Raw genomic sequence first — 115,343 nt, 5'->3', positions numbered from 1 at the left:
GTCGTCCGCATGCAGCCGCGCCACCAGGATCGCCAGTACCGCACCGGCCAGCAGTTGGTCCGCGCGGGTGTCGACGCCGTTGTAGATACGGTGCGCCGCGGTCGGGTTCCACAGGATCACCCGCCAGATCAGCGGCAGCAGACACAGCACCGCGGCGCAGAGCAGTACGGTCCGCGCGCCCACCCGCCGAAGGAGCAGCACCAGAACGGGCGGCCAGACCAGATAGAACTGCTCCTCCACACTCAGGGACCAGCTGTGGGACAGCAGAGAGGTGTCGCTCGAATAGACGCCGGGCTGGGCGGCCCTGACGATGTTCATCAGGAAGGTGGCCGCCAGCACGATCGCCACCCATGGAGCGTCGAAACTCGGCAGCCCCGTGGTGAGTGCCAGTACGGCGCACACCGCGCAGACGGCCAGCAGGGCGGGGACCAGCCGCACCCAGCGCCGCCAGTAGAAGGAGCGCATGGCGACATCGCCGGTACGGGCGAACTCGGCGAGCAGCAGCCGTGTGATGACGAAGCCGCTGATGGTGAAGAAGACATCCACCCCCAGGGCGCCACCCGGCAGCAGCCCCGGTTCCAGGTGATAGACGATGACCACCGCGACGGCCAGCGCCCGCAGACCGTCCACGCCCCGGACTCGCCCGTCGGCCCGTAGCGCGGAGGGGAACCCGCGCCCGCCCCGGACGAGCCGGCCCTCGATCCGCCGTGGGAGGAGAGCCAGGGCGACACCGGGTGGGGGGGTGTGGTGTCCGGTTCGGTCGGGTAGGTGTGCGGCAGCGGTGCCCGCGCTGCGTCGTGTGTCCGCGGTGGGTGGGGAGTCCATTCAGTGCCCGTGCCCACGATGCGGCGAAGCACGCGGGAGTTAACCGAAATCTCAGAAACACCACCCGTCCGTCCCACACCATCCGGCCGCCCCGAACCGGTGTCCCCGGAGGCGGCCGACGGCTACTTCAGTGGTTCGGCGAACAGCGGGACGACCTTCTCCAGCGCGTACGCCACCGAGAACACCGAGTCCGTCGAGAAGGCCGCGCTGAGGGTCTCGTCGTCGAACACCACGGACCTGCCGGCCTTGACGGAGGGGACGGCCCGGTACAGCGGATCGTCGCTGATCTTCGAGGCGGGTATCCCGATGGGCGTCATCACCGTCAGATCGGCGTCGAGCAGATCGAGGTTCTCGCGGGAGACGTCGATGTAGAACGACGCGCCGGCCTTGGCGTCGACCGCCGGGTTGTTCGTGAAGCCGAGGCGCTCGACGAAGTCGGTACGGCCCGTGCCGTGCACATACGCGCCGAACCCGTCGCTGGTCCGGGAGCCGAGCGTGATGGTCTTGCCCTTGAACTCGGGGTGGGCGGCGGCCGAGTCACGGAACTTCTTCTCGGTCTCGGCGATGAGCGACTCGCCCTTCGCGGGAACACCGAGGGCGGTCGCGACCATCTCCGTCTGCTGACGCCACGAGATCTTGTACTGGTCGCCGCCCTTCGGGACGCCGACGGTGGGTGCGATCTTGCTGAGTGTGTCGTAACGGGCCTGGTCGCCGCTGGACTTGGTGTCCAGGATCAGATCGGGCTGGAGAGCCGCGATCTTCTCGAACTCCGGCTCCAGTGTGCCGATCAGCTGAGGGCTCTTCTTGTAGAGGCCCTTGGCCCAGGGGCCGACTCCGTCCCCGCCGAACGCCAGCCAGTCGCTGGCTCCGACGGGCTGTCCGCCGAGCGAGAGCACGGCCTCGGCATCGCCCCAGCCCAGCGCGACGACGCGGGCGGGCCGCTTCTGCACGGTGATGTCGCCGAACTTCGTCGCGACGGTGGCGGGGAAGGCACCGTTCTCGGCGCCGGACGCGGCGTCCGCGGAGGCGCTGCCGGAGTTGGAGCCGGACGTTGTGCCGCAGGCCGTCAACCCCACGACGAGGGTGGCGAGTACGGCCCACAGCGCGACGGAAGCCGGCCGGGAACGGTGTGCGGGGGAAGCGGAAGGGTTCTCTCTCGATGACATGAGTTTAGGTTAGCCTACCCTAAATCACGCTTGAACCGGGGTGATGTGATGACGCCCGATCGGTACGATCATGGGCGTGCCCGACGCGGGGTCCTCGGCGATCGAACAGCGCATCCCGAACACCTCCGTGACCAGCTCCGCCGTCACGATCCCGGTGGGAGCGCCCTCCGCCACGATCCGGCCGTCCTTCATCGCGACCAGATGGTCGGCGTAGCGGCAGGCCAGATTCAGATCGTGCAGGACGACCGCGATGGTGGTGCCGAACTCACGGTTCAGATCGGTCAGCAGGTCCAGTACATCGAGCTGGTGGCTGATGTCGAGGAAGGTCGTCGGCTCGTCCAGCAGCAGGATGTCCGTACGCTGGGAGAGCGCCATGGCGATCCAGACGCGCTGCCGCTGGCCACCGGACAGCTCGTCGACCGGCCGCCCGGCGAGCTCCAGCACATCGGTGGCGAGCAGCGCCCGCGCCACGGCCTCGTCGTCCTCGGCCGTCCACCGGCGGAACCACCCCTGGTGCGGATAGCGGCCGCGGCCCACCAGATCGCTCACCGTGATGCCGTCCGGCGCCACCGGGCTCTGCGGCAGGATGCCGAGCACCGACGCCACTTCCTTGGTCGGCATCTCCTGGACGCTTCTGCCGTCCAGGAGCACACTGCCCGAGAACGGCGCGAGCAGCCGGGCCATCGAACGCAACAGAGTCGACTTCCCACAGGCGTTCGGGCCGACGATCATGGTGATGGCGCCGGGCGGAATGTCCAGACTCAGCCCGCTGACCACCTCGCGGCCGCCATAGCCGAGCCGGACGTCCCGCGCCGCCAGCGTGTGCTCCGCACTCATGCGCAGATCCTTCCGTTCCATCGATCAGCCGCCCTTGCCCACACGGTTCGACCGGGCCAGCAGCCACAGCAGATACGGGGCGCCGATCATGCTCGTCACCACGCCCACCGGGAACTGGACGGAGCCCAGCAGATGTTGTGCCGCGAAGTCACCGACGCTCACGATCAACGCCCCCGTCAGCGCGGCGGGCAGCAGGGCGGCGCCCTGGCGCGGCAGCAGTCGGCGCGCGATCGGCGCCGCCAGGAGCGCCACGAAACCCACCGGTCCCGCCGCGGCCGTCGCCACCCCCGCGAGCGCCACCGCGCAGCCGATCAGCGCCAGCCGGGCACGCTCCACCCGAGTGCCGAGCCCCCGCGCGGTGTCGTCCCCGAGCTGCAACGCCGGCAGCGCCCGCGCCGCCAGGAAAGTCAGCGGTACGAGCATCACCATGGCGCCGAGCAGCGGCCACATCTGCTGCCAGGACACGCCGTTGAGGCTGCCCGCCAACCAGGCGAGGGCCTTCTGCGCCTCGGTCACCGCCGAGCTGGTCAGCAGATACGAGACCAGGCTGGACAACCCCGCGCCGATGCCGACCCCGACCAGCACGAGCCGGTATCCGGCGACGCCCTCGCGCCAGGCCAGCGCGTAGATCGCCACCGCGGTCAGCACCGCGCCCGCGAGCGCGCTGACCGAGAGCGGGAAACCGCTGACGCCGAAGACCGCACTGGCCAGCACACCGGCGGCGCTCGCGCCCCAGCTGATACCGATCATGTCGGGGCTGGCCAGTGGGTTGCGCAGCAGGGTCTGGAACACCGCACCCGAGAGTCCGAACGCCGCCCCCACCAGCAGACCGGTCAGCGCGCGCGGCAGCCGCAGCTCGATGATGACGAACCGCGCACCGGGATCGCCCCCGCCGGCCAGAGTGGCGACGACCTCGCGGAGCGGTACGACGAGATCGCCCACGGACAGCGCCAGACACAGCGCGGCGAACACGACGGCCAGCAGGGTGACCGAGACGGCGGTGGCGCGGGCCCGCCCGGCCCGGCGGACCAGGGCGACCTCCCGTACGGCACCGGCCAACCGCTCATCCGTGACCGCGCCGCCGGAGGGCCGAATGTCTCCGGCCACCTCGCGTCCCACTTCCGCCGTCAACTCCTTCACAGCTCCACCAGATTGCGGCGGCGCACCAGCAGCACGAACGGAATCGCGCCGATGGCGGCCGTCACGATCCCCACCTGCACCTCGCCCGGCCGGGCGATGACCCGCCCCACGATGTCCGAGACCAGCACGAGAACAGGCGCCAGAAGCAGGCTGTACGGCAGGATCCAGCGGTAGTCGGGGCCGGTGACGATCCGTGCGGCGTGCGGGACGAGGAGGCCGACGAAACCGATCGGCCCGGCGATCGCGGTGGCCGCGCCGCACAGCAGCACCACGGCCGCGGCCGACGCCAGCCGGGCCAGACCCACCCGCTGCCCCAGCGCCCGCGCGAGATCGTCACCGAGCGAGAGGGCGTTCAGCCGCGGCCCCAGCGCCAGCGCGAACACGGCTCCCACAGCGATGAACGGCAGCGCCTGCCAGAGCACCGCGGTGTCCCTGTCGGCGATCGAGCCGACCTGCCAGAAGCGGAACTGGTCGAAGGTCTGACGGTCGGCCAGCAGCATGACGGTGGTCAGCGAGGTGAGGACGGCGGTGGTCGCCGCGCCGGCGAGAGCGAGTTTCACGGGCGTGGCGCCCTCCCGGCCGAGCGAGCCGACGCCATAGACCAGGACGGCCGCGCCGAGCGCACCGAGAAACCCGAACCAGATGTAGTGCGGCGGCTCCGTCAGCCCGAGCACACCGATCGCGAACACCACGACCACCGACGCACCCGCGTTGATCCCCAGGAGGCTCGGGTCGGCCAGCGGATTACGGGCCACCCCCTGCATCACCGCCCCGGCCAGGCCCAGCGCCGCGCCCGCCAGCAGACCGGCGACCGTACGCGGAACGCGCACCTCCCGCACGATCAGCTGCCCCTTGTCTGACATGTCGGGATCGAGCAGCGCGCGCAGCACATCGCCCGCGCCGGTGTCTCCCGAACCGATCACCAGGCTCGCCCAGATCGCCAGCGCGAGTATGACCGCGATCGCCGACAGACCGACGGCGAGCAGCGGACGGCTCCGGACCGCACGACCGGACTTCTCGGTCTCCACGCCGGTCAGCGAGTTCGCCGTCACGCCCCGACGGCCTTCGAACCGATCGTGCCACCGCGCATGCGAGCCGCCCTCACTGCCTCTCCGCGACCAGTTGTCCACCGGGCGGAACTTCACCGTCCAAAAAGTAAGGTGACCCTAACATTGAAGGCCCCGCGCGGAGGTCACCGGGGAGGCCGATGCGACTCGGTCGGCAGGGACGGCATTTACCATGGTGGCCGTGACCGTGATTGATGCCGAGGAAGTCCGCCGTATCGCGCTGTCCCTCCCGCAGACAGTGGAGAAGGAGGCGTGGAGCATGCCCACGTTCCGTGTCGCGGGGAAGATGTTCGTCACGGTCCCGGACGATCAGACGTCGTTCGCCGTGCGCTGTCCGCGGTACGAGCGTACGGAGCTGATCGCGGCCGAGCCGGAGAAGTTCTGGGTGCCGCCGCACGAGGCGAGTTCCGCGTGGGTGCGGGTGCGGCTGGGCGCGCTGGAGGATCTGGACGAGCTGCGCGACATCCTCGTGGACTCCTGGAAACAGGCCGCTCCGGACAGCATCGTGGAAGCGTTCCCCGCTCCGGAACCCGGCGCGGGCACCGTCACCAAGCAGGGCTGAGCCGTACAACAACAACGCCCCCTCCGTCGGAGGGGGCGTTGTACTGCTCGATCACGTCAGCGTGCTGCTCGATCACGCCAGCCAGGGCCGACGGCGGGATTCGTACCCGCGAACCGAGAGAACCATAGCCCGCGATCGACGCGCATCGGGTGGCGTTCGGCGGACACGCCGACTGGCACGGGGGTGAAACCACCCGTTCGATGGAACGGCGGGCGGATCCATGTCGCGCGGCCCGGGAACGTCTCGCCCGCGCCGGCTGAGAGCGTGTGCCAGGTAGTGGGGCACAACTGAGTGATCTGCGCCACATTCAGATCGATTGTGGATTGAACTCGACGCGGGGGGCACTGGCGGTGGCTCGGTTCGCGCTGTCCCGTCGGCGCAGGTCGGGGCCTGCCTGACGGTGTTCACTCGCTTACTCGGTGTGGCGCATGGGGTGGATGGGGCGGCATCTGTATGTAAGGGGACGATCGCTTTCCGTATTTTTCTTGGGTGTCGCGTTGCACGTTTGACCACCCCGGTCCGAAAAGCTGCTTCTTGAGGACATCGAAGTCCTCCAGCACCAGCGGGGGTTCAAGGGTGCTGCTCAGTAGAAGAAGGACATGCCGTGACGCCCAACGACGTCTTCGCCCTGCTGGTGCTCGCCACCGCCGTGCGCGTCTTCGCCTCGGACCTGCGCTACCTGACGCGGCGTCTGCTGCGTGCCGGGGTGCGGGTGGGAGCCGCCGCGCTCATAGAGGACCGCCACCACGGCGCTCCCCGCGCTCCCCGCGCTCCTCGTGCTCCCCGGACCGAAGTGCTCACGCCCGCCGCCCACGACGAGGAGGCCCAGCCGTGAACACCGACCTTCCGTCGCCCGACGACCACGGCGAATACCTGGCCGAGGTGCGGTACACCCTGCCGCCCGCCCTGGAGGCCTTCCACGACCTGTATGTGAAGGCCTATCTGAACTACGCCCACGCCATGCTCGGCGACAAGGCAGCGGCCGTGGCGGTGGTGCGCCGCTGCTTCTCCCATCTGGCCCTCAACTGGGAACACGTCATGCGGGCGGAGAGCCCGGAGGCATACGCGTGGGCGCTGCTGAAGGCGCGGGTGGACACCCATCTGCGGCTGGTGGGCCTGGACCCCCAACTGGTGGAGACCGCCGCGTTCCAGCGCACCGCCCGCGCGGTGCTTGAGTCGGTGCGGTGCACCTTCGAGGTCATGGAGACCTCCCTCGGCCTCTACACCGCCATCGCCTCGCTGCCCGAGCGGCAGTACGACGTGATCGTGCTGCTGTATGTGCTGGGCTACCCCTCGTACAAGGTCGCCCGCATCATGGGTGTGGAGCGCGACACCGTCCGTTCCCACCGGCGGCTGGCCAAGCGGCGTATCGCCCAGAAGCTCGGCCTCCCCCTGTACGCGGACGCCGGCAAGGAGAAGGAGTGAACCCCATGCAGTCCCCGCGCGGCATCGACGAGGTCCTGGAAGACGCTGTGATCCCCGACGCGTTCGCCGAGTACGACCTCGCCGCCTCCAAGGCGCAGATCGCCCGAGATGTCGCCGACACGCTCATGTTCGACGGCTCCGTCGCCCGTAACGCCGGTGTCGCCCGGCCCGGGCCCGCCGCCCCGGCCGACTTCTTCCCGACCGTCCACGATCAGGCGGGCAAGGACCTGCACGCCCTGTCGGCCGAGGCGTTGCACGGCATCGACGCGGCCGGGCGGCTGGCCAGGCTCGCCAACTCCCGCCGTATCGACCCCGACGGCGCGCTGTACTTCGCCTGCCTGCTGAACCTGGCGGGATGGCACGAAGGCGCCCAGTTCTGGTGGCAGTTCGCGGCCGGCGCGGGCAACCCCACGGCCGCCTACTGCCTCTATCTCCTCCATCTCGGCAGAGGTGAGCGGCGTGACGCCGCGCACTGGGCGGACCAGGCCGCCGATCTCGACTCCGGGCTCGTGGCGCTCCCGGCGGGTCGTCTCAGCGTCTGCCACCCCACCACACACCACCGGCGCCCGCCCAGCCCGGCGCTGCGCGCGGCCGTCCAGCGTCTGACGATCGAGGAGGACGAGGAGTTCGGCAGCGTTCCGCACCCCGACCCGCATCTCGCGGAGCAGATCGGGGAACTCGCCGACGCGTTGTGAACGCGCCCGGCACGCGGATACGGGGTCGGTCGCGGGGCGCGGTCAGCTCCGCGCCGGCACCGGCAGAGCGCGCAGCCAGTCGGTCAGCAGCCGGCCGACCTCGTCGGCGCGTTCCTGCTGCACCCAGTGCCCGCAGCCTTCGAGGATGTGCGAGGAGACCAGACCGGGGAGGGTCGTGGGGTACGCCCTGATCGCGTCGGCCAGCCAGGTCGTGGACGCGTCGAGCGCACCGCCGATGAACAGCGAGGGCTGGGTGATCGGCGCCCCGTCCCACGCGGCGAGATCCGCCCAGTCCCGGTCCATGTTGCGGTAGCGGTTGAGCGCTCCGGTCAGCCCCGAACGCTCGAACTCGTGCGCGTAGACGTCGAGATCGGCCTCGCTGAGCCATGAGGGCACGGAAGCGTCGGGGAAGCGGTCCGAGAGTTCTCCGCCCGCCGGGACGAAGTGCGGATCACCGCCGTCGGCCGGGGGAACCGCGTCGCCCGAGAGCGCGGCGTAGAACCCGGCCAGCCAGCCGCGGACATCGCGCTCGATCTCCGCCTCCGCCCGGCCGGGCCGCTGGAAGTAGCTGACATAGAACTCCTCGGGGCCGCCCATCATGGAGAAGGCGTCCGTCGGCCGGAAGCCGCCGCGCGGCGTGTAGGGAACGCTGAGCAGTCCCACCGCGGTGAAGACATCGGGCCTGAGCAGCGCCGTATTGGCGGCGATGTTCGAACCCCAGTCATGGCCGATGACGGTGGCGGTCTCCTCGCCGAGCGCGCGCACGACACCGACGTTGTCGGCGACATGGGCCAGCATCCGGTACGCCTCGATGTCATGGGGTTTCGAGGAGCGCCCGTAGCCCCGCACATCGATGGCCACCGCCCGGAACCCCGCCGCGGCGAGCACCGGGAGCTGGTGGCGCCAGGAATACCACGACTCGGGGAACCCATGGACCAGAAGGACCAGGGGACCGGTGCCCTGCTCCACCAGATGGATCCGGCCGCCCGGAACATCCACCAAGCGGTGTGTCACATCCGGTACCTGCGCGTGCTGAGACATCCGTCCTCCTTGTGCGATCCCGCGTTGGTCGTTCGACGGCCTACCACGGCGGGGCGGCCGACAGCCGGGCCCCGCCGTGACGAACACCGTCAGCACGACCATGTGGCCGCGGCACGCCACAAGCAAAATCTCTTTGCCGATCCGGCAAACCGGCCTCGCGCACTGGCCGTGCCGCCTCGACGGCACATCGGCGACGCTGTGCTCGGGGTCGTTCCGCCACGGGAACGGCGGCGCGGGCGCCCCGGGGTGCGTCAGATCTTCCCCGTGCCCGCACCCGCCGTCACCGAGGCGACGACACTCGACGCCGGTTCCGCCGTGTAGCTGTACGGAGGTGTGGTGAAGGAGCCGGTCTGCGAGATCTCGGTGGCGGCGCCTCCGAGGTCGTTTCCGCGCAGCACCGCGTAGCCGTCCACATCGCTGCTGCGGTTCGTGGTCACCGCGACCTTCGTGTCGCGGAAGACATTGTTCTCGACCAGCATCCGCGCTCCCATCCGGGAGTGGCAGGCGGTGTCGGCGCCCTGGACGTAGTTGTCGTAGAAGTGGCCGGTACCGAAGCGGAGGCTGGGGAGGCGCGAGTAGACGTTGCTGAACTGGTTGTGGTGGTACGTCACGCGCAAGTGCCCGGTGTCCTCACCGCTGTTGTTGTCGCTGTGACCGACGAGCGAGCCCTTGAAGTGGTCCTTGAAGGTGTTCCAGGACACCGTGACATGGTCGGACGCGTGGGTGATGTCCAGCAGTCCGTCGTAGTAGTCCTTGTCGTGGTCGCGGTCGGCCGAGAAGGCGTTGTGATCGACCCACACCTTCGTGGACTTCTGTACGGTGATGCCGTCCGCGGGCGCGACGGGCTTGCTGATCCGGAGATTGCGGATGATGACATTGGTCGATTCCTTGACGCGCAGTCCGCCACCGGTGAAGCCCGACTCCGAACCCACCCCCAGCACCGTGGTGTTGGAGCCGATGTCGACCTGGCCGCTGAGCGTGATCAGCCCGGAGACCCGGACGACCTTCGCGGACTCACCCGCGACGGCCGAGGTGAACGCGGCGAGCGTGCTGACCGTGACGGGCGTCGCGCCGCCGCCGCCGGTGGTGCCCGCGCCGAAGCCGATGGGCCCGGTTTCCGCGGCGACGGCGGACTGCTGCGGTATCGCGCCGAGGGCGGCGACGGCGATGGTGGAGGCGAACAGGGCCGCCAGGCGGCGCCGGCTGATGATCGTGGACATACGGGTGTGTCCCTTCGGAGGGCAAGGAGGGGGACGGGCGCTGTGCGCCCGGGACGTTCACCCTCTTGTCGCCGACGAGGACCGAAAGGTTGCCGGTCCGCGAGGGACGGGCCGCGGTGTCCGGCAGAGATCACTCCCCGGCGGGCGAGCCGGCCGACTCCGCCGGCGCGGCCGGGCCCACGGAGTCTGACGGCTCGGCGACCGGAGTGATCGGCAGGCACACCTGGAACCGGGTATGGCCCGGCCGCGAGTCCACCCTGATGTCGCCGTGGTGCTTGTTGACGACGATGCGGTACGAGATGTCCAGGCCCAGTCCGGTGCCCTCACCCACCGACTTCGTGGAGAAGAACGGCTCGAAGATCCGCGGCCTGACGTCCGGGGGAATACCGCTCCCGGTGTCCGTCACCTCCACATACAGCCGCTCGCCCGCCCTCCTCGTCCCCAGCGTGAGCGTGCCCTCGCCGTCCATGGCGTCGACCGCGTTGTCGATCAGATTCGTCCACACCTGGTTCAGCTCGGCGCCGAACGCCGGGATCGGCGGCAGTGCCCGGTCGTACTCCTTGACCACCCGGATCCCGGCGGGGATCTTCGCCCGCATCATCGTCAGCGTGGCGTCGAGCAGCGTGTGCACATCCACGACCTGATGCGGTGCCCGGTCCAGCTGGGAGTACTGCTTGGCCGCTCCGACCAGGTCGGAGACCCGGGTCACGGCGTCGTCGATCTCCCCCATCAGCAGTTCGGTGTCGATGGCGTACGCCAGCCAGCGCACCGCCGAGTCCAGATGGTCCTTGCCCACCGCCTCGGCGACCGACGCCAGCCAGGGCACATTGACTCCTCCGGAGACCAGGACGGGTGCCACGTCCCAGGGCCTGGCCACCTCGTGCTCGTCGAGCCAGTCGGTGAGTTCGTCCTCGGCGTCCGAGGCGTCGAGCGCCGACATGGGGGAGGCCGCGGCGGCCTGCTTGACCGCCGCGTCCTGGAGCTCCACCAGACCGCGCAGCCGGGTGCCGTCCAGCCGGCCGTCCGCGATCAGGGCGAGTTTGTGCCGCATCCCGGCCACCCGCTCGCGCAGCGCCTCGGTGGCCCGTACCGCCGCCGCGGCCGGATTGTTGAGTTCATGGGTGAGACCGGCGGACAGCGCTCCCAGCGCGACCAGCCGCTCGCGCTCGCCCAGGATCGTGTCCGCCGCGCGATACCCGAAGAAGAGCCCTTCGAGCAGATGGAGCGCCATCGGGAACCAGCCGCGTATGGCCGCGGCGAACTCGTCGGCCGGCAGGGCGAAGAACTCCGCGTCGCTGATGGCCCGTAGCGTGTTCGTATAGGCCTGGTCGACGCGGTCACCGAGGTACGCCTGGGTCGCCCCGCTGTACGCACCGCGCCGGTCGGTTCTGGTGACCTCGATCTCGTCACCGTGCAGCCGTCGGCTGAGCGTCACGGCACCGCTGAGCAGCACGAAGAAGCAGGTGGCCGGCTCGCCCTCGGAGTAGACGGCGCTGCCGCCCGTCCGCCGCTCGACCCTGCCCCGCTCCGCCAGCCAGGCCAGCTGGTTCTCGTCGAGCGCCTCGAACAGGAACAAGGTGCGCAGATCGGCCGGCGTCAAACGGTTCGAAGCACTCACTGTGACTCCAAGTAGCGGTGGACCAGGGAGATGGCCATCGCGCCGTCACCGACGGCGGACGCGACGCGTTTGAGCGACGCGGCACGGACGTCACCGGCCGCGAACACCCCCGGCACGCTGGACTCCAGGTGGTAAGGGTCCCTCGGCAGCGGCCAGTTGGCCGGCCGCCGCCCGTCGGCCACCAGATCGGGGCCGGTGATCACGAACCCCCGCGCGTCGCGCTCGACCACACCCTCCAGCCACTCCGTACGCGGCTCCGCGCCGATGAACACGAACAGCCACGACGAGTCGACCGAGTCCGTCGCCCCCGACCGGATGTCCCGCAGCGTGATCTGCTGCAAATGGCCGTCGCCCTTCCCGCCGACCGCCTCGGTCCAGGGGTGGACGACGACATGGTCGATGTCGTTGATCTGCTCGATCAGATAGTTGGACATCGAACGGGACAGATCGGCGCCCCTGACGAGCAGATGCACACGCCGCGCGAAGCGGGAGAGATACACGGCCGCCTGCCCCGCCGAGTTGGCGCCGCCCACCAAGTACACCTCCTCGCCCGAACAGGTCGACGCCTCGGTGACGGTGGACCCGTAGAAGACCCCCGCTCCCGTGAACTCGTCCAGGCTGGACGCGGCCAGGCGGCGGTAGGAGACACCGGTGGCGAGCACCACCGTATGGGCGGTGATGGAGCTGCCCTGTCCGAACCGCACCACCCGGCCCGATCCGGCCGCGTCCAGCCCGACGACCTCGCGGGCACTGAGGATCTCGGCGCCGAACTTCAGCGCCTGGCGGCGGGCGCGGTCGGTGAGCTGGGCTCCGGAGACGCCGTCGGGGAACCCGAGATAGTTCTCGATCCTGCTGCTCTGTCCCGCCTGCCCGCCGGTCGCCTCGCGCTCGACCAGTACCGTACGCAGCCCCTCGGACGCGCCGTACACCGCGGCGCCGAGCCCGGCCGGTCCGCCGCCGACCACCACGAGGTCATAGAAGTCCGAGGTGGGGGTGGTACTCAGCCCGACATGCGCGGCCAGCTCCTTCTCGGCCGGTGCCACCAGTGACGTGCCGTCGGAGGTGACCACCAGCGGTACGTCGGCGGGGGCCACTCCGGCGGCGGCCAGCAGCCTGGCGCCCTCGGGCTCGTCGGCGGGCAGCCAGCGGTACGGCACCAGATTGCGGGCGAGGAAGTCACGTACGGCGAAGGACGGAGCGGACCAGCGGTGCCCCACCACGCGGGTCTCGGTGATGGTCGGATCCGGGGTGGTCGCCCAGGCGTCCAGCAGCTCGTCGATCACCGGGTACAGATGCTCCTCCGGCGGATTCCACGGCTTGAGGAGGTAGTGATCCAGATCGACGACATTGATCGCGTCAATGGCCGCGCCCGTGTCCGCGTACGCGGTCAGCAGCACCCGTCGGGCAAGGGGGAAGAGGTCCATCGCCGCTTCGAGGAACTCGATGCCGTTCATCTGCGGCATCCGGTAGTCGGCGAGCATCACCGCGAGCCGTTCACCGCGCAGCTTGATCTCGCGCAGCGCGTCCAGCGCCTCCGCCCCTGAGACGGCGCGTACGACCCGGTACTGACCGCCGTATCTGCGCCGGATGTCGCGGGCGACCGCTCTGGAGACCGCCGGATCGTCGTCGACGGTCAAGATCGTCGGGTTCGCCATGCCATCACCATCGCCTGAGGACGAAACGGCCTTCAAAGAACCTCCAATCAAACAGTCTACGAGCGCCCGCCCGCTCCGCCTCCAGACGCCCGGGGCGCGGGCAGGACAGGGAGCCGCGGCTTGCCGAAGAGTGACGGACCCACGACACGGAGTGGCCGGGCGTCGCGCGCTCCCGGCCGGGGGCGGGCGGCTCTGCCGGACGGTCCGAGCGGTCGGATGACAGGTGGGGTCGGCAGGGCTGGTGGCGGGCCCGGTTACGGTGGGGCGGATCATGGTCTCCGAGATGTCAGCTGTCCGTTGGTGTCCGGGGGTTGCGGGGAGGGTCGATGAGGCTCTGTTTTGTGGTGGAGGAGCAGTACCGGTTCGACGGCATGCCGGTGGAGGTGATCGGTCAGCTCGCCGGCTGGGGGCACCGGGTGGACGTGCTACGGCCCGGCGCGTCACCGCTGCGGTTGTCGCAGGCGGTACGCGCGGGCGGTCATGACGCGTGGGTGCTGAAGACGGTCTCCGGCGGGCCGGGGCTGGCGTTGCTGGAGGCCGCCGCGGCGGTCGGGCTGACGACGGTGAACGACGCGCGGTCGATCCGTGGCGTTCGGGACAAGATGGCGGCGGCGGTGGTCGGCCACAGCCGGGGACTTCCGGTTCCGGAGACATACGCGGTCGCGCGCCCCGAGTTGCTGGCGGAGCTTCCCGCCGCGGCGTTTCCGTTGGTGGTCAAGCCCGCCGAGGGGAGTTCGGGGCGGGGCGTGCGGCTGGTGCGGTCGCCGGACCGGCTGGCGGCGGCGAGTGCCGGGCTGTCGGGGGAGGGGACGCTTATCGCCCAGCCGTACATCCCCAACTCCGGCGTCGATCTGAAGGTGTACGGGGTGGGTGGCGAACTGTTCGCGACGGAGCGGTCCTCACCGCTGCATCCCGGGAAGTCCCAGCGGGAACGTTCCGTTCCGCTGCCGGCGGAGGTGGCGGGGCTGGTCGCCGAGGCCGGTGAGGTCTACGGGCTCGATCTGTTCGGTGTGGATGTGCTGCTGGGCCCGGACGGTCCGGTCATCGTCGACGTGAACGATTTCCCGAGTTTCCGGCGTGTGCCCGACGCGACGGCGCGCGTGGCGAAGGCGGTCCTTGAACTGGCGCGCACGGGCGGTACCGCTCGTGGCGCGGCGGCGGTCGGCCCGGTCCCGCGGCCGGAGGCGGTGTCAGAGTCCGCTCCGGTGGCGGTGCCGGGGCCCGTATCGCTCCTGACGTCCGCCGGGGTTCCGTTCCGGATACCCGCGACGGCGGGAGAGGCCGGATGAGGATCTGTCTGATCACCTCCCGGCCCGATCACCCGGTGCTGACCGCGACGACCGCGCTGCTGACCCGCCATCACCAGGTGACGACGATCGATCCGGAGCGGGAGCCGGAGCCGGACCCGGCGCGGGACCCGGCGCCGGCCCGGGAGGTGGGCCCGGAGCCGGGCCCGGAGCCAGGGGGCGACGGTTCGACCGGCGACCCGGCCGCTTCCGGCTCGCTCGCCGACGTCTATCTGCTGAAGGCACGGACACCGCGGGCACTGGCCCTGGCCAGATCCTTCGAGGAGCGCGGGGCTCCGGTGCTGAACTCGGCCGCGGCGACCGCGCTGTGCCAGGACCGTACGGAGATGGCCGCTCTGGCCCGGTGCGCCGGGCTGCCGTTCGCGGCCACCCGTACCCTGACCAGCCTGGCCGCACTCGCCGACGAGCCCGACCTGCCGTATCCACTGGTGGTCAAGAGCAGGCACAGCCGACGACATGACCTCGTCACCCGGGTCGATGGCGCCGCCCGGCTGCGCGAACTGCGCTCCGCATGGGCTCAGGAGCCGGTCGTGGTCCAGCGGTTCAGGGAGAACAGCGGCTGGGACCACAAGCTGTGGGTGATCGACGGCCGGGTCTTCGCGGCCCTGCGCCGCTCGGAGCTGGCCGAGGGCGGGCGGGGCCCGACGCTCCCGCTCGCACTCGGCGATCTGCCCGACGGCTGGCAGGACTTGGCGCGCACGGTCGGTTCCGTATTCGCGCTGGAGGTGTACGGCGTCGATGTGATCGACGCGGGCGACGGCACCCCACTGATCGTGGACATCAACGCGTTTCCCGGAATACGGGGCCGGCAGGGCGCCCCGGAAGCCCTCGCGGCCTTGGCGCTACGGACGGCCCGGCGGTCGGCACGGCGCTCCGCGCGGCGGTCGGCGGCGGTTGGACCGTCGGTCTGACCACCGCTCACCGGCCGTCCGTGTCCGCGTCGCCTTCGGCTCGCGAGTCCGCGCGGCGGCGGGTGCTCTCCAGTCGGCGTGCACGGTGGCTGGCGACGTTGAGCCGGTTGCCGCACAGCTCGGGCATGCAGTAGCGACGGCGCCCGGCCTTGCTGGTGTCGACGAACATCCCCTCGCACACCGGCGACGCGCAGTGACGGAACCGGTCGTGGCTCAAGGTCCGCAGGGCGCCGAGCAGTCCGGTGCCCATGAGAACGGCCAGTTCGTCGGCGACGGACGTATCCGGTGACGTCATGACGTACCACTGCCAGCGGTCCTCGCCGTCGCGGTACAGGGACGGACCGATGCCGCCCCGCCCGACCAGCGCGCTCGCGGCGTCGACGACATGCTCCTCGGCGTCGGCCTCAAGAATGGCGCGGATCTCGCCACGCAGGGCGCGTACTTCTTCGAGGTCGGTGTCGTCCGGCCGCCGGCCGTCGGCGAGGGCGTCGAGGTGGATGTCGTGTTCGGCCAGGAAGTGCGTCAGCGCGGCGGGGTCGGTCAGGATCTCGCCCACCGTCCGCCAGACCAGGGGCGAGGTGTTGACCAGATCGGTCGCCGTACCCGCCCCCAGCTTGTAATTGGAAAAAGAAATCTTCAAGCCTTACTCCATGCTAGGGTAACCGAATAAATCAACTATACCCATTACCCCCTCGGCCTCGGACCGGCTCGGAGCCGGTCGGCAGCGGGCAGGGAGGGGACGGGGGACCGACGAGCCAGTGCCCCGGGACACCGCTGAGAACACCGCTGAGGAGAACACCATGGACACCGCTCCCTTCCTGGCCTACCTCGACGGACGCCAGGTCCGCTGGCAGCTGACACTCGACGAGTGCGTCGACAACGCCGGTGACGACCCGCGCGCCCGGCTCCTCGCCGTCTTCGACGCCCTGCGGTCGTGGGCGGCCTCATCGCCCGGCTTCCGCGGTTGCGCGCTCGTCAACGCCATGGTCGAGCTCGCCGATCCGCGGCACCCGGCCCGCTCCGTGACCGCCGCCCACAAGCGGGCGCTGCGCGCCAGGATGCTGGAGCTGGCCGAGGCGACGGGCGCGCCCGATCCCGGCCTGCTCGTGGACCAACTCCTGCTGGTCTACGAGGGAGCGATCGCCGGTCACGCCGTGGGCAGCGTGGAGAAGGCCGAGGACAAGGCGCACATCACGGCCCGTCGGCTGATCGCCGCCGCCACTCCGTATCCCCTCGACACCTTCTGGGCCGGCCCCGAACCCACGGCACGGTAGCGTCGCGAAGGGGAAACGCCAGGTCAGACGCCCCATCTCGGGTGAGGTCAGGTGGCATCATCGGGCGCATGGCTCTGATCGAGGTCGTACAGGGTGACATCACACGCCAGGACGTGGACGCCATCGTCGCGGCGGCGAACACGTCGCTGATGGGCGGAGGCGGCGTGGACGGCGCGATTCACCGGGCGGCCGGGCGGCGGCTCGCCGAAGCGGGCGCCGCGATCGGACCGTGCCGGCCGGGTGACGCGATGGCGACCCCCGCGTTCGACCTCGATCCACCGATCACGCATGTGATCCATACCGTCGGCCCGGTCTGGAACGGCGGACAGCACGGCGAGGGCGAGGTCCTCGCCTCCTGCTACCGCCGCTGCCTTGAGGTCGCCGACGAACTGGGCGTCAGGACCATCGCCATTCCCGCCGTCTCCACCGGTGTGTACGGGTTCCCGGCGCAGAGGGCGGCGCGGATCGCCGTCGCCACCGTCAGATCGTCACCGACCTCGGTCGAGGTGATCCGGCTCATCGCCTTCGACCGGGAGACATATGACGTGCTGACAGCCGTCCTCGGGGAGTAGCGAGCCGTTCGGGCGGGGCCGCTGCCCCGGGCCGTGCCGCCAGGGCTGTGCCGCCCGGACCGGAATAGTCACTTCCCCTGCGGCCCGGTCCGCGCCAGGCTGGGGCCCGCACGAGTCATCAGCGAGAGGAACCGACGGCAATGACGTTCGACGTGGCGGCGGTACGCGCGTCCTACCCCGCGCTCAGCGACGGTACGGCCTATCTCGACGGCGCGGCGGGCACGCAGGTGCCGACCGCGGTCATCGACGCGATCACGGACGCGTACCGGTCCGGGATCGGCAATGTGGGCGGCTCGTTCGCGGCCAGTCGGCGCGCGGGGGAGATCGTCGCCGAGTGCCGCCGGGCAGTCGCCGATCTGGTCGGCGGCGTTCCCGAGGGCATTGTCCTGGGCCCGAACACCACGTCGCTCGTCTACCGCTTCTCCCAGGTCCTCGGCTCGACCTGGCGGCCCGGTGACGAGATCGTGGTCTCCCGGCTCGACCACGACGCGAACATCCGGCCGTGGCTCCAGGCCGCGGCCCGCGCGGGCGCGGTCGTCCGGTGGGCCGAGGTCGACCCGGCGACCGGTGAACTGCCGGTGGAGCAGTACGACACGCTGCTGGGCGACCGTACCCGTCTGGTGGCGGTGACGGCGGCCAGCAACATCCTCGGCACCCGCCCCGATGTCGCGGCGATCACCGCCAAGGCGCACGCCGTCGGCGCCCTGACATTCGTCGACGGGGTCCACGCCACCCCGCACGGTCCGGTCGATGTCGCGGCGCTCGGCGCGGACTTCTACGCGACGAGCGCCTACAAGTGGTCCGGGCCGCATATCGGCGCGGTGGCGGCGGACCCCCGGCTGCTGGAGACGCTGAGCCCGGACAAACTGATCTGTTCGCCGGTCGCCGTGCCGTCCCGGTTCGAGACCGGCACGGCGCCCTTCGCGGACCTGGCCGGCGTCACGGCCGCCGTCGACCATCTGGCCGCGCTCGCCGGCCCCGCTCCGGGCGACCGGCGCGCGCGGCTGCTCCGGTCGATGGCCGCCGTGGAGTCGTCGGAGAGTGAACTGTTCGCCGTGCTGCGGCGGGGGCTGGTGGAGCTGCCCGGGGTCATGCTCCACGGCGAGCCCGCGCACCGGACCGCGACCGTCTACTTCCGGGTGGCGGGGCACACACCGCGAGAGGTCTCCGAGCGGCTGGCGGCCCGTGGGGTGAATGTCTGGGACGGTCACTGCTACGCCTGGGAACTGGCCGGCGTGCTGGGGCTCCGGGACACCGGTGGCGCGGTACGGGCAGGGCTGATGCACTACAACGACCGCTCGGACGTGGACCGGCTGCTGGCGGCCGTCGCGGAACTGGAGGCGTGACGCGTGGCGCCGCCGGTTCAGGTGCGAGTGCCGGGCCCAGGCTCGGAACCAGGTCCCGCCACCGAGGACATCCTCCGTCTGGTTCACAAGGTGCTCGGTGATGACATCATCGGCGGCTACCTGCACGGCTCCGCCGTGCTCGGCGGTCCCCGGCCGCACAGCGACATCGATGTGTTCGTTGTCGTCCGGCGGCGCACAACGGCGCGGGAGCGACGCGCGCTTGTCGACGGGCTGCTGGAGATCTCCGGCCACAAGGCCCGGCGCGGCCCCGCTCGTCCCGTCGAGTTGACCGTCGTCGTCCAATCCGACGTCAACCCGTGGAGTTACCCGCCGCGCCGCGAGTTTCAGTACGGTGAGTGGCTTCGCGACGCGTACGAGCGGGGCTTGACGCCCTCCTCGGAGCCGAGCCCCGATCTCGCGCCACTGATCACGATGGTGCTGCTCGGACAGGCCACGCTGACCGGGCCCCCACCGGGCGACGTACTCGATCCCGTTCCGCACGAGGACCTCGTACGCGGGATCGTCGACGGTGTCCCGGACCTTCTCACCGAGCTCGAATCGGACACCCGTAACGTCCTTCTGACCCTTGCCAGGGTCTGGATGACCGTCGTGACCGGATCGGTCGACTCCAAGGACGCCGCCGCCGACTGGGCGCTCGCCCGGCTCCCGGCCGAGCACCGCGCCCCGCTGGCTCGCGCGCGTGCCATCTACCTCGGAGAAGAGGAGGAGCGCTGGGACGACCTGCTGCCGTACGTCCGCGCGCACGCCGAGCATGTCGTGGCGGCGATCCAACGCGGCACGACGGGGCCGGATGTCACTCCCCGTGGCTATTGTTGAGAGGTATGAGGGAGACCGGGGGAACTTCCGCATACTTTTCGGCGGACGGTAGTTGGCGGGTACGGCTGTTCCAGGGGGAGGACCGAGGGGCGGCGCCGCTCGGAGCGGGAGTGCTGCTGTCCGGTGGGCTGGTGCTCACCTGCGCCCATGTCGTCCTGTCCGAGCGCCGTCCGGGAAGCGCCGGTGCGTCCCGGCCCTTGGAGCGGGTGTACGCGGAGTTCCCGGGCGCGCGCTCCGCGGTGCCCGAGCCGCTGAGCGCCGAGGTGCTGGCAGACTATCTGCGGCCGCCCACCTCGCACGTCAGCGCCGACATCGCGCTGCTGCGGCTGGCCGAGAGACCGCGGGTGAAGCCCGCGGTGCTGCACCGGCAGATCCCGGCGCGCAACGCGCTGGTGCACACGGTCGGCTATCCGGTGGACCTGCCGGGCGGTGAGCACATCAACGCCCGGCTGCTGGGGCGCGGCGGTCCCGGCCACGACCCCGAGTGGGTGCAGCTCGACCCCGAGTCGGCGCCCTACGCGGTACGGCACGGGTTCAGCGGCAGCGGTGTGGTTCACAGCGGTACGGGCGGGGTCATCGGCATCCTCGTGGACCAGCACGGCACGGAGCGCTTTCCTGTCGCCCTGGGCCACGCCTATGTGATCCCGACCGAGACGATCCTGAGGCATCTGCCCACCGACAAGCTGGATCTGTTGGTGTCGGGGCCGCGCGCGGTCTCCCGCACCATCCCGCTCGCCCCCGGCACGGGGAGTGGGGAGCGCGCCCTCGGGCTGCGCCGGACGATGACCCGGTGGCTCGGCGACGGCGGCTCCGCCACAGGCACGGGCACGGCGGGTACGGCGGGCACCGCGGGCACGGCGGGTACGGCGGGCAAGGCAGGTACGGACACGGGAGCGGGACCGGCCACCGATACGGGAGGGGCAGGGGGAGCGGGGGCGGCGTCGCGTACGAGCACACCGGCGGCCGGGGCGGCATCCTCTCTCGACCTCGCCGCGGCGCCCGAGCGCGTGGCGGAGCCCGTGGAGCTGGCCTTCGCCCATGACGGCGACCACGACGCACTGTTCGCCATCCACTCGACACTCATCCTCGCCGACCGTGAGCGCAATCCGCGGGCGGTACGCACCGGTGGACCGATGGATCCACAGGCGGGCTCGATCGACATCGCGCTGGACGCGACAGGCTGGACGGCCGAGCAACTTGTCGTCCGCACCGCGGCCAGGACGGGTCTGCGCGACCGTACGTCACCCGCCGCCGACACCGCCGTACTGCTGGAGCGGATCGCCGAGCAGTGCCCGCCGCTCTCCGCCGCGTTCCTCTCCATCGACCGGGTCGCCCCGGCGGGAGAGGCGGCCCTGCCCCTGCTCCGCGCACTGCTGAAACCCGGCCACAGCAGACTGCTGCTCGTCTTCCGCGATCCGCACTCCCCACTGCTGGAGCGCGTCGCCGGTGAACTGCTCGACCCGGAGTGGGCGGAACGCCGCGCGACGGCCATCGCCGGGCGGCTGGCCGTACTCACCGCCCTGGAGAAGAGGGGCCGTCAGCTCCAGCGGACGAGGACGGAGCGGTGGGCCGTGCGGGCTCCGGAGTCACCGGCGAGTCAACTCGCGGCGCGGTTGGCGGAGTTGCGCCAGGGGGACGTGCTCCGCAACAGCGCGGTCGTCGCGTACGAGCTGTTCCGGCTGACCACCGAGGTCGAGGACGCCGTACAGTCGCTCGATCTGCCGCACACCCCACGGGGATACGTCGTACTCCCGCCGGGTGACGGACTCACCGACCTCCCGCATGTCACCGTCGGCAATCCCGACGATTTCGTCGAGCCGGAGCCGGAGCCGGAGCCGGAGCCGGAGCCAGAGCCAGAGCCGGAGCCCGCGCCCGACCACGCGCCTGAGCACGGTGACGCGTTCGAAGCCCGGGCCCGTCCCCCACGCGCGCCCACCGACGCGGCTGGTCCCGGTTCCGGTCCCGGGCTCGTACGCGGGCAGGAGCTGCACCAGCAGTACCGGGTCGTCGGCCGGCTCGGCCAGGGCAGCTACGGGCAGGTGTATCTCGCCCGCGACCAGATGCTCGAAGAGCGGGCCGTGGCGCTCAAGGGCGTGCGCGATCCCGATGATCCGAGCGCCACGAAGACCGCCCTGACGGAGCGTCTGCGGCTCGTCAGCCTCAACCATCCCTCGATCATCAAGGTCTTCAACTACGCCAAGCACCCCGGTCACCCGGCGAACACCGCGAAGTTCATCGTGATGGAGTTCGCCGACGGCGCGCCGCTGGCCTGGGTCGCCGAGCAGATCGCCCAGCGCGTCGCGCCGTTCCACGACTACCGCGTCCATGAGTTCATCGCCGTCTACGGACTGCGCATCCTGAACGCGTTCACCTATCTGCATGTTGAGAGAGAGTTCGTCTACGGTGACCTCTCCCTCACCAATGTGATCCACTGCGGCGACGGCATCAAACTGATCGATGTCGCCGGTGTGCGGAGGATCGGTTCCCCCGGGCCCGTGACCTATCCGGCCCCCGAGCTGCGCACCTCCACCCATATGACCGTGTCGGCCGATCTGTATGCCGTCGGCGCCGTTCTCCAGGCGCTGCTCGACCGGGTGCCCGAGGACCCTTCCGGTCTCGGTACGACATCACTGCGAAGGGCGCTGAGCCGCGCCATGGCGCCCCGGCCCGAGGAGCGGTTCGCCACCGCGGAGGAGATGTCCGTCCAGCTCCGCGGCGTACTGCGTGAGCTGCGCTCGCTGCGGATAGGTGAAGAGACGTTCGAGCCGTCACCGCTCTTCGCCGCGGCGCCCGCCGCCCTCGACGGCGAGCTGGGCAAGGCCCCGCCCCTTGAGCAGTGGCGACACGGCGGCAACGGCAAGCGCCGGCTGACGGCCTGGCCACCGAGACCCACGGAGGTCGCTCTTGGGCTGCCGGTCCCCAAACCGGATGACGCCGACGAGAACTGGACAGAGTTACAGCGCACTTCGTACGACGATCCGGCCGGACTGCTCCAGCTCAGCAGCGCCTGGGACGAGTCCCCGGAACGGGCCCTGCTGCGCTGCCGGCTCCATCTGGAGATCGCCCGCGACCATCCCGCCGAGGCCGTCAGGGAACGGGCCGCCGCCGAGCGCGAGCTGACGCGGGCCCGGGTCGCCGTCGGCGCTCTCGCCGCCTACGACTGGCGGCTGCACTGGCATCAGGGGCTGCTCCATCTCGCCCGTGACCGGGTGGAATCCGCGCTGGAGTGCTTCGACCGGGTCTACGCGGCGATCCCCGGCGAGTACGCCCCCAAACTGGCCCTCGGCTACTGCCACGAGGTGCTCGGCCGTCCGAAGGAGGCCATGGTGCTGTACGGGGCCGTATGGCACCGCAATCACGCCCTGGGCGGCGCCGCCTTCGGTCTCGCCCGTATCCATCTCGCCGACCGGAAACCGCGACTCGCCCTCGACTGTCTCGAAGCCGTCCCCGCCGATTCGCGCCATCGCACCGCGGCCCGGACCGCCATGGTGCGCATCCTCGCCGATCCGCCCGTCGACGGCTCGCCGCCGACCGTGGCCTCGGCCAGACAGGCGTGGGTGGCCCTGCACCGGCTGACCCTGAAGGAGGGCCTGACCGACCGGCACGCACAGGAACGGCTCCGCGCGGATCTCCAGGAACTGCTGCTCCTGCTGGTCACGACCGCGCGGGGGAGTGAGCCGAGCCGTACGGTTCGAGGCCGCGGGAGAGGGGGCCACGGCGGAAAGGCTCCGGACGCGGCCGAAGCGGAGTCCGGGCCGCTGGCCACGCTCCACGCGGAGCTGGCGGAACTGCCCGAGACGATCCCCGCCCCTGTCACGGCACGGGAACTGCGCGAACAGCTTGCCGCCTGTTATCTGCGGCTCTCCGAGCAAGTGCCCTTCACCGCACGCCCCGAGGACCGGGAGCTCGCCGAGGCCCTGGTCGACAACGCGTACCGCACCCGCCCCTACGCCTTCAGCCATCGCCGCGGTGAACCGAGCCGAGGCCTGTTCCGCGGCTGGCTCCGCGGCCGGCCCTCCGGCCCGGCGGACGCCACCACGACCGGGGAGCGGAGATGAGCCGCCGACTCGCGCGCCGCCTCCAGGACGGCTCCGCCGGGGAGCCCGGCGGACGCGTCGTGCGGTCGTTCGCGCGCTTCGGGCGCCGTATGAACTGGCGGGGAGCGGGGCGCGCGCTGTGGCGCTGGGCGTCCGGGCGCACGCCCGCGGGCGACCGGCGGTCCACCGCGCAGTTCCTGCTCGGCCGGATGCTGCTGCTGCCCGCCGTCGCCTTCACGGTGCTCGCCCTGGCGGCCACGGCGTACTTCGACCTCCAGGGCCGTACGGGACAGCTCCGCGACCGCTACGCCCCCGCCCTGGTCGAACTGACCCACGCCAGGGTCTCGCTGACGCTCGCGCGGTACGAGGCCGAGCGCCGGCTCGGCAAGGGCGGGGAGGAGCCACTCGCCCAGACCGCGCTCGTCGGGCTCGGCGAGCGCTACCCCTCCCTGCTGACCGAGGCGTCGCAGAGCCTGAACAACGCCGCGCAGACCAAGGCCCTGAACAAGGCGCAGGAGCAGGAGGTCCGGGTGATCTCGGGGCTGGTCGTCGCCTACGACGACTGGATCAACTGGGCCAACAGCCACTACGGGAGCGACGTACTGCGCGGCGCCGGCATGGAGTACGCGGCGGGCCTGCTGGGCAGCGGCACGGGCCCCATCGATGACACCTCCCCGGCTCTCCTCGATCGCATCAGGAGTCTGGAGACGGACCTGCGTACCGACGTGGACGACCTCTCGGGATGGACCGCGCTGCCGGTGGGGGCGGCGTCGGCGGCAGGGCTGGCGGCGCTGGTCTTCACGTTCACCGTCGTGGGCACGCTCAACTTCGTCAGGGGGCAACTGCGCATACGGAGCCCGCTGCTGACGGTGTACGCGGTGCCTGTCCTGCTGGTGCTCGTCGTGCTGGGTTTCGGCGCCGCCGGCCAGCACCGCGCGCAGCTGCGCGTACAGCACACGGTCGAACGCCTCGGGGACATCGCGGTGCCGCACACCCCCGAGGACGGGATCAAGAAGGAGATCAGGAGCGAGATCGACACCGACACCCTGATCGAGAAGGAGGACGAGCGGCTCGCCGCGAACCTGCGCGGCACGCACCCGGGCGCCTGGGCGCCCGCCGCGGGTCTGGCCCTGGCCCTCGCCGGGGCGTCCACCCTGGCCTGCGGCTTCACCCTCTTCCACTACGGCCGGAGGCACTTGGCGATCCACTGGAGGTCCCCATGAGAACCACGCGCCCGCTGTTCCGCGTCGCTCTGGCCGGCTGTCTGCTCGTCGTGGCCGCGCTCGTGTCGACCGGCTGCTCGACCGAGCAGGACAGGACGCTGGTGGTGCTCGGCCCGTGGACCGACGGTGAGGAACAGCCGTTCGTGGACACGCTCAAGAAGATCAGCGAGCGGACGGGAGACACCTACGTCTACGAGGGAACGCGCTCGCTCCGCGAGACGCTGGTCTCCCAGCTGCGGACGGACACACCCCCCGATGTGGCGATCCTCAACGGCCAGGGCGAGCTGGCCGAGTACGCGCGCGACGGCGACGCGCGGCCGTTGCCGGAGGGCGTGGCGGGGGCGGCCATCGGACCGTGGTCACCGAGGATCACCCTCAGGGACGAGGACGGCGAGCAGCGCCAGCACTCGTACTGGGTGCCGGTACGGGTCGACCTGAAGAGCATCGTATGGAGCCGTCCCGACGACGGGGACGCGGCCGGGAACCCCACCTGGTGCCTGGGCATGGCGTCGGGCGCCACGTCCGGCTGGCCGGGCACGGACTGGATCGAGGATCTGCTGCTCCAACGGTACGGCCCCGCCGTGTACGAGCGGTGGGCCACCGGCGATCTGGAGTGGGACGACGGACCGGTGAAGGAGGCATGGCGGTCCTGGCGGACGCTGCTGACCGCGGGCGGCGGCAACGCGGGCAAGGACGCGCTCGCCACCTCCTTCCAGGGCCGGGACGGCCTGCTGAACAGCGGCGACTGCACCCTGGAGCATCAGGGTTCCTTCATCCGTCGCCACTACGGCGATGACGTACTGCCCGCGCCCACCTCCGCCGTCGTCCCCGGCCTGCCGACCCCTCAGAAGGCGTACGAGGTCTCGGGCGACATGGCGGCCGTCTTCACACCGAGCGACGCGGCCTGGACACTCATGAGCCAGCTGACATCGCGGGAGACCCGTGACGACTGGGCCGCCGCGGCGAAACCCGCGGAGCGCCCCATCTTCCCGGACCGCACCGCGGGCCCGGGAGCCCTGACGGCGGGCACCGCGAAGGTCCTGGAACTCTTCCGGGAGGCGGACGAACTCTGCTTCGACGCCTCCGACGCCATGCCGTCGACCCTCCGAGGGGCCTTCCAGCGGGCCGTACTGGAATTCCTCCAGAATCCGCGCGACGACAAGCTGCTCGACGGACTGCTGCGACAGCTGGAGGCGGAACGGCGGTTGCAGCAGGAGGCGGGCGCGTTCGCCATAGATCACCTGTGCGGGGGCCTCCCGGACGGCTGAGCCGGCCCGCGGCGGCAGCTCGCCGACCGTGTCAGCCGGCTTCCGGCGCCTCCAGCAGACCGCGGACCTCTTCCGCGGTGGTTTCCTGGAGCTCTTCCGCGAGGAGCAGCCAGCGGGTCACACCGGCCGCTTCGAGGAACGGCAGATCGTGGCTGGCGATCAGGAGCGCGCCCTCGTACGAAGCGAGCGCGCTCGTCAACTGCCGCACACTCGCCGTGTCGAGGTTGTTGGTCGGCTCGTCCAGCATCAGCAGCTGAGGGGCGGGCGCGGCCAGCATCATCGCCGCGAGCGCGGCACGGAAGCGTTCTCCGCCGGAGAGTGTGCCCGCGCTCTGCTCGGCGCGCGCACCCTTGAACAGGAATCGCGCGAGCTGGGAACGGATGTGGTTGTCGGTCACCCCGGGAGCCAGCCGGGCCACATTCGCCGCGACGCTCAGCTCGTCGTCCAGCACATCCAGACGCTGTGGCAGGAAGCGCAGCGGTACGAACGTCCTGGCCTCGCCGGACAGCGGGGTCAACTCCCCTGTCAGGGTGCGCAGCACCGTGGTCTTGCCCGCGCCGTTCCGCCCGACCAGTGCGATCCGCTCGGGCCCGTGCACATGGAGGTTTCCCTCGCGCAGCGCCCCGAACCGGGGACGCAGCTCACGCAGGCTCAGGACGGTGCGGCCCGTGGGCACGGCCGTATGAGGGAGGCTCACGCGGATCTCCGCGTCGTGACGGATCGCGTCCGCGGCCTCCTCCCGGCGCTCGCGCGCCTCGTTCAGCCGGTCCTCGTGCAGGCCGCGCAGCTTGTCCCCCGATTCCTGCGCGCTACGTTTCCGTTCGCCCGCCACGATCCTCGGGGCCCGCCGCTGCGCGTCCATCTTCTTGCTGTGGCGCTGCCGCCGGGCGATCTTGACCTGGGCCTCCTCCAGCTCTCGCTTCTGCCGGCGCACGTCCGCCTCGGCGGCCCGCAGCATCCGACCGGCCGCTTCCTGTTCGGTCGCCAGGGCTTCCTGGTACGCGGACCAGCCGCCCCCGTACCAGCTCACGGATCCGGCGCGCAGTTCGGCGATACGGTCCACGCGTTCGAGCAGTTCGAGGTCATGGCTGACGACGACGAGCACGCCGGAGCGCCAGGAGTCGACGGCCTCGTACAGTCTGCGGCGCGCGGACAGGTCGAGGTTGTTGGTCGGCTCGTCCAGCATGAGGATGTCGGGACGTTCCAGCAGCAGGGCGGCCAGCCGCAGCAGGACCGTCTCCCCGCCGGACATCTGGCCGACCGTGCGGTCGAGTTCGACGTCGCCGAGGCCGAGGGAGCCCAGTGTCGCCAGGGCGCGTTCCTCGACGTCCCAGTCGTCGCCGATCGTCTCGAAGTGTGTTTCCCGGACGTCGCCTGCTTCGATGGCGCGCAGCGCGCCTCGCCGCTCGGCGATGCCCAGGGCCTCGTCGACGCGCAGGGCCGTGTCGAGGGTGACGTTCTGAGGAAGGTGGGCGAGGCTGCCGCCCGCGCTCACCGACCCCTCGGAGGGACGCAGCAGCCCGGCCAGCAGCCGGAGCAGTGTGGACTTGCCCGTGCCGTTGGCACCGACGAGACCGGTGCGGCCCCGGCCGAAGGTGAGGGACAGACCGTCGAAGACGGTGGTGCCGTCAGGCCACTGGAAGGAAAGGGCGGAGCAGGTCAGGGAGGCGCTGGGGGTGGTGGGTGTCGCCATGGGGATTCTCGCAGTCGAAAGCGTGGTGGACGGGGGGCTTCGTATGCGAGCACCACGCGGCGACCAAACCGGGAGAAAGGAGGGTGCGGCGGTCCGGGAAACGGAGAGGACGGCTCCCTGCACCGAGGTCGCTTCCACGCGGATGTCACGGGCGGCATGAATGCCGCTACGGCGTGACGGGCGCACGGCGAGAGCCGTACGGCGCGGTGATCGCGAACCTCAGATGCGCAACGTCCACCTCGATCGGAGACAACAGGGCCGTGGAAAACCATAACGACCTGCCGGGCGAAAGGCAAAGCCTCGGTGTGATGCCCGGGGGAGCGGGTCCACAGCGGGGTGCGGGTGATCTCGACGCCGATCCGGCCGGTGTCACCCGGGCCGGGTCTCCCCGACCGTCGCGCGCGGTGATCGGCCGGTCGGCCGTACGGATTGTTGTGCCGGGGCCGATCGGGGTACGTGGGCCTTGATCGCGAGCTCGCGAACTCGCGGGCCCGCGAATCCGCGACCGGTCCATCCCCCCCCAGAACCCGGAATCCGAGGGAGCCGCTGTGAAGTTCGGTGTATCGACCTTCATCACCGACCAGGGAATCGCGCCCGCCCCGCTGGGGCGCGCGATCGAGGAGCGAGGGCTCGACTCCTTGCTCATCGCCGAGCACACCCATATCCCGGTGGAACGCCGTACGCCGTATCCCGGCGGCGGCGAGCTGCAGGAGATCTACTACCGCACCCTCGACCCGTTCGTCGCGCTCAGCGCGGTCGCCGCGGTCACCGAGCGGATCCTGCTGGGTACCGGTATCGCGCTGGTGGTCCAGCGGGACCCGATCATCACCGCCAAGGAGGTGGCGTCCCTGGACCTCGTCTCCGGCGGGAGGTTCATCTTCGGCGTCGGCATCGGCTGGAACGAGGAGGAGATGGAGAACCACGGCGCGAATCCGCGCACCCGGGGCCGCCTCGTGGACGAGCGGCTGCGGGCCATGCGTGAGCTGTGGACGAAGGAGAAGGCCGAGTTCCACGGGGAGTTCGTCGACTTCGATCCGGTCTACTCGTGGCCGAAGCCGGTCCAGCGCCCTCATCCGCCCATCTACGTGGGCGGTGGTGAGGGGGCCTTCAAGCGCGTGGCCGCCCTCGGCGACGCCTGGCTGGCCAACAGCACGGGGGCCGAGGAACTGGCCCCGAAGATCGAGCGGCTGCGCGGCGTCGCGGGCCGGGACGTGCCGGTGACCGTCTACGCGGTGGAGAAGGAGCCCGAGATCGTCGAGCAGTACACACAACTCGATGTGGAGCGGCTGCTCTTCTATCTGCCGACGATGCCGGAGGCCGAGACGCTGACCTACCTGGACGAGCTGGCCGGCGTCGCGGAACGCTTCCGGTGAGCCGCCGGATGCCGCAGTGCCGAGGATGACGAGCGCCGGGGCCCGGGAACGCTTCGCCCGGGCCCGGATCGCCCGCCTCGCGACCGTCGGGGACCGCGGCCGGCCGCATCTGGTCCCCGCAGTCTTCGCGCTCACCGGTGACACCCTGGCCTTCGCGGTGGACCACAAGCCGAAGCGGTCGACCCGGCTGAAGCGACTGGCCAACATCCGCGCCCACCCCGAGGTCTGTCTCCTCGTCGACGGCTACGACGAGGACTGGGACCGCCTGTGGTGGGCGCGCGCGGACGGAACGGCGACCGTCCTGCCCCCGGCGGCGGACTCGGCGGCGTCCGCGCGGTACGTAAGCCTGCTGACGCGGAAGTACCAGCGGCAGTACGCCGACCGCCCGCCGGAGGGCCCCGTGGTGGAGATCGCGGTGACCCGCTGGTCCGGATGGGACGCCGGCTGAGGGGAGGCTCCGGCCGGGGTTCGAACCCCCGGATCACAGCGGCGGACGCTTGTCCTGTTCTGATGGGCCGAGCGGGTGACATAGCCACGGATCTTGTCGCAAAGGCTGTATACCAGGGCATGCATCCGATGTTCGCTTCACCTGACGTAGGGAGCTCACATGCGTATCCGTACGGCGCTCGCCGCCACCGCCCTCGCCGCCACCGCTCTGCTGGGCGGCGCCAGTTCGGCGTCTGCCTGGGACGGTCACGACGCGACCGCCGCGGCGGGCTTCTTCGGGGCGGAGGGCCACTCGGGTCATTACGAAAACCTGGGCGGCGACGCGGGAATCACCGAGGCCGAGTTCTCGGGGTTCCAGGTGGAGACCTGGTTCGGCTTCCTCCACTTCTGAGATTCGCCCTGCCGTTGCCGCCCCGCCCTCTGCGCCCAGCGCAGGGGGCGGCCGGCATTTCCGCGCACTTCCTCAGGGGCAGTCGGTCCGGTCAGTAGATGCTGACGCCGTACGCGTTCAGTACCGGGATGATCGGCTGGAAGTACGCCCTCCCGCCGCTGGTGCAGTCGCCGGTGCCGCCCGAGAGCACACCGATGGCGCGGTCGCCCGCGTAGAGCGCTCCACCGCTGTCCCCGGGCCGTGTGCAGATGGTGGTGCCGATCAGGCCGGTCACGATGTCGCCGTTGCCGTAGTTGATCGTGGCGTTGAGGCCGGTGACAACACCGTTGACGACGCCGGAAGCCGCGCCGCGGAAGGTGACGGCCATGCCGACCGTGGCATGGGCGGCGCTGGTGATGTCGACGCTCCCGACCGTGCCGGAGGCGGGGACCGCGGGGTTGGTGTAGCGCACGAGGCCGTAGTCATGGGTGGGGTAGCTGGATCCGACGGTGGTGCCGATGAGCGTGTTCTGCGGGGCGTCGGTGTACCAGGTCGACCGCCCGCTGGTGCAGTGTCCCGCGGTCACGAAGTAGTACGTACCGCCGCTGACGACATTGAAGCCGGCCGAGCAGCGCGCGCCTGTGGAGTAGACGGCGTCACCGCCGGAGAGCTGGGGCGAGAGCCGGCCGGCCGTGTGCTCGATGCGCAGTGCGTCGGCGTTGGGGCCCGCGGCCCGCTCGATCGCGGCGGTCCGCGCGGCGGTTACGGTGCTGTCCGCGGTGATCACCACGGTGCCTGCCGCGGGATCGGCGTAGATGGCGGTGCCCGCCACACCGGCGTCCAGGACCGCGTCGACGGTGGCGGCGAGCCTGTTCGCGGCGGACGTGTCGGTGGCGGTCCCGGCATTGGCGGTCCCGGCGTTGGCGGCGGGCACCGCGAGTGCTGTGGCGGCGGCCAGCCCCGTGGCGACGGCGAGCAGACGGGGACATCTGGGTACGCGGGCACGGCGAAGAGTGTGTGTGATCCTCACTTGGTGTGTCTCCCGGGGAATCGGGGGCCCTTCGAGGGGCGCGGGCCCATGAGGCGCGGCATGGGCGGCCGTGCGTGCCGGCCGTGCGTGCCGGCCGGACCGCGCGCCCCGGCCGGTGTTGGTCGGGAGTATCGGGGGCCTCAACTCGCCGCGCAAGGGCGGCTTTTGGCCGTGGGAGCCCTGCGTTCGTCCCCGTGCTTCCCGCGCGTCGGGTCGGCACGGCCCGGACCCCGGAGCCGATTGGTGCGACACGGGAGTAGGGAGAGATCATCGGGGCGTAACACGCCGCCCCCGGCGCCCTGTTGGGCCCGTTGGCGGAACGCGGCTACGGAGGGATTTGGTATGCACAGAACGCTGAGCGCGCGACTGCGCTATTGGTTCGACGGGACGATGGACCGCGGTACGCCCGCGCTGATCGGCTGGCTGGGGCTGGCCTCGCTGGCCCTGATCACCCTGGTCTCCGGTGTGGTGGTCGTCGCGGCACACAAGGACACCGAAGAGAACGGCGGCTGGCCGGGCGTCGTCTGGATGAGCCTGTTGCGTACCCTCGATCCGGGCACGATGGGCGGGGACACCGGTCAGCCGCTGTTCCTGATCCTCATGCTCACCGTGACCATCGGCGGGATCTTCATCGTCAGCGCGCTCATCGGTGTGCTGACGACCGGTCTGGAGACCCGGATCCAGGAACTGCGCAAGGGCAAGTCACGTCTGATCGAGCACGGGCACACCATCGTGCTGGGCTGGTCGGACCAGATCTTCACCGTGATCGCCGAGTTGGCGGAGGCCAATCAGAGCGAGCGCCGCTCCTGTGTGGTGATCCTCGCCGACCGGGACAAGGTCGACATGGACGACGAGATCCGGCGGCGGGTCCCGGACACCGGGAAGACGCGGATCATCTGCCGCTCCGGCAGCCCGCTGCAACGCGGCGACCTGGAGTTGGTGAGTCCTGACACCGCCAAGGCGATCATCGTGCTGCCGCCCGTCGGGGACGACAGCGATATCGATGTCATCAAGGTGCTGCTGCTCCTGAACAACCGTACGTGGCACGGGACGCGCCCGAATGTGGTGGCGGCCGTGCAGAACTCCCCGAACCTGGCGGCCGCCCGGCTGGCCGCAGGCGAGACCGCGTTGGTGATCGACGTGGACGACATCGCCGTACGACTGATCGTGCAGTCCCACCGGCAGTCCGGGCTGTCCACCGTCTTCAACGAACTGCTCAGCTTCCTCGGCAACGAGATCTACCCCTGGGCCGAACCGGGGCTGGCCGGTTCCAGCTACGGGGAATCCCTGAACGCGTTCGAGCTGGGCGTACCCATCGGACTGCACCGCGAGGACGGGGAGATACTCGTCAACCCGGCCATGGACACCGTCATGGCGGCCGGCGACCGGCTGCTCGTACTCGCCGAGGACGATCTGCTCATCAAACGGGCGACCGTGCGGCCCGTGATCCCACGGTCGGCGATCAGGACGACCCAGGTGCGATCCCCCTTACCGGACCGGACATTGGTGATCGGCTGGAACCCGCGAGCCATGAAGATCATTTCCCTGCTCGACCGTCTCGTGAAGCCGGGATCCGTGGTGGACATCGCGGCCCCGCGGCGGCCTCTGGAGGACATGAACGGGCCGTGGGAGAACCTGACCGTCGGCTTCAAGCACTGCGACCCCATCCACCGGCCGTCGCTGGAGGCCCTGGGACTGGACAGCTACCGGCACGTCGTGGTGCTCACGGACGACGCGATCGACCCCCGACGGGCCGATGACCGCACCTTGGTCACCCTGCTGCATCTGCGCGACATCGAGATCCAGCTCGGCGACCCGTACTCGATCGTCACCGAGATGAACGACGACGCCAACCGCGAGGTCGCGCAGGTCACCAAGGCCGACGACTTCATCGTCAGCACGAAAGTCATCAGCCTCCTGCTGACCCAACTCAGCGAGAACCGGGATCTGTACGCGGTGTTCGCCGACCTCTTCGACCCCAAGGGGTCGGAGATCTACCTCAAGCCGGCGCCGAGCTATCTCGTCCCCGGTGCCGAGGCGAACTTCGCCGCCGTGATCGAGGCCGCCCAACAGCGCGGCGAGACGGCCATCGGCTATCGGCTGGCACAGCGGAGCGACGAGCCGCCGCTCTACGGTGTGCATCTCAACCCTCCCAAGGCCGCGCCCCTGATCCTGTCCGAGGGCGACTCGGTCGTGGTCCTCGCCGAGGACTAGCGACCCCCAAGGCCGTGGGAAACCGGACGGGGCTTCGGCTTGAACGGGTGGGCATCCGCGACGGCAAGCACCAGTTCGGCCTCGGGCCACCGGACTGACCGGCACCGGTCCCTTTCCGTCGCGGGGTCAGCTCCGGCGTTCCGTCAGGGTCAGCACCCGTCGTGCGTCGGCTACGACGGCCGCGTCCACGAAGCGGCCGTCGGGGAGCGCCAGGGCGCCCGCGTCCGCCGCCGCCGTCCGGACGATCTCGCGGGCCGCCGCCACCTCCGGCTCCGTCGGCAGGAAAGCCTTCTCGATCACCGGGAGTTGCCTCGGATGGATCGCCGTGCGGCCCAGGAAGCCCAGCGCGCGGCCCTCGGCGCAGGAGCGGGCCAGGCCCTCCGTGTCGCGGACGTCCGGGTACACCGACTGCGGCGGGGGCGGCAGTCGCGCCGCCCGCGCCGCGACCACCGCGCGGCCACGCGGCCAGGCGAGACCCGCCGCGTCCGTGACGCCGAGTTCGGCACGCAGGTCCGCCTCTCCCAGCGCGATACCGTGCACCCGCGGATGGCCCGCGATCGTGTACGCGTTCTCGATGCCGAGCGCCGATTCCAGCAGGGCGTACAGGGGCGGCATGTCGACCGCCCAGTCCAGGACGCGGGTGAGGTCGTCCGGGCCGGTCACCTTCGGCAGGCGCAGCGCGTCCAGGCCGGGCAGCGGGGTGAGACGGCGGATCTCCCGCTCGGCGCGGGGCCCGTCGAGGGCGTTGACGCGGACATGGACCGGCACCTCGTGCTTGTCGGCGAGGAGTTCGGCGGTCGCGTCGAGCGCGTAGCCCTTGCGGTCGGGGGCGACGGCGTCCTCCAGATCGACGAGGACCACGTCGGCCCCGGAGCCGAGGGCCTTGGCGACGACGCCGGGGCGGTCACCGGGAACGTACAGCCAGGTCAGATACGCGTGGTCGGTCACACCGCACCCGCCGAGCGCAGCGTGGTGATCTCCGTGTCCGTCAGCCCGAGTCCGGTGAGGATCTCGTCCGTGTCGGCGCCGTGCGGACGCCCCGTCCACTTGATGGAGCCGGGGGTCTCGGAGAGCCGGAACAGGACGTTCTGCATCTTCACCGTGCCGAAGTCGGGGTCGGGCAGCTCGGTGATCGAGTCGAGCGCCCGGTACTGCTCATCGGCCATCACATCGCGGATGTCGTAGATCGGGGCGATGGCGGCCTCCGCCTTCTCGAAGGCCGTCACGACCTCGTCGCGGGTGTGCGCCGCGATCCAGGAGCCGACCGCCTCGTCCAGTTCGTCGGCGTGCGCGGCGCGGCCGGAGCCCGTGGCGAACCAGTCCTCGTCGATGAACCCGGGCCTGCCCACCAGGCGCATCACACGCTCCGCGATCGACTGCGCGGAGGTGGAGACCGCGACCCACTTGCCGTCGCCGGTGCGGTAGGTGTTGCGCGGCGCGTTGTTCGTGGAGCGGTTGCCGGTGCGCGGCTGTACGTAGCCGAGCTGGTCGTACCAGAGGGGCTGGGGGCCGAGGATCGTCAGCATCGGCTCGATGATCGCCATGTCGACGATCTGGCCGCGGCCCGTCTCGTCACGGCCGCGCAGGGCGGCCAGCACCGCGTACGAGGTGGCGAGCGCGGCGATCGAGTCGGCGAGGCCGAACGGCGGCAGCGTCGGCGGACCGTCCGGCTGCCCGGTGATCGCCGCGAAGCCGCTCATCGCCTCGGCCAGGGTGCCGAATCCCGGGCGCCTGGAGTACGGACCGAACTGGCCGAAGCCGGTGATACGCGCCAGGACGAGGCGGGGGTTGGCGGCCGACAGCTCGTCCCAGCCGAGGTGCCACTTCTCCAGGGTGCCGGGGCGGAAGTTCTCGATCAGGACATCGGACTCGGCGACCAGTTTGAGCAGTACCTCCCGGCCGCCGGTGGTGGACAGGTCGAGCGTGATGTTCTTCTTGTTGCGGCCCAGCAGCTTCCACCACAGGCCGATGCCGTCCTTCGAGGGGCCGTGGCCGCGGGAGGGGTCCGGCTTGCGGGGGTGCTCCACCTTGATCACCTCGGCGCCGAAGTCACCGAGCATCGTGGCGCACAGGGGACCGGCGAAGAGCGTCGCCAGATCGAGGACACGCAGGCCCGTCAGCGGGCCGTCGTGCCGGGGAGGCCGGGGGAGCGAGGTCTCGTTCATCGTGCCTTCCGTACGTTGGCGACCGGGGTCATGGCGACCGGGGTCGTGGTCGCCGGGGACAGGGCGGCCGGGCCGAGAGGGGTCGGACGTGTCATGCGCGGACCTCCAGGGTGAGGCGGGCCAGTTCGTCGAATCCGATGCCGTCGAAGCCGCCGACCGTGGTGGTGAGGCGGTTCTTCAGCGGGGCCGTCCAGCGATCACCGAGCGCTCCCGGGGCTCCCGCGAGCAGGCCCGCGATCGAACCGGCGGTCGCGCCGTTGGAGTCCGTGTCCCAACCACCCGACACCGCACGGCAGATGGAGCCCGTGAAGTCGCCGTCGGCGTGGGTGAGCGCGGCGGCGAGCAGGGCGGCGTTGGGCAGGACATGCACCCAGTGGTGGTCGTGGGCGTAGCGGGCGTGCAGGGCGTCGACGACCCGCTCGAAACCGGCCGGAGTACCGGTGGGTTCCGCCCGCGCCGTCTCGGTGCCGAAGCGGATCGCCCGCGCGTAGCGGGAGTCCGGCGGGATGTGGGCCAGGGCGGTCGCGAGGGTCTCGTGGATCGTGGTGGGGGCGGGGCCGGCCGCGTGCGCGATCGCCGCCGCCACGAACATCTCGCCGTACACCCCGTTCGCCGTGTGCGACAACATCGCGTCCCGGCAGGCGAGTTCGGCGGCCATCGCCGGATCGCCCGGGTTCGTCCAGCCGAAGATGTCCGCCCGGATCTGTGCGCCGATCCACTCGCGGAACGGATTGTGGTACGTCGCCGTGTGCGGTGGCTCCAGGCCGGCCAGCAGGTTGCGGTAGGCGATGCGCTCGGCGGTGAACGTACGGGCCGCGGGGAGTTCGTCCAGCCACAGCCTCGCCACGTCGCCCGTGGTGAAGTCGTGGCCGTGGCGCTGGAGCAGCAACAGGCCCAGGAGCGGGTAGTTGAGGTCGTCGTCCTCCGGCATGCCGTCGATGTTCTCGGCGAGGGAGGTCGGGCGGGAGCGGCGGTTCCAGGGGTACGCCGCCGCGATCCGGGGGTCCAGGTTCCGTTCGGTGAACCAGGTGTTCAGGGGCCAGTTGCCGGTGTCGCGGGCGAGGGCGCGGATACCGTCGAGGGGGAGCTTTTCGACGGGCTTGCCCAGGACGCAGCCGACGGCCCGGCCCAGCCAGGCCGCGTGCAGGCGGGCCGTCTCCGATCGCGGGTCCGGCGCCGTCTCCGGTCGAGGGTCCGCCTCCGCCGCCGGGTCCGCCTCCGCCGCCGCGGTTGGCTCCGGTCGCCCGACGTACGGCTTGTCCTCACGTGCCGTACCGACCTGGAACACGGCCGGTTCCGCTACCGCGAGCGGGGACGGCAGCCCTGCCAGTTCATCCAGCAACTCCTCGGCGAGCGACCTGAGGTCGGGCGAGGCCGGTCCCGGTGACGCGCCGGCGCGCTCGGGCGCCGGATGGCCGCCCGCCGCGATCCAGCGGCGTGCCACGTCCGTCGCGTCCCGGCCGTCCTGGGCCGCCTGGCGCAACTCGTGCCCGACCAGGTCCTCGGGCTGTACCCAGGTCAGACGTAGCATCAGGACCCCGCGAGCGTCGTGAAGGCGGCCTCATGGGCGCGGCGCCGCTCCAGATCGCGGGCGTACACCTCGCGCGTGACACGGGCGAGGGAGAGCGCCGGCGCGTGCAGATCCAGCCTGCTGGCCCGCGCGACCTCCGTGCCCCACTCCTTGGGCACCGCCTTCTCGCCGTGCAAGGCACCGACGATCGCGCCGCTCATCGTGGCGATCGAGTCGCAGTCGCGGCCGTAGTTGACCGAGCCGAGCACCGTGTGCCGGAAGTCGCCGCGGCCCACCAGCAACATGCCCAGGGCGACGGGCAGTTCCTCGATGGAGTGCAGACGGGAGGGGCGGCGGGCACCGAGAGACGGCCTGCGGTACTCGGGGCCGACCGTGTCGAACGGGGCCACGGCCTCGCGCAGCGGGGCCAGCGCGTCCTCGAAGTCGTCGTAGTGTGCCGCCACCTCGCACACGGCCTCGATCGCCGACTTCGTGCCGTCCTTCGCGAGCTTCAGCACATCCTCGACGACGGACTCGGGCGTCGCGCCCGGTGTGAAGGCCGAGGCCACCCCCGCCGCGAAGACACCCGCCGCCTCGCGGCCGTACGACGACTGGTGCGCGCCCGCGACCTCCAGCGCCTCCTCGTACGCCTTCAGTGGGTTGCCCGCGTTGACCACGCCGACCGGCGCCATGTACATCGCCGCACCGCAGTTGACGATATTGCCGACGCCCGCCTCGCGCGGGTCGACATGTCCGTAGTGGATACGGGCGACGATCCACTTCTCCGCGAGGAAGATGCGCTGGAGCGGCAGCGCCTCGGCCTCCAGCTCCGGGATCCACCGCGGGTTGGTGATCAGATCCGGGACCAGATGGTCGGCGACCGCGTACGCGTCGAGGTGGTCGCGGACCTTCTCGTAGACCCGGATCAGGGCGTGTGTCATCAAGGTGTCGTCGGTGACATGGCCGTCGCCCTTGTGGTACGGCGCGATGGGCCGCGCGGTCTTCCACTCGTCCTTGTAGAACGGTTCCACGATGCCGCGTACTCGGCCGCCGTGCCGCTCGGCGATGGCCTCCGGGGTCCAGCCCTCGACCGGACCGCCGAGCGCGTCGCCCACGGCGGCTCCGATGAGGGCGCCGGCGGTGCGGTCCTCCAGGGACGGGATGGGACTCGTCGGGTTGCTGGACGTGGTCATGCCGGGATTCCTTCGGGAGAGGGGGAGTCGGTCGGGCTGCTCATGGTGGCCAGGCGCTCCGCCAGGCCGATCAGGTCGGTACCGGCCAGGCGCGGCAGCGCGCAGCCCGCGAGTGTGCGGCAGGCCGCACGCCAGCTCTCCGGGAACGCCTCGCCGCCGCCGAGCGCGCCGGTGAGGGCGCCGGCCAGGGCGGGGGCCGAGTCGGCCACGCGGGAGAGACAGGCGGCGGTGGGGACCGCTTCGCTGATGGCTCCGGCCGCCGCCGTGGCGACGGCGAGGGCGACCGGCACCGTTTCGGCCGCGGCGATGCCGTAGCTGTAGACATGGTCGACGATCTCGTGTTCCAGCACGGGCACGAGGGCGAACGCGTTGCCGGGCAGGCCGGGGTGCGCGGTCACCGCGGTGCGGGCCAGATCGACGGCGCGCACCGCGTTGCGGTGGATCTCGGTGCCCTCGGGCAGTTGGGCGAGGGCCGCGTCCACGCAACTGTCGACGGGCGCGTCGCCGAGCGCCGCGGAGACGGCCGCCGCCATGGCGCGGGCGCCGTGCACGCCGTCGCCGTCCTGGGTGTAGCGCGCGTCGAACTCGGCGAGATCGGCGGCGAGTCGCGGCTCGCCCGGGTGTACGACCGCGAGGACGGCGGCGCGCACGCAGGCCGCGTCATCGAAGTAGTGCGGGTTGTCGTGACCCGTGGCGGGAGGCCGTAGACCGGCGGCGAGGTTGCCCAGCCCGGCCCGTACGGAGATACGTGCGCGCAGCGGCATCTCGGCCGACTCGATCTCGTCCGCGCGGTCCGCCGCCGCCGCTATCTCGTCCGCGAGCGTGTTCCACGCGAGCGAGAGCGCGGAGCGTACGCGCTGGTCGGCGGGGAGGTCCCCGAGGCCGTCGGCGTAGGCGCCGAGGACGGAGAGCGCGGTGAAGGCCGCCCACTCCGCGTCGTCGGACGGGCCGAGGCGCAACGGCTCCGGGGGCTGGTTGAGTGCGATCGGGACCGGCAGGGTGGTCGTCGCGTTCTGCTCGGCGAAGGTGTCCAGTTCGCGGGTGAGACGGCGTGTCCAGTCGGGCAGCCGGGCGGCGCGGTGCCGGCCGGAGGGCCATCCGGCGGCGTCACCCGCGGCGATGCCGAGGAGCAGGCCCTCGATCCGGTGGGTGGCGTCCGCTGGTGCGGGGAGCATGAGAGCGAGGGGCCTTTCGGTGGTACTGGGTGGTGCGGCGGCGATGTCCCGGCGTCCGGATCCGTGCGGATCGACCGGACAGGACCTGCTCACGCCGTCGTTCCCGGCCGGTCCGGTGCGCAGGGCGTCAACCGGTCCGCGATGTCGAGGATGTGCCGTCCGGCCATGGAGGGGAGACAGCTGCCGCGTACCGGGCCGATCGTGCCCGCCCAGTCGGCGGGGATCGCGGACTCGCCGCGCAGGGCGCCGGCGAGGGCGCCCGCCACGGCGGCCGTGGTGTCGGCGTCGCGGCCCATGTTGACGGCGATCAGGACCGACTCGCGGAAGTCGCCCCGGGCCACCGCGAACGCGCCGAACGCCAGGCCCACCGCCTCGGGCGCCAGATCCGTCCATGGATAGCCCCCGATGACGACGGCCTTGCGCACCCCCCGTTCCCGTGACAACTGCGTGCTGTCGGGATCGCGGCGGGCCCGGCTCGCCGCCGACACCGCGCGATGCAGTGAGCGGGCCGTCCACGAGTCGTCCGGTACGACGGAGAGCGCGGCCTGGACGACCGCGTCCGGGGTGTGGCTGACCATGGCAGCGGCGACGCCCGCCGCCACCGCCCGGCCGCCGAGGATGCCTTCGCCGTCGTGCGACACGGTGCCGTCGATCGCGACCAGCCGGGCCGCCTCGGCCGGCCGCCCCGCCGCGTACACCCCGAAGGGCGCGGCGCGCATGGCGAGACCGTCACTCCAGGCGTGCCTGTGCTGAGCGGAGATGGGGGCGGCGAGGCCACGGCGCAGATTCTCCAGGGTGCCGCGCTCGCTGAACCCGGCCCCCTTGAACGCCCCTTCGTCGCGGTCGGCGATCCCCTCGTGCCAGGCCGCCTCGACATGGGCCATGGTGAGAGCGGAGCCGTGGTCGGCCAGGAGCAGACCCGAGAAGATCGCGTACTCGGTGTCGTCCGTACCGGCCGGGTCGTCGGCGACGAAGCCTTGGATACGGCCCCAGCGCTCACGGATCTGGGAGGGCTTCATGTTCTCGGCGGGTGCGCCGAGCGCGTCGCCGACCGCGAGGCCGAGCAGGGCGCCGCGGGCGCGGTCCCGGAGGGGAACCCCGGCGGCGGACGCCGGCCGGGAGAGGGGGACGGCACGGCGCCCGCGGGCATCCGGCGTGCCCTCGGCCTGCGGGGCGGGATCGGAGTCGAGGCTGACACTCATGGTGGTGCGTGCTCTTTTCTGAGGTGGTGCTCGGCTTCAGCGCTGATAGCGGTCGAGGATGCGGTTTCCGTCGTCCGCCAGGCGTTCGCGCAGTTCCGCGATGCCGAACGCGTTGTTGTAGTACTCCTGGTAGGCGGGGGTGGCGATCTTGTCCTTCCACTCCGCGTAGCCGCGTACCCCGAGCACCGGGGACGGGCGCAGACCGGCCGCGATGGTGGCGCCGGTCCTCCATCCATAGGTGTCGGTGTTGAGGGACGGGTCTTTCAGGGCCTGGGTGCTCGTGGGCAGCAGCCAGTCGCCGCGCGCCAGTCGCAGTTGGTTCTCGGGCTGGTTGAGGAAGGCGATGAAGTCGACCGCCGCCCGCTTGTGGGGGCTGTCCTCGGCGACCGAGAGGGTCTGCGGGATCGTGCCCTGGGTGGGCTCCCCCTCGCCGGTGGGCATCGGCAGGACCGTCCAGTCGAACCCCTTGGGAGCCTGCTGCCGCACCTGCTGGCGGAAGGAGAAGTTGAGCGGCAGCATCGCGTAGCGGCCGGCGAAGAAGCCGGGCAGGGTGTCCGAACCCGACATGCCGAGGCCGTTCTTGGGCGCGGTCCTGTCCTCGTTGACCTGTCGGTCGATCAGCCGTGCGACGGACGAGTCGGCGTCGTCGTAGCGGATCTCGTTCTTGCCGTCCGCGTCCTGGTAGAAGATCTCGCCACCGGTGGACAGCGACAGGTTGACGGACTGGGCGACCGGCTCCTTCATGGACCAGGCCACGCCGTACTGGTCGGTGGTGCCGTCGTTGTCCCTGTCGCGCGTCAGCTTCTTGCTGACATCCTCGAACTCGCCCCAGGTCCAGGGTTGTTGGGCGGTGGGGATCCGGACCCCCGCCTGCCGGAGAAGTTTCGTACTGGCGATGAGGACGCGTGGCTCCTGGACGAACGGGACGCCGTACGTCCCGTTGCCGTAGGCCGTGGTCTCCCACGCGGCCTCGGGGATGTCCTCGCGCAGTGACGCCGGCAGATACCCGCTGAGGTCGGCGAGGTAACCACCGTTCGCGAAGTCCGTGAGGTCCGAGGCGTCGTCGTGGATGATGTCGGGTGCCTCACCGCCCTCGAAGGAGGTGAGGAGCTGGTCGTGGATGGTGTCCCAGCTGCCCTGAACGTATCTGACCCGCACGTCCGGGTGTGTCTCGTTCCACTGCCTCACGAGCGCCTTGTTGGCGTCGACGGACTCCTTCTGCCAGGCCAGGCTGAGGAATTCGAGGGTGATCGGGCCGTCGGAGGAGTCCGGCCGCGAGCCGCTGCACCCGGCGACCAGGGTCAGCGCGAGGGCCGTGGCCGCGCACGCGCTCAGCCGCTTCGTACGGATACGCATCAGCCCTTCACCGCCCCGCTGAGCATGCCGCCCACGAGCCGGCGCTGGAGCAGCGCGAAGAAGAGCAGGCTGGGGATGGTCGCGAGGACCGAGGCCGCGGCCAGCGGGCCCAGGTCCGCCACGCCCTCGGCGCCGATGAAATGGGTGAGGATCACGGACATCGTCTGGTTCTCCGGAGACTTGAGGAGCACGAGGGCGAAGAAGAACTCGTTCCAGGCGGTGACGAAGGAGAACATCAGCGTCGCCACCAGGCCGGGCGCGAGCAGCGGCAGGACCACGCTGACGAGCGTGCGCACCCGGCCCGCGCCGTCCATCGCCGCGGCCTCCTCAAGGGAGCGCGGCACGGACTTGACGTAGCCCTGGAGCATCCACAGGGAGAAGGGCAGATTCCAGACGACGTACACGATGATCAGGCCGCCGAGGCTGTTGATCAGATGCAGATTCTTCAGGACCAGGAACAGCGGGATGATCACCAGCACGAACGGGAACATCTGGCTCACCAGGATCCAGACGGTGCCCGCCTGGCTGACCCGGGTCTTGTAGCGGACCATCACATACGCGGCCGGGACGGCGATCGACACCGAGATGACCGAGGCGCTGACCGCCACGAGAAGGCTGTTGAGCGCGGAGTGGAGCAGCGGCTGCGCCTCGAACGCGGCGCGGTAGTTGCCGAGACCGGGATCGACCGGCAGCCACGTCGGGTTGATCGAGCCCAGCTCCTGGGGTGACTTGAAGGACGTGGACACCAGCCAGAGGAGGGGGAAGGCGAGGAAGACCAGGAAGCCCAGCAGTGCCACGTACTGGCCGGTGCGGCCCGCGGCGCGCAGGGCCCGGACCTTGGGCGGAGCCTGGGGCAGGACCTTGGGCACCGCCTTGGGCGGGGCAGACGTCGCGCTCATGCCGCGTCCTCCTTCAGCTTCTTGCGCAGGAACAGGGTGAGCAGGACCGCGATCACGGCGACCATGACCAGCCCCATGGCGGCCGCGTAGCCGAACTGCCCGTACTTGAAGGCCTCTTCGTACGCGAAGAGCATCGGGAGCCGCGTCTGCCCGCCAGGTCCGCCCTGTGTGAGGACGTACACCAGGCCGAAGGAATTGAAGTTCCAGATGAAGTTCAGGGAGGTGATCGCGAGGATGACCGGCTTGAGCGCGGGCCAGGTGACGGTGGTGAAGCGGCGCCAGAGGCCGGCGCCGTCCAACTGGGCGGCCTCACGCAGTTCGTGCGGAACGTTCTGCAGACCGGCCAGGAGTACGACCGTGGTCTGCGGCATGCCCGCCCACACGCCGACGGCGATGACCGCGGGCAGCGCGTAGGAGAGATCGGCGAGCCAGTCCACGTTCTCGTGGAGCAGGCCGAGCTGGGTGAGTGTCTTGTTCAGGACACCGGCGTCGGAGTGATACACGAGCCGCCACATGATGCCGACGACGACCTCGGGCATCGCCCACGGTACGAGCGCCAGCGTCCGGGCCAGCCAGCGGAAGCGCAGATTCTGGTTGAGCAGCAGCGCGAGGCCCATGGCCAGCACGAATTGCAGCGCGGTCACGGACACCGCCCAGACGAGACCGATGCGGAAGGACTCCCAGAACAGCGAGTCGTGGCGCAGGTCGAGAAGGTTGTCCAGTCCGATGAACTGGGTGGCCGCCGTACGTCCCGCCTGCGCGTCGGTGAACGCGAGCGAGACGCCGTACAGGAGCGGGCCCACGCTGAGCACGAGGATCGGGATGAGCGCGGGAAGGAGCAGGAACCAGGCGTCCCGGTCCAGGCCGAGGGCCTGTCTGCGCTGGGCGGGGGTGCGGGGCGGTGGGGTGCCGCGGCTGCCCGGGACGGCCTTGGCCCGGGAGGCGGTGAGACTCATGGGGACCTCGTCCTCTAGCTGGTGGCACCCGTCGGCGCGGTGGAGGCGCGGACGACGAGGCGGGGAGGGGCGGTGGTGGTGCGGGGGGCCCTGGGGGCCGTGCCGTCAGGGGTGCGAAGGCGTTCCAGAAGGAGTTCGGCCGCGTGTCGGCCGCGCTCGGTGGAGCCGAGGTCGACGCTGGTCAGCGGGGGCCAGCCGGCCTGCGCGAGCAGGCTGTCGTCCATGCCCGCGACGCCGACGTCCTCGGGGATGCGAAGGCCCCTGGAGTGCAGGGCACGGGCGACGCCGAGCGCCAGTTGGTCATTGGCGCAGAACACGGCGTCGGGCAGGCAGGCGCTGTCGGCCAGCAGCTTCTCGGCGGCCTCGGCGCCCGAGTCGATGCCGAAGTCGGTGTGTACGACGAGCGAGTCGTCGTAGACGAGGCCGCGCTCCGCCATGGCGGAGCGGAACCCCTCGTCCCGGTTGCGGCCGGGCACCGTGTCGGAAGGGCCGTTGACGAAGGCGATACGGCGCCGGCCGGTCTCGTACAGATGGCGCACGGCCAGGGCGGCGCCGGCGACGGAGTCGGCGCGCACGCTGTCCACGGGCACTTCGTCGGGGAGCGAACCGATGACGACAACCGGTCCTGCCGCGGAGCGCAGCGCCTCGACATGCTCGTCCGTGATCCGGATCGGGCAGATGATGAGACCGTCGCTGGTGCGGTCGCCCAGGCTGCGCAGCACGGCGAGTTCGTCCTCCACCACGGCGTCGGTGGAGTGCAGCAGCAGCCGGTAGCCGGCCGCCTTGGTGACGGACTGGATGGCGCGGACCATCGCGACGTACACCGGGTTGCCGATGTCGGGCATCGCGAACGTCAACTGCCGTGTCCTGCCGTCCTTGAGGGAGCGCGCCACCGCGTTGGGCACATAGCCCAGCTCGGCGGCGGCCCGCTCCACCCTCTCGACGGTGTCCCGACGGGCCCCGAGGCCGTTGAGCACCCGGGAGACCGAAGCGATGGAGACCTCCGCGCGTTCGGCGATCGACACGATCGTCGGCTGACCGCCGCTCTGTGTCCTCGGCATCGTTCTGACCCCCGGCATTCGGACTCTGTAAACGTTTCCGGCGACTGGAAACGTTTACAGATATTGCTGTCACGTTTCCTTACCGTCAATAGACAGTAAATGTGACGCATCTCATAAGGGGGTGGCGGACGCGGGCTCCGGTCCGCGTCCGCCCTCGCTCAACGCCGGGGCGGGCCCGCCTACTTCGCGTACGCTCCGGTCGCGCCGGTCTTCCGGGGCGCGTGGGCGCGTGGGCGCGTGAGCTGTTCAGCGCCAGGGCCGCGGCGCGAGGCCCCGGCCATGGCGACTGTCGGCGGCCCGGTACCGCCCGGCGTCCACGCCCGGGTACCGGATGTGTTTGTTCCGGTTACGCCTCGACGGCGGACTTCTCCGGTACGGGGGCCGAAGAGGCCTTCTCCGGGCCGGCCGTGACGTTGCGTACGGCCGGAATGACGGCCGCGATCGCGGCCGAGACCACGGCGATGCCACAGCCGATCAGGAGGCCGGTACGGAAACCGCCCTCGGATGTGATGCTCCGGCCGGCGATGCTGGTCGTCATCTGGGAGAGCACCAGACCGATCACGGCGGCGCCGACGGAGGTGCCCAGAGAGCGCATCAGTGTGTTGAAGCTGTTCGCGGCGGCGGTCTCCGAGAGCGGGACGGAGCTCATGATGAGTGCCGGCATCGAGCCGTAGGCGAGTCCCACGCCGCTGTTGATCACCATGATGGCCAGCATGATTCCCCACGCGGACCCCATCAGCGCGAGCGACAGCCCGTAGCCCGCGGCGATGACCAGGGCTCCGCCGAGCAGGGTGACCTTCGGGCCGTAGGCATTGGTCAGCTTGCCGCCGAGAGGGGAGACGATCATCATCATCACGCCACCGGGTGCCATCCACAGACCGGACGCGAGGATCGACTGCCCCAGGCCGTAGCCGGTGGCCTCGGGGAACTGGAGCAGCTGCGGCATCACCAGCATGCCGGCGTACATCGCGAAACCGACGAAGACCGAGGCGACGTTGGTGAGCAGCACCCGGGGACGGGCCGTGGTGCGCAGGTCGACCAGCGGGTCGGCCGTACGCAGTTCCCACGCGCCCCAGCCGGTCAGGAGCACGACGGCGGCGGCGAACAGACCGAGTGTGGTCCCCGAACCCCAGCCCCAGTCGGCTCCCTTGGAGATGGCGAGCAGCAGACAGACCAGACCGGCCCCGAGGCCGAGCGCACCGGGCGCGTCGAAACGCTGCCCCTTGGCGGCGGCGGGCACGCTCGGGATCAGAAACCAGATCAGCACCGCGATCACCGTGGCCAGTACGGCGGATCCCCAGAAGAGCACCCGCCAGTTCGCGTACTGGGCGACCGCCGCGGCGATCGGCAGACCGAGACCGCCGCCGATCCCCATGGAAGCGCTCACCAGCGCGATGGACGAGCTGAGCTTCTGCGCCGGAACGACATCGCGCAGCAGGGCGATCCCCAGGGGCACCATGCCCATTCCCATGCCCTGTAGCCCGCGGCCGATGATCATCGGCACGACGGAGGACGAGAGCGCGCACACCACCGAGCCCGCGACCAGCGGCACCGAGCACACGAGGAGCATGCGGCGCTTGCCGATCAGGTCGCCCAGGCGGCCGACGACCGGGACGCAGACAGCCGCCACGAGGAGGGTGGTCGTGATCACCCAGGTGGCGTTCGACGGCGTGGTGCCCAGAATCCGCGGCAGCTCCGCGATGAGCGGCGTGACCAATGTCTGCATGATCGCCGCCGTGGTGCCGGCGAGCGCAAGCGTGGCGACCACGCCACCCGAACGGGAAGCGTGCTGTGGGGCGTCCATCAGGGGACTCCTAGTGAATGTGCGGCCGAAAAGTACTTGTGCATCGTACATATTGACTGCAACATCCACTTTACGTGCATGATTCATATGGGTGAGGAGTGCGGGTCGTCCGGGCGCGGTGCGACAATGACGGGCGAGAGAGGCAGGAGGCGACAGACGCATGGTCGGGGCCACGCACGAGGTCGAGTACGAGCAGATGCTGCTCAGCCGCCACACGTTTCTGAACCAGAGGGGCGGACGACGCAAAGACGCCTTGCTGGACCGCAGCGCCTACATCCTGCTGAGCCGCATCCGCTTGCAGGGGCCGATGTCGATCGGTGAACTCAGCGACGCCTTCGGGCTCGACGCCTCCACCCTGAACCGGCAAACGGCCGCGACCGTCCGCGCCGGACTCGCGGAGCGTATCCCGGACCCCGACGGCGGCATGGCCCGCAAGTTCCGCATCACGCCGGAGGGCGCGCGCGTACTCGACGAGGAGAGAGAGGGCATCATCCGCTCCCTGGACCGGGTCATGGCCGACTGGCCGGAGGAGGACATCGCCGCCTTCGCCGCCTATTTGAAGCGCTTCAACACCGACATCGAACGCCTCGGCGGCAGGCCCTGGCCCCGCGTCTGACGTCGCCGGGTCCGGGTCAGGCCGCGGTTCGGGAGCGGACCCCGCCCACCTCCGGTCCGTCCACGTCATGGTGAATGGGCGTCCCCGAACCGGTCAGGGGAACGCCTGTCCCGCCCCGGCGCGCCGCGACGATCTCGGCCGCGATGGACAGCGCGGTCTCCTCGGGGGTACGAGCGCCGAGGTCGAGACCGATCGGTGAGCGAAGGCGTGCCAACTCGCTCTCGCTGACGCCGACTTCGCGCAGCCGCCGATTGCGGTCCTCATGGGTGCGGCGCGAGCCCATCGCGCCGACGAACGCGACCGGCAGCCGCAGGGCCGTCTCCAACAGGGGAACGTCGAACTTGGCGTCATGGGTGAGCACGCACAGGACGGTTCGTTCGTCGGTCGTGGTGCGCCGGAGGTAGCGGTGCGGCCAGTCGACCACGAGTTCGTCGGCCTCGGGGAAGCGGACACGGGTGGCGAAGACCGGCCGGGCGTCGCACACGGTCACGTGGTAGCCGAGGAACCTGCCCACCCGGACGAGCGCCGTCGCGAAGTCCACGGCCCCGAAGACGATCAACCGGGGCGGCGGCACTCGCGACTCCACGAACAGTGCCACGCCGCCCGGGCAGCGTGATCCGTCCTCCGCGATCTCGACGGTGCCGGTGCGGCCGGAGTCCAGCATCGCGCGGGCCTCCTCCGCCGCCGTCCGGTCCAGTTCCGGATGTCCGTCGAGGCTTCCCTCGTACGACCCGTCGGGACGGACGAGCAGCGCCCTGCCGAGGAGTTCACCCGGCCCCCTGGCCACCCGGGCCAGTGCCGCCGCCTCTCCTCGGTGCGCGGCCGACACCGCGGCCCGGAACACCGGTGCGTCCGCGCGTACCGGCGTGACCAGCACCTCGATGACGCCGCCGCAGGTGAGTCCCACGGCGAAGGCGTCCTCGTCGCTGTATCCGAACCGTTCGCGTACGGTGCGGCCGTCCTGGAGCGCCTGGACGCACAGGTCGTACACCGCCCCTTCCACGCAACCGCCGGAGACGGAACCGATGGCGGTCCCCTGACCGTCGACCGCCAGGGCGGCGCCGGGACCGCGCGGCGCGCTGCCCCCGACGGACACGACGGTCGCGACGGCGAAGTCCCGGCCCTCCTCGAACCAGCGGTTCAACTCCTCGGCCATGTCAAGCACTTCGGGCTCCCTCCGCCGTCCGGCGCCGGGCCTCTTCCGCCGCACGCAGGACCCGGTCCGGACGGATCGGCAGGTGCCGGTGGCGTACGCCGGTCGCGTGCCACACCGCGTTGGCGATGGCGGCGGCGACGCCCACGACGCCGATCTCGCCGATGCCCTTGATCCCGATCGGGTCGCCCGGGATGGGGTCGTCCACCCAGTCCGCCTCGATGAGCGGCACGTCGGCGTGTGCGGCGAAGTGATAACCGGCGAGGTCGGCGCCGACATGACCGCCGGAGGCCTGGTCCCTGATCGCCTCCTCGTGGAGGGCCATGGACAGCCCCCAGGTCATTCCGCCGATGAGCTGGCCGCGCGCCGTGAGCGGGTTCACGATGGTGCCCGCGGCGTAGATGCCCAGCAGCCGCCGTACGCGCACCTCACCGGTGGTGACGTCCACCGCGACCTCGGCGAACTGCGCTCCGAAGGAGTGCCGTTCCTTCTTCGCGAGGGCGCCGATGGCCTCGGCCGTGTTCGAGCGGGCGGTGATCCCCTGCGGCGGAATGCCGCCGCCCAGGGCCAGCCGCTCCCGCAGTTCGTCCGCCGCGATCGTCACCGCCCAGGCCCAGGAGCGTGTGCCCATCGAACCGCCGGCGATCATCGCCGGGCCGAGATCGCTGTCCCCGAGGCGCACCCGGACACGGTCCGGATCCACCGCCAGCGCGTCGGCGGCGACCAGGACGATCGCGGTCCGCGCCCCGGTGCCGATGTCCGTCGCGTTGATCCGTACGGTGAAGGTGCCGTCCGTCTCCGCGGTCACGGCCGCCGTGGACGGGCGGGCTCCCGAGGGGTAGGTGGCCGCCGCGGTTCCGGTCCCGAGCAGCCAGCGCCCCTCACGGCGCAGACCGGGACGCGGATCGCGCTCCGCCCAGCCGAATCTGCGGGCGCCCTCCTCGAAGCAGGCGAGCAGATTACGGCTGCTGAACGGCAGCCCGGACACGGGACCCGTCTCCGGCTCGTTGCGCGCACGCAGCGCGATCGGGTCCAGGCCGCACTTCTCGGCCAGTTCGTCCAGGGCGGATTCGACGGCGAAGGACCCCGGCGCCTCGCCCGGTGCGCGCATCCAGGACGGGGTCGGCACGTCGAGCCGTACGAGCCGGTGAAGCGTGCGATGCGCGTCGGCGTCGTACATCACGCGGCCCAGCACGGCGCTCGACTCGACGAATTCGTGCACGGTCGACGTAAGGCTCAGTGCCTGGTGGTCGAATGCCCGCAGCCGGCCGTCGGTGTCGGCGCCGAGCCTCATCCGCTGCGCCGTGGGACTGCGGAAGCCGACAAGCGAGAACAGCTGACGGCGGGTCAGTACGACACGGACCGGGCGATGGAGGAGGGTCGTAGCCATCACCGCGGCCACTTGGTGAGGGGTGAGCCCCTTCGATCCGAAGCCGCCGCCGACGTGTTCCGACCGCACCCGAACGGAGGCCGGATCGAGGGAGAAGAGATGCGCCAGCTCGGTCGCCACCCAGGTGCTGCCCTGGTTGGAGTCGACGACGTCGAGCCGGCCGCCGTCCCAGCGAGCCGTCGCCGCGTGCGGCTCCATCGGGTTGTGGTGCTCCTCGGGGGTGGTGTACTCCTCGTCCACGACGACGGCGGACGCGCCGAGTTGGGCCTCTATGTCCCCCTTCTCCGTCTCGGCCTGGACCATCGGGTTGCTGTCCGGCGTATACACACCGGAACGTCCGGCGAGGAACGCCACGTCGTGCGGCTCCTCGTCGTAGCGCACCACCAGTGCCTCGGCAGCCTCCCTGGCCTGCTCGGAGGTCTCGGCCACGACCAGCGCCACCGGCCATCCCACGAAGGGGACACGGTCGTGCTGGAAGAGCGCGAGGACCGGGTTCGGCCGCCCCAGCATGCCCATGTAGTCGATGTCGACGCGCGGCGCGTTCCCGTGGTGCAGCACGGTGAGGACGCCGGGCATGGCCAGCACGGGGGAGTCCTCGACGGAACGGATACGGCCACGGGCCACGGTCGACAACACCAGCCAGCCATGGGCGAGTTCGGCGAAGGGGATCTCTCCGGAGTAGCGGGCCGCCCCGGTGACCTTGTCATGGCCCTCCACCCGGGTGTGGGCGGAGCCCACGGCTCCCGTCACGGCGGAGATACCGGCCGTCGTGTTCCGTGTGGTCGGTGTGGTCGGTGTGGTCATCGGGTCGCCTCCGCGGAGAGTTCGGTCAGCACGGCCACCACGAGGTTGCGCGTCAACGTCACCTTGTATCCGTTCTCGGGAAGCGCCTCGGCGGCCTCCAGCTCGGCATCCGCGGCGGCGGCGAACGCCTCCGCATTCGCCGGGCCGCCGATCAGCGCCCGCTCGGCCGTACGGGCCCGCCACGGCCGGGACGCGACCGCCCCGAACGCCAGGCGTACTTCCCGTACGACACCGTCCTGGACATCGAGGGCGGCGGCGATCGAGCCGATCGCGAACGCGTACGAGGCGCGCTCGCGCACCTTCCGGTAGCGCGAGTTGGCGGCGACCGGGGCAGCCGGCAGTGTGACGCCGGTGATCAGTGCGCCGGCCGGGAGGGCGGTCTCGATGTGCGGGGTGTCGCCCACGGGCGAATAGAACTCGGCGATCGGCAACTCGCCTGGTCCGTCCGCCGTTTCGTACGAGATGACGGCGTCGAAGGCGGCGAGCGCGACCGCCATGTCCGAGGGATGGGTGGCGACGCAGTGCTCGGAGGCGCCGAGGATCGCGTGATTGTGGTGCTCGCCCGCGAGGGCGGGGCAACCGCTGCCCGGAGCACGCTTGTTGCATGGTTTGCCGAGGTCGGTGAAGTAGCCGCAGCGGGTCCGCTGGAGCAGATTCCCGCCGACCGTGGCCATGTTGCGCAGCTGTCCCGAGGCACCGGCCAGGACAGCCTGTGCCAATGCCGGGTAGTGACGCCGTATGTCGGGGTGGGCCGCGAGATCGCTGTTGGTGGCGGTCGCGCCGATGCGCACTCCGCCGTCCTGTGTGGACTCGATTCCGTCAAGGGGGAGTTCGCGTACGTCGATGAGCAGCGCGGGCCTTTCCACACCGGACTTCATCAGGTCGATGAGGTTGGTGCCGCCGCCGAGGAGGCGGGCCTCGGGGGCGGCGCCGAGCAGGGCGACCGCGCCGGAGACGTCGACGGCACGTTCGTAACCGAACTCCCTCATGCCGCCACCTTCTTGACCTCGGACTCGCCCGCTGCCGCGTCGGCCTCGGCGGCCTCCTCCGCCGCCCGCGCGACCGCCCGCACGATCGACACGTAGGCGCCGCAGCGGCACAGATTGCCGCTCATCCGCTCGCGTATCTCCTCGGCGGTGAGCGCGGGCACTCCCGCTTCGGGCCGGATGTCGTCGGTCACGGCGCTCGGCCAGCCCGCCGCGTGCTCCTCGATCACCGCGAGCGCCGAACAGATCTGCCCCGGTGTGCAGTATCCGCACTGATAGCCGTCGAGGTCGAGAAACGCCTGCTGCACCGGGTGCAGCCGCTCACCGTCGGCCACGCCCTCGATGGTGGTGATCGCGCGTCCCTCGGCCGCGACCGCGAGTTGGAGGCAGGAGACCGCCCGGCGTCCGTCGAGCAGCACCGTACAGGCACCGCATTGGCCCTGATCGCATCCCTTCTTGGTACCGGTCAGATCAAGGTGCTCACGCAGGGCGTCGAGCAGGGTGGTGCGATGGTCGACGGGCAGCGTGTACTTTTCGCCATTGATGTGCAGAGTGATGACGCTGGACGTCGATGGGGCCATGATCAGCCTTCTTTCGCATTGCTGAGGTGCGTCGTCGAACGAGGCGATCCCGGTGGAAGGTCCGGGAGTGAGGGGGCACGGGTCGGCCGCACTGGCCGCATGTGCCGCTATGGTGAACCTAAGCGGACAGATGTCCGTTACTCATCGAACCTAACGGACAGCTGTCCGGTTAGCAAGGTCGGCTTGATCGTTGTTCCGGGACCCCGGAAGACCTGGCTGAATTCCGGAAGGAGCGCAAGTGCGGCCGGAAGAGGGACGCGCGCGGGAAGAGGCGGGACTGCGCTCGGACGCGCAACGCAATCGCCGGCGCATTCTGGAAGTCGCGCTGGTCGAGCTGACGCGAGCCGCGGACGCCCCACTGAGCGCGATCGCGAAGAAGGCGGGCGTCGGGCAGGGGACGTTCTACCGCAACTTCCCCAACCGCGAGGCACTTGTCCTGGAGGTCTACCGCTACGAGATGCAGCAGGTCGCCGACACCGCCGCCCAGCTCCTGCGGACCCGCGCGCCCGACCGGGCCCTGAGGGAGTGGATGGACCGCCTGGCCCAGTACGCGATGGCCAAGGCGGGCCTGGCCGCCGCGTTGCGCAAGGCCACCAGTGACCACGGCGGCCTGGCCCAGCTGGGGCACGGCCCGGTGACCCGGGCGATCACGCTGCTGCTGCACGCGAACGAGGAGGCCGGCACGATCCGCCGGGGGCTGACCCCCGACGACTTCGTGCTCGCCATCGCCGGGCTCTGGCAGCTCGACCCGCACAGTGACTGGCAGCCGCGCGCGACGCGACTCCTGGACCTCGTGATGGACGGACTACGGGCGGGCGCGTCCGGAGCGGACGGGCCCGCGACGGACGGGCCCGCGACGGACGTGTCCGAGGTGGACGGCTTCAGTATCGGCACCGATCAATGAGCAAAATATCGACGGGTTACCATATGAGCGCCGCCTAGCTCGAAAGATAAGATCTGTGACTGTCGCTGAGGAATCGTTCACCAACTGGAAGCACCGCGAGGAGATCGCGGAGGCGATGATCCCGATCATCGGGAAGCTGCACCGGGAGCGGGACATCACGGTCCTTCTCCACAGCCGTTCCCTGGTGAACAAGTCGGTGGTCAGCATCCTCAAGACCCACCGATTCGCCCGGCAGATCGCCGGCGAGGAACTTTCGGTCACGCAGACACTCCCGTTCCTGCGCGCTCTCACCACACTCGATCTCGGCCCCTCGCAGATCGACATCGGCATGCTCGCCGCGACGTACAAGGCCGACGATCGTGGTCTCTCGGAGGAGGAGTTCACCGCCGAGGCCGTCGAGGGCGCGACGGGTGACAACAAGATCGAGTGCCGCGCGCCGCGCGATGTCGTCCTCTACGGCTTCGGCCGCATCGGCCGCCTTCTCGCCCGGCTGCTCATCGAGAAGACCGGCTCCGGCAACGGCCTGCGGCTGCGCGCCATCGTCGTGCGCAAGGGAGCCGGCCAGGACCTCGTCAAGCGCGCCTCGCTGCTGCGCCGTGACTCCGTCCACGGCCAGTTCCAGGGCACGATCACCGTCGACGAGGCGAACAGCAAGATCATCGCCAATGGCAACGAGATCCGGGTGATCTACTCCGACGACCCCACGTCGGTGGACTACACGGCGTACGGCATCAAGGACGCCATCCTCATCGACAACACCGGCAGGTGGCGTGACCGCGAGGGTCTGTCGAAGCACCTCCGCCCGGGCATCGACAAGGTCGTTCTGACCGCGCCCGGCAAGGGCGACGTCCCCAACGTCGTCCATGGCGTCAACCACGACGCGATCGAACCGGACGAGCGGATCCTGTCCTGCGCGTCCTGCACCACCAACGCGATCGTCCCGCCGCTGAAGGCGATGGCGGACGAATACGGCGTGCTGCGCGGTCACGTGGAGACCGTCCACTCGTTCACCAATGACCAGAACCTGCTGGACAATTACCATCAGTCCGACCGCCGCGGCCGGTCGGCCCCGCTCAACATGGTCATCACCGAGACGGGCGCCGCCTCCGCGGTCGCCAAGGCGCTGCCGGACCTCGACGCGAGGATCACCGGCAGCTCCATACGCGTCCCGGTGCCGGACGTCTCCATCGCGATCCTCAGCCTGCGACTCGCGCGCGAGACCAACCGCGAGGACGTCCTCGACTATCTGCGCAACGTGTCGCTGAGCTCTCCGCTCAAGCGTCAGATCGACTTCATCAGCGCCCCCGACGCCGTCTCCAGCGACTTCATCGGCTCGCGCCACGCCTCGATCGTCGACGCCGGTGCCACCAAGGTCGAGGGCGACAACGCGATCCTCTACCTCTGGTACGACAACGAGTTCGGCTACTCCTGCCAGGTCATCCGGGTCGTCCAGCACGTATCCGGGGTGGAGTACCCGACCTACCCGGCCCCGGCGGTCTGATCGCGACGGGCTCTCACCGCCGCAGCGCGCGGGCGCACCAGCCGATGACCACGGCGTTCACCAGGGCACCGAGACCGATCGCGATGCGGTGTTCTCCTCGTGTGCGGTGCTCATGGCTTCAATGCGCTGTCGACGGTGGGGGGCGCGGACGTCCGGTGGGCGTCACGGGTGTGTGCCGGGTGGGGTCACCCGGGCGAGCCCCAGGTCGTACGCGAGGATGGTCGCCTGTACCCGGTCGCGTACCCCGAGTTTGCGCAGCAACGCGCTCATATGGGACTTGACGGTCCCGACGGTGATGTCGAGTTCGGCCGCGATCTCCGCGTTGTTCAGTCCGGAGGCGACCAGGGTGAGGACGAAGCGCTCTCGTGCGGTCAGCCCGTCCAGGGTCGCCGCGCCCTTGCCGTCCATCGGCCCCGCGTGCCGGTCGGCGGCGTAGTGGCCGATGAGCCGACGGGTGGCGGACGGGGCGAGAACGCTCTCCCCACCGGCCACGACCCGGATGCCGTGCAGCAGTTCGGCCGCCTGCACGTCCTTGAGGAGGAAGCCGGACGCACCGGCGCGCAGCGTTTCGAAGACGTACGCGTCGAGGTCGAACGTGGTCAGCACGAGGACGCGTGGCGGATTGTCGCGCCCGGTGATGATCCGGGTGGCGGTGATGCCGTCGAGCCCGGGCATCCGTACGTCCATGACGATCACGTCCGGCGCGAGCTGTTCGGCGAGGCTCACCGCGGCGGCGCCGTCGCCCGCCTCACCGACGACGGTCATGTCCGGCTCGGCGTCGATGACGGCCGCGAAGCCCGCCCGGACGACGATCTGGTCGTCGACCACCAACACGGTGAGGGTCATGGGGCTTCCTTCGGGAGTGTGGCCCCGTCACTCGGGACGGTGCTCAGGGGCAGACACAACTGGACCGTGTCCGGTCGTTCGGTGGTGAGGGTGCCGCCGAGGGCGGCGGCCCGCGTCACCAGGTGTCGCTGTGCCGAGAGGCGGCCGGCGTGGGACATGCCGGTCACGGTAAGGGTCAGTTGATGGTCCGCGGCGTCGAGGACGAGCTCCGCGGGTTCGTCACCGCCCGCCTGGAGAACAACCTCGGCGGCCCGGTAGGCGGCGATGTCCACCTCCGGGGGCAGCCGCTGCGGCACGCGGTCGGTGAGTCGCACCTCCACCTTTCGCCCGGTGGCCCGGCACTGGCCGACGAGCAGGTCGAGTGCCTGGAGCGTGGGCTGCGGCCGGAGTTCGGCGTGCCGCTCCCCGGCACGGACCGTTTCGAGCAAGGACCGCATGGCGGTCAAGGCGTCGCGGGCCCGTTCCGCCGTCCGCGCGAGCCGGCCCGCCTCCGCCTCCTCGACCACTTCGGCCGTGCGTGCCAGCACGGTGGTCTCCAGCCCGATGGTGATGCGGCGGCGTTCGGCCCAGGCGTCCCTGACCGCTTCCTCCGTCCATGCCGCGAGACGGTCCTGGTCCGTGTCGCGGGCGGCTCGCCGGCGCTTCCCGTACCAGGCGCCGATGGACCAGGCGAGGGCGGCCGCCGACCCGGCCATGGCGATCGCGGCCCCGACCACCGCCCAGACGGGAGAGGTGAGACCACGGGCCAGTACGGCGGCGATCACCGCGACCGCGTGCACGGCGGCGGCCACCACCGGTACGGCCCGACGGGGCACGGCCACGCCACCGGCCCGACGAGGCACCGTCACGGTCCCGTTCGGACCGGGCCGGCGCGCGGCGGGCCGCGCAGCGGTGCGCCGGGCGGGGGAGAGGCCGGACCCGGAGGCACCGGCCGCCATCATGGCGAGCGCCACGCAGGTGGCGAGCGCGCTCAGCCCCGGCGGCACAAGCACCGGCCCCGTGTACCCGCTCACGGACATTGCCACCGGCCAGAGTCCGGCGAGGACCAGCAGCACACCCAGCGCGGTCCGCGGAACCCGCCGCGACCACAGCAGTGTGAGCACCTGCGCCGTGGCGAGCAGCGCGAAGAGCGCACCGGCAGAGACCCCCGGTCCGGCAGGCGTCGTACTCTCCCTGACGACCAGGAGCGGCAGCAGCGGCTGGAGGCACAGCCCCGCGGCGGCGATGAGCTGAGCGAAGCGGTGGACGCGTGGAACGGACGCGGCCGGCGCTGCCCTGTTCCGCCCCGGCAGGACCGCGTGCACCTCCCACCCTCCGTCCGGTGTCGGCCCGCTGGTGAGCGTGCCGCCCGCCTCCCGAGCCCGGCCGCGCAGGAAGTTCTGGCCGTTCCCGCCCCCGAGCCCCTTGCCGCGCGGTGTACCGGTGCCGGACGCGTCCGGCGGAGCGTTGCGCACCACGATGTCCGTGTGGGTGTCGCCGTAGGAGCAGCGCACGGTGGTGGGCGCGCCGGAGGCATGGCGAACCACATTGGTCAGCGCCTCGCGGACAATGCCGTACGCGGCGTCGCCGACGGAGCCGTCCGGAAGGGCCTCGGCCTCATAGGTCACCGGCTGGCCGAGAGCACGGAATCCGGCCACCAGTTCGCGCAGTCGCTCCTCCGGCGCCGGGAGGTCCTCCGGTGTGGGTGTGGGGGCCCTCACCGCGCTCAGTGCCCGGGTCACCTCGCGGCCGGTCTCGGCGGCGAACCGTACCGCCTGGTCGGCCAGCTCGGGCCGGCGGTCGCGCAGCCCGAGCGCCGCCTCGACCGTCACGACCACCGCCGTCAGATGGTGCGCGCTGACGTCGTGCAACTCCCTTTCCATCCGGCGTCGTTCCGCCGCCGGAAGCCGGTGCCGCTCGTCCTCCGCCCGGCGCAGACGCCGTTCGGCGGCTTGCCGAGCCGCCCGTACCCGGCGCAGGAACAGCCCCGTACCGGTGGCGGTCGCGTAGAGCAGCGTGGTGAGGACCAGGTCGAGACCCTGGCCGCCGCCGAGATCGTGCAGGCTGATGCCGTGCACGAGCTGCCAGAGCGCGAGCGTCGCCACGCACAGCAGCGCCGTGAAGGTGTCCCGTTCAGTGGCCACCGTGAACAGGGCCAGCGCCACACCAGCGGTACCGAGCACGGCCACCGCGCCCACGGGCAGTGGCCCCGAGCCGACCGCGCAGGCGGCGGCGACCAGAATGAGGGCGGGCACCGGGCGGGTACGGCGGACCGTGAGCGCGACGGCCACCAGACCGCCGACCAGGACGGCCGCGAGGAGGTGTGCGGCCGTCGGGGTCGCACCACGCGCCAGCGTGTACCCCGGCCACACGACGGCCTGGGCGCTGAGCAGCAGGACCGGGAGAAGCCGGTTGTCAGTTCGTTCCATGATGGCCCCCACGCTATGGGCACCCGCGATTCGTGGGCATCGGGCCTCAGGACGATCACGCCCTCTGACCAGAGACAGAGACGGCCCCCACAACAGAGACAGCCCCCATCAGCGGGGAGCATCGGCGATCTCCACGCGGTCGCTGTCGTTGTCGGAGAGGAACGATGCCAGCTCCCGCGCCTGTTCGGCCACGGCGGTGCGATCGGCCCGACGGAGGGGGCGCAGCGGGGTGACCACCACCGTGCCGGCCGCGACGGTCCAGGTCGCGGCCACCCGGCCGTCGACCAGGACAACGCGGGCGCCGGTGACCGACAGGCCGCGGTGAGTGTCGTCGATGATCCGGCCGCGGTCGTGGTAGCCGAGGATCGCGTTGTCGAACGCCGGCAGGAACCGCACCGGGGCCGGTGTGCCGGGGTCGGGGCGCGGTGCGTCGGGGAGGTCGAGCAGTTCCCGGCCGCGCTCGTCACGGAAGGTCACCAGCTCCTCGCGTATCGCGGCGACCGCGGCCGGCAGTCCGGTGAGGCCGCACCAGGCGCGGAGGTCGGCCGAGGCCGCCGGGCCGAACGCGGCCAGGTAGCGCCGTACCAGCGCCTGGCCCACAGGATCGGAGCCGTCCGGGGACGGAGGGTCGATCTCGCGGCCCAGCCAGGACGCGAGCAGCACATTGCGCACTCCTCCCTTGGTCCGCCAGAGCCCGCGCGGCGGCATCTGCGCCACCGGGACGAGGGCGGCGATCAGCATCTCGCCCAGTGGTCGCGTCCCCGGCGTCGGCCAGCGGTCGGCGAGCGCTCGCGCGAGCTCGCTCATCGAGCGGGGCTCGCCGTCGGCCATGACCGCCAGGCCCGCCGCGGACAACTCGCCGAGGTCTGTCCCGTCGAACTCGCGACGGTAGGTTCCCCGTACCCGTTGACGCAGCATGGTGTCGTGGCGGGCCCGCCAGGCCAGGGCGTCGTCGGCGGTGACGAGGTGGACGGTGCGGCGCATGAGATGGGTCCGCACCACACGCCGCCCGGTCAGCAGATCCGACAGCACCGACGGGTCGAACGCGCGCAACCGTGACCAGAGCCCGACGAACGGTTCCTGAGGTTCCTGTGCTTGCAGACCGCCGAGGTGCGCGACGGCGTCGAGGACCGGTACGTCGGCGCGATCGAGCAGCAACTGCCGGGCCAGCGTCGCGCGGTTGAGCGCCCGGGTGTCGAGAACGGTCATCGGACCACGCCCGCGGCGCGCCGCCGGTCGGTGGTACCGGCCTGTCCGGCCGTCATGCCGCCCAGGCGGTGGGGGCCGACCCGCATACCGGTCCGCCCCGGTTCACGCATTCTCACGGTGACGCCGTTCCCTTCGCATCCGTACACGTTCCGTATCCGTTTCGTACCCGCCTTGGGGCCAGGACCGGACGGCCGGCGGGCGGCTGTCCGGTCCTGGCCCCAATCCCTCGCCGGTCAGGTCGACTTCTGGCCGTCGAGCGTCTCGCGCAGGATGTCCGCGTGCCCGGCGTGCTGGGCGGTCTCGGCGATGAGGTGCAGCAGCACCCCGCGCACACTGAGCACCGCACCCGGCTCGTTCCAGGGCGCCTCGGGCAGCGGGTGTGTCGTCGACAGGTCGGGCACGGTGGTGGCGATCTCCTCGGTCCTGGCGGCGACCTCCTCGTACCGCGCGACGACCCCGGCCAGCGTCTCGCCGGGCAGCATCTGGAAGTCGTTCCGGTGGTCGATCGCCCACCGCGGGAACTCGCGTGCGGTGCCGGCGGCGATGTCGCCCCAGGTGACACCGTCGGGCAGGTCGTAGCGCATCGCCGACGGGCCCTCGACCGCGAAGCGCGCCCAGCCTTCCTCCATGGACGCCACATGCTTGATCAGCCCGCCCAGGCACAGCTCGCTGACCGTCGGGTGCTCGCCGGCCTGTTCGTCGCTGAGCCCGCGCACGGTGTTGATCAGGGCCGATCGCGCGGTCGTGAGGGCGGCGAGCAGGTCGGTCCGCTCGGCGTCGACGCTTGAGCCGGGTGTGGTCGCGGGGGTCATGATGATCAGGTCCTTCCGGTTGTTCTCGGTGCTGTTCTCGGTGCTGTTCTCGGTGTCTCGCACGAGACAACAGTCCCAGGGGAAGCGGACAGGGTGTGTCCGCTTCTCGGGGCACTATGGAGTCATGCCGAAAACCTCAGCGCGACTGCTCGCCCTCCTCTCGCTGCTCCAGGCGCGCCGGGACTGGCCCGGTGCGCTGTTGGCGGAGCGGCTGGAGATCAGCCCCCGCACCGTACGCCGCGATGTCGACCGTCTGCGTGAACTCGGCTATCCCATCGTGGCGTTCAAGGGGCCCGACGGTGGCTACCGGCTCGACGCGGGCTCGGAGCTGCCCCCGTTGCTGTTCGACGACGAACAGGCCGTCGCCCTCGCCGTCGCCCTCCAGATCGCCACCACCGCCGGTGCGGGCATCGAGGAAGCCGCGGTACGCGCGCTGAACACCGTGCGACAGGTCATGCCGGCCCGGCTGCGCCATCGCGTCGACACTCTCCGGGTCACCGCCGTCGAGCGGCCCGCGAGCCGGCACACCTCGGGGGTCGACAGCGGTGTGCTGATGACGCTCAGCGCCGCCGTCCACGCCCGCGAGGTGCTTCGCATCGACTACACCCCCTACACCCCCGCATCCGCACCGGGAACCGCCGAGGACGACCGCTCCGAACCCGCGCCGCGCCGGGTGCAGCCCCATCACCTTGTCACCTGGGGCGGGCGCTGGTATCTCGTCGCGTGGGACCTCGACCGCGAGGACTGGCGCACCTTCCGCGTGGACCGGATCACCCCGCGTACCCCCACGGGGCCCCGCTTCACCCCGCGTGAACTGCCCGGAGGGGATGTGGCGGCCTTCGTGACCGCCAGGTTCCTGGGCTCCGACGGCTCGGGCCACTGGCCCTGCCGCGGCGAGGTGATCCTCGCCCTGCCGGCCGCGGCCGTGTCTCCCTACACCGCTGACGGCGTCGTCGAGGAACTCGGCCAGGACCGCTGCCGACTCGTGCTGGGCTCATGGTCATGGGTCGGACTGGCCGCCACCATCGGCAGGTTCGACGCCGACATCGAGGTCGTCGGCCCCGTCGAGCTCAAGGACGCCTTCGCGGGTCTGGCCCGCCGCTACACCAACGCCGCGACCTGAGGGCTGTTCCGTGCTGTTTCGTTGTTCCGTCATCCATCCTGTTACGTCATTCTGCTCCGTCATCCATTCGGTTGTTCCTTCCCGAGCCCGCCGAACGAGGGCGGCCGACCGCTGACGGGCCAAGCCGCTCACAGACACATCCGGGTGGTTTCACGCGCGAGCGATACTGCTTCCACACCTCGGCGCCACACACTGATGAACCATGCGCCAGTCAAGATCGTCCACCAACCGCGTCACCCGTCGGCGGTTGCTGTCCGTCTCCGGTGCCCTCGCGCTGACCGCCGCCTGCGGCTCCAACACCGGCCGGGACGGGGGCCGGGACGGGGGAGCGGGCGGTGGTCCGGCGCTCGATCACTGGTATCACCAATACGGCGAGGCCGGCACCGAACAGGCGGTGCGGCGCTACGCGTCCGCGTACCGGAAGGCACGGGTCAACGTCCAGTGGCGGCCCGGGAACTACGACCAGCAGACGGCCGCGGCGCTACTGACCCGGAGCGCGCCGGACGTCTTCGAGGGCTGGCCGACCCTCGACCAGATCCGGGGAGGACAGGTCGCCGATCTGACCGGCCTGCTGACGGGCGTCCGGGACGACTTCCATCCCGCGGTGCTCGCCCCCAAGACATATCAGGGCAAGGTGTACGGCATCCCGCAGGTCATCGACACGCAGGCGCTCTACTACCGCAAGAGCCTGCTGGACAAGGCGGGTGTCCGGCCGCCGCGTACCCTTGACGAACTGATCGACGCCGCCAAGGCGTTGACGACGAAGCACGTCAAGGGACTCTTCCTCGGCAACGACGGCGGCGCCGGTGTCCTCGGCGCCACCCCGCTGCGCGCCGCCGGCCTGGAACCGGTCACCTCCGACGGAGAAGTCGGCTTCGACGACCCGCGGGCCGCCCGGACCCTCGGCAAACTGCACCGCTTCCACGCCGACGGCTCCCTCCTGCTCGGCGCTCCCACCGACTGGTCCGACCCGTCCGCGTTCGTCCAGGGGCTGACCGCCATGCAGTGGACGGGACTGTGGGCCCTGCCGGGCATCCAGCGGGCGCTCGGCGACGACTTCGGCGTCCTGCCCTTCCCCGAGGATGGCCCCCAGGGCAGGCCGTCGGTCCCGGTCGGCGCCTATGGCGCGGCCGTCAGCGCGCGCAGCGGCCATGTCGAGGCGGCGAAGGCCTACGTGAAGTGGCTGTGGGTCGAACGCACCGACTATCAGCGGGACTTCGCGCTGTCCTACGGTTTCCACATCCCCGCCCGGCTCTCGCTGGCGAAGAAGACGGCCGTACTCGCCGAGGGCCCCGCGGCCGACGCCGTTCGGTTCGCGACCGACTACGGATACGCGGGGCCACTGCTGTGGACCGACAGGAGCCTGACCGCCTTCCAGGACGCCCTGAGCCGGATCATCATCGACGGCGCCGACCCGGCCGCACAGCTCAGACCGGTCATCGCCACGACGAGGGCCGAGTTGAAGCGGGTGCGGTCATAGTCACCGGGACAACTCAAGAAAGCGGCATGTCACTTGGCCGGCGGCTGCGCGGACCCCAGAACCGCTGCGTATGGTTCTGGGTCTTCGCCGGCCCCTTCGCCGCCGGGCTCGCTCTCTTCACCTACGTACCCCTGGTATGGAGCGTGTGGCTGAGCTTCTTCGACGCCCACAACACGGTGACCCCGACCGAGTTCGTGGGCGTGGACAACTACACCGAGATCCTCGGCGACCACTCCTTCATCTCCAGCCTCACCACCTTCGCCGTCTTCTCCCTCTTCATCGTTCCGGCGACGTACGCCCTCTCCCTGGCGCTCGCGCTGATGGTGCACCGGCTCCGCTTCGCCCAGGCGTTCTTCCGGTCCGTCTTCTTCCTGCCGACCGCCTGCTCCTACGTCGCCGCCGCGATCATCTGGAAACTCTCGATCTTCAACGGGGTGCGGTACGGGCTGGCGAACACGGTGCTCGGCTGGTTCGACGGCTCCGCCATCGCCTGGCTGTCGACCACCAGACCGCCCTGGTACTGGCTGGTCATCGTGACCGTGCGACTGTGGCTCCAGTCCGGCTTCTACATGGTGATCCTGCTGGCCGGGCTGCAACGCATCCCACCCACGCTCTACGAGGCCGCCGCGGTCGACGGCGCCCGCCCCGGCTGGCAGGTCTTCCGGCACATCACGTTCCCGCAACTGCGCGCGACCTCCGTCGCCGTCGTCCTGCTCCTGGTGGTCAACGCCTTCCAGGCCTTCGACGAGTTCTACAACCTGCTGTCCACGGCGAGCGGTTATCCGCCGTACGCCAGACCGCCCCTGGTCTACCTGTACTACGCCGCGTTGGGCCAAGGGCAGAACCTCGGGCTCGGCAGCGCGGGCGCCGTGATCCTGGCACTGATCATCGCGGTCGTGACGGTGATGCAGGCGCGCTGGTTCGGCCTCGGACGACGGGAGGACTGACCCGTGCGACGACACCCCACGAGCGGACCGGCGGCGTACTCGACGAGCCGGGCCCTGCCATTCCAGCGGCTCGCCCGCGGACTGCGCCTCGTCCCGCTCATCGCGCTCGCCGGGCTCTTCCTCATCCCGTTCTACCTGCTGCTCCGCAATGGGCTGGCCACCGAGGCGGACATCACCGGGCCCGAGTGGACGTTCTTCCCGGACAGTCTGAACTGGGGCAATCTCCGGGAGCTGTTCGACGACAGCAGTGTGCCCATGTCGCGCGCGCTGTGGAATTCTGCCGTGATCGCCGTTCTCACCACCGCCGGAACGCTGGTGCTCGCCTCGCTCGCCGGGTACGGCCTGGCCCGCATCGAATACCCCTACGCGAACCACGTCTTCTACGCGTTCCTGGTCACTCTCATGATCCCGTCCGCCGTCACCTTCGTCCCGAGCTTCGTCCTGGTCTCCGCGCTCGGCTGGATCTCCACCCTGCGGGGGCTGATCATCCCGACCCTCTTCAGCGCCTTGGCGGTCTTCGTCTTCCGCCAGTACTTCCTCGGCTTCCCCCGTGAGCTGGAGGACGCCGCCAGGGTGGACGGGCTCGGCCACTGGCGTACGTTCTGGCGGATCGTCGTGCCCAACACACGGCCGGTCTTCGCCGCCGTCGGCGCGATCGTCTTCATCGGCTCATGGAACTCTTTTCTGTGGCCGCTGGTGATCGGCCAGGACCGCGACGCCTGGACCGTTCAGGTCGCACTCGCCACGTTCACCACGGCCCAGACCATCAACCTCCACGAGCTCTTCATCGCCGCCGCCGTGTCGATCCTGCCCCTCCTGGTGGTCTTCCTCGTGTTGCAGCGCCAGATCGTCGCGGGCGCGGAGCGCTCCGGTATCGATGACTGACGGGGGAGCCCGGCACCGACAGCCGGCGGCCGGTGGCGCGGGAGGCGGCCGCCCCATGGTGGGACGTGCCCATGATCGGGCGGCTGCCTTTGGTCCTTGCCTTTGGTTCCTGCCTTGGTCCCTGCCTGTGGTCAGGCCCAGGGGGCGCTGTCGTCGCGGCAGGTGACGCCCGGACGGGTGTTCAGTGACCACATGTGCGTGCATCGCGGGCACTGAAGGTGGACGACCGGCCCCCTGGTGGAGATCAGATAGCGCCAGTGCTCCCCGCAGTTGCGACGGTCGGCGCAGGTCGCGCAGTGCCGGGCGTCGTCGCAGGCGGGGCAGGCCACCCAGGCGCGACGGGCGATGTCCGCCTGGGGATCAATGGGAAGCCGCACCGCCGGGCTCCTCCCTCGGCAGGACACCGGCCGCCACGAGCAGGTCGTAGGTGCGCCGCTGCTCGGCGTCGAGGCCCGAGTAGAGGAGCGCGTACGCCTCGTCCTCGTCTCGGAGCGCGGCCACCGGGTCCCAGTCGGGCCCGAGCGCGGCGACGACCTCCGCCCGTCGTCGGACTTCCTCGCGGGTCAGGTCGATCGTGAAGGGTATGAGGCCGATGTCATTGTCCTGATTCATTGCGAAACTTCCAATGTGTCGACGGAACCCCGCCATCTTTACCAGGCGATCCCGCGATAGGGAAGGGTGCCCTTAGTTGCCCCGCGGTCGCGCACCGTGGTGCCCGTCCCGGGCGCACCCTCGGATCGGCCCACGACGGTGCCCCGTTGCCGGTGTCGGGCGCCGAGCCGGGAACCCCGTTCGCGGGCGGCACTGTGACGTACGTCATGGCGGGCGCCCCGAGAGGTCGGGCGTGGGTGCGCCGTCGGGGCCGGTCGGCGACGGACCGAACCCGGCCGCGGGGAAGATCACCGCCTCGGGCGGGGCGACCGAGTGGATTCACCGGCCCGACACCGGGCCGCGCCGGTCCTGTGAGCTGTCTCACCGGAACGGTTCGCGCGCACCGGTCAGTAACGGGCATGACCACGATGCCGCCGCCTCCCGCGACAGAGCCGCCCCGCCGAGTCACGCCGGGACAGGCCGGCTCCGCACACCTGCGGCCGGACATCCAAGGACTTCGCGCCCTGGCGGTGGCTCTTGTCATCCTCTCCCACATCGGAGTGAGCCGGTTCAGCGGTGGCTACGTCGGCGTCGACGTCTTCTTCGTGATCTCCGGATTCGTGATCACGTCGATGCTGCTGCGCGAGCTCTCCTCGACCGGCCGGCTGTCCCTCAGGGAGTTCTACGCCCGCCGAGCGATGCGTCTGCTGCCCGCCGCCACCGTGGTCGTGCTGGCCACCCTCGCCGGATCGTGGCTGTACCTCTCCAAGGTCCGGTTCGCCGACTACGTGGGCGACGCCCTCAGCAGTTCCCTCTACGCGGCCAACATCCGGCTGGCCCTCACCGGCACCGACTACCTCTCCCAAAGCGGCCCGCCTTCGCCGTTCCAGCACTTCTGGTCACTCGCCGTCGAGGAGCAGTTCTATCTGCTGTGGCCGCTCCTTCTGCTGGGCAGCTGGATGGCGGCACGGCGCTACGCCGTCGCGCTGGTGCTGCCGACGGCCGTCCTGACGGTGACCTCGTTCGCCCTGAGCCTGTTCACCACCGCGTCCTCGCCGTCCTGGGCGTACTTCGGTCCGCACACCCGGGTGTGGGAGCTCGGGACCGGCTCCCTCCTCGCCCTCGCCGCCACCCGGCTGGAAAAGCTCCCGGCCCGGATCGCGGCTCCGGCGACCTGGATCGGGCTCGCCTGCGTCCTGATCGCCGCGTGCGCCTTCGACGAGGACACTCCCTTCCCTGGGTACCACGCGCTGGTGCCGGTGCTCGGAACCGCCCTGATACTGGCCGGCGGCTGCGCCCCGACCCGGTTCGGCGCGCGACGACTGCTCGCGCTGCGGCCCGCGGTCTGGGTGGGCGGGCTGTCCTACGGCTGGTACCTGTGGCACTGGCCACTGCTCGTCATCGCGCCGACAGCGCTGCGCGGGAGCCCGGAACTTCCGCTGCTGTGCGCTCTGATGGCCGTCGCCCTGCTGGCCGCGTGGGCGACGTCCCGTCTGGTGGAGAACCCGGTGCGGTTCCATCCCGTTCTGCGCCGTCGGCCGGGCAGGGCGCTGGGCATGGGCGCGGGCCTGTCGGCGGGCGCCGTGTCGCTGGCCCTGGTCGCGGGGGCCTTTCCGCCCGCGATCGACTCCGGCGTGGCCGCGCCCGTACTCCAGAACGCCCTACGGACCGCGCCGGACGCCGAAGGGCGGCTGACGGAGCTGCTGGGAACCGCCCCCGCGCGCCTGCCGAGCAACCTCACGCCGGGGATCAGCGAGGTCAAGAGCGAGCGGTCGACGCTCTACCGTGATGGCTGCCATGCCAACTACACCAGCACGAGCGCTCGGCCATGCGTCTTCGGCGACCGGGACTCCGGCAAGGTCGTGGTGCTCTTCGGTGACTCCCACGCCGCCCAGTGGTTCCCGGCGCTGGACCGGCTGGCTCGGACCAGGCACTGGCGGCTGGTCTCGCTGACCAAGGCGTCGTGCAAGGTCGCGACGGTGACCACTGTCAACGAGCACAAGCCCTACCGGTCCTGTGACACCTGGCGGAACAACGCCCTCGCCAGGATCGGCGAGTTGCGTCCCTTCCTTGTGATCGCCTCGTCCTCCGACGCGGGCACCCTGGCCGACACCAGGCTTGATCCCCTTCGCGAATGGACGGCCGGGTACCGCACGACCTTCCAGCGCCTCACGGCGACCGGTGCCCGGGTGGTCGACGTCCTCGACACACCCTGGCCCGAGGCCGACGCGGTCGACTGCGCCGCGTCGTACCCTCTGCGGCTGACCACATGTGCCACCGACACGGCCAAGGAGGTCCGGGACCCGGTCCACGGAAAGGCCAGTCGTGCGGCGGCGGCCTCCAGCGGGGTAACGGTCATCGACCCCGAGCCCTGGTTCTGTGCGCCCGACGGCGACTGTCCGATCGTTGTGGCCGACACACTCGTCTACCGCGACGAGAGCCATATCGCCGAGACCTACGCCCAGGCCATCGCGCCCGTGGTCGGCGACCGATTGTCCCGGGCGCTCGCGGCGCGGGCCCGTGCCGAAGGCGAGACCACGGGGTGACGCGCGCTCCCGCCCACGGCCGGGGCACGCGCCAACCCCGCCTGCGGATCAGGCTGCTGGATTGACGGATTGGTATCGATCCCCTCTGGGCAGTGAGCAGAGGTACTCATGTCATGTGCACGACCATCCGCATGACGTCTCATCTCTCCCCCAAGGAGGTCGACCATGCACGTTCCCAAGTTGACCCGCGGGCTCGTCGCCGCGTTCGCCCTGACTCTTTCCCTGGTGGGTGGCCAGGCCGTCGCCGCCCCCGCCGCGGACACCGACAGGGCCTCGGCCGCGGACACGGCCTCGGCCGCACGCGTGGTCACCTACGACGCCAGCGGTTCCGCGGAGTTCAGGTCTGCGGTCGACCGGGGCGCGGCGATCTGGAACGAGGTGGTCGACGCCGTCGAACTGCGGCCGTCGGCGGCCGGGCAGCGCGCCAACATACGGGTCCTCGCGGACAACGGCTGGCCCCGCGCCATCACCACCTCACTGGGCAACGGAACCGTCTACATCGGGCGGCAGGCCGTGGACCAGGGCTACGACACGATCCGTATCTCGTCCCACGAACTGGGTCACATCCTGGGCCTGCCGGACCGCAAGCCCGGGCCGTGTTCGAGCCTGATGTCCGGTTCCACCGCGGGAATCTCCTGCACGAACCCCTACCCGAACGCTGCCGAGAAGGCGGAGGTCGAGGGCAACTTCGGCGGTGCGTTCGCGCCGACGGCCGGAGCGGTGCCGCTCAACGTCATGCTCGTGGACTGACACACGGCGCCCGGCCGTGGACGAGGGTGGCCGTATGCCCCGGAGCGCGGATCGCGTTCCGGGGTGTGCACGGCGATGAACGACCGCGTACAGGTCGATCGGTACGCGCCCGAGTCCGGGCGGCCGCGCGCGAGCGGAACGGCCGGGCGCGCGAGCGGAACGGCCGCCCGGAGGCCGACGGTTCCGTGCCGCCGACGGCACGAGAGAATCCCCGGCATGACAATCAACGCGCAGGCGCTCAACAGGGCCACCCTCGCCCGACAACTGCTGCTGAGCCGTGAGTCGCTCGACGTCGCGGACGCGGTGCGACGTGTGGTCGCCCTCCAGGCCCAGCAGCCTGCCTCGCCGTACATCGCGCTGTGGAACAGACTCAGCGCGTTCGATCCGGCCGACCTCGACGGGGCCCTCGCCGGACACCGGACGGTGAAGGCGACGCTGATGCGACTCACGTTGCACGCGGTCCACGCCGACGACTACCGGACCTTCCGTGAGGCCATGGAGCCGACGTTGCGCGGCTCCAGGCTCCGCGACCCGCGCTTCACGGCATCCGGGCTCACCGCCGAAGACGCCACCGTACTGGTCCCGGATCTCCTCGAATACGCCGACCAGGCGCGGACCCCCGCCGAACTGGGGGGCTGGCTCCAGGCGCGGCTGGGCGCACCGATGGAGTCGGCGGCCCAGCGGATGCTGCGGCAGTACGCGCCGCTGTGGCACGCGCCGACCGGCGGGCCCTGGTCGTTCCAGACCCGGCCCTCGCTCGTCGCGGCGCGCACGCGGCCGGTGCTGGCGGATCCCGACGTCGCCGACGCAAGCCTGCGGATCCTGATACGCCGCTACCTGGAGGGCTTCGGACCGGCGTCGGTGGCGGACATCGCGCAGTTCGCGCTCGTGCAGCGGGCCCGGGTCAAAGCGGCGGTGAACGCGCTCGCCGACGAGTTCGAGCAACTGGAGGGCCCGGGCGGCACGGTGATGTACGACATCCCCGGCGCGCCACGGCCGGCCGAGGACACCCCCGCTCCACCCCGACTGATGGCGATGTGGGACAGCACGCTGCTGGCCTACGCCGACCGCAGCCGTGTCATCCCACCCGCCTACCGCAAGCACGTGACGCGGATGAACGGTGATGTGCTGCCCACCCTGCTGGTCGACGGCCATGTCGCCGGTGTCTGGCGTGCCGTCGACGGTGGAATCGAGGCCACCGCCTTCCATCCCCTTCCAGACCATGTCTGGGAGGGATTGGCCGCGGAGGCCGGGTCGCTCATCGCGTTCCTCGCCCCCCGTGATCCGAGGGCCTACGGACGCTACGACCACTGGTGGGCCAAAGGACTGCCGGGCGTCGACACACGGCTGCTCCCCGGCGACGCGAAGGACGGGGCCTGACCGGCGGAACAGTTCCTCACGCCTGTCGGGAAGGGCAACCGACCTCCCAGGCCGCCTCGCCAGCGACTCGGCGTGGCGCAGCCTCATCGACTCCTCGTACTTCCGCAGGGCAGGCGATTCGTCGACCATGTGCCAGATCGGGGCCACGCTGTCCGCCGCGCAATGTCGCACCAGGGCATCGATCTCGTGGCGCAGCGCGGGGATGAGCGGCTCGTTCGGTGCCCGGCCGGTGACCGCTTTTCCATCGTTGAAAATGTGAGTGCACGACTGTTGTTATGTGTTTGGGGCTGTGGCTCAATGTTCGACTGTGTGCTGCCGCATCCCGCGGGTGCGAGGCACTTCTGTCCCTTCGACGAGGACGACGCCTTGAGACGACAACGACTTCGCCCCCGAACGCTGCTTCGAGCACTCGCGTGTGCCGCCGCGCTGCTGCTGCCCGTGGGCGCCACCCTGGTCCCGGCGGCCGCCGCCGCTCCGGCCGCCGGTGCCGCCGCCGCGACCGTGAACGCCTCCGCGCCCGTTACCGCCTTCGCGCCCGACGACCCGGCCACCGAGGTGCACGGCCTGAAGGGGGAGTACTTCCGCATGTCCGCGCCGGGCGCTCGCGACTTCGCCGAGCTCGGTGGCGTGGCACTGGACCCCGAGATCAACTTCCCCGGTCTCACCGGGACGTTCGAGTCCACGACCGGGCGCACCGAGCACACGACGGCCCGGTGGACGGGGCAGATCGAAGCCCCCGCGACCGGTGACTACACCTTCTCCGCGATCGGCGACAACGGGTTCAGGCTCTCCGTCGACGGCGAGGTCGTCATCGACCACTGGCAGCCCGACTGGGATGTCGAGCAGCACAGCGAGCCGATCGCGCTGACCGCGGGCGAACCCCATGAGTTCCGGCTGGAGATGTTCCAGGACACCGGCGGCGCCAACATGTTCCTCCGCTGGGCGAGCCAGGACCTGAAGAAGCAGATCGTCCCGGAGGAGGCGTTCACACCGCCCGCCGACTTCGAGGTCTACCCGGTCGCGCTGAGCGTGGCCGAGGACGGCAGGCGACTCCAGGCGACGTTCGACGACAAGGTCGAGAACACCGGCGGCGTCAAGGACCATCTGAAGATCGAGGCCGACACCTCACCGATGCCGGTGAAGTCGGTGGCCAGGGCCGTCGACAACCCCAAGGCGCTGATCGTCACGCTGGCCGCGCCGGTCCAGAAGGGACAGCGGGTCCGCGTCGTGTACGACGGTGCGGGAGAACTGCGGGCGGGCGGGGAAACCGTTCCCGAGATCAGCCGTACCGCCAAGAACCGGTCCACGCACCGGCTGACCACCACCTGGGGCGACCAGTTGGACCGTGAGCACCCACTGCCGGAGTACCCCCGGCCGCAGCAGGTGCGCGATCAGTGGAAGAACCTCAACGGCCCCTGGGAGTTCGCCGGAGCCACCGCGGGCGAGCAGCCGGCCTTCGGCAAGCGGCTCGGCGAATGGATCATCGTGCCGTTCCCGGTGGAGTCCCAGCTCTCGGGTCTTGAGCGACACGAGGACCACATGTTCTACCGCAAGCTCGTCACCGTGCCGGAGAACTGGTCCATCGGCAAGGGCCGCGACGGCGGCAAGCGGCTGAGGCTCAACTTCGACGCCGTCGACTACCAGGCAGCCGTCTGGGTCAACGGCAAGAAGGTCGCCGAACACACCGGCGGATACACCGGGTTCACCGCCGACATCACGGACGCGGTCACAGGCAAGGGTCCCCAGGAGATCATCGTCGCGGTCACCGATGTCACCGGACCGAATCAGCCGAAGGGCAAGCAGTCCACCAACCCGGGCGGGATCGTCTACACCCCGTCCTCCGGTATCTGGCAGACCGTCTGGATGGAGCCGGTCGCGCCCGCCGCGGTGGACTCCCTGACCACGACCCCCGACATCGACAAGGGCACCCTCGCGCTGACCGTCAACTCCGCCGACGCCTCGCCCGGCGCCCGGATCAAGGCCGTCGCCCGCGACACGAAGGGCACGGTCGTCGGTACGGTCACCGGCCCGGCCAACCGCGCGCTGACCCTGCCGGTGAGGAACCCGCGCCTCTGGTCGCCGGACGATCCGTATCTCTATGACCTCCAGGTGAGCCTGAAGGACGGCCGGTCCACCGACCGCGTCGACAGCTACTTCGGAATGCGCTCCCTCCGTGTCGAGAAGGTCGGCGGCTACCAGAAGCTCGTACTCAACGGGCGGCCGTTCTTCTCACTCGCCATGCTGGACCAGGGCTTCTGGCCCGACGGGCTGTACACCCAGCCCAGCGACGCCGCGCTCACCTTCGACCTGAAGGCGCAGAAGGACCTGGGTTTCAACGCGGTACGCAAACACATCAAGGTGGAGTCGCCGCGCTGGTACTACCACGCCGACCGGCTCGGTCTGCTGGTGTGGCAGGACTTCGTCTCCAGCGACATCAGCGGCGATCAGGGCAAGCAGGCGTTCCTCTCGCAGGGCAAGGAGATGATGAGGCAGCTCCACAACGCGCCCTCGGTAGGCGGCTGGATCGTCTTCAACGAGGGCTGGGGCGAGTGGGACCGGGTGGAGACCGGGAAGATCACCGAGGCCGTCCAGGCCGACGACCCCTCGCGAGTCGTCAACGCGCACAGCGGGGTCAACTGCTGCTCGTCCAAGGGCGACTCGGGCAAGGGCGACATCATCGACCACCACGACTACCTGAACAATGACGCGCCGTTCCCCGACCACCGCGCCGCGATGGACGGTGAGCACGGTGGTTTCACACTCCGTACCGCCGGACACATGTGGCCGGATGCTCCCGCGGCGATCTACAGCGGGGTCCCGGACAAGGCCGCGCTGACGGCGAAGTATGTGGAGAACACCCGGACGTACTATCTCGCCGCGGCCGGCGCCGAACTGTCCGGCTCCGTCTACACCCAGGTCAGCGATCTGGAGAACGAGCTCAACGGGCTGTGGACCTACGACCGTCGTGAGATCAAGGTCGACCCGAGGAAGGTGCGGCAGATCAATCAGCAGGTCATCGCGGCCGGCGCGGCGGCGGGTGACCGCGACCGGCTGAAGGGCGGCGCCGCTTGGTCGCTGGACGAGAACAAGGGCACGACGGCCCGTGACAGCGGCCCCAACAAGGCGACCCTGACCCTCGGCGAGGGCACCACCTGGGCGCCTGGCGTACGGGGTTCCGGGCTCAGGTTCAACGGCCAGGGGCAGTACGCCGAGACCCGCGGCCCCGTCGTCGACACCACCGGGAACTACTCGGTGTCCGCGTGGGCCACGCTCGACTCGCTTCCCGGCAACTACGCCACGGTGGTCAGCCAGGACGGCCGACGGACGGAGAATCCCTTCTATCTCCAGTACGGCCAGGGCGCGTTCGCCTTCAGCGCCCCGGGCGGTCACCGCGCCCGTCTGGAGATGAAGCCCGAGACGGGGAAGTGGTACCACCTCGTCGGTGTACGTGACGGTGACGAACTCAAGCTGTACGTCGACGGCACGCTCGCGGCGACGGCCCCGGCCGGCCCCGCCGATGTCAGCACCGGGCCGCTCTCCGTCGGCCGTGCCCAGTGGAACGGCGGGAACGTCGACTTCTGGAACGGCTCGGTCGACCAGGTGAGGGTGTACGACAAGGCGCTCACCGCGGCGGAGGTGAGCGCGCTCCACGACGGCGAACAGCCGTAACACCCGACCGGCCCGGCGGCGACGGAACTGTCGCCGCCGGGCCGCCTCCGTGGGCCGGCGAGATCCAACAGACAAGGCCCAACAGCCCCCGGACGCTCGGATCAGGGCGCCCAGGGGGCCTCCACCGCCCAGGTGGTGTCCTCCGTGAACGTGGCCGGGTTGTCCCACGCGTGAGGGCCGCCGGGAGTGGCCAGCCACACTTCGGAGTTGATGTGACGGATATAGCTGCCGGGGAGGTTGGCGCTGGACAGGCGCACGCCGCCCGCGCCCGCGACCGTACAGAAGGTGGCGTCGGCCTTGAAGAGGGCCGAGCCGTCATCGGCGTCCCGCCGGATACGGAAGTCCCGGTGCCGCAGATACTCGCCGGGGTAGTTGCGGGACTCGAACGAATAGCAGTCGCTGTTGGCGAGACCGGTGACGACCTTCCAGGTCGCGTCGTTCTTGAGGAGTCCTCCGCTGGCGCCGTCGACGACCGCGGTGTACGCGAGCTGCTCGTAGTGGCGCAGGTACTTGTTGGTGTGGCCCGGGGTGGTGACCCGCAGCGAGGTGTACCGCCCGGTGGGCAGGACGACAGGTGGGGCGGGTGTCCGCGAGGCCTGGATCAGCGCCTCGTTCGCCGCCTTGACCCGCGCGGTGTCGACCTTGACCACCTGGCGGTCATAGGTGAGCAGGCCGTTCACCTCGTTCTCCACGTCCGTGATCTCCGTATAGACCGAGGCGGAGAGCCCCGCGGGCAGCTGACCGACGCGGATGCTGTCGAGCAGACCGACGAAGCGGTTGTTGAGCGCGGACAGGCTCGGCTGATCCTCATAGCTGAAGCCGCCGCCCGGATACCACTCGTGGCCGGGCACCTTGTACCCGAGCCCGCCGAACTCACCGAGAACGGCGGCCCGGGTGGCGGTCGGGGCGGTGTTTCCCGGCCCGACGTAGATGTGGTTGTCGATCACATCCCCGTTGCCCCCGTCGACCGAGCCGCAGCAATTGACCCCGCTCATGTTGTTGACCAGCCGGGAAGGGTCGTACGCCGACACCTCGTCGGCGATCCTGGCCTGGTCGTACTGTCCCCAGCCCTCGTTCTGGTTGACCCACATGACCAGGGACGGAGAGCTGCGGTGCTGGTCGATGATCGCGCGGTACTCGGCCTCCCACTGCGCGCGGGCCGCCGTGTCGGGGCTCTTCCCCGTGTCCATCGCCGGCATGTCCTGCCAGACCAGGAGCCCGAGCCGGTCCGCCCAGTAGAACCAGCGCTGGGACTCGACCTTGATGTGTTTGCGCACCATGTTGAAGCCCAGGTCCTTGTGCGCCTGAAGATCCGACCGCAGCGCGGAGTCGGTCGGTGCGGTGTAGATGCCGTCCGGCCAGTAGCCCTGGTCCAGGGTGCCGGTCTGGAAGACGAACTTCCCGTTCAGCACGGGGCGCAGGATAGTGCCGACCTTCGCCGTGGCGATCGACCGCATCCCCGCGTAGCCGCCGACCGAGTCGACGGTCGTGGCGCCGTCGAGCAGTTCGGCCCGCACATCGTAGAGGAACGGGTCCTCCGGGCTCCAGAGCCGGGGATTCGCGAGCGATACGGAGAGCTCCGCGCCCGCGGCGCCGGTCGCCGTACCGACCACGTTTCCGCCGCTGGAGACCGTCACGCGGACACTACGGCCGTTCGCCCCCGCGACCCGTGCCGTCACCCGGAGCGTGCTGTCGCTCAGGTTCGGCGTCATGTCGAGCCGGGTGATGTGGGCCGCGGCGACCGGTTCCAGCCAAACGGTCTGCCAGATGCCGGACGCCGCCGTGTAGAAGATGCCTCCGCCCGGATGCGGCTTCACGTCATTGATCCGCTGCTTGCCGACCGCCTGGCCGCCGGTCTGGGTCGGATCGTGGACGGAGACCACGACGGTGTTCGTAGCGCCGTTCAGCTGGGGTGTGATGTCGTACGAGAACGCGTCGTAGCCACCCTTGTGCGCCCCCACCTGGGTGCCGTTGACCCAGACGGTGGTCTGCCAGTCGGAGGCGCCGAAGTTGAGCTGGACCCGGCGCCCCGTCCACTCCGCGGGGACGGTGAAGTCGCGCTTGTACCAGAGCTTGTCGTTCTCGGTGATTCTGCGCTGGATACCGGAGAGGGCGGACTCGGCGACGAACGGAACCCGGATCCGGTCCGGGTACGTCGACGGCGGGCCGGCGTCACGGCCGGTCACCGCGAAGTCCCAGATGCCGTTGAGATTGGTCCAGTCGGGGCGGGTGAGCTGAGGGCGCGGATACTCGGGCAGCGGATGGTCGACGGGCACCTGATCGGTCCAGGGCGTGGTCATCGGAGCGGGCTTCGGCGTCCAGGGCGCCGCCTGGGCGGGGGTCGTAGCGCCCCCCACCAGAGCGGTCGCCACCAGCGTCAGCATGCCGGTCGCGGCCGTCAGACGTCTCCACCACGGCCGGCGGCCGGGGCTGGGCACACGCTTCATCGATACGTCTCCTCCACGGATGACGCTCCCCGCGGCCGAACCGGCGTGGGGGAGCGGTGCGGGTGGTCGTGCGGTGGTCGTGCGGGTGATGGTCCGGCTCGTGGTGCGGCTCGCCGTGCTTGTGTGGGGCAACTCGTGGGGCAACTCTTGTGGGGGCAACTCGCTTGCAACGTTGGAAGATTGCGGGTCGGCGGTATGACAGCACGCCCTCGAAGGAGTGTCCAGGTTCCTCGCGGAACCCGGCGCCCGCTTGCCCGCCCGGTCGCCGTCCCCTTGCCCGGTGCGCGCGGCCGACACATTTTGGAAACGCATCGACAACTCTCTTGCAGCCTGCGCCGCAGCGCCTATATAACGTTGTAAACCGAGCCGCCGACAGGCGGCGCGGACCCTTTCACGACCGCCTCGCCACCGCTGGTGGCCGGGGCGTGAGGACGCGGCGTCATCAAGTCCTGACGCGGCTGATGACCGTTCAGCGCCACCGCCCAGCGCCACCGTTCAGCGTCGCCCCCCGCCCTGTCGATGCCCTGCCCCTGCCCGACCGCACCCGACCGGAGTGCCGTCATCCCGCCAAGGAGCGTCCCGCGCATGATCAACCAGCGTCGATCCCGTACTCTCACCGTGGCCTGTGCGCTCGCCGCCACCGCCGTGCTCGCCGTCGCCGGCTGCTCCAAGTCGGAGACCACCGACAACGCCGGCGGTGACAGCGGCCAGGGAGCCCAGGCGGCCAAGACCCCCGACGCCACGTCCGGTTCCGGCTGCTCGCTTCAGACGTACGGCGCGCCGAAGCTGGACCTGAAGGACGCGGTGGTCGGCTTCTCCCAGTCGGAGAAGGAGGCCAACCCCTTCCGGATCGCCGAGACCCAGTCCATCAAGGACGAGGCGGCCAAGGTCGGCGTCAAGAAGCTGCTCACCACCAACGCGCAGTCGCAGCTCTCCAAGCAGATCAGCGACATCCAGGACATGCTGTCCCAGGGCGCCCAGTTCCTCATCGTCGCGCCGTTGAACTCGGACGGGCTGGAACCGGCGTTCAAGGCGGCCGCGGCGAAGAAGGTGCCCGTCCTCACCATCGACCGCAAGGTCAACTCCACCGCCTGCAAGGACTATGTCGCCTTCCTCGGCTCCGACTTCGTGGAGCAGGGCAAGCGTGCGGCCGACGCGATGATCAAGGCGACCGGCGGCAGCGGCAAGGTCGCCATCCTGCTCGGCGCGTCCGGCAACAACGTCACCACGGACCGCACCAAGGGCTTCGTCGACCAGGTGAAGGCCAAGGCACCCGGCCTCGAAATCGTGGCCCAGCAGACCGGCGAGTTCGCCCGGGACAAGGGCCAGCAGGTGATGGAACAGCTCATCCAGTCGAAGCCCGACATCACCGCCGTCTACGCGGAGAACGACGAGATGGGTCTCGGCGCGGTCACCGCGCTCAAGGCGGCCGGGAAGAAGCCCGGCAAGGACGTCAAGATCGTCTCGGTCGACGGCACCCGCAACGCCGTGCAGGCGCTGGTGGACGGGGAGTACAACGCGGTCATCGAGTCGAACCCGCGCTTCGGGCCGCTCGCCTTCGCCACCGCGCAGAAGTTCTACGCGGGCGAGGAGATCCCGGAGAACGTGATCATCGCGGACCGCGCGTACGACGAGTCCAACGCCAAGGCGTCCCTCGGCGGCGCGTTCTGACCCCTTCGCCGCCCGGCGGAGGGCACCGACTCCTTCGTCGCGCGGCGAGGAGCACCGACTGCTCCGCTCCCACGGCCGCCGGGGCGCCCCACCCGCCACGGCGGTCCCGGGCCCACCCCCTTGGAACAGCGGAAGGCCAAGAAGACCCATGGCACCACCCGAAGCAGCGGCTCAGGCGCCGGAGGAGACCACCGCGCCGACGGCCGGCACCGTGCTCGAAGCCCACGCGGTGAGCAAGCGGTTCCCGGGCGTCGTCGCGCTCGACAACGTCTCCTTCTCCCTGCGCGCGGGCGAGACCCATGCCCTGGTGGGCGAGAACGGCGCCGGGAAGTCCACCCTCATCAAGGTCCTCACCGGCGTGTACCGGCCCGACGAGGGCGAGGTACGGATGACCGGTCAACAGGTACGGTTCGCCCGGCCGTTCGAAGCGCAGCAGGCGGGCATCTCCACCATCTACCAGGAGGTGAACCTCGTCCCGCTGATGAGCGTGGCGCGCAATATCTTCCTCGGCCGTGAGCCCAAGAACCGCTTCGGTCTCATCGACTTCGGCCGGATGCACCGCGAGACCACGGAACTGCTCGACGGCTTCGGTGTCCATGTCGACCCGCGCCGGCCGCTGCACACCCTGGGCATCGGCACCCAGCAGATGGTCGCGCTGGCCCGCGCCGTCTCCGTGAACGCCCGGGTGGTCGTCATGGACGAACCCACCTCCTCCCTGGAACCGCGCGAGGTGGAGACGCTGTTCCGGGTCATCGCCGGCCTGCGCGCGCAGGGCATCGCCGTGCTCTACGTCAGCCACCGCATGGACGAGCTCTACCGGATCTGCGACCGCGTCACCGTCCTGCGCGACGGCCGCCACATCCACACCGGCGACCTCGCGGAGCTGAGCCGGATGCGACTCGTCTCGATGATGCTCGGCCGCGACATGGCCGAGGTCCGGCGCGACGGCGTGACCGGCTTCGCCGCCGAGGGACATGACGCGGCGCGCACTCCCGTACTCACCGCCCACAACCTCACCCGCCGCCACCAGCTCCAGGACGTCTCCCTTTCACTGCACGGCGGGGAGGTGCTCGGCCTCGGCGGCCTCCTCGGCTCCGGGCGCAGCGAGACCGCGAAGGCCCTGGCCGGAGCGCTGAGCCTGGACGGGGGCGAACTCACCGTCGGCGGTCGGACGCTGCGCCGGCTGACCTCCGCGGGCGCGATCCGGGCGGGCATCAGCCTGCTGCCCGAGGACCGCAAGGCGGAGGGAATCATTCCAGGCCTCTCGGTGCGCGAGAACATCGTGCTCGCCGCCATGCCCCGGCTCTCCCGCGCCGGAGTGGTCTCCCGGCGCAAGCAGGACCGCGTCGTCGACATCTTCATGAAGCGGCTGCGGATCAAGGCCGCCGGTCCCGAACAGAAGGTCGGTGAGCTCTCCGGCGGCAACCAGCAGAAGGTCCTGCTGGCCCGCTGGCTCTGCCTGGAGCCCAAGGTCCTCCTGCTCGACGAACCGACGCGGGGCATCGACGTCGGCGCCAAGGCCGAGGTCCAGGGGCTGATCGACGAGCTCGCCCGAGAGGGCCTGGCCGTGCTGCTCATCTCCTCGGACATCGAGGAGCTCATCGAGGGCGCCGACCGGATCGTCGTCCTGCGCGGCGGGGCCGTCGCGGGCGAACTGTCAGGCGACGAGGTGGGTGAGAGCCAGCTGCTCGAAGTGCTCGCCGACCACTCGCCGGTGCCCGAAGGGAAGGCCCCGGCCGCACCGGAGGCCCCGGCCGCACAGGAGGACCCGAGATGACCCAGGCCACTCTCACCCCCGGCCAGGCGCGCCCACTGGCCCGGCTCCGTGACCCCGCCTGGTACCAGGAGTACGGCGTGTACGCGGCCGTGGCGGTGCTCCTGCTCTTCAACGCGCTGTTCACCGAGCACTTCATGACCGCCGACAATCTGCGCACCCAGCTCGTCCAGGTCGCGCCCATCGTGATCGTGGCGCTGGGCATGGCCCTGGTCATCGGCACCGAGGGCATCGATCTGTCGGTCGGCTCGACCATGGCGCTCGCCGCCGCCCTGCTCCCGCTCTATCTCGGCTACGGGCTCGTGCCGGGCCTCGTCGTGGCCCTGCTCGCGGGAGCCGTCGTCGGCGCCGTCAACGGCACACTGGTCTCACTGATCGGGCTACAGCCCATCGTCGCCACCCTGGCCCTGTTCGTCGGCGGCCGGGGCATCGCCCTGGTCATGGCCGACGGCCAGCTCAAGCAGATCATCAACCCCGACGTCCTCGCGCTCGGCACCGGATCCTTCCTCGGCGTCCCGCTGGTGGTGCTGATCGCCGGGGTGCTCGCCGTCGCCGTCGCCTTCCTCGTACGGCGCACCACCTTCGGCCGTCAGATCGTCGCAGTCGGCGGCAACCGGTCGGCCGCCTCTCTTGCGGGACTGCCGGTCAAACGCGTCCTTATGGGTGTGTACATCCTCTGTGGGGTGCTGGCCGCCCTGGCGGGAATCCTCGCCACGGCCAGGCTGACGGCGAGCGACCCCTCCTCGCTCGGCACCCTCATGGAGCTCTCCGCCATCACGGCGGTCGTGGTCGGCGGAACCCCGCTGAACGGCGGCTCCGTCCGGGTCCTGGGCACCGTGGCCGGCGCCCTGCTGATGCAGCTGCTGCGCGCCACCCTCGTCAAGCACGACCTGCCCGACTCCACCGCACAGATCGCCCAGGCGGCCATCATCATCGCCGCCGTCTATGTCGCCCGGGAGCGTCGGTCCCGATGAACGAAACCACACCCGCACCGCCCGCACCCGCCCCGGCGCCGCAGAAGACCCCCGCGCCTCCCGGCGGCGAGACTCCCCGCGACGTACCGGCCGCCGAGACGCCCCTCAAGCAGCGTCTCGCCGAGCTGATGCAACGTCAGGGCGTGCTCGCGGTCCTTCTCACGGTCATCCTCGTCGCCTCGTTCGTCTACCCGACGTTCGCCACCCTCGACAACGCCCGGGGCGTGACCGTCCAGGCGTCGTTCCTCGCCGTGGTGGCCCTCGGCATGACCTTGGTCATCATCACCGGCGGAATCGACCTGTCGGTCGGATCGGTGTTCGCGCTGGGGGGTGTGCTCGCGGCCTGGGCCTCGCAATGGGGCTTCTTCACGGCGCTGCTGGTACCCCTGCTGGTGTGCGGGGCTATCGGGCTGCTGAACGGCTTCCTCATCGCCCGCGCCGGAATGGCCCCCTTCATCGTCACGCTCGCCACGCTGCTCGCGGCCCGCGGTCTGCTCCTCGCGCTCACCGACGAGGGTGCCACCACCTATCTGGTGCCCAAGGACTCCGCGTTCGCCGAGCTGGGGCAGGGCGGCGTCGGGGGCTTCGGATACCCGCTCCTGATCGCCCTGGTGCTGTTCGGCGCGGGCGGGCTGCTGCTGCAACGGACCTCGTTCGGCCAGTCGCTGTTCGCGGTCGGCGGCAGCGGCGACGCGGCCGCGCTGATGGGGCTGCCCGTCGCCCGTACGAAGATCCTGGTCTACACGCTCAGCGGGCTGCTGGCGGGACTCGCCGGCGCGCTGAACGCGGCCAGACTGTCGTCGGGCGTCACCATCGTGGGCGTCGGCATGGAACTCGACGCCATCTCCGCCGTCGTCATCGGCGGCACGCTCCTCGTCGGTGGGGCCGGATCGATCAGCGGCACGCTCTGGGGTGTCCTGCTGCTGGCCGTCATCCAGAATCTGATCAACCAGATCGGCTCGCTCAACTCCTCGTACCAGTCGGTGGTGAGCGGCGGCTTCCTTATCGTTGTCGTCGTGGCGCAGCGCTATCTGGCGCGCAGTCGCAGAACCACCTGAACCACGCCGGGTTCCGGGTGGCCGTCCGGCCACCGGGACGCGGCCACCCCGGGGCCCCGGACCTCACCGGGGCCGGGTTCCCTGTCGAGTCAAGGAGTGCCGTGAGCGTCAGCCTCAAGGACGTTGCGCAACGGGCGGGCGTGTCCATCAAGACCGTGTCGAACGTGGTCAACAACTATCAGCACGTCACACCCCAGATGCGCGCCAAGGTGCAGCGGGCCATCGACGAGCTGGGCTACCGGCCCAATCTCACCGCCCGCCATCTGCGCAAAGGGCGTACGGGCATCATCGCCCTGGCCGTACCCGAGTTCGGCAACCCGTACTTCGCCGAGCTGGCCGGCGCGGTCGTCGACGCCGCGGCCCGGCACGAGTACACCGTGCTGGTCGACCACACCGGCGGGCTGCGCGAGAACGAGCTGCTGGTCTGCCAGGGCTTTCGCTCGCATGTGATCGACGGACTCATCCTCAGCCCGATCCACCTGGAGACCGAGGACCTGATGGCGCGCTCCGAGACCGCGCCGCTGGTGCTGCTGGGGGAGCGTGAGTACGAGGCCCCGTACGACCACATCGCCATCGACAACGTCACCGCGGCCCGCGCGGCCGTACGGCATCTCCTCGACCACGGCCACCGCCGCATCGCCTTCCTCGGCTCGCGCACCGGCCGCGAACGCCAGCCGGCGCATCTGCGGCTGCGTGGCTGGCGCGAGGAACTGGCGGCAGCGGGCATCGCGCCCGACGAGAGCCTGGTGATCGTCACCGACGGTTACGGACGCGAGGACGGCGCCGCCGCGATGGCCGCGCTCCTCGACCGCGGGGAGCGGCCGGACGCCGTCTTCGCCTACAACGACCTCATCGCCATCGGTGCGATGCGCACGCTCACCGAACGCGGTCTGCGCATCCCCGCCGACGTCGCCGTCGTCGGCTTCGACGACATCGAGGAGAGCCGGTACGGCGCCACCACACTCACCACCATCTCCCCGGACAAGGAGACCATCGCCCGGCTCGCCGTCGACAGTCTCGTCGAACGGCTCTCGGGCGAGGCGGTGGCCGAACCCCGCAGGCCCCGCCCCGGCTACCGCCTGGTCGTCCGCGAATCGACCGCGTCCCGAAGGACCCCGGACCCGGGGCGGACGGGAAAGGTCTGAGACGCGCCGGCGGGACCCCGGGGCGTGTCCGTACACGCCGCGCCCGGGCGGCCCACGCTCCTCCCCGCCATCCGTTTCGTCACAAGGATCCCCGATGCCCACCCCCACCGTGCACAGCAGGCCGTTCGGCACCGCTTCCGGGCGGTCGGAAATCGATCTCTGGACGCTCGACTCCGGAACCGGAATCCGGGCCGAGATCCTGACCTACGGCGGCGTCCTGCACCGGCTCATCGTGCCCGACACCGCAGGGAACGCCGCGTCGGTCGTCCGGTCGCTCGCCTCCCTCGACGACTACACGGGCGAGAACCCCTACTTCGGGGCGCTCATCGGCCGTTACGCGAACCGCATCGCGCACGGCCGCTTCACCCTGGACGGCACGGTGCACCACATCCCCGCCAACGACCGCGGCCACGCGCTGCACGGCGGTCCTGGCGGCTTCCACACCAGAGTGTGGAAGGCGGCGGCCCGCCGTACGGATCACCTGGCGGCGCTCCGGCTCACGCTGCACAGCGCCGACGGCGACATGGGATTCCCCGGCGCGCTCGATGTCACCGTGACGTACACGCTCGACACCGAAGGCACCCTCGCGCTCGACTACCGGGCGACCACCGACCGCCCCACGGTCGTCAACCTCACCAACCACGCCTACTTCGACCTCGCGGACGGCGGTGACATCCTCGGCCACACCCTCCAGGTGGACGCCGACGAGTATCTGCCCATCGATGAAGCGGGCATCCCGCGCGGCCCCGCCGTACCCGTCCGGCACACCCCGTTCGACCTCACCGTTCCACGGACGCTGGGGGACCGGATCGGCCTGCCCGACGAACAACTCCGTTCGGCGGGGGGATTCGACCACTGCTGGGTCCTGCGGCAAGCGGAACCGGAACACGGCGGCGTCCCGCGCCGGGCCGCCCGTCTCGCCGCCCCCGGTGAGGTGCGGGTCATGGAGGTATGGACCACCGAACCCGGTATTCAGGTCTACACGGCCAACCAACTCGACGGCTCACTCATCGATCCCGTCGGCCGGCGCCACCAACGGTACGGCGCGGTCTGTCTGGAGAGCCAGCATCTGCCCGACTCGCCGAACCGTCCCGGTCATCCCTCGACGCTGCTGCGCCCCGACGACGTAGCCGCCAGCAGAACCGAGTTGAGGTTTCCGCACCTCGGGTGTGAGCGAGGCGCCGACTCGGTCTGAGGGGTAACGCCGAGGAGTCGCGCCGGCGTCCGAGTCGCCACACTCACCCTCTGTGGCGCGGTCCATCGCCGTCCACTCACTGGATAGAACGATCGCTCCAGAGCCCTGCTATCTTGTTCTGGATGGATCGATCGTTCTAGTTCAACCAGTAAAGAGCCAAGGAGAGTTCCGGATGAGTCAGCGGATGAGCGGCCCGATGGGCAAGAGGTCGGTAACGGTCATCGGTCTGGGCCCGATGGGCCGGGCGATGGTGAACACCTTTTTGGCGAACGGCCACGAGGTGACCGTATGGAATCGGACCGCGAGCAAGGCCGAGGCGCTGGTGGCCAAGGGCGCCAGGCAGGCGCACACCGTCGAGGACGCGCTGGCCACCAATGAGCTGATCGTGCTCAGCCTGACGGACTATGACGCGGTGTACGCCATCCTCGAACCGGTGGCGGCCTCCCTCTCCGGCAAGGTCATCGCCAACCTCAGCTCGGACACCCCGGACAGGGCCCGAGAGGCGGCCACGTGGGCGGCAGGGCACGGCGCGAAGCATCTCACCGGCGGGGTGCAGGTGCCGCCGCCACTGATCGGCAAGCCCGGGTCCGCCACCTACTACAGCGGTCCGCGCGATGTCTTCGAGGCTCACGAGGACACCCTGAAGGTCCTCACCGACGCGGACTACCGGGGCGAGGACGCCGGCCTCGCGGCCATGTACTACCAGGCCCAGATGACCATCTTCTGGACCACCATGCTCAGTTACTACCAGACCCTCGCGCTGGGGCGGGCCAACGGTGTCTCGGCGAAGGAACTCCTGCCGTACGCCACGATGATGACGGCGATGATGCCCCACTTCCTGGAGCTGTACGCGGAGCACGCGGACTCCGCGACGTACCCCGGCGACGTGGATCGTCTGGCGATGGGCGCGGCCAGTGTCGACCACGTCCTGCACACCCACAGGGACGCGGGAGTGAACACCGTACTGCCGGCCGCGGTCGCCGAGATCTTCCGGGCCGGGATGGCCGGGGGCTTCGCCGAGAACAGCTTCTCCAGTCTGATCGAGGTGCTCAAGCAGCCCTCGGCCTGAGTCCTCGGGCGGGGGTCGAGGGCATGTCCTCGGCCCCCACCCTCTCCGGGGTCAGTCGACGGGTTTCTCCCAGACCGATACGTGTTGGCCGCTCTCGTTCGTGAAGGGCCCTCGCGTCCATCCGTCCCACCGCTCGCGCAACCGCAGCCCGGCGAGCTGCGCCATCAGATCGAGTTCCGCGGGCCACACATACCGGAAAGGGATCGACCGGTACTCGCCACGCCCGTCGGCGACCTGGATGTAGTTCGAACTCATCGCCTGGGTGGCCACCTCGTAGGCGTCGAACGCCCACCGTGTCGGACTCACGTGGAAGGGCACGATGTTCTGCCCGGCGGGGAGCTTTCGCAGCTCGGGGACCATGACCTCGATGACGAAGCACCCCCCGGGTGCCAGATGGGCCGCCGCGTTGCGGAAACACGCCACCTGCGCCGCCTGTGTCGTCAGATTCATGATCGTGTTGAAGACCAGATACGCGACGGAGAAGGTCCCCGGCACTCTCGTCGTCGCGAAGTCGCCGATCGTCACACCGATCGCGTCGCCGCCCGGTTTGGCGCCCAGCCGCGCGACCATCGCTCGTGACATGTCGATGCCGTGGACCGGTACTCCGCGCAGTGCCAACGGCAACGCGACGCGCCCCGTCCCAATGCCCAGCTCAAGCGCCGGGCCACCGTCCGCCAGCGCCACCAGAAAATCGACGGTCTCGGCCACGACGCTCGGCTCGAACATTTCTTCCGACGACTCGTCGTACATCGCCGCGACGCGCTCTCCGAAGTAGCCGTCCCCATCATGATCGTTCATCGCCCGACCATACTGCGGGAGCGATCGATGGGCCGCGCGATTCCGCGGCCGACGCCGGCCCGGCTTCGACGAAGACCGGTTCAAGAAACGGGACACCGTGTGTGCGGATCTTGGACACGGAATCGACGCGGTTGTCTCAAGACCGCGTAACGAACGGAACGGCGTGGTGAACAACATGGTCCGTACATTCATGAAGATTTCTTTACTCATTCACAATGCCTACGGGATCGGGGGGACCATCACCACGACGTACAACTTGGCCGGTGCGCTGGCCGAGCGGCACGAGGTGGAAATCGTCTCCGTGTTCCGGCACCGGGAGAGCCCCAACCTGACACCGGACCCGCGAATACGGCTGCGCCCGCTCGTTGACCTGCGGCATGAGAAGGAACACCCACTGCATCTGAGCCCGGCGAAGGTGTTCCCCGCGTACGAGTACCGCTACGGCCAGTACAGCGCGCTCACCGACGAGCGGATCGAGGGGTTCCTGGGGGCGACGGACGCCGATGTCGTGGTGGGCACGCGCCCGGGGCTCAATGTGCATATCGCTCTCCAGGCCCGGGCCGGGACCGTACGGGTGGGGCAGGAACACCTGACCCTGGACAACCACCCGCCGAGACTGCGCCGCGTACTGCGCCGGGTCTATCCGCGCCTGGACGCCCTCACCACCGTCACCCATGCCGACGCCGCCGCGTACCGCAAGAAGATGTGGCTGCCCGGCGTGCGCGTGGAGGCGCTGCCCAACAGCGTCCCCGACCCGTCGCTGCCGCCTTCGGACGGCACCGCCCCCGTGGTGGTGGCCGCGGGCCGACTGGTCCCGGTGAAGCGGTACGACCTTCTCATCGAGGCGTTCGCGGCAGTCGTGGCCGAACGCCCCGACTGGCAACTGCGTGTGTACGGCGGGGGCGAGGAGCGCGACCGGCTGCGACGGCTCATCGAGGAACTCGGCCTGTACGACAACGTCTTCCTGATGGGTACCGCGAGTCCGATGGAGGCCGAGTGGGCCAAGGGCTCGATCGCCGCCGCGACCTCGAACTTCGAGCCATTCGGCATGACGATCGTCGAGGCGATGCGCTGCGGTCTCCCCGTCGTCAGCACCGACTGCCCGCACGGCCCCGCCGAGATCATCGCGGACGGCGCGGACGGCCGGCTGGTGCCCGTCGGCGACCGCGAGGCACTTTCGGCCGCCCTGCTCGACCTCGTACGCGACGACGAGACACGCCGCCGGATGGGGCGCACCGCGCTGAAGAACTCCGAACGGTTCGCCCCCGGGCCGGTCGTGGCACAGGCCGAGGCGCTGTTCGACGCGCTGGTGTCGGCGAGGCGGGCCGGACGTCCGGTCGCCACGCGCACCACCGGCATCGACCGCGCTCTGGTGACCGGCGGCTACGCGGCCCGGGACGCCGCCTACTCGGCGGCCGGCACCCTCCTCAGGACCGTACGGAAGGCGAAGCGATGAGCCCGGACCGCGACAGAACTGTTCGTGACGGAAACCCGCGTGACGGAAACCCGCGTGACGGAACCCTGTCTGACGCAACCCCGCCTGACGGAACCCCGCACGACGAGAACGCGCGGGTCGAGAGTCCGCGCCCGCGCGCCGACTGCACGGTGGACGGACGAAACCGGCTCACCGTACGGCTCACCGCGCCGGACACACCGAAGGCCCCGGCCTCCCGGCCTCAACTGCTGCTGCGTCTGCGCCCGTCGAGGGGACAGCCAGAACTGGTCAGGCGGGTGTTCGACCTGGAGCCGGCGCCCGGCCAGGACCGCTGGCAGGCCACCATCGAACCGGCGCCCGCCTTCGCGGAGGGCCGTTGGGACGCCTATGTCGTCCCCTCGCCCGGCACACCGCGCCGACGGCTCCTCCCCGGCGTCCGTGACCTACGGGCCCTGGTGGCGGGCCGCGCGCCCGACGGGACTTCCTCGCCCCTGGCGGTCCTGGTCCCGTACGCCACGCTGGACGGCTACTTCGCCGTACGAGCCTGGCTGCGCCCCACACACGCGGAGGCGGATCGTATCCGGGTCGCCGACGGCGCGATGACGGTACGCGGCAGGCTCTTCGGCGCCGAACTGGGCACCGGAGCGGCGGCGTTGCTGCGTCGCCGGGGGAAGGGCGGCATCGCACGGGAGGTGGAACTGACCGCGGAGGGCGGCCATGCCTTCTCCATCACCGTCGGCTACCGGGATCTGCTGAGCACACCGGGCGCCGGTGCGGGACCGGGGGTGTGGGACGTGTTCGTCCGCCCGTCCGCGGACGCGCGGCCGGTCCGGACGGCCCGGCTCCTGGATGATCTCGCGGACCGCAAGCGGGTGTTCGTGTACCCGGCCACGGCACTCGACGGGCTGAACGCGCGCCCGTATTACACGGTCGACAATGAGCTGTCGGTGGAGATCACGGAAGGCTGAGCGGAGGCGGGCGCGGGCGTAGCCGCGGAAGCGGGCTTGGTGCGGGTACGGCTACGGGCGGTGTGCGGGGGCCTTTGGCCGTCCCCGCACACCGCCCGGACGCACGCGTCCAGGGGGATGGACAAGCCCGTCCCGCGCGGAGTCGGCACGCCGGCGACGCCCACGGGGTCGTTGCCTACGATGAGAGAGATCGGCCGCGCACCGGAACGGCCGATGCCGTCTCGCTTCCCTCGATCCCCTCGCTTCCCTCGTTCCCGTCGATCGACTTCGTTCGCCCCACGTTCGTTCACCCCCGCGCCGGGTCACCTCGCGCATGACCGTCTGGGAGTCGTCACATGAAAGACACCGCCGTCCCCCAACCCGTGAGTGCCGAGGAGATGGCCTTCTCCGCACTGCGCGACCGAGCTCGCGCTCTCGCCGAATCCGGGCGGCGGGCGATTCTGGGGATCGTCGGGGCACCCGGTTCGGGAAAGTCGACGCTGGCGGACCACTTGGCCGCCGCCCTCGGCCCGGACACGGCCGTTGTGGTGCCGATGGACGGCTTCCATCTGGCCAATGGCGAACTGACCCGGCTCGGAAGCCGGCAGCGGAAGGGCGCACCGGACACCTTCGACGCGGCGGGCTACGCGGCGCTTCTCCGCCGACTGCGCGAACGGGCGGAGGACCGCGTGTACGCCCCCCGGTTCCACCGCGAGTTCGAGGAAGCCATCGCGGGCGCCATCCCGGTCCCGGCGCGGGTGCCCCTGGTCATCACCGAGGGCAACTATCTGCTGCTCGACCAGGGCCCCTGGGCGGGCGTCAGAGCACTCCTCGACGAAGCGTGGTATGTCGCCACCGATGAGGAGACCCGGCTGAACCAGCTCATCCAACGGCACGTGGCCTACGGCAAGCCCTTGGCGGAGGCCCGCGCGTGGTCCCTCGGCAGCGACCAGCGCAACGCCGATCTTGTCGCGGCCACCCCGCACCGAGCCGACCTGGTGCTCGTCCCGCCGCCCCTCGACCCGATCCCGACAGAGCGGATGCCGACCGACCGGGCGCCGCACCGCACGGAGCCCGACTCCTCCGCCGGGCACCGTCCCCCGGACGCGTAACCCGGCTCCGAGCGACCGGGCGGCGCCGGGGGACACCGCACGCGGCCCTCCGTACGCAGGACTTCTACCGAGTCTCTGCCAGGTGGGTCCGGAAGAAGTCGGTCAGCTTGGCGACGGCGGGGCCGACATAGGGCTCCTTGTCGTAGAGGTCGATGTGGCCGGCGCCGTCCACCCAGTGCAGTTCCTTGGGACCCCGGGCGTTCTGGAAGGCTTCGACGCTCATCCAGGAGGTGACGGCCTCGCGGCCGACGATGAGCAGCAGCGGGCGCGGGGCGATCAGACCGACGAAGCGGAACCCGTCGAAGAAGGCCATGCGGTCGACGCTGGACCAGGTGAAGGACTGGGCCGCGCGCGGGTGCTCGGCGCGGGGCGTGCGGTAGTACTCGAATCCCTCCGCGGCGTGCTCGCCGCCCGCGGCGGCGGCCTCCTCGGCGGTGCTGGGGAAGAGCGGGAAGACCGGGACGCCCTCGCCGCGTGCCTCGGCGGTACGGGAAGCCGCGGCCGCGTCGAGCATGGTCTGGAAAACGGCCGGGTCCTGGGTGCCGTCGGCGCCCTCGCGGAACTGGCGCGCGATGTCGACGGCGGAGATGGCGCCGACGGCCTTGACGCGGTGATCGGACGCGGTCGCGGTCAGCGCGTATCCGCCCGAGGCGCAGATGCCCAGCGCCCCGATCCGGTCGGGGTCGACCTCCTCGCGAGTGCTGAGGAAGGAGACGGCGGCCTTGATGTCCTCGACCCGCTGGGCCGGGTCCTCCAGACCACGCGGCTCGCCTCCGCTCTCTCCCTGATGGGCGGCGTCGAAGGCGAGGGTGACAAAGCCCTGGTCGGCCAGGCGCCGCGCGTAGAGGCCGGCGGTCTGCTCCTTCACGCCGCTGCCGGGGTGGCCGACGACGATCGCCGGGCGCGGCCCGCCGGTCTCACCGTCCGGTGTGTATAGGTGTCCGGCGATCGTGATCCCGGCGCTGGGGAAGCTGACGTTGGTCCGCACGGTGGTGCTCCAGTCGCTGAAAAGGTGAGCGGGCTCGCGGTGGGGCGGGCTCCGGTGGCCGTTCTGCTCGCGGCCACACAGCAACGATGAAGTCGGCGGTTCGGCGGTGCCAGGGAGGACATTGCCCAGGCAAGCCGGTACCAGGCTTGTCGTCGGCTCAGGGGCTCGGACGAACGCCCGCCCGGTGAGCGGGCGGGGAGCGCGGTCTTCCCAGCGGAGTGTACGTGCGTACACTATCGGTTACGATCCTGGGCATGTCGACGGACCACTTCACCGAGGACCTGCGGACCAACCATGAGCGTATGCTCGCGGGCGACCTCTACATCGCCGATGACCCGGAGATCACACAACGCCAGCGGCGCGCGATCCGACTCGCCTTCCGCTACCAGGCCGCCTTCGCCGAGGACGCCGATTCCGCCCGGGGGATCCTGGCCGAACTGCTCGGCGGCGTGGGAGAGGACGTGGAAGTACGGGCGCCGATCCACGTCGACTTCGGAAGCAACATCACGATCGGGCCCCGCACGTTCGTCAACTACCATCTGACCGCACTGGACGTCGCGCGGATCTCGGTCGGCGCGGACTGCCAGATCGGCCCGAACGTCCAACTGCTCACCCCCACCCATCCCTTGGAGCCGGGGCCCCGGCGCGACAAACTGGAAGCCGCACGCCCGATCACCATCGGCGACAACGTGTGGCTCGGCGGAGGGGTCATCGTCCTGCCCGGCGTGACCATCGGCGACGACAGCGTCATCGGCGCCGGTTCCGTCGTCACCAAGGACATTCCCGCCGGTGTCGTCGCCGTCGGTAACCCCGCTCGTGTCATCCGAAGCCTGTGAGCTTCCCATGACGACCGGACGCACGGATCATCAGCGGCGCGAACGCATCATCGCCGCCACCCTCGATCTCATCGCCGACGACGGCGTCGCGGGTGTGTCCCACCGCAAGATCGCTGCCCGGGCCGCGGTGCCGCTGGGATCGATGACCTACCACTTCAACGGCATCGATGACGTACTCCGGGAAGCGTTCACCACGTTCGCCGACCAGATCGTCGCCCTCTTCGAGGCCCATCTCGGTGGTGCCACCGACCGTGACGAGGTCCGCCAGGCGGTGGCCGACCTCGTCCACGCCCTGTCCGAGGGGCCACAGCGCGACCTGGTGCTCACCCAGGAGCTGTACACCCTCGCCGCCCGTCGTCCCGAGTACCGGACGCTGACGACTCGGTGGATGCGCCGCAGCCGCGCCCTGCTTGAGCAGCATTTCGACCCGGCCACCGCACGGCAGCTCGACGCCCTCATCGAGGGCCTTTCCCTCCACCACGCCCTGGACAGCGAACCGCACGACCGTGCCCTGACGGTGGAGGCGATCACCCGTATCACCATGGACACACCGCGCGGAAACGGCCGGCCACCGGTCAGCGCCGGCTGAGGACGCGGGCGAGCCGGGTGAGCGCGGCCGTCCTGTCGGCCTCGACCGGCGTCAGTACGACGCTGGTGGCTCCCGCCCGATACCGGGCGGCGACGCGTTCGCGGACCTGGCCGGGTGTTCCGGCGAGGGCCAGCTCGGCGACCCACTCCGCCGGCATGGTGGCGGCGAACTCCTCGGGCCCAGCGCAGTGCCGCCGGTGACGAGCGAGCTCGTCGGCGAACGGCAGTGCGGCCAGATGAGGCGCCCAGTCGGGCTCCCCGATCCAGGTCAGGCCCGCGCGCGCCCGCTCCAGCGCGGCGTCGGGGTCATCGTCGACCACGGCGACGTCATAGGCGATCACCTCGACACCTTCCGCACCGGGCGTCGTGCCCATGTGGCCGAGGGCCGCGGCGATGTACGCGGGCGGGGACGGCTCGGCCAGCAGGACACCGTCGGCGACCCCTCCGGCGACCTCCAGCGACTTGGGGCCCCGCACACCGAGCACGACCGGCGGGACGAGATCCGGCGTCTCGCCGATGACAACGTCCTGGGTCGTCACGTACCGGCCGTTGACAGGCCCCGGCTCACCGCGCAGCAGCGCCCGGACCGCGGTGGCGTACTCACCGATGAAGGTGAGCGGGCTGGCAGGCCACGCCCCCACCTGGCGCATCCACACCGGCATACCGTGCCCGATACCGGCGATCAGCCGCCCGGGAAAGAGCTGCGCCAGGGTCGCCAACTCCATCGCGGCGAAGGCGGGGTTGCGCGCGCCGGCGGGCATGATGCCGATGCCGACGACGATGCGTTCGGTGGCGGCCAGCACCGCACCGGCCTGGGCGACCCCGCCGCGGAAGCCGAGATCCTCGACCACCCACAGTTCGTCGAAGCCGAGTTCCTCCGCCCGGCGTGCGAAGGGCAGCACCTGTGCGGCCGGCAGATCGCGGGGGAGCATGACACCGACGCGCTCGCGGGGGAGTGGTGTGCTCGGCACAGTCATGAAAGGCAGCCTTCCTTGGCACGGGCGGCCGCTCGGTGGGACCGCTCGGGGTGGACATTCTTCGGTCGGATCGATCCTCGACGACATGGCCCGGGGCCGGTCACCGGAGTCGCTTGCGCAGCACACCGGCGAGCAGTACGACGAGCAGCCCGGCGAAGGGTACGACCAGCAGCCCCACGCGCAGACTGGTCGCGTCGGCGATCAGTCCGACGACCGGCGGGGAGCACAGGAAGCCCAGGCGCATGAGCCAGGAGACGATGGTCAGCCCGGACCCGGGGCGCAGGCCGGGCAGCTCGTCCGCCTCGTGCATCGCGGCGGGCACCAACGTGGCCACTCCGAACCCGGCGGCGGCGAAGCCGAGAATCGTCCCTGGCACCGTCGGAACGGCCAGCGCCAGGCCCATACCCGCCGCGGCGACGAGACCGCCGACGCGGGCCACGGCGCGCTGCCCGAACCGATCGACGAGCCGGTCGCCGATGAGGCGCCCGATGAACTGGGCGCCCACGAGAGCGATGTATCCCGACGCCGCCAGCGCGACCGACGCCGCCAGCGAGTCCGACAGGTAGACGGCGGCCCACGAGCTGCCGGCGTCCTCCACGAGCGCGCCCGACGTGGCGATCAACACCAAGGCGCCCAGCACGAAAAGGGTGCGCGGTCCTCTCCCGGGGGCTTCCTTCCGCCGCGTGCCAGGGACATCGCCAGGGGCATCGCCAGGGACATCGCCCTCGGGGTCCACGGCCGGGTCCGTCTCCTGGCCGGGCAGACAGAACCTCGCGGCGGCGAGCGCGGCGACCGCGAACACCGCCGCCGAGATCCCCAGATGCGGGCCCCGCGACAGACCGAGCGCGATGGCACCGGCGGCCATCGCCCCGCCGGTGACGGCGCCGATGGACCAGATGGCGTGGAAGGAGTTGATGATGGAACGTCCGTACCGGCGCTGGACCCGAAGGCCGTGTTCGTTCTGGGCGACATCGGTGATCGCGTCCATCGCTCCCGCCAGGAACAACGCGCCGGCGAACGCCCACACCGAAGAACTCAGCCCCGCTGCCAGTATCCAGGCCCCGGTCAGGATGGTGCCGGTCACCGCCACCCGCGCCGAGCCGAACCGGCGGATGAGCACCCCGGCCGCGAGCCCGGCCACGATCGCGCCGGACGGGAACGTCGCGACCGCCAGCCCGTAGGCGGCGTTACCCATCCCGAGCTCGTCCTTGATCTGGGGAAAGCGCGGCAGAAGATTGGCGAACAACGCGCCGTTGGTGAAGAACAGCACGCCCACCGCCACGCGCGCCTGCCGCTCTGTCAGACCAGGACGCGTCGACATGACAAGACTCATGCGCCCGAGCCTATAGCCAAAGCGTACGAACGTACACTCCCGTCTGGCCGCCACTGCCTCATGTCCCGCGACGGCCGCGTCTCGCGCTCCGTGACCGTCCCGTCACGGGAGCCGAAAGGTACGGGGGCCGACCCGTTCCACCGAGGAGGCGACCTGTCCTTCGTCTGCCGGGGCGGCGCTGAACGCCGTCCGACGCCGGGGGCTCAAGACCTCGTTCAGGGGCGGTCGCGCACGTTGGTAGCGTCGGCGTGAGCCGTGCCGGCCGGTGCGGATGCCGTTCGACCGAGAGAGACCTGATGTCCCCGACGATCCGCAGGGCCGTGATCCCCGCCGCCGGACTGGGTTCCCGTCTGTTGCCCCTGACCAAGGCCACTCCCAAGGAAATGCTGCCGGTCGGCGACAAGCCGGTGATCGAGCACACCGTCCGCGAGCTGGTGGACTCCGGCATCACCGACATCACCATCGTCGTCTCCGGCGGCAAAAGCCTGATCCAGGACCACTTCCGGCCCAATCCCGCGCTCTGCGCGCAGCTGCGGGAAGACGGCAAAGAGGGATACGCGGACGCGGTGGAGGAGGTTGCCGAGCTGGCCCGCCGCGGCCACATCACCTACCTCGACCAGCACGGCCCGTACGGCAACGGCACCCCCGTACTGAACGCCGCCCGGTCCTTCGGTGACGAGCCGGTGCTGGTGCTGTGGCCCGACGACGTGTTCGTGGCCGAGGTGCCCCGCGCCCAGCAGCTGATCCGCGCCCACGAGCAGACCGGCTGTCCGGTACTGGCCCTCATGCCGATGGACCCCGACGACTCCCAGCGCTACGGCGTGCCGATCGTCAAGGAAGACCTCGACGACGGCCTGCTGCGCATCACCGGCCTGGTCGAGAAGCCCAAGCCGGCCGACGCACCGTCCTCGTACGCGGCAATCGGCGGCTATGTGATCACCCCCGGCATCATCGACGAACTGCGCGAGCAGACCCGCCTCTGGTACGACCGGCGGGAAGGTGAGATCTATCTGACCGACGCGATCAACGCCTACGCGGCCAGCCGCGCGGTGTACGGGCAGGTCATCTCCGGCCGCTGGTACGACACCGGCAACCCGGCCGACTATCTCGTCGCCCAGATGGCCTTCGCCCTCTCCCACCCCGAGTACGGGCCCGTCCTGCGCGGTCTGGTCGACGAACTCGACGGCGGCCGTCCTGGCTCGGCCGCGGACATCGCCGCGACGCTCTGAGCCACCGCTCCCCTGGCCCCTCGGCGGTGCGGCGGTCCCTGCCATGACGGGAGGCGGGGACCGCCGCACCGCCGAGCGGGCCCGTCAGCCGTCCTGGCGCGCTTCCCGCTCCTCTTCGGTCGGCCGGGGCCGCAGTTCGGCGAAGACTGCCCCGCCCCGGTTCGGGGTGAGGTCCACGCGGTCGAGTACGGAGGACGGCGTGAGGCTGGGCAGCAGATGCCGCAGCAGGACCGAGGTCCGGGCCAGGAGATCCTGGTACTCGCATACGGCCTGCGACATGGCCTGGACCCCGGCGAACGCCCCCACGGCGACCTCCGCGCTCTCGGCCGTCCGCACGTGAGGGAGCAACTCGCCCCGGGCCTGGGCCTTTTCCAGCAGTTCCCCGATGATCCCGCCCCAGCGCAGGAAGGGGCCGCTGCGGTCGACTCCATGAGCCTGCTGGTCGAGCGAGAGCCGGACCCCGGCCCGGACCATCGGGTCGGTCTGCAGGCGGTAGGCGTGCAGCAGCACCGTGTCCACGAACTGCTGGATCGTGCAGGAGCGGTCAGGAACGGGGAGCCACTGGTCCTGCTCGCCGAGCACGCCCTGAGCGAGGTGTTCCTTCGAGGGGAAGTGGAAGTACAGCGCCCCCTTGGTCACCCCGGCCTCGGTGAGTATCTCGCTGATGGTGGCCGCCTGATAGCCGCGCGCCTCGAAGACCTTGGCCGCCGCGGTCAGGATGGTCAGGCGCGTACGGATCGCTCGATCCTGCTTCGCCATGTGGGACCCCTCTGAATCGATGAGCCCAGCGGCCCGGAGAAGACCGTCCAGAGTGTATCCGGCTGATGGGCGGCCTCCTTTGCCGTGGCGGTTTTGGATGAGCCCGAAACCGGGGCGGGCCGGTGCCTTGCTGAGCCAGGCTTTCCTTCACGGCCCGGTCCCGACCAGGCGCGGAAACCGAAAGGATGTTGGCCATGTCGGACGACGGCGTCCAGGTAAGTGCTCTGTCCTCGGCGCAGCGGGAGATCTGGATAGCGCAGTCCCTGCGGCCGGAAAGCCCCCTCTACAACGTGGGCGAGTATGTCGAGATCCGGGGCCGGCTCCGGCAGGGCGTCTTCGAGCGGGCCCTGCGCCGGACGGTCGCGGAATGCACAGCCCTGAACATCGGGTTCACCCCCGTCACGGACACGGCGGGTCTCTTCGCCGAGGACCACGGCGACTTCACCCTCGGACGGGTGGATCTACGGGCGGCCGCCGATCCGCGCGCCGCCGCCGAGCGGTGGATGAGGAGTGATCTTGAGCGCCCGGTTCCGCTGGGGAGCGGCCCGCTCTTCGGGTTCGCCCTGCTCCGACTCGCCGACGACCTCTTCGTCTGGCACTGCCGCTACCACCACATCCTGACCGACGGCAAGAGCCTCCAGCTGATGGTGCGTCGGGTCGGTGAGCTCTACGCGGCGCTGGAATCCGGAGCGCGGACGCCGCGCCCCGTCTTCGGTGGTTTCTGGGAACTCCTCGCCGAGGACCGGGCGTACCAGGAGTCGGCCTCCTTCGCGCGGGACCGTGACTTCTGGCGGCACCAGCTGCGCGATCTACCGGAACCGGTCGGCCTGGCGCGACGGAGCGCGCCCTACGCGGGATTCCGCCGGTTCTCCGCGAGCCTGTCGCCGGTGGACACCGGGAGTCTCGACGCTGCCTGCGAGCGGGCCGGGGTACGGCGTTCCTCCATGCTCGCCGCTGTGGCCGCGGCCTACTTGCACCGGATGACCGGAGAGCGCGACGTGGTCATCGGTCTGACCGTTGGCGCCCGGCGCACCCCGATCGCCCGCACCACACCCGCCGTGCAGTCCAACGTGCTGCCGATCCGGCTGTCCACGGAGCCGGGCGGATCCCTCGCCGGACTCGCCCGGCAGGCCGAACGGGTGATCGGAGCGGCCCTCGCCCACCAGCGCTACCGCACGGAGGACATGCGCCGTCATATCGGCCAGGCGCGAGCGGGCGCGCCTCTGTACTCCCTGCTCGTCAACGTCATGAGGCTGGACTACGGTCCGGTCTTCGGACCGTATCCGTCCGTCGTGCGCAATCTGGCCACCGGCCCGGTGGACGACGCGGCACTGAGCTTCACGGACCGTTCGGACGGCCGGGGCCTCGTCGTCGACTTCGACGCCAACACCGCCGTCTACACCGACGGCGAGGTGAGCGGACACGGGAGCCGTATCCACCGGTTCCTGCTCCATGCCGCGGGCGGCGGGGAGTCCACCGCCGTACGCGATCTGCCCCTGCTCTCCGCGGAGGAACGGGATGTGCTGCTCGACGCGGCGGGCACGGGGCGAGCCGGCGACTCGTACACCGACGCACCCAACACCCCACCCTCTGACCCCGGTCCTGATCGGGGGACGCGCATCACGGCGGCCGAACTCTTCGAGCGGGTGGCCGCGCGGCAGCCGGACGCTCCCGCGCTGCGGGGCGCACAGGAGAAGCTGACCTATGAGGAACTGAACGCCCGTGCCAACAAGCTCGCCCGGCTGCTCATCGAGCACGGGATCGGTCCGGAGCGGCGGGTCGCGCTGGTGATGCGGCGTTCCGTCGCGTTCGTCGTGTCGGTGCTCGCCGTATGGAAGGCCGGTGGCGCGTATCTGCCGGTGGATCCCGGCTATCCCGCTACGCGCGTCGCGTTCATGCTCGCGGACTCCGCTCCCGCGCTGACACTGACCACGTCGGACATCGCCGCCGAGGGTGTGGCGCCGCTGGGATCACTGGTACTGGACGGCCGGGGAAGTGTCAGGGACGGAGGTGTCAGGGACGTAAGTGTCAGGGACGAGAGTGTCGGGGACGGGAGTGTCAGGGACCTGCTGGAAGTACCGGCCGGGAACGTACGGGACGACGAGCGGCGCGGGCGCCTCATGGCCGAGCATCCGGCCTATGTGATCTACACATCGGGTTCCACGGGCCGCCCCAAGGGTGTGGTGGTGACCCACGCGGGACTCCCGAACCTGGCGAAGACCCAGCACGGCCGCTACGGCGTCGGTCCCGGCTCGCGAGTGCTCCAGTTCTCCTCCACCAGTTTCGACGCCGCGGTGTGGGAGCTGGCCGCGGCCCTGCTCAACGGCGGTGAGCTGGTCCTCGGAGTCGAAGGCCCACCTCCGGCGGGGCCCGAACTCGCCGGGCTCTTCACCGCCCACGGAGTGACGCACGCCGTACTGCCACCGGCTGTCCTGGCCGGTGTGCCCGGCGGCGGCATACCCGCCGGTACGACCCTGATGGTGGCGGGCGAGGCATGCACGGCGGAGCTGGCGTCCGGCTGGGCGTCGCACACCGTGCTCCACAACGGTTACGGCCCCACCGAGGCGACGGTGTGCGCCACCATGACCGATCCGCTCCCCGGCACGGGAACACCCTCGATCGGTACCGCCACGGAAGGCACCGGTGTCTACATCCTGGACGGCTTCCAGCGACTGGTGCCGGTCGGGACGGTGGGCGAACTGTGCCTGAGCGGACCCGGTCTGGCCCGGGGCTACCTCCACCGGCCAGGACTGACGGCGCGGCGCTTCGTCGCCCATCCGTACGGCGCTCCCGGCTCCCGGCTCTACCGGACCGGTGATCTGGCGCGCCGGCGCCCCGACGGAACGATCGAGTTCGTCGGTCGCGCCGACGATCAGGTCAAGATCAGGGGACTGCGGATCGAACTGGGCGAGATCGAGGCCGCGTTGACCGCCCATCCCGCCGTGCGCCAGGCCGTGGCCGTCACTGACGAGATACGTAACGGCGCGAAGCGTCTGCTCGGTTACGTCACCCTCCATGAAAGACAGCGGGCGAAACCGGTCGAGATCACCGCGTTCCTGGAGAGCCGGCTGCCCGCCTCCATGGTGCCGTCCGTCGTCATCGTGCTGGACCGGCTGCCACTGACACCGAACGGCAAGCTCGACCGGGCGGCATTACCGGCGGCGCACACCACCACCGGCGGCGCCGCGGGGCGGCCACCGCGTACGGAACGCGAGCGCGTCCTGCTGACACTGTTCACCGAGACACTGGGCCTCAACGCCCCCGTCGAGGCCGGCGCCCCGGCCGCTCCGGGAGTGGAGGACAGCTTCTTCGCCCTCGGCGGTGACAGTATCCTCGCCCTCCAGCTCATCGCCAGGGCCCGCGAGCACGGCCTCGTCCTGACCACCCAGCAGATCTTCACCGGTAAGAGTGTGGCGGCGTTGGCCCGTATCGCCGCCACGACCGGAGCGTCCGACGACACTGTCGCGGCGGACGAGGCATGCCCGGCCCCGCTGCCCCCGGAGGAGATGGCACGGCTGGTGGCCCGCCATCCCGCGCCGGCGCGCTTCCTGCCGCTGACCCCACTCCAGGAGGGTCTGCTCTTCCATGCCCTGCGCGACACCTACCGCGCGGGCGAACAGGACCCGTACGCCGTGCAGTTCACGGTGGAACTGCGCGGACCGATCGACCCGGAGCGGCTGCGGGCCGCGACGGTCGCGTTGCTGCGCAGATATCCCAACCTGGGCGCCGCCTTCCTGCACGAGGGCCTGTCACGGCCGGTCCAGCTGATCCGCGACGAGGTCGCACCCCGCTGGCGCCACCTCGACCTGACGGCGGTCAGCGCGCCGGAGCCCGGGACAGGGCCGGAGCCCGGGACAGGGCCTGGGCCAGGTCCAGGGACAGGTCCAGGGCCGGAGACAGCGACCGAACGGATCCTGCTGGAGGAACGCACCCGCCGGCTCGACCCGGCCCTCGCCCCACTGATCGGCTTCACACTGATCGCTCTGGAGCCGGAGCGGCATCTGCTCGCCCTGACCAACCATCACCTGCTGCTGGACGGCTGGTCGGTCCCCCTGCTGCTGGGCGAACTGATCGCGCTGTACGGGGCACAGGACGCCCCACCGGACCTGCCGGAGGTCACGTCGTACGACCGCCACCTCGCCTGGCTGGCGCGGCAGGATCGGGCAGCCGCGCAGGCCGCCTGGCGCCAAGCCCTGGAAGGCGTCGACGGGCCCACCCTGCTGGCCCGCCCGGCCCGGCGCCCGGCGTCGGAGGGTCCGGGCACGAGCGCTCCGACGCCCCCCGCGCACCTCACGCGCGAGCTGTCCCAGGAGCTGACCGACGCGATCGGCGCGATGTGCCGCTCCCACGGGATCACTCTCGGCACGGTCGTACGGACCGTCTGGGCGCTGCTGCTCGGTGCCCTGACCGGACGACAGGACGTGGTCTTCGGCGGCACCGTCGCCGGGCGCGCCCCCGAAGTGCCCGGCTCGCGGTCGATGGTGGGCATGTTCATCAATACGATCCCGGTCCGGGTGCGGATCGATCCCGCCCAATCGCTGCTGGCCCTGATGGCCCGAGTGCAGCAGGAGCAGGCCGGTCTCGGCGCGCACCAGCACCTCGGGCTCACCGACATCAACAGGGCCACCGGCCACGCCGAGCTGTTCGACACCATCACCGTCCTGGAGAACTACCCCCTGGATCCCGAGCGGATGGGCGGCGCCGGTCTGCGGGTATCCGGGATCGACGGCCGGGACGCCACCCACTACCCGCTCGGTCTGGCGGTCGTCCCGTGGTCGCGTACACGGCTGCGGATCAGCTATCTGCCGGACCGCTTCGACGACGGCGAGGTGCGCGACCTCACCGAACGGCTCGTCCGCCTGCTGGAGACCGTCGCACACCACCCGCGGCGGCGCGCGGGTGCCGTGGATCTCCTGTCGTCCGACGAACGGCGGCGGGTGCTTGAGGAGTTCAACGAGACCGGGCGGCCGGTACGGGCACTGCCGCTGCCGGTCCTCTTCGCCGAGCGCGTGGCCGCCTCGCCCGGGGCACCGGCGGTGCTCGGCGCCACGGAGCCGCTCACCTTCGCCGAACTGGACGACCGCGCCAACCGGTTGGCCCGGCTGCTGGTGGCACGCGGGCTGGGTCCGGAGGACCGGGTGGCGGTCGCCCTGCCCCGATCGGCCGCGCTGATGGTGGCCCTGCTCGCCGTGCTGAAGACCGGCGCCGCCTTCCTCTCCCTCGACACCCGCTATCCGGCCGAGCGCCTCGCGTACATGCTGGCCGACGCGCGCCCCGGCATGCTGCTCACCGGTCGCGCGTCACTCGCGATCCCGGCGCCGCCTTCGCACGACGCCCTGGCGGCCGCGCTGGACCGCGCGGCGACCGGGATCCCCGTCCTGACCGTGGACGAACCGGCGACGGAGCGCGAACTGCGTGACACCCGCGGTGCCCCTCTCGCCGCCACCGAGCTGCGCGAGCCACCGCACCCGGACCACCCCGCGTACCTCGTCTACACCTCGGGTTCCACGGGCCTGCCCAAGGGTGTGCTGGTCTCCCACCGGGGGCTGGGAAATCTCGCGGCCGCCCACCGCGAACGCTTCGGCATCGCGCCGGGCGACCGGCTCCTGCAATTCGCCTCCCCCAGCTTCGACGGGTTCATCGCCGAGTTGGCGGGCGCCTGGCTCGCCGGGGCCGCCGTGGTCGTGGCGCCCGCCGAACAACTGCTGCCAGGCCCCGAACTCTCCCGGATCGTGGCACAGTACGGCGTCACACACGCGGTACTGCCACCGACCGCACTGAGTGCCCTGCCCGACGGAGCGCTGCCCGCCGGAACGACCCTCGTGGTGGCGGGGGAAGCCTGTCCGCCGGAGCTCGTGGCCCGCTGGTCGCGGGGGCGCCGGATGATCAACGCCTATGGACCGACCGAGACCACCGTGTGCGCCACGCTCAGCGAGCCGCTGTCCGGGGACAGCCTCCCGCTGATCGGCACTCCCTTGCCCAACACCCGCGTGTACGTGCTCGATCCGGCGCTGCGCCCCGTCCCGGTCGGCACAGCGGGTGAGCTGTACATCGCCGGAATCGGCCTGGCACGGGGCTATCTGCGCCGACCGGGCCGGACCGCCGAGCGGTTCGTGGCGGACCCGTACGGCGAGCCGGGAACGCGGCTGTACCGCACCGGAGACCTGGGACGTTGGGACGCCGAGGGACGGCTGGAATACCTCGGGCGCACCGACCAGCAGGTGAAGGTACGGGGCTTCCGCATCGAGCCGGGCGAGATCGAATCGGTGCTGACCCGCCGTCCGGAGGTGGCCTCGGCCGCCGTCGTCGTGCGCGAGGACCGGCCCGGTGACCGCAGGCTGGTCGCGTACGTGGTGGCGGCCCACGGTGCCGAGGCGGACCCCGCGGTCCTGCGTGAGGAGGCGGCACGGGTGCTCCCGGACCATCTGGTGCCCTCGGCCGTCATGGTGGTGAAGGCGCTGCCCCTGACTCCGAACGGAAAGCTGGACCGCGACGCGCTCCCCGCTCCCGAGACACACGGGACCGGCGACGGCCGACGGCCGGAATCCGCCCGGGAGATCCTGCTGTGCGCGCTGTTCACCGAGGTGACCGGAGCGCGGGCGGTGGGCGTGGACGACAGCTTCTTCTCGCTGGGCGGGGACAGCATTCTCTCCATCCAACTGGTGGGACGCGCACGGGCCGCGGGGCTCGTCCTCACCACACGTGAGGTCTTCGAGCACCGCACGGCCGCGGGACTCGCGCGGATCGCACGCGACGTGGCGAGTGAGGAGCCGCGCGCGGCGGGGGCGGACAGCGGTGACCTGACCCCGACCCCGATCATGGAGTGGCTGGCCGCGCTGGGTGAGCAGGCCGTGCGCGGCTTCTACCAGTCGGTTCTGCTCCGCGTCCCCGCGGGCGCCGGACAGGACAGGCTGGCCGCGGCGCTCGACGCGCTGCTCGACCGCCACGCGATGCTGAGACTAAGGGCACGGAGGGACGCGGCGCCCGAGGCGGACACGAGGGTCGGGAAACCCGGAGCGGAGCCGCGCGGGGCAGTCGGCGGGCCCTCCGTCGACGGCCTGGAGATCGGGCCCGCCGGATCCGTACGCGGCGAGGACTGCCTGACACGGGTCCGCGTCGACGGCACCGGAACTGACGGCACCGGAACTGACGGCACCGCAACTGACGGTCCCGGAACTGACGGTCCCGGTACCGACGGCACCGGGACCGACCGCACCGGGACCGACGAAACCGACGTGTCATGCCCGGGAGAGCCGACGCGGTGGGCGGAGCTCGTCGCCGAACAGACATCGGCCGCGCTCCAGTCGCTCGACCCGTGGAACGGCTCGACACTGCGCGCGGTCTGGTTCGACGCCGGCGCCGACGTACCTGGACGGCTGCTCGTCGTCATCCATCATCTCGCCGTGGACGGCGTCTCCTGGCGCATTCTGCTCCGCGATCTCGCGGACGCCTGGCACGCGGCGGCCGAGCGGCGTCCGCTGCGTACCCCCGCCCCGGTCACCTCCTTCCGCGACTGGGCCCGGCTGTTGCGCGAACAGGCACAGGGACGTACCGCCGAGGCCGGCCGCTGGGAGGCCATGGTGAACGGGGACGATCCGCTCATCGGCCGCCGCCCACGTGATCCGGCACGCGACACCGTCGGCCACTCCCGGTCCCTGACCCTCACCCTTCCGCCAGGGCCGACCGCCGCGCTGCTGACGCGCGTACCGGCCGCCTACCACGCCCGGGTCCCCGACGTCCTGCTGACCGCACTGAGTCTGGCGCTGGCCGACTGGCGGCGCCGCCAAGGATTCGGGGACGGCGACGACGTACTCCTGGACCTGGAGGGCCACGGCCGTGAGCAGTTGGCGAACGGCGTTGATCTCAGCGCCACCGTGGGCTGGTTCACCAGCCAGTTCCCCGTGCGACTGTGCCCCGGTCCACTGGACTGGGGCGATGTCCTCGACGGGTCCCCGGCGCTCGGCCGCGCGCTCAAGGAGGTCAAGGAACAGCTCGCGGCCCTGCCCGACCACGGCATCGGATACGGGCTGCTCCGCCATCTCAACCCGGCCACGGCGCGACGGCTCGCACGGTACGAGAGCCCGCAGATCGGATTCAACTATCTGGGCCGCTTCACCGTGACCGAGGGGGCGGACTGGCAGCCGGACCCCGCCTTCGGTCCCCTCGGCGGCGGCTCCGACGACAGGATGCCGCTCCCGCACACACTCAGCCTCAACGCCCTGACCGAGGACCGGACGGACGGGCCACGGCTGACGGCCGTGTGGTCGTGGGCGGGCGATCTGCTGGAGGAGGCCGCCGTCAGGGATCTCGCCGAGTCGTGGTTCGCCGCGCTGGGCGGCCTGGTCCTGCACACCGCACGGACCGGTCAGGAGGGCGGGCCCGGTCATGGCCGCCACTCGCCCTCGGACTTCCCGCTGGCACGGCTGTCCCTTGACGAGGTCGAACGGATCGAGGAGGCGGTGCCCGGCGTGGTGGACGTATGGCCGGCGACAGGGCTCCAGCAGGGGCTGCTCTTCCACACCGTCTTCGACGAGACCTCTCCGGACGACTACCTGGTGCGGCTGAGCGTCGGGCTGGAGGGTGCGCTCGACGCCGCCGCGCTCCGGGCCGCCGTCGAAGCCCTGTTCGTACGGCATCCCAATCTGCGTGCCTGCTTCCTCCACGGCGGTCTGTCCGAACCGGTCCAGGTGATCCCCGACCGGGTCGAACTGCCCTGGCGCGAGGTGGACCTGCAGGCCGAGGACGAGGCCGCCCGCGCCGAACTCCTTGAGCGGCTGACGGCGGCGGAGTCCGCACGCCGGTTCGCACCGGACGAGGCGCCGCTGGTCCGCTGTCTGCTGGTGCGCCTGGGTCCCGCACGGCATCGCCTTGTCCTGACGCTGCATCACTTGTTGCTGGACGGCTGGTCGATGCCGCTGCTCACACGCGATCTGCTGCGTCTGTACGACAACGGCGGGGACCTCGACGCGCTGCCCGAGGCGCGTCCGTACACCAGCTATCTGGCCTGGCTCGCCCAACAGGACGGCGGCGCCTCGGCGGCGGTCTGGCGGACCGCGCTGGACGGGATCACCGGCCCGACTCTGCTGGCGACCGCGGGGGCGGGAGACATGGGTGCCGATCGGGTCGAGCACACCGTCCGGGAGTTGAGCGAGGAGCGGACCGCCGCGCTGGTCGAATTCGCCAGGGAGCATGGTCTGACGACGCACACCGTGGTTCAGGGCGTGTGGGCCATGGTGCTCGGACAGCTCACCGGCCGGGACGATGTCGTCTTCGGTACGACCGTCTCCGGGCGCCCCTCCGCCGTCGACGGCGTGGAGGAGATGGTCGGCCTGTTCATCAACACGGTTCCGGTACGGGTACGGATGGACGCCGCGGCCTCACCGCTGGACCTGTTCACCCGCCTCCAGGCCGACCAGGGCCGGCTGCTCGATCACCATCATCTGGGGCTCGGCGCGATCCAGCGGGGCGCCGGAACCGGGCAGCTCTTCGACACTCTCTTCGTCTACGAGAACTACCCCCTCGATCCCGGGGCGCTGCGGTCGGTCTCGAACCGGCTCCGCGTGAGCGGCTTGCACGGCGGCGACGGCAATCACTACCCGCTCAGCGTGGTCGTGGTGCCCGGTGAACGGCTGTGCGTGCGGTTCAACCACCGTCCCGGAGCCGTGGGCGGCCACCGGGTACGGGCCGCGGCCGACGCGATGCAGCGGCTGCTGAGCGTGGTGGTCGAGCGATACGGCGAACCACTGTGGTCGACGGCCCTCAACGGCGAGTGCGGGCGCCTCGGCGAGGAGGCCCACCCCCATACGCGGGCTCACCACCGCACCCCCGCGCATGGCGGCGATCCGCTGCCCGTCCCGGCTTCGCCACAGGGACGGATCCTGTCACGGCCCGAGTCGACACGGTCGACCCTGCCCGAACTGTTCGAGACACAGGCCCGAGCGAATCCGGAGGCGACCGCGCTGACCGACGGCGCCGCGTCGCTGACCTATGCGGAGCTCAACGGCCGGGCGAACCGACTGGCACGGCGGCTGGTCGGGCACGGCGCCGGTCCCGAGAAAGTGGTCGCACTGGCTCTCGACCGGAGCAACGATCTCGTCGTCGCGCTCCTCGCGATCCTCAAGAGCGGGGCGACCTACCTCCCGGTCGACCCCGCCTACCCACGCGCACGCATCCGGTTCCTCCTGGAGGACTCCGCCCCGGTATGTGTGGTGACCTCGGCCGCCCTGGCGAAGACACTTCTTCCCGTACCCGGTCAGGAGGGCGACGACGCGGGCGGAGGTCCCGTGGTCGTCCTTGTCGACGAGCGGGACCCCAGCGGGCCGCCGAGCGGAAACATCTCCCCCGACCTCACCGACGCCGATCGGACGAGCCCGCTCGCCCCCGACCACGGCGCGTACATCATCTACACGTCCGGTTCCACCGGCACCCCCAAGGGCGTCCTCGTCTCGCATGCCAACGTCGTCCGGCTGTTCACGTCCACCACGCACCTCTTCGCGTTCGACGAGACCGACGTATGGACGCTGTTCCACTCCTACGCGTTCGACTTCTCGGTGTGGGAGATCTGGGGACCGCTGCTGCACGGCGGCACCCTGGTCGTCGTACCGTACGAGGTGACCCGGGCCCCGGACGAGTTCCTGGAACTGCTGGTGGAGCAGCGGGTCACCGTACTCAGCCAAACGCCGTCGGCGTTCTATCAGCTTGTCCAGGCCGACCGGGCCCGCCCCGAACTCGGTGACCGGCTCGCGCTGCGGTGGGTGGTGTTCGGCGGGGAACGGCTCGACTTCGCGCGGCTGGGGGAGTGGTACGGGCGGCACCCCGAGAAGGCACCACGCCTGGTGAACATGTACGGCATCACCGAGACCACCGTCCATGTCACCCATACCGAACTGACCGCGCGGGATTCCGAGGAGCGCGCCTCCGCGAGCCGGATCGGCCGTCCGCTGCCGGACCTGCGGGTGTACGTCCTCGACCGCTCATTGCGGCCGGTGCCGCCGGGGGCCCTGGGCGAGGTGTATGTCGCCGGACCCGGCCTCGCGCGGGGCTACCGGGCAAGGCCCGGGCTGACGGCGCGACGTTTTGTCGCCGACCCGCTCGGCGCCCCGGGCGAGCGCATGTACCGCACCGGCGACCTCGCCCGCTGGAGCGAGGACGGCGAACTGCTCTACGAGGGGCGGTCCGACGGGCAGATCAAGCTGCGCGGTTTCCGGATCGAGCTGACGGAGATCGAGAACGTTCTGAGCGGCGCGGAGAGCCTGGCGAGGGTGGCGGTCGTCCTGCGGGAGGACCGGCCGGGGGAACCGAGGCTCGTCGCCTATGTGGTGGCCGCGCCCGGCGCCGTGCTGCCCGGGACCGCCGAACTGGGCGGCTACGCGGCCGACCGGCTGCCGGGGCACATGGTTCCGTCGGCCTTCGTACCGATGGCGGAACTTCCACTGACCGTGCACGGCAAGCTGGACCGCGCGGCTCTGCCCGCCCCGGACTACGCCTCCATGTCCACGGCGACCACGCCGCGAACGCCGACGGAGGAAGTCCTGTGGGAACTGATGGCGGACGTGCTCGGCGTCGACCGGCTGGGTGTGGATGACGACTTCTTCGCGCTCGGCGGTGACAGCATCATGTCCATGCGGTTCGCGGATCTCGCCCGCCGGGCCGGATTCACGCTCAGACCGAGGGACATATTGGAGCGCCGTACGGTCGCCGCCATCGCGGCGGTCGCCGTCCCATTGGAGCCTCGGCGGCCGCACACCGCATCCGGCGATGGGACCGGGAGCCTGCCCACGACGCCCGTCATCGAGCGACTGCGGCACGAGGACGCCCCCATCGACGCCTATCACCTGTCGATGGCGGTCCGGGTGCCCGCCGACGCCCAGGCACCCCATCTGATCGGCGCGTTGCAGGCGGTGATCGACCAGCATGACGCTCTGCGGATGCGGCTGACGCGCCGTCCCGCCGAGGGACCAGGCCCCCGGCGATGGTCCCTGACGATCACTCCCCGGGGATCGGTACGGGCGAAGGACCACTTCAGCCGCACCGTCGTCGCCGCCCCCGACACCGACGGATGGACCGGGACACTGAACACGGCCTCCGCCCGGTACCAAGGCGAACTGGATCCGGCGGCCGGGCACATGCTGCGCGCGGTCTGGCTGGATCCGGGCCCCGGCCGGTCCGGCCGGCTGCTGATCCTGCTCCATCATCTGGTGGTGGACGGCGTCTCCTGGCGGTTCCTGCTGCCGGACCTGGAGCGCGCCTACCGGGCCCTCGGCGCCGGTGAACGGCCCGACCTGGGTGACCCACCGGTCAGCTTCCGCCGTTGGGCGCACAGGCTGGCCGAGGAGGCCCTCAGACCGGAACGCGTCCGCGAACTCGCCTTGTGGGAAGGGATGTTCGCGGGTGACCGACTGTCACTGGGCCGTCGCGGGCTCAGCCCGGCCACCGACACCGCGGCGACCGCGCGGGGGATCGCCCGGGACCTCTCCGAGGCGGAGACCGAGGCGTTGCTCGCGCTGTGCCGAGCCGTCGAGGTGGAACTGCACGAGATGCTGTACGCCTCCTTCGCGATCGCGGTGGCGCGTGTGCGGGGCGACGGGAACGGGGACGGGGACGGGAACGGGGACGGGGACGGCGGGGTACTCGTCGATCTCCAGGCCCACGGACGCGAGGCGCTGGCCGACGAACCGGAACCGTCGTCCACGGTGGGCTGGTTCACCGCCCAGTTCCCGCTGCTCCTGAACCCCGGCACGTCAGCGGCCGACGCTGACGACGGTGCCCGTCCCGACGCCGGTACCGGTGACCGTGCCAACGCCGTGGACCGGCTGGCCGGGGCCGCCGTCCGCGTCCGGGCGCAGCTGGCGGCCCTGCCCCAGCACGGCCTCGGATACGGCCTGCTGCGCTATCTCAACCCGGACACGGCCGCACGGCTGGCGGAGCTGGGCGATCCGGAGATCGCGCTCAACTACCTGGGGAGGTTCAGGGTCGGTGACCTCTCGGCCTGCTGGGAACCCACCGGCGAAGCGGGAGGCGCGATGGGGGGTGGCGCGGACGCCGCGATGCCGCTCAACCGTGCCCTGGCGCTCACCGTCGCGGTCGAGGAACGGCAAGGAGGACCGCGGTTGGCGGCACGCTGGACCTGGGCTCCCGGCGTCCTGCCGGACAGCGACGCCAGGGCCCTGGCCGACGAGTGGTTCGAGGTACTGCGCGCCGCCATCGACTCCGCCCGGACGACAGCCGCGACGAACACGGCACCCCGCACCCACGAGGAGATCCGAACGGAATGACAACGCCGTCGGCGTGTGCCGTACACCGTGTTCGGTGACCAGATGGCCGTGGCGGGAGGGCATCGGGGTCGACGCCTTCGCCGCGGCAGGTGAGGGGAGCGCCGGGGCGCGGGGTGGCCCCGGCGGGCGCGGCGGCGGTGCCGAGGACACCGGCGACGACGAGCGGGCCCGCCCTGATCGGCCGGGTCCGCGAGCCGGGATCGGCGCCCTTGCGGTGCCATGGCGGGACGATAGGCTCGATCAACCGCAGTTGATACCGGGGCTGAAGTGGGGCCATATACCGCCTATGTGGCAAACAGCAGTGAATGGGACAGGGGGCCCTGATGGCGGCGGCGGAGTCTGACGTGCCCGAAGTGCCAGGAGCGCACCCGGTCGCCGGGGAATCCTTCGCGAGGCGACTGAACCGGCTGTTCGACGTCGTCCACCCGAAGGACCGGGGCGCGTACACCAACGCGGAAGTCGCCGCGGACATGGGCGTCTCAGCCGTGCTGGTGTCGCGGTGGCGTACCGGACGGGCGGCCGATCCGCGGCGCGGTCAGATGGAAGGGCTGGCGGGGTTCTTCGGAGTTCCGCCCGCGTACTTCGTGGAGAACGAGACCGCGGGGAAGATCACCGACGAGCTGGAGATGGTGCGTGTCATGCGGGAGAACGGAGTACAGCGGGTGGCTCTCCGAGCGGCCGGACTCTCACCCGAGAGCATGAAGACCGTCCTGACGATGATCCATCACGTCCGGGCGTCAGAAGGGCTCCCGCGGCTGCCGGACGAGAAGTAGCGAGCCGTCACAGGAGAGAGCGAAGCATGGAATCACCCTTGCGGCGTACCTGTCGGCTACTGGTGGAGAATCTTGACGTGCCCTCGACCGTCACCAGCGTCCGCGACCTCCTCCCTCGTATCGAGGAGGTCTCCGGCCGGCCCATCCGCCTGGAGCCGACGGTCACCAACACCGCCGAGCCGTGCGGCATGTGGGTCCGCACCACAGACGTGGACCACATCTTCTACGACCCACGGACCAGCCCCGCCCACGCGGACCACATCATCGCCCATGAGCTCGGACACATCCTGCGCGGTCACAACAGCCTGGCCGCCGCGCCCGAACAGCCCGTCACCGAACGGTTCTTCAACACGCTGAATCCGGAGACCGTACGCATGATCCTTGGCAGGACCACCTATGAGTACAAGGACGAGGAGGAGGCGGAGACCATCGCCTCGCTCCTCCAGCAGAGCATCCACCGCCGACTGCCGGACGCCGCGGACCGTGTGGCGCGCACCCTGCTGAACGGGAGGAACCTGCGGTGAAAGAGGTCCTGCACCCCATCTCGCTGACGTTCGCCCTGCTCGGACTCGCCCTGCTGCTGCTCCGGGCGCGGAGCTTCCGCGATGATCCCGCGCTCGCCGCGCTCGCCGCCGTATTCGCCCTGTCCGGGGCTTCGTTCGCGGTGTCCTTCGCTCCGGTGTGGACACGGGTGGACAAGGCGCTGGACGTGCCGAACGCGTCGGCCCTCATCGCGCACATCTGTGTCATCACCATGATCGGGTGTCAGCAGGTCATCCTGGCCTGCTGGGGACCGCCCGAGCGGACCCGCCGCACCATCCTGGTCTGGGGAGCGGCCTGCGCCGCCGTGATCGTCGCCCTTGTGGCGCTGTTCGCCAATCTCACCCCGAGCGCGTCGCGGCCGGTCGGCTTCACCGCGTATTTCGTGCACACGGACGTCTACCGGGCCTATCTGACCCTCTACATCGTGGCGTACGCGGTGGGTGAGGTGTGGCTGGCCCGAGCCTGCTGGCGGCACGCCCGCCGTACCGGCGCGGTGTGGGTGGCCCGCGGCCTCTACACCGTGGCCGTCGGATCGGTGATCACCCTCGGATACAGCGGGATCCGTATCGGGGGAGTGGTCGCCTCGCTGGCCGGCGGGAATCTGGACGAACTGGACGCGATCGCCTGGATCTGCGGGGACCTCGGCGCCGCCGTGGTCCTCCTGGGCTGGCTCGTGCCCACCCTCGCGCTGACCGCCGTCCGGCTGCGCACCCGCCGCCGCGAGCGCGACCAGTACCGGCAGTTGGGGCCGCTGTGGGAGGTACTGCACGCCCAGGCGCCCGGCATCTCCCTCGACTCGCCCCCCAGCCACGACGGCCTGAGCGACCCCGGCGTCGATCTGGGATGGCATCTCTACCGGCGCACGGTCGAGATCCGCGACGGCCAGCGCATCCTGCGCCCCCATCTCTCTCCCGCCGTACGGTCCGACGCGGAGACACGCCACCGGGCCGCCGGACTCACCGGCCAGGACCTCGCCCTCGCCGTCACCGCCGACCAGATCCGTCACGCACTGGACGCGATGGCCGCCCGGCACCCGCCGCAGACCGAACCCGCCGACTACGCGGAGATCCACGGCGCCACCGGCACCCCGGACGACAACCTCCGCGCCCTGCTCGGCATCGCCAGACACTTCACCTCCCACCGCGCCACAACCGCCCCCGTCACCACAGGAGATCAGCGTTGAGCGACCTCACCCAGCAGTCCGCCGTCGACCAGCTGCGCGCCCTCTCCGGCCGACAGACCTCGGCCCGCGAACTGGCCGAACTCCATCTGGAGGTCATCGCCGCCGATCCGGGCTTCAACGCGGTGATCACCGTCGACCCCGACGCGGTACGCGCCGAGGCGGACGCGGCGGACAGCCAGCGGGCCCGAGGGGGCGAACTGCCGTTGCTCGGCCTCCCGGTCGTCGTCAAGGACTCGCTGGAGACCCGCGGTCTGCGTACCACCTGCGGCCTGCCCGAACTGGCCGACCACATCCCCGACCGTGACGCGGACGCGGTCGCACTCCTGCGCCGCGCGGGCGCGATCATCCTCGGCAAGGCCAACGTTCCGCCGAACTGCCAGGACATCCAGACCTCCAACACGCTCTTCGGGACCACCCCCAACCCGCACGACCGTCTCCGTACGGCCGGCGGGTCCTCCGGCGGACCGGCCGCCGCCGTCGCCGCCGGGCACGCGCCGCTCGCCCTCGGCAGCGACCTGGCCGGATCCGCCCGGCTGCCGGGCCACTACTGCGGCGTGCACGCCCTGCGTCCCAGCCACGGCATCGTGCCCACCCGCGGCCATATCCCGCGACCGCCCGGCTGGGCCACCAGCGGCGACATGCTCACCCTCGCCCCCTTCGCGCGCACCGCGGCCGACCTCGACCTCGCCCTGGACGTCCTCGCGGCACCCTCGCCCAGGGACGCCACCGCTTGGCAGCTCCGCCTCCCGCCCGCGCGCCACGACGAGCTGCGCCACTACCGCATCGGGTGGTGGCCCGATGATCCGTTCTGCGCCGTCGACAGCGAGACGGGCCAACTCCTGGATCAGGTCGAGCAGTCGCTCCGTAAGGCGGGCGCCCGCCTGGACGCCGCGACCCGACCGGTCGACCTGGCCACCAGCAACGCCCTCTTCACCACGCTGATGTTCGCCACCGCCTCCGCCACCGCTCCGGAAGACGCCTTCGCCGCGGAGTGCGCCCAGGCCAACACACTCGCCGCGGACGACCGGTCCCCGTACGCCGCCTTCCTGCGCGGACGCACGAGCCGCCACCGGTCCTGGCTCCTCGCGCACGAGCAGCGCACCCAACTACGGGACGTCTGGAGCACCTACTTCGAGACCCACGACGTGCTGATCACGCCCGTCGCGCCGACGGCGGCCGTCGAGGACCAGACCGGCCTGCCGCCGACGGAGCGGCACATCATGGTCGACGGCCGGCGGCGGCCGTACTACGACCAGACCACCTGGACGAATCTCGCCGGCCACGTTCATCTTCCCTCGGTCACCGTGCCGATGGGGCGCACCCGTGACGGCCTGCCCATGGGCGTCCAGATCATCGGGCCCTACCTCGAAGACCGCACGGTCACCCGCGTAGCGGCCCTGCTCGCTGAGGCGGGTGGCCAGGACCGATGACCGACATCGGCACCACCGGCGGGCGCGTCGACGACGCCGGGGGTGCCATGTCCGGGCGAGGCGATGGGCCGGCGTGAAGGACCGCACCGTCGCCCAACCGGCCGTCGCCCAGCCGGGCTGTCGCCCGGGCGGCGGCGCGGGGCGAGGACATCATGCCGCCGGCCGGCCCCCGCATCCGCGAGCGGCCGGCCGAGGCGCTTGCCCGCGGCGGAGTTGAACCTCGGCGCGGACGACCTCGCTGTTCCACAATCGGTAACCTCGATTCTTTGATTCACGCGATGCTTCCCCGAGATTCGGGAGAATGGTCGCGTTCCCCGCAAGGTGATACCGGTCGGCCAGTACCGCTCGTAACCGAGAGCGCCTGCATATCGGGAACTGACCTGGCGTTTTCGTGATAGAGTCTCGATGAATTCACAGGATGCCACGAAAAAGGGGAATGGCGTGAATATCGAGAAGGTTGCGGCTCGACGTCTTACGGCCGAGGAGGTTTCAGAGTTGGGCCTCCAGGACGGCATCTTCGTCTCGGCGGAGATGGACGGCCTTCCTCTCGACTGCTACGCCCCGGCTTTTCTTACGGAGCCGGGTAAGAATTTCGAGGGAGGGTCCTTCACCGCGAGGACGATTTTCGACAAGGAAATACAGATTCTCCCGGACAATGCCGAAGAACGCGGAATCTGGATAGCCGACGAGGCAGGGGAAGAAATAGAGGTTCTCCAGAGTGCCGGCGTTCTGCTGAATCTCGCCCTCTTCGTGCCCAACGGGAGCAAGGAATCTCTGGAGGCGCTCTACACCGCCGCGCGGGACGCGTTCGGTGTGGGGATCGTTCAGCGCTGGAGCGAGGAAGTCGTCGCGGTACCGGACGTCAAGGTCGACCTGTACGAGGAGCCGATCCGGGGGCGGAAGGGCGCGAACAGCCAGAACCGCGACCGCCGCGCCTTGGACATCTACCCGACCCGAGTGCGGTTCCTGGAGCCCAGCGAGGGCTGGAAGTTCATTGTCGAGCCGCACAAAGAGGTCGTCGACGACACACCGACGATCTGACCTGATGGCAGCCTAGAGGCTGTTGTCAGTAGCTTCGCCTGACGCTCGGCCGGGGTCTCCCGGCCGAGCGTTTCGCGTGGCCGGGGACACACGCTTCGGATGCCGCACGGTGCTGATGGTCGCACCATGGGAGGACAGCCAGAGGGGAGGACAGTCAGGGGGAGGAAACCCGTGCGGGCGCCGCTTGTGCGGATCTTGCCGCTACAGCGGGCAGCACGCCGATCACACAGGGAGACCAACGTGCGAGCAACCTTCTCGCTCGGGCGGATCGCCGGGGTGAGGATCGGGGTTCACTGGAGTGTCCTGGTGATCTTCTTCCTCCTCGCGCTGAGCCTGGCACAGGTTCGCTTCCCGCAGGTGGAGCCCGGACACTCGCCGGCGTTGTACTGGGTGGCCGCACTCGCCACCTCGCTGATCTTCTTCGCCTCGCTCCTCGCCCATGAACTGGCCCACGCCATCGTCGCCCGGCGAAACGGGGTACAGGTCGACGACATCACGCTCTGGCTTCTGGGCGGCGTGGCCCGGATGAGATCCGAGGCGTCGACCCCGGCCGCGGAAGTGCGTATCGCCGGTGTGGGCCCCCTGGTCAGCCTCCTGCTCGGAGTGGTCTTCGGGCTCTGCGCCTGGCTCCTCCATCTCGGACACGCCCCGGGACTGCTCATCGAGGCGGTGACCTGGCTGGCCGTGATCAATATCCTCCTCGCCCTGTTCAACTCCATCCCCGCGGCTCCGCTGGACGGAGGCCGACTGCTGCGTGCCCTGCTGTGGCGTCGGAGCGGAGACCCGCTACGGGCGACGGTCAACGCGAGCGCCGCGGGACGCGCCTTCGGCTGGCTGCTGGTCGCGGCCGGCTTTCTGCTGTTCATCGTGACCCGCGACTTCGGGGGACTCTGGCTGTCACTGATCGGCTGGTTCCTCATCGCCGCCGCCACCGCCGAAGGACGTCAGGCGCATTTCCGGACCCTTCTGGCGGGTATCCCGGTGCGGCAGGCCATGACTCCCGACCCGGTCACCGTGCAGGGCGGCCTGACCGTCGCGCAGTTCCTCACCGATCCCCGCTACCGGTATCGGTTCTCGGCCTTTCCCGTGGTCGGTGCGGGAGACAGGGCAGCTGGGCTGGTCACCCTGGACCGGGCCAGGCACGTCCCCGAGGAGCAGCGGGACTCCCGTACGGTCGCGGACGTGATGCTGCCGCTGGAACAGGCCACCACCGCGGCCCCGGACGCCCCCCTCGCGGACCTCCTGCCGCGTATCCAGCCCGGCGCGGAGAATCGAGTGCTGGTACTGGACGACCACCGGCTCCTCGGCATCATCTCCTCCAGTGACATCAGCCGAACGGTCACCTGGCTGATGGCGTCCCGCCAGCAGACCGGGGGATGGCGGAAACCGCGGCAATGACGCGAGCGGTCGCCCGACCGGACAGGACCTGACCCGGACAGGACCTGACGAAGCACTACGGGGCGACGAGCGTGGTGAGCAGGCCGGTCTCCAGGTCGTAGAGGTGACCCGAGACCTTGACGTGGGAGGACAGGTGCGGGCTGCTCCGGAGCAGGTCGACGTCCTTCCGCAGTGTCCGGGCGGGCTCGACCACGGCGAGATCCGCGATGGTCCGGTCGTCGTAACCGAAGCGCGTGACAAAGCCACGGCGCAACTCGTCGTCGGCGAACAGACCGGATCCGCAGTCGGTGTGGTGGATGACGGCCAGATCG

General features: G+C 70.7%; 89 protein-coding genes and 1 pseudogene (2 of these 90 cut by a window edge). 48 read left to right on the top strand and 42 right to left on the bottom strand.

From position 1 onward, the window contains the following. From ABTZ59_RS14155 to ABTZ59_RS14135, 5 genes are all read right to left on the bottom strand, one after another. Positions 1-630, bottom strand: partial view of an acyltransferase family protein gene (locus ABTZ59_RS14155; protein ID WP_351395872.1) — the 5' portion only. It extends 432 nt beyond the left edge of the window; the window shows 630 of its 1,062 coding nt (coding positions 1-630); the start codon lies at positions 628-630; its stop codon lies off the left edge, out of view. Between the two features lie 317 nt (positions 631-947). Further along, positions 948-1,991: an iron-siderophore ABC transporter substrate-binding protein gene (locus ABTZ59_RS14150; RefSeq protein WP_351395868.1), complete on the bottom strand. Its 1,044-nt coding sequence runs from the start codon at positions 1,989-1,991 to the stop codon at positions 948-950. Between the two features lie 24 nt (positions 1,992-2,015). Then, positions 2,016-2,828, bottom strand: a complete 813-nt coding sequence (locus tag ABTZ59_RS14145) for an ABC transporter ATP-binding protein (RefSeq protein WP_351395865.1) — start codon at positions 2,826-2,828, stop codon at positions 2,016-2,018. A 24-nt stretch (positions 2,829-2,852) separates the two neighbouring features. After that, positions 2,853-3,947, bottom strand: coding sequence for a FecCD family ABC transporter permease (locus ABTZ59_RS14140; RefSeq protein WP_351395862.1), 1,095 nt, complete (start codon positions 3,945-3,947; stop codon positions 2,853-2,855). Positions 3,948-3,964: 17 nt separating this feature from the next. Next, a complete protein-coding gene (locus ABTZ59_RS14135; protein ID WP_351395858.1) occupies positions 3,965-5,020 on the bottom strand; it encodes a FecCD family ABC transporter permease in 1,056 nt (351 codons plus the stop codon). 187 nt (positions 5,021-5,207) lie between these two features. Between ABTZ59_RS14135 and ABTZ59_RS14130 the strand changes: the two genes are divergently transcribed. The 4 genes from ABTZ59_RS14130 to ABTZ59_RS14115 all read left to right on the top strand — a co-directional run bounded on the left by ABTZ59_RS14130 (position 5,208) and on the right by ABTZ59_RS14115 (position 7,717). Continuing rightward, positions 5,208-5,597 (top strand): MmcQ/YjbR family DNA-binding protein, encoded by a 390-nt coding sequence (locus tag ABTZ59_RS14130; protein WP_351395855.1) that lies wholly within the window; start codon positions 5,208-5,210, stop codon positions 5,595-5,597. A 604-nt stretch (positions 5,598-6,201) separates the two neighbouring features. Next, a complete protein-coding gene (locus tag ABTZ59_RS14125; RefSeq protein ID WP_351395852.1) occupies positions 6,202-6,432 on the top strand; it encodes a hypothetical protein in 231 nt (76 codons plus the stop codon). Further along, positions 6,429-7,022, top strand: a complete 594-nt coding sequence (locus ABTZ59_RS14120; RefSeq protein WP_351395850.1) for a sigma-70 family RNA polymerase sigma factor — start codon at positions 6,429-6,431, stop codon at positions 7,020-7,022. The genes ABTZ59_RS14125 and ABTZ59_RS14120 overlap by 4 nt, the downstream gene beginning before the upstream one ends. A 5-nt stretch (positions 7,023-7,027) precedes the next feature. Next, the gene (locus tag ABTZ59_RS14115; protein WP_351395847.1) at positions 7,028-7,717 is read left to right on the top strand and encodes a hypothetical protein; all 690 of its coding nucleotides are present in this window, start codon (positions 7,028-7,030) and stop codon (positions 7,715-7,717) included. Between the two features lie 42 nt (positions 7,718-7,759). Here ABTZ59_RS14115 and ABTZ59_RS14110 read toward each other — a convergent pair whose 3' ends face one another. From ABTZ59_RS14110 to ABTZ59_RS14095, 4 genes are all read right to left on the bottom strand, one after another. After that, positions 7,760-8,758, bottom strand: coding sequence for an alpha/beta fold hydrolase (locus ABTZ59_RS14110; RefSeq protein ID WP_351395844.1), 999 nt, complete (start codon positions 8,756-8,758; stop codon positions 7,760-7,762). Between the two features lie 251 nt (positions 8,759-9,009). Next, positions 9,010-9,978, bottom strand: coding sequence for a pectate lyase family protein (locus tag ABTZ59_RS14105; RefSeq protein WP_351395841.1), 969 nt, complete (start codon positions 9,976-9,978; stop codon positions 9,010-9,012). Positions 9,979-10,108: 130 nt separating this feature from the next. After that, on the bottom strand, positions 10,109-11,596 hold the full coding sequence (locus ABTZ59_RS14100; RefSeq protein WP_351395839.1) for an ATP-binding protein: 1,488 nt from the start codon (positions 11,594-11,596) through the stop codon (positions 10,109-10,111). Then, complete coding sequence (locus tag ABTZ59_RS14095) at positions 11,593-13,251, bottom strand: NAD(P)/FAD-dependent oxidoreductase (RefSeq protein ID WP_351395836.1); 1,659 nt, start codon at positions 13,249-13,251, stop codon at positions 11,593-11,595. The genes ABTZ59_RS14100 and ABTZ59_RS14095 overlap by 4 nt, the downstream gene beginning before the upstream one ends. A 326-nt stretch (positions 13,252-13,577) precedes the next feature. Between ABTZ59_RS14095 and ABTZ59_RS14090 the strand changes: the two genes are divergently transcribed. Next, positions 13,578-14,540: an ATP-grasp domain-containing protein gene (locus ABTZ59_RS14090; protein WP_351395833.1), complete on the top strand. Its 963-nt coding sequence runs from the start codon at positions 13,578-13,580 to the stop codon at positions 14,538-14,540. Continuing rightward, on the top strand, positions 14,537-15,469 hold the full coding sequence (locus tag ABTZ59_RS14085; RefSeq protein WP_351395830.1) for an ATP-grasp domain-containing protein: 933 nt from the start codon (positions 14,537-14,539) through the stop codon (positions 15,467-15,469). The genes ABTZ59_RS14090 and ABTZ59_RS14085 overlap by 4 nt, the downstream gene beginning before the upstream one ends. A 7-nt stretch (positions 15,470-15,476) precedes the next feature. On the opposite strand, the gene ABTZ59_RS14080 is transcribed toward ABTZ59_RS14085, so the two are convergent. After that, entirely contained in the window at positions 15,477-16,109 is a 633-nt protein-coding gene (locus ABTZ59_RS14080) for a CGNR zinc finger domain-containing protein (protein WP_351395827.1), read from the bottom strand. Between the two features lie 160 nt (positions 16,110-16,269). Between ABTZ59_RS14080 and ABTZ59_RS14075 the strand changes: the two genes are divergently transcribed. From ABTZ59_RS14075 to ABTZ59_RS14045, 7 genes are all read left to right on the top strand, one after another. Next, positions 16,270-16,743, top strand: a complete 474-nt coding sequence (locus ABTZ59_RS14075) for a TetR family transcriptional regulator C-terminal domain-containing protein (protein WP_351395824.1) — start codon at positions 16,270-16,272, stop codon at positions 16,741-16,743. Between the two features lie 68 nt (positions 16,744-16,811). After that, positions 16,812-17,315, top strand: coding sequence for an O-acetyl-ADP-ribose deacetylase (locus ABTZ59_RS14070; protein ID WP_351395822.1), 504 nt, complete (start codon positions 16,812-16,814; stop codon positions 17,313-17,315). A gap of 140 nt (positions 17,316-17,455) precedes the next feature. Continuing rightward, complete coding sequence (locus tag ABTZ59_RS14065) at positions 17,456-18,661, top strand: cysteine desulfurase-like protein (protein WP_351395819.1); 1,206 nt, start codon at positions 17,456-17,458, stop codon at positions 18,659-18,661. A gap of 27 nt (positions 18,662-18,688) precedes the next feature. After that, positions 18,689-19,498 (top strand): aminoglycoside adenylyltransferase family protein, encoded by an 810-nt coding sequence (locus ABTZ59_RS14060; protein WP_351395909.1) that lies wholly within the window; start codon positions 18,689-18,691, stop codon positions 19,496-19,498. A 110-nt stretch (positions 19,499-19,608) separates the two neighbouring features. Further along, positions 19,609-23,556 carry a tetratricopeptide repeat protein gene (locus tag ABTZ59_RS14055; RefSeq protein WP_351395817.1) on the top strand — a complete coding sequence of 1,316 codons (3,948 nt, stop codon included), beginning with the start codon at positions 19,609-19,611 and terminating at the stop codon, positions 23,554-23,556. Then, on the top strand, positions 23,553-24,758 hold the full coding sequence (locus ABTZ59_RS14050; protein ID WP_351395814.1) for a GlnX family signal transduction membrane protein: 1,206 nt from the start codon (positions 23,553-23,555) through the stop codon (positions 24,756-24,758). The genes ABTZ59_RS14055 and ABTZ59_RS14050 overlap by 4 nt, the downstream gene beginning before the upstream one ends. Then, positions 24,755-26,026: an extracellular solute-binding protein gene (locus ABTZ59_RS14045; protein ID WP_351395812.1), complete on the top strand. Its 1,272-nt coding sequence runs from the start codon at positions 24,755-24,757 to the stop codon at positions 26,024-26,026. Before ABTZ59_RS14050 ends, ABTZ59_RS14045 begins: the two co-directional genes overlap by 4 nt. A gap of 31 nt (positions 26,027-26,057) precedes the next feature. Here the strand turns inward: ABTZ59_RS14045 and ABTZ59_RS14040 are convergent, their stop codons facing one another. Further along, complete coding sequence (locus tag ABTZ59_RS14040; protein ID WP_351395809.1) at positions 26,058-27,719, bottom strand: ATP-binding cassette domain-containing protein; 1,662 nt, start codon at positions 27,717-27,719, stop codon at positions 26,058-26,060. 548 nt (positions 27,720-28,267) lie between these two features. Between ABTZ59_RS14040 and ABTZ59_RS14035 the strand changes: the two genes are divergently transcribed. The 3 genes from ABTZ59_RS14035 (at position 28,268) to ABTZ59_RS14025 (ending at position 29,930) form a co-directional block, all read left to right on the top strand. Beyond that, positions 28,268-29,092, top strand: coding sequence for an LLM class F420-dependent oxidoreductase (locus tag ABTZ59_RS14035; protein ID WP_351395806.1), 825 nt, complete (start codon positions 28,268-28,270; stop codon positions 29,090-29,092). A 25-nt stretch (positions 29,093-29,117) separates the two neighbouring features. After that, positions 29,118-29,540, top strand: coding sequence for a TIGR03668 family PPOX class F420-dependent oxidoreductase (locus tag ABTZ59_RS14030; protein WP_503002775.1), 423 nt, complete (start codon positions 29,118-29,120; stop codon positions 29,538-29,540). Positions 29,541-29,699: 159 nt separating this feature from the next. Then, entirely contained in the window at positions 29,700-29,930 is a 231-nt protein-coding gene (locus ABTZ59_RS14025) for a hypothetical protein (protein ID WP_351395800.1), read from the top strand. 91 nt (positions 29,931-30,021) lie between these two features. Here ABTZ59_RS14025 and ABTZ59_RS14020 read toward each other — a convergent pair whose 3' ends face one another. After that, positions 30,022-30,939 (bottom strand): S1 family peptidase, encoded by a 918-nt coding sequence (locus ABTZ59_RS14020; RefSeq protein WP_351395797.1) that lies wholly within the window; start codon positions 30,937-30,939, stop codon positions 30,022-30,024. 342 nt (positions 30,940-31,281) lie between these two features. Between ABTZ59_RS14020 and ABTZ59_RS14015 the strand changes: the two genes are divergently transcribed. Further along, positions 31,282-33,153 (top strand): CASTOR/POLLUX-related putative ion channel, encoded by a 1,872-nt coding sequence (locus tag ABTZ59_RS14015; protein WP_351395794.1) that lies wholly within the window; start codon positions 31,282-31,284, stop codon positions 33,151-33,153. Positions 33,154-33,279: 126 nt separating this feature from the next. On the opposite strand, the gene ABTZ59_RS14010 is transcribed toward ABTZ59_RS14015, so the two are convergent. From ABTZ59_RS14010 to ABTZ59_RS13960, 11 genes are all read right to left on the bottom strand, one after another. Further along, entirely contained in the window at positions 33,280-34,101 is an 822-nt protein-coding gene (locus tag ABTZ59_RS14010) for an HpcH/HpaI aldolase/citrate lyase family protein (protein ID WP_351395791.1), read from the bottom strand. Further along, positions 34,098-35,318 carry a CaiB/BaiF CoA transferase family protein gene (locus ABTZ59_RS14005; RefSeq protein WP_351395788.1) on the bottom strand — a complete coding sequence of 407 codons (1,221 nt, stop codon included), beginning with the start codon at positions 35,316-35,318 and terminating at the stop codon, positions 34,098-34,100. The genes ABTZ59_RS14010 and ABTZ59_RS14005 overlap by 4 nt, the downstream gene beginning before the upstream one ends. Before the next feature lie 91 nt (positions 35,319-35,409). After that, the gene (locus ABTZ59_RS14000; protein WP_351395785.1) at positions 35,410-36,849 is read right to left on the bottom strand and encodes an ADP-ribosylglycohydrolase family protein; all 1,440 of its coding nucleotides are present in this window, start codon (positions 36,847-36,849) and stop codon (positions 35,410-35,412) included. After that, positions 36,849-38,021, bottom strand: a complete 1,173-nt coding sequence (locus tag ABTZ59_RS13995) for an ADP-ribosylglycohydrolase family protein (RefSeq protein ID WP_351395782.1) — start codon at positions 38,019-38,021, stop codon at positions 36,849-36,851. Before ABTZ59_RS13995 ends, ABTZ59_RS14000 begins: the two co-directional genes overlap by 1 nt. After that, on the bottom strand, positions 38,018-39,319 hold the full coding sequence (locus ABTZ59_RS13990) for an ADP-ribosylglycohydrolase family protein (protein ID WP_503002791.1): 1,302 nt from the start codon (positions 39,317-39,319) through the stop codon (positions 38,018-38,020). The genes ABTZ59_RS13995 and ABTZ59_RS13990 overlap by 4 nt, the downstream gene beginning before the upstream one ends. Continuing rightward, the gene (locus ABTZ59_RS13985) at positions 39,286-40,398 is read right to left on the bottom strand and encodes an ADP-ribosylglycohydrolase family protein (RefSeq protein WP_351395776.1); all 1,113 of its coding nucleotides are present in this window, start codon (positions 40,396-40,398) and stop codon (positions 39,286-39,288) included. The genes ABTZ59_RS13990 and ABTZ59_RS13985 overlap by 34 nt, the downstream gene beginning before the upstream one ends. A gap of 36 nt (positions 40,399-40,434) precedes the next feature. Beyond that, a complete protein-coding gene (locus ABTZ59_RS13980) occupies positions 40,435-41,754 on the bottom strand; it encodes an ABC transporter substrate-binding protein (RefSeq protein ID WP_351395772.1) in 1,320 nt (439 codons plus the stop codon). Next, on the bottom strand, positions 41,754-42,653 hold the full coding sequence (locus ABTZ59_RS13975; RefSeq protein ID WP_351395769.1) for a carbohydrate ABC transporter permease: 900 nt from the start codon (positions 42,651-42,653) through the stop codon (positions 41,754-41,756). Before ABTZ59_RS13975 ends, ABTZ59_RS13980 begins: the two co-directional genes overlap by 1 nt. Then, positions 42,650-43,609 (bottom strand): carbohydrate ABC transporter permease, encoded by a 960-nt coding sequence (locus ABTZ59_RS13970; protein ID WP_351395766.1) that lies wholly within the window; start codon positions 43,607-43,609, stop codon positions 42,650-42,652. The genes ABTZ59_RS13975 and ABTZ59_RS13970 overlap by 4 nt, the downstream gene beginning before the upstream one ends. Before the next feature lie 14 nt (positions 43,610-43,623). Next, positions 43,624-44,688, bottom strand: coding sequence for a LacI family DNA-binding transcriptional regulator (locus tag ABTZ59_RS13965; RefSeq protein WP_351395763.1), 1,065 nt, complete (start codon positions 44,686-44,688; stop codon positions 43,624-43,626). A 328-nt stretch (positions 44,689-45,016) separates the two neighbouring features. After that, positions 45,017-46,474 (bottom strand): MFS transporter, encoded by a 1,458-nt coding sequence (locus ABTZ59_RS13960; protein WP_351395761.1) that lies wholly within the window; start codon positions 46,472-46,474, stop codon positions 45,017-45,019. A 160-nt stretch (positions 46,475-46,634) separates the two neighbouring features. On the opposite strand from ABTZ59_RS13960, the gene ABTZ59_RS13955 reads away from it, so the two are divergent. Then, positions 46,635-47,090: a MarR family winged helix-turn-helix transcriptional regulator gene (locus ABTZ59_RS13955; RefSeq protein ID WP_351395759.1), complete on the top strand. Its 456-nt coding sequence runs from the start codon at positions 46,635-46,637 to the stop codon at positions 47,088-47,090. A gap of 16 nt (positions 47,091-47,106) precedes the next feature. On the opposite strand, the gene ABTZ59_RS13950 is transcribed toward ABTZ59_RS13955, so the two are convergent. The 4 genes from ABTZ59_RS13950 to ABTZ59_RS13935 are packed head-to-tail and all read right to left on the bottom strand — an operon-like array spanning position 47,107 to position 52,004. After that, positions 47,107-48,255 carry an XdhC family protein gene (locus ABTZ59_RS13950; RefSeq protein ID WP_351395756.1) on the bottom strand — a complete coding sequence of 383 codons (1,149 nt, stop codon included), beginning with the start codon at positions 48,253-48,255 and terminating at the stop codon, positions 47,107-47,109. After that, positions 48,248-50,437: a xanthine dehydrogenase family protein molybdopterin-binding subunit gene (locus ABTZ59_RS13945; RefSeq protein ID WP_351395753.1), complete on the bottom strand. Its 2,190-nt coding sequence runs from the start codon at positions 50,435-50,437 to the stop codon at positions 48,248-48,250. Before ABTZ59_RS13945 ends, ABTZ59_RS13950 begins: the two co-directional genes overlap by 8 nt. Then, complete coding sequence (locus ABTZ59_RS13940) at positions 50,434-51,426, bottom strand: FAD binding domain-containing protein (RefSeq protein ID WP_351395751.1); 993 nt, start codon at positions 51,424-51,426, stop codon at positions 50,434-50,436. Before ABTZ59_RS13940 ends, ABTZ59_RS13945 begins: the two co-directional genes overlap by 4 nt. Further along, positions 51,423-52,004, bottom strand: a complete 582-nt coding sequence (locus tag ABTZ59_RS13935; protein WP_351395748.1) for a (2Fe-2S)-binding protein — start codon at positions 52,002-52,004, stop codon at positions 51,423-51,425. Before ABTZ59_RS13935 ends, ABTZ59_RS13940 begins: the two co-directional genes overlap by 4 nt. Before the next feature lie 238 nt (positions 52,005-52,242). On the opposite strand from ABTZ59_RS13935, the gene ABTZ59_RS13930 reads away from it, so the two are divergent. Together ABTZ59_RS13930 and ABTZ59_RS13925 are read left to right on the top strand one after the other, a co-directional pair. Further along, entirely contained in the window at positions 52,243-52,908 is a 666-nt protein-coding gene (locus ABTZ59_RS13930) for a TetR/AcrR family transcriptional regulator (RefSeq protein ID WP_351395745.1), read from the top strand. Positions 52,909-52,963: 55 nt separating this feature from the next. Next, positions 52,964-54,409, top strand: a complete 1,446-nt coding sequence (locus ABTZ59_RS13925; RefSeq protein WP_351395743.1) for a glyceraldehyde-3-phosphate dehydrogenase — start codon at positions 52,964-52,966, stop codon at positions 54,407-54,409. 13 nt (positions 54,410-54,422) lie between these two features. Here ABTZ59_RS13925 and ABTZ59_RS37365 read toward each other — a convergent pair whose 3' ends face one another. From ABTZ59_RS37365 to ABTZ59_RS13905, 5 genes are all read right to left on the bottom strand, one after another. Further along, positions 54,423-54,488 carry a hypothetical protein gene (locus ABTZ59_RS37365; protein WP_503002789.1) on the bottom strand — a complete coding sequence of 22 codons (66 nt, stop codon included), beginning with the start codon at positions 54,486-54,488 and terminating at the stop codon, positions 54,423-54,425. 83 nt (positions 54,489-54,571) lie between these two features. Further along, the gene (locus ABTZ59_RS13920) at positions 54,572-55,255 is read right to left on the bottom strand and encodes a response regulator (RefSeq protein ID WP_351395740.1); all 684 of its coding nucleotides are present in this window, start codon (positions 55,253-55,255) and stop codon (positions 54,572-54,574) included. Beyond that, positions 55,252-57,663 (bottom strand): sensor histidine kinase, encoded by a 2,412-nt coding sequence (locus ABTZ59_RS13915; protein ID WP_351395737.1) that lies wholly within the window; start codon positions 57,661-57,663, stop codon positions 55,252-55,254. The genes ABTZ59_RS13920 and ABTZ59_RS13915 overlap by 4 nt, the downstream gene beginning before the upstream one ends. Positions 57,664-57,771: 108 nt before the next feature. Beyond that, a complete protein-coding gene (locus ABTZ59_RS13910) occupies positions 57,772-58,872 on the bottom strand; it encodes a winged helix DNA-binding domain-containing protein (protein ID WP_351395734.1) in 1,101 nt (366 codons plus the stop codon). 233 nt (positions 58,873-59,105) lie between these two features. Beyond that, positions 59,106-59,684, bottom strand: a complete 579-nt coding sequence (locus ABTZ59_RS13905) for a DinB family protein (RefSeq protein WP_351395906.1) — start codon at positions 59,682-59,684, stop codon at positions 59,106-59,108. Positions 59,685-59,808: 124 nt separating this feature from the next. Here ABTZ59_RS13905 and ABTZ59_RS13900 point away from each other — a divergent pair, with 124 nt between their 5' ends. From ABTZ59_RS13900 to ABTZ59_RS13885, 4 genes are all read left to right on the top strand, one after another. Continuing rightward, on the top strand, positions 59,809-60,807 hold the full coding sequence (locus tag ABTZ59_RS13900) for a helix-turn-helix transcriptional regulator (RefSeq protein ID WP_351395731.1): 999 nt from the start codon (positions 59,809-59,811) through the stop codon (positions 60,805-60,807). Positions 60,808-61,009: 202 nt separating this feature from the next. Further along, on the top strand, positions 61,010-62,287 hold the full coding sequence (locus ABTZ59_RS13895; protein ID WP_351395728.1) for an ABC transporter substrate-binding protein: 1,278 nt from the start codon (positions 61,010-61,012) through the stop codon (positions 62,285-62,287). A 26-nt stretch (positions 62,288-62,313) separates the two neighbouring features. Then, positions 62,314-63,234 carry a carbohydrate ABC transporter permease gene (locus tag ABTZ59_RS13890; RefSeq protein WP_351395726.1) on the top strand — a complete coding sequence of 307 codons (921 nt, stop codon included), beginning with the start codon at positions 62,314-62,316 and terminating at the stop codon, positions 63,232-63,234. 54 nt (positions 63,235-63,288) lie between these two features. Next, positions 63,289-64,119, top strand: a complete 831-nt coding sequence (locus ABTZ59_RS13885; RefSeq protein WP_351395903.1) for a carbohydrate ABC transporter permease — start codon at positions 63,289-63,291, stop codon at positions 64,117-64,119. Positions 64,120-64,250: 131 nt separating this feature from the next. Here the strand turns inward: ABTZ59_RS13885 and ABTZ59_RS13880 are convergent, their stop codons facing one another. Both ABTZ59_RS13880 and ABTZ59_RS13875 read right to left on the bottom strand, forming a co-directional pair. Then, on the bottom strand, positions 64,251-64,496 hold the full coding sequence (locus ABTZ59_RS13880; RefSeq protein WP_351395723.1) for a hypothetical protein: 246 nt from the start codon (positions 64,494-64,496) through the stop codon (positions 64,251-64,253). After that, complete coding sequence (locus ABTZ59_RS13875; protein WP_351395720.1) at positions 64,480-64,731, bottom strand: DUF6400 family protein; 252 nt, start codon at positions 64,729-64,731, stop codon at positions 64,480-64,482. Before ABTZ59_RS13875 ends, ABTZ59_RS13880 begins: the two co-directional genes overlap by 17 nt. Before the next feature lie 398 nt (positions 64,732-65,129). Here ABTZ59_RS13875 and ABTZ59_RS13870 point away from each other — a divergent pair, with 398 nt between their 5' ends. The 3 genes from ABTZ59_RS13870 to ABTZ59_RS13860 all read left to right on the top strand — a co-directional run bounded on the left by ABTZ59_RS13870 (position 65,130) and on the right by ABTZ59_RS13860 (position 69,386). Then, a complete protein-coding gene (locus ABTZ59_RS13870) occupies positions 65,130-67,256 on the top strand; it encodes an acyltransferase family protein (protein WP_351395717.1) in 2,127 nt (708 codons plus the stop codon). A gap of 165 nt (positions 67,257-67,421) precedes the next feature. Continuing rightward, a complete protein-coding gene (locus ABTZ59_RS13865) occupies positions 67,422-68,006 on the top strand; it encodes a snapalysin family zinc-dependent metalloprotease (RefSeq protein ID WP_351395714.1) in 585 nt (194 codons plus the stop codon). A 216-nt stretch (positions 68,007-68,222) separates the two neighbouring features. After that, a complete protein-coding gene (locus ABTZ59_RS13860; RefSeq protein ID WP_351395711.1) occupies positions 68,223-69,386 on the top strand; it encodes a winged helix DNA-binding domain-containing protein in 1,164 nt (387 codons plus the stop codon). A gap of 57 nt (positions 69,387-69,443) precedes the next feature. On the opposite strand, the pseudogene ABTZ59_RS13855 reads toward ABTZ59_RS13860, so the two are convergent. Beyond that, a pseudogene (locus ABTZ59_RS13855) lies at positions 69,444-69,626 on the bottom strand (TetR/AcrR family transcriptional regulator); the annotation flags it as partial. A gap of 126 nt (positions 69,627-69,752) precedes the next feature. Between ABTZ59_RS13855 and ABTZ59_RS13850 the strand changes: the two are divergent. Further along, a complete protein-coding gene (locus tag ABTZ59_RS13850) occupies positions 69,753-73,055 on the top strand; it encodes a LamG-like jellyroll fold domain-containing protein (RefSeq protein WP_503002765.1) in 3,303 nt (1,100 codons plus the stop codon). Positions 73,056-73,156: 101 nt separating this feature from the next. On the opposite strand, the gene ABTZ59_RS13845 is transcribed toward ABTZ59_RS13850, so the two are convergent. Next, on the bottom strand, positions 73,157-75,502 hold the full coding sequence (locus ABTZ59_RS13845) for an AbfB domain-containing protein (RefSeq protein ID WP_351395703.1): 2,346 nt from the start codon (positions 75,500-75,502) through the stop codon (positions 73,157-73,159). A 585-nt stretch (positions 75,503-76,087) separates the two neighbouring features. On the opposite strand from ABTZ59_RS13845, the gene ABTZ59_RS13840 reads away from it, so the two are divergent. From ABTZ59_RS13840 to ABTZ59_RS13810, 7 genes are all read left to right on the top strand, one after another. After that, positions 76,088-77,173: an ABC transporter substrate-binding protein gene (locus ABTZ59_RS13840; protein ID WP_351395701.1), complete on the top strand. Its 1,086-nt coding sequence runs from the start codon at positions 76,088-76,090 to the stop codon at positions 77,171-77,173. 148 nt (positions 77,174-77,321) lie between these two features. Further along, positions 77,322-78,950 carry a sugar ABC transporter ATP-binding protein gene (locus ABTZ59_RS13835; protein WP_351395698.1) on the top strand — a complete coding sequence of 543 codons (1,629 nt, stop codon included), beginning with the start codon at positions 77,322-77,324 and terminating at the stop codon, positions 78,948-78,950. Beyond that, positions 78,947-79,921 carry an ABC transporter permease gene (locus ABTZ59_RS13830; protein WP_351395695.1) on the top strand — a complete coding sequence of 325 codons (975 nt, stop codon included), beginning with the start codon at positions 78,947-78,949 and terminating at the stop codon, positions 79,919-79,921. Before ABTZ59_RS13835 ends, ABTZ59_RS13830 begins: the two co-directional genes overlap by 4 nt. After that, positions 79,918-80,979 (top strand): ABC transporter permease, encoded by a 1,062-nt coding sequence (locus tag ABTZ59_RS13825; protein WP_351395692.1) that lies wholly within the window; start codon positions 79,918-79,920, stop codon positions 80,977-80,979. The genes ABTZ59_RS13830 and ABTZ59_RS13825 overlap by 4 nt, the downstream gene beginning before the upstream one ends. 101 nt (positions 80,980-81,080) lie before the next feature. Continuing rightward, positions 81,081-82,124: a LacI family DNA-binding transcriptional regulator gene (locus ABTZ59_RS13820; protein WP_351395689.1), complete on the top strand. Its 1,044-nt coding sequence runs from the start codon at positions 81,081-81,083 to the stop codon at positions 82,122-82,124. Between the two features lie 94 nt (positions 82,125-82,218). After that, positions 82,219-83,319: an aldose epimerase family protein gene (locus ABTZ59_RS13815; protein ID WP_351395687.1), complete on the top strand. Its 1,101-nt coding sequence runs from the start codon at positions 82,219-82,221 to the stop codon at positions 83,317-83,319. Between the two features lie 130 nt (positions 83,320-83,449). Beyond that, entirely contained in the window at positions 83,450-84,388 is a 939-nt protein-coding gene (locus ABTZ59_RS13810; protein WP_503002786.1) for an NAD(P)-dependent oxidoreductase, read from the top strand. 51 nt (positions 84,389-84,439) lie between these two features. Here the strand turns inward: ABTZ59_RS13810 and ABTZ59_RS13805 are convergent, their stop codons facing one another. Continuing rightward, the gene (locus ABTZ59_RS13805; RefSeq protein WP_351395682.1) at positions 84,440-85,186 is read right to left on the bottom strand and encodes a class I SAM-dependent DNA methyltransferase; all 747 of its coding nucleotides are present in this window, start codon (positions 85,184-85,186) and stop codon (positions 84,440-84,442) included. Between the two features lie 190 nt (positions 85,187-85,376). On the opposite strand from ABTZ59_RS13805, the gene ABTZ59_RS13800 reads away from it, so the two are divergent. The 3 genes from ABTZ59_RS13800 (at position 85,377) to ABTZ59_RS13790 (ending at position 88,680) form a co-directional block, all read left to right on the top strand. Beyond that, complete coding sequence (locus ABTZ59_RS13800) at positions 85,377-86,642, top strand: glycosyltransferase family 4 protein (RefSeq protein WP_351395679.1); 1,266 nt, start codon at positions 85,377-85,379, stop codon at positions 86,640-86,642. 149 nt (positions 86,643-86,791) lie between these two features. Further along, positions 86,792-87,589: a hypothetical protein gene (locus ABTZ59_RS13795; RefSeq protein ID WP_351395676.1), complete on the top strand. Its 798-nt coding sequence runs from the start codon at positions 86,792-86,794 to the stop codon at positions 87,587-87,589. A gap of 335 nt (positions 87,590-87,924) precedes the next feature. Beyond that, positions 87,925-88,680, top strand: a complete 756-nt coding sequence (locus tag ABTZ59_RS13790; protein WP_503002760.1) for a nucleoside/nucleotide kinase family protein — start codon at positions 87,925-87,927, stop codon at positions 88,678-88,680. Positions 88,681-88,744: 64 nt separating this feature from the next. Here the strand turns inward: ABTZ59_RS13790 and ABTZ59_RS13785 are convergent, their stop codons facing one another. Next, positions 88,745-89,668, bottom strand: a complete 924-nt coding sequence (locus ABTZ59_RS13785) for an alpha/beta hydrolase (protein WP_351395673.1) — start codon at positions 89,666-89,668, stop codon at positions 88,745-88,747. 254 nt (positions 89,669-89,922) lie between these two features. Between ABTZ59_RS13785 and ABTZ59_RS13780 the strand changes: the two genes are divergently transcribed. Further along, positions 89,923-90,504, top strand: coding sequence for a sugar O-acetyltransferase (locus ABTZ59_RS13780; protein ID WP_351395670.1), 582 nt, complete (start codon positions 89,923-89,925; stop codon positions 90,502-90,504). A 7-nt stretch (positions 90,505-90,511) separates the two neighbouring features. Then, positions 90,512-91,093 carry a TetR/AcrR family transcriptional regulator gene (locus ABTZ59_RS13775; RefSeq protein WP_351395667.1) on the top strand — a complete coding sequence of 194 codons (582 nt, stop codon included), beginning with the start codon at positions 90,512-90,514 and terminating at the stop codon, positions 91,091-91,093. Here ABTZ59_RS13775 and ABTZ59_RS13770 read toward each other — a convergent pair. Together ABTZ59_RS13770 and ABTZ59_RS13765 are read right to left on the bottom strand one after the other, a co-directional pair. After that, positions 91,080-92,069 (bottom strand): LLM class flavin-dependent oxidoreductase, encoded by a 990-nt coding sequence (locus ABTZ59_RS13770; protein ID WP_351395664.1) that lies wholly within the window; start codon positions 92,067-92,069, stop codon positions 91,080-91,082. The two genes, ABTZ59_RS13775 and ABTZ59_RS13770, sit on opposite strands and share 14 nt — an antisense overlap. Positions 92,070-92,169: 100 nt before the next feature. Further along, positions 92,170-93,402: an MFS transporter gene (locus ABTZ59_RS13765; protein WP_351395661.1), complete on the bottom strand. Its 1,233-nt coding sequence runs from the start codon at positions 93,400-93,402 to the stop codon at positions 92,170-92,172. Positions 93,403-93,698: 296 nt separating this feature from the next. Between ABTZ59_RS13765 and ABTZ59_RS13760 the strand changes: the two genes are divergently transcribed. Next, a complete protein-coding gene (locus ABTZ59_RS13760) occupies positions 93,699-94,631 on the top strand; it encodes a UTP--glucose-1-phosphate uridylyltransferase (RefSeq protein ID WP_351395658.1) in 933 nt (310 codons plus the stop codon). Between the two features lie 84 nt (positions 94,632-94,715). Here the strand turns inward: ABTZ59_RS13760 and ABTZ59_RS13755 are convergent, their stop codons facing one another. Then, complete coding sequence (locus ABTZ59_RS13755) at positions 94,716-95,390, bottom strand: ScbR family autoregulator-binding transcription factor (RefSeq protein WP_351395655.1); 675 nt, start codon at positions 95,388-95,390, stop codon at positions 94,716-94,718. A gap of 194 nt (positions 95,391-95,584) precedes the next feature. Here ABTZ59_RS13755 and ABTZ59_RS13750 point away from each other — a divergent pair, with 194 nt between their 5' ends. The 7 genes from ABTZ59_RS13750 (at position 95,585) to ABTZ59_RS13720 (ending at position 115,032) form a co-directional block, all read left to right on the top strand. After that, positions 95,585-108,664, top strand: a complete 13,080-nt coding sequence (locus ABTZ59_RS13750) for a non-ribosomal peptide synthetase (protein WP_351395652.1) — start codon at positions 95,585-95,587, stop codon at positions 108,662-108,664. A gap of 344 nt (positions 108,665-109,008) precedes the next feature. Then, positions 109,009-109,437 carry a helix-turn-helix domain-containing protein gene (locus ABTZ59_RS13745; protein ID WP_351395649.1) on the top strand — a complete coding sequence of 143 codons (429 nt, stop codon included), beginning with the start codon at positions 109,009-109,011 and terminating at the stop codon, positions 109,435-109,437. A gap of 77 nt (positions 109,438-109,514) precedes the next feature. Then, positions 109,515-109,961, top strand: a complete 447-nt coding sequence (locus ABTZ59_RS13740) for a hypothetical protein (protein ID WP_351395647.1) — start codon at positions 109,515-109,517, stop codon at positions 109,959-109,961. Beyond that, complete coding sequence (locus ABTZ59_RS13735) at positions 109,958-111,163, top strand: MAB_1171c family putative transporter (protein WP_351395645.1); 1,206 nt, start codon at positions 109,958-109,960, stop codon at positions 111,161-111,163. The genes ABTZ59_RS13740 and ABTZ59_RS13735 overlap by 4 nt, the downstream gene beginning before the upstream one ends. Next, positions 111,160-112,593, top strand: a complete 1,434-nt coding sequence (locus tag ABTZ59_RS13730) for an amidase (RefSeq protein ID WP_351395643.1) — start codon at positions 111,160-111,162, stop codon at positions 112,591-112,593. The genes ABTZ59_RS13735 and ABTZ59_RS13730 overlap by 4 nt, the downstream gene beginning before the upstream one ends. 441 nt (positions 112,594-113,034) lie before the next feature. Then, the gene (locus tag ABTZ59_RS13725) at positions 113,035-113,634 is read left to right on the top strand and encodes a hypothetical protein (RefSeq protein ID WP_351395640.1); all 600 of its coding nucleotides are present in this window, start codon (positions 113,035-113,037) and stop codon (positions 113,632-113,634) included. 240 nt (positions 113,635-113,874) lie between these two features. Then, on the top strand, positions 113,875-115,032 hold the full coding sequence (locus ABTZ59_RS13720) for a site-2 protease family protein (RefSeq protein WP_351395637.1): 1,158 nt from the start codon (positions 113,875-113,877) through the stop codon (positions 115,030-115,032). A 55-nt stretch (positions 115,033-115,087) separates the two neighbouring features. Here ABTZ59_RS13720 and ABTZ59_RS13715 read toward each other — a convergent pair whose 3' ends face one another. Further along, a protein-coding gene (locus ABTZ59_RS13715) for a carbonic anhydrase (protein ID WP_351395634.1) crosses the window boundary here: on the bottom strand, positions 115,088-115,343 show its 3' end. The gene runs 275 nt beyond the window's last position; the window shows 256 of its 531 coding nt (coding positions 276-531); the start codon falls outside the window, past its right edge — the gene reads right to left on this strand; its stop codon occupies positions 115,088-115,090.

The organism is Streptomyces sp. NPDC094034, from assembly GCF_040303865.1.
Taxonomy (GTDB): Bacteria; Actinomycetota; Actinomycetes; order Streptomycetales; family Streptomycetaceae; genus Streptomyces.
Note: the sequence above shows the minus strand (reverse complement) of the source record. Positions and strands in the feature narration are given on the sequence as shown.

Coding starts and splice junctions, on each gene's coding strand:
- ABTZ59_RS14075 (WP_351395824.1), top strand. CDS start 16,270: ATGGACACCGCTCCCTTCCTGGCCTACCTCGACGGACGCCAGGTCCGC.
- ABTZ59_RS13895 (WP_351395728.1), top strand. CDS start 61,010: ATGCGCCAGTCAAGATCGTCCACCAACCGCGTCACCCGTCGGCGGTTG.
- ABTZ59_RS14005 (WP_351395788.1), bottom strand. CDS start 35,318: ATGAACGAGACCTCGCTCCCCCGGCCTCCCCGGCACGACGGCCCGCTG.
- ABTZ59_RS13905 (WP_351395906.1), bottom strand. CDS start 59,684: ATGACCCCCGCGACCACACCCGGCTCAAGCGTCGACGCCGAGCGGACC.
- ABTZ59_RS13865 (WP_351395714.1), top strand. CDS start 67,422: ATGCACGTTCCCAAGTTGACCCGCGGGCTCGTCGCCGCGTTCGCCCTG.
- ABTZ59_RS14065 (WP_351395819.1), top strand. CDS start 17,456: ATGACGTTCGACGTGGCGGCGGTACGCGCGTCCTACCCCGCGCTCAGC.
- ABTZ59_RS13945 (WP_351395753.1), bottom strand. CDS start 50,437: ATGACCACACCGACCACACCGACCACACGGAACACGACGGCCGGTATC.
- ABTZ59_RS14045 (WP_351395812.1), top strand. CDS start 24,755: ATGAGAACCACGCGCCCGCTGTTCCGCGTCGCTCTGGCCGGCTGTCTG.
- ABTZ59_RS13805 (WP_351395682.1), bottom strand. CDS start 85,186: ATGAACGATCATGATGGGGACGGCTACTTCGGAGAGCGCGTCGCGGCG.
- ABTZ59_RS13815 (WP_351395687.1), top strand. CDS start 82,219: ATGCCCACCCCCACCGTGCACAGCAGGCCGTTCGGCACCGCTTCCGGG.
- ABTZ59_RS13830 (WP_351395695.1), top strand. CDS start 78,947: ATGACCCAGGCCACTCTCACCCCCGGCCAGGCGCGCCCACTGGCCCGG.
- ABTZ59_RS13770 (WP_351395664.1), bottom strand. CDS start 92,069: ATGACTGTGCCGAGCACACCACTCCCCCGCGAGCGCGTCGGTGTCATG.
- ABTZ59_RS14150 (WP_351395868.1), bottom strand. CDS start 1,991: ATGTCATCGAGAGAGAACCCTTCCGCTTCCCCCGCACACCGTTCCCGG.
- ABTZ59_RS13825 (WP_351395692.1), top strand. CDS start 79,918: ATGAACGAAACCACACCCGCACCGCCCGCACCCGCCCCGGCGCCGCAG.
- ABTZ59_RS13960 (WP_351395761.1), bottom strand. CDS start 46,474: ATGGACGCCCCACAGCACGCTTCCCGTTCGGGTGGCGTGGTCGCCACG.
- ABTZ59_RS13875 (WP_351395720.1), bottom strand. CDS start 64,731: ATGAATCAGGACAATGACATCGGCCTCATACCCTTCACGATCGACCTG.
- ABTZ59_RS14040 (WP_351395809.1), bottom strand. CDS start 27,719: ATGGCGACACCCACCACCCCCAGCGCCTCCCTGACCTGCTCCGCCCTT.
- ABTZ59_RS14090 (WP_351395833.1), top strand. CDS start 13,578: ATGAGGCTCTGTTTTGTGGTGGAGGAGCAGTACCGGTTCGACGGCATG.
- ABTZ59_RS13915 (WP_351395737.1), bottom strand. CDS start 57,663: ATGGAACGAACTGACAACCGGCTTCTCCCGGTCCTGCTGCTCAGCGCC.
- ABTZ59_RS14105 (WP_351395841.1), bottom strand. CDS start 9,978: ATGTCCACGATCATCAGCCGGCGCCGCCTGGCGGCCCTGTTCGCCTCC.
- ABTZ59_RS13755 (WP_351395655.1), bottom strand. CDS start 95,390: ATGGCGAAGCAGGATCGAGCGATCCGTACGCGCCTGACCATCCTGACC.
- ABTZ59_RS13955 (WP_351395759.1), top strand. CDS start 46,635: ATGGTCGGGGCCACGCACGAGGTCGAGTACGAGCAGATGCTGCTCAGC.
- ABTZ59_RS14095 (WP_351395836.1), bottom strand. CDS start 13,251: ATGGCGAACCCGACGATCTTGACCGTCGACGACGATCCGGCGGTCTCC.
- ABTZ59_RS14025 (WP_351395800.1), top strand. CDS start 29,700: ATGCGTATCCGTACGGCGCTCGCCGCCACCGCCCTCGCCGCCACCGCT.
- ABTZ59_RS14110 (WP_351395844.1), bottom strand. CDS start 8,758: ATGTCTCAGCACGCGCAGGTACCGGATGTGACACACCGCTTGGTGGAT.
- ABTZ59_RS13935 (WP_351395748.1), bottom strand. CDS start 52,004: ATGGCCCCATCGACGTCCAGCGTCATCACTCTGCACATCAATGGCGAA.
- ABTZ59_RS13775 (WP_351395667.1), top strand. CDS start 90,512: ATGACGACCGGACGCACGGATCATCAGCGGCGCGAACGCATCATCGCC.
- ABTZ59_RS14115 (WP_351395847.1), top strand. CDS start 7,028: ATGCAGTCCCCGCGCGGCATCGACGAGGTCCTGGAAGACGCTGTGATC.
- ABTZ59_RS14145 (WP_351395865.1), bottom strand. CDS start 2,828: ATGAGTGCGGAGCACACGCTGGCGGCGCGGGACGTCCGGCTCGGCTAT.
- ABTZ59_RS14085 (WP_351395830.1), top strand. CDS start 14,537: ATGAGGATCTGTCTGATCACCTCCCGGCCCGATCACCCGGTGCTGACC.
- ABTZ59_RS13840 (WP_351395701.1), top strand. CDS start 76,088: ATGATCAACCAGCGTCGATCCCGTACTCTCACCGTGGCCTGTGCGCTC.
- ABTZ59_RS14030 (WP_503002775.1), top strand. CDS start 29,118: ATGACGAGCGCCGGGGCCCGGGAACGCTTCGCCCGGGCCCGGATCGCC.
- ABTZ59_RS13940 (WP_351395751.1), bottom strand. CDS start 51,426: ATGAGGGAGTTCGGTTACGAACGTGCCGTCGACGTCTCCGGCGCGGTC.
- ABTZ59_RS13985 (WP_351395776.1), bottom strand. CDS start 40,398: ATGAGTGTCAGCCTCGACTCCGATCCCGCCCCGCAGGCCGAGGGCACG.
- ABTZ59_RS13980 (WP_351395772.1), bottom strand. CDS start 41,754: ATGCGTATCCGTACGAAGCGGCTGAGCGCGTGCGCGGCCACGGCCCTC.
- ABTZ59_RS13965 (WP_351395763.1), bottom strand. CDS start 44,688: ATGCCGGGGGTCAGAACGATGCCGAGGACACAGAGCGGCGGTCAGCCG.
- ABTZ59_RS13975 (WP_351395769.1), bottom strand. CDS start 42,653: ATGAGCGCGACGTCTGCCCCGCCCAAGGCGGTGCCCAAGGTCCTGCCC.
- ABTZ59_RS14050 (WP_351395814.1), top strand. CDS start 23,553: ATGAGCCGCCGACTCGCGCGCCGCCTCCAGGACGGCTCCGCCGGGGAG.
- ABTZ59_RS13995 (WP_351395782.1), bottom strand. CDS start 38,021: ATGACCACGTCCAGCAACCCGACGAGTCCCATCCCGTCCCTGGAGGAC.
- ABTZ59_RS13870 (WP_351395717.1), top strand. CDS start 65,130: ATGACCACGATGCCGCCGCCTCCCGCGACAGAGCCGCCCCGCCGAGTC.
- ABTZ59_RS14015 (WP_351395794.1), top strand. CDS start 31,282: ATGCACAGAACGCTGAGCGCGCGACTGCGCTATTGGTTCGACGGGACG.
- ABTZ59_RS13845 (WP_351395703.1), bottom strand. CDS start 75,502: ATGAAGCGTGTGCCCAGCCCCGGCCGCCGGCCGTGGTGGAGACGTCTG.
- ABTZ59_RS13920 (WP_351395740.1), bottom strand. CDS start 55,255: ATGACCCTCACCGTGTTGGTGGTCGACGACCAGATCGTCGTCCGGGCG.
- ABTZ59_RS13970 (WP_351395766.1), bottom strand. CDS start 43,609: ATGAGTCTCACCGCCTCCCGGGCCAAGGCCGTCCCGGGCAGCCGCGGC.
- ABTZ59_RS13760 (WP_351395658.1), top strand. CDS start 93,699: ATGTCCCCGACGATCCGCAGGGCCGTGATCCCCGCCGCCGGACTGGGT.
- ABTZ59_RS13765 (WP_351395661.1), bottom strand. CDS start 93,402: ATGAGTCTTGTCATGTCGACGCGTCCTGGTCTGACAGAGCGGCAGGCG.
- ABTZ59_RS14070 (WP_351395822.1), top strand. CDS start 16,812: ATGGCTCTGATCGAGGTCGTACAGGGTGACATCACACGCCAGGACGTG.
- ABTZ59_RS13910 (WP_351395734.1), bottom strand. CDS start 58,872: ATGACCGTTCTCGACACCCGGGCGCTCAACCGCGCGACGCTGGCCCGG.
- ABTZ59_RS13900 (WP_351395731.1), top strand. CDS start 59,809: ATGCCGAAAACCTCAGCGCGACTGCTCGCCCTCCTCTCGCTGCTCCAG.
- ABTZ59_RS13860 (WP_351395711.1), top strand. CDS start 68,223: ATGACAATCAACGCGCAGGCGCTCAACAGGGCCACCCTCGCCCGACAA.
- ABTZ59_RS13835 (WP_351395698.1), top strand. CDS start 77,322: ATGGCACCACCCGAAGCAGCGGCTCAGGCGCCGGAGGAGACCACCGCG.
- ABTZ59_RS13890 (WP_351395726.1), top strand. CDS start 62,314: ATGTCACTTGGCCGGCGGCTGCGCGGACCCCAGAACCGCTGCGTATGG.
- ABTZ59_RS14130 (WP_351395855.1), top strand. CDS start 5,208: ATGGTGGCCGTGACCGTGATTGATGCCGAGGAAGTCCGCCGTATCGCG.
- ABTZ59_RS13800 (WP_351395679.1), top strand. CDS start 85,377: ATGAAGATTTCTTTACTCATTCACAATGCCTACGGGATCGGGGGGACC.
- ABTZ59_RS13790 (WP_503002760.1), top strand. CDS start 87,925: ATGAAAGACACCGCCGTCCCCCAACCCGTGAGTGCCGAGGAGATGGCC.
- ABTZ59_RS14000 (WP_351395785.1), bottom strand. CDS start 36,849: ATGCTACGTCTGACCTGGGTACAGCCCGAGGACCTGGTCGGGCACGAG.
- ABTZ59_RS13750 (WP_351395652.1), top strand. CDS start 95,585: ATGTCGGACGACGGCGTCCAGGTAAGTGCTCTGTCCTCGGCGCAGCGG.
- ABTZ59_RS13780 (WP_351395670.1), top strand. CDS start 89,923: ATGTCGACGGACCACTTCACCGAGGACCTGCGGACCAACCATGAGCGT.